Below are 113,213 nucleotides of genomic sequence, written 5' to 3' on the forward strand. Positions count from 1 at the left end.
CGGCCGGTCCGGGCCGTGCGCGTTCCAGTGCTCCAGACGGATGTCGATCCGATCCGCGGGATGTGTTCGGGCGTAGTCGTATTGGTCGCGGCTGAGGGTGAGTCCGGTGATGTGGGCCTGCGGGTGGCGATCGGCGATCGCACGTGCCAGGCTGCCCCAGCCGCAGCCGATGTCCAGGACCCGTTCGGCGCCGGTGATGCGGGCCTGCGCGATGAGGTAGTCGAGTTTGCGACGCTGGGCGCGGTCCAGGTCGTCGCCCTCGGCCCACAGCGCGCACGAATAGGTCATGCCCGCATCCAGCCAGAGTCGATAGAATTCGGTGCCGACGTCGTAGTGCTGCCGGACCGCATCCGGCGAAGCCCCTTGGTACTCTTGGATTTCCGATGCCATGACGAGTCTCCGCGATCTGTGATTCGGTGCCCGTGTGATCGGCACCCGGGCACGGCGCAGCCGCATGAGCTTCGATGCGGCTGTTTCCGTGGATGATTCGGATAGTCGGGGGCGTGAGAGCCCTGCGCCGAGAATGATGGCTGTGGGGAATGTATCCCGATGGGTCGTGGTGGGATCAGGGTGGCGCCGTCAGCTATTTTACGGCCGAAAGGTCGTTCTCGTCCAGGTGGAAGGATCCACCGAATTGCCCATGGCACACCGGATTCCGGTCTCGGTACTCACTCCACGAGTCCGTTGACGCAGTATCGCGAGGTAGGCCAGGTGTACCGGTGGTGTGAGCCGGGGGCGACGGTCCAGTCCGACATGGGTGCCGCGGTGCGCCAGAAGGTGTTGCCGTTGAACGGAACGGCCTCGAAGACGTAGTCGGTCCCAGGGATGAGTGCGGCGTCCCCGACGCAGTAGTCGAAGAAAGATGTCCCGGGCTGCCATGCCCCGACGCTGTATCCCTGGGCGGCAGCGGAATTCGCGCCGGGACTGTCCACGGTGTCCGGATGTCCATCCGCGGCACCGCGATTCCAGCGCGGTGCGCCGAAAGCATCGGTTGCGCAGGTGAACGGCCATCCGCCCGCATGCACCGTGACGCCGGACGGATAGGACCTGCCCGCCCATTGGCACGGCACGCTGACCCAGGCATCGGCCGAAGCCTGATTCGCACCGACGCCCACTCCGCACAGGCTCGCCAGCATCGTGACCAGTGCGCCGAGCGTCCGGGTCCCGCCCGCGGTTCGAAATCGATTGTCGGCAAGGTTTTTCGGCCGATCCGTCCGGCCGTCGTCGATCGTCACAGTTGTCTCCCGTGATCGGGTGGCTCGCTGCCGATGCGGCGGGCGGCCACTTGATGTGCCGCTGCACAGCGTTACATCGATCAGCGGCGTGACCAGGGCTGGGGACGTTGTAATGATTGTTTCTCCCGTGTCCGGGAGCGTCGACGGCGGACTCTGTCGATGTGCCGAAACCGTTCCGCCGGTGGAAGTTTCGGCGCTACCCGTGCTTCGGTGCGGAACTGCCCGCCGAGCGGGTCCGGTGTCTGTCGGTGATCTGCTCGCGGGCCCATTGCGCCCATTCCAGGTTCATCGTCCAGTAGCGCTGACCCCATTCCAGGGCGAACCGGCCGTATTCGGAGAAGTCGTTACCGCTCCATTCGGTCGACTTCTCCAGGTTGACCAGGTCCTCGTACTGAGCGTGGGCGCGTTCCTCGATGGTGGACAGGTGGTCCAGGGCCTCCTGGCGCGGGAGGCGGCCCAGGAAGAACACCCGCAGGAGCATGTCGTTGCGCGCGGGAGGACGTGCCGGGGCCGCACGGAGCCATTCCTTGAGTTCGGCGTCGCCCGCCGGGGTGAGTTCGTACTCCTTGCGCCGGCGCGGACCCTCCTCCGCGGCGGTGATCAACCCCTCGCCGGCGAGTTTCGTCAGCTCTGTATACACCTGGGTCTGCGATGCGGACCATACGTTCGCGAGCGATCCAGCGAACCGTTGCAGCAGGTCGTAGCCGCTGGCGGGGCGATCCGCCAGCAGACCCAGCAGGGCGTGTCTGAGGCTCATGACAGGAGCCTACATTACGGACTTGACATGTCCGGACCGGAGTATCAGGATAAGTGCACATTCCGGCACCGGAATATCCGCAACCAACATGTCCGCTACGAAATATCCGGAGACTTCATCATGTCCTTCCTGCGCACCTTCGCCCCCTGGATCGTGTACGCGGTTGTGCCGTCGCACTACTGGCAGTGGGCCGCGCTGATCGCCGCCTGCATATCGCTGATCGAGATATTCCGACTGGTCAGGGCCGGTCGCGGCGTGACCGGAATGGTTATCGACCTCGGCTCGGCGGCGTTCTTCATCGCCTTGACGATCCTGGCTTTCGTCGACCCGAACACCCCGCTGCACCCGTACTCACCGGCGATCTCGAGCGGTGTGCTGATGATCGTCGCGGGCATCTCCCTGCTGGTCCGCACACCGTTCACGCTGCCGATCGCCAAGCAGTCCACCCCGCCGGAGCTGTGGTCGAATCCGGCATTCATCCGGGTCAACTACATCATCACCGGTGTCTGGGCCGCGAGCTTCACCATCGGCTGCCTCCTGCTGGCGATCCTGGCGCACACCGACACCCCGCGCACCGTGGTGCAGGTCGCCGCGTTCGCGCTCCCGGCGCTGTTCACCCTGCGGTACACAGCACGTGCGCAGGCTGCCGCCAAGGCTGCGAATCCGTCGATCGCCTGAGACCCGACCTGTCCCGATTCACTTGTGAAGGAAGTGCTTTCGATGACCACCACGGCTCCCCACCTACTCGGCGGCTTCGCCCCGGTCACCACCGAACTCAGCGCAACCGAGCTGCCGGTATCCGGCGCCATCCCGCCCGAGTTGACCGGCTGGTATCTGCGCAACGGCCCGAATCCGCGCACCGGCGTCTCCGCGCACTGGTTCGTCGGCGACGGCATGGTGCACGGCGTGCGGCTCGAAGGCGGTCGTGCGGTCGCGTATCGCAATCGCTGGGTCCGCACCTCCATGTTCGCCGCGGATCCCCACCGCGACAACGGAACCGGCCACCGCGATCTGGCGTTCGGACAGGCCAATACGCATGTTGTCCGGCATGCCGGACGCACCTTCGCGCTGGTGGAATCCTCGCTCCCGTACGAGATCGACATGCGGCCCGGACACGAACTCGCCACCGTGGGCACCTACGACTTCGGCGGCCGGTTGCACACCGCGATGACGGCCCACCCGAAGATCTGCCCGATCACCGGCGAACTGCACTTCTTCGGCTACGGCGCGACCGAACGCCCGTTCCTGACCTATCACCGCGCGGATGCGAACGGGAATCTGGTCTTCACCCAGCCGATCGACGTGGGCGCCCCGACGATGATGCACGATTTCCACCTCACCTCCGGACATGTCGTATTCATGGATCTGCCGGTGGTTTTCGATTCGGCGCGGATCCGGGCGGGCGCACCCGGCATGCCCTACGCCTGGCAGTCCGAATACGGTGCGCGCCTGGGTGTTCTGGACCGCGCGAATCCCGACGCTCCGGTGCGGTGGTTCGAGATCGAGCCCTGCTACGTCTTCCACGGTCTCAACGCGTACGAGGATCCGAGCGGGCAGGTGCTGACTCTGCAGGTCATCCGATACGACCGGCTGGGTGACGGGGTCGACATGAATGCCCGGGGGAGTCTGTGGAGCTGGACGATCGATCTGAGCACCGGCACGGTGACCGAGCGCCCGATCGACGATCGTCATGCGGAATTCCCGCGCATCGATGACCGGCTGGCCGGTCTGCCCGCGCGGTTCGGTCACGTCACCAGTACGGTCGCATCGGCGTGGACGGGCGAATCCGAAGGGCTCGGCGCGCTGCACCGCTACGACCTGCAGTCCGGCGACGCGACCAGTTACGTGTTCCCCGGCGGGCGCAATCCGTCCGAGGCGTCGTTCGCGCCGGCCGACGATCGGCCCGGCGGTCCCGGATGGCTGCTGTCCTATGTCTACGATCCGGCGACCGACCGGAGTGATCTGGTCATCCTGGATGCCGAGGATCTGGCGGCGGGACCGGTGGCGGAGATTCATCTGCCGCAGCGGGTGCCCGCGGGATTCCACGGCAACTGGCTGCCCGATGATCCGGCGCTCGTCTTCGGTGAGGTTCCGCCCGACGCCGCGTGACGGACTCTCCATGATCATCGGCCCGCCGCATTCGCTAGCGGGCCGATCGTCATTGCCTGGACATGCTTGTGGGCGTTGACCATCCGACGAGACACCCCCGGACCGTCTGTACGGGAGGGGCATTCGCGCATGACGAAAACGATGCCGAATTTCTCGATGATCGGAATTTCGTGCCGCAGATGTGTTCCGGGGCAGACGGATACGAGTTCGAAAAGACCCGTCCATTTCCTTCCCGTTTTATTGTACAACGCACACCGGGGCTTGCGGCAAGGCCCCGTACATGCTGCACAATCGCTGGCCGAGGCGACAACCTGCAGGTGGTCGGGTCAGGAAAGTGAGGGGCGTGTGGCGGCACAGGGGTACGACGAGGAATTGCGAGCCGAACGGGAATATGTGGACGGGCTGTACGCGCGCCTGGATGCCGAGCGAGCGCAGACCATGCGGCGCTACAGCGCGGCGCTGCGCGGGAACGGACTGTCCCCGGTGGATCGCGACGTGGAGGTGCGCACACTCGCCACCCAGGTGAAACGACTGGACGTGGCGGACAACAAACTGTGTTTCGGCCGATTGGACACCGTATCGGGCGAGCGCGCGTACATCGGGCGGATCGGCCTGCTGGACGCGGACAACGACTATGAGCCGGTGCTGCTCGATTGGCGTGCGCCCGCGTCGCGCGCGTTCTACGTCGCCACCGCGGCGACGCCGGAGAATATGCGCCGGCGTCGGCAGTTCTTCACTCGCGGGCGGCAGCTGGTCGAATTCACCGACGAGGTGTTCGGCCGGCCTGGTGCGGGCGAGCGCGGGGACGCGGCGCTGCTCGCGGCCGTGAACGCACCGCGCGGCGAGGGGATGCGCGACATCGTGGCCACGATCCAGGCCGAACAGGACGAGATCATCCGGCTCGATCACGCGGGTGTGCTGGTGATCGAGGGCGGGCCCGGGACCGGCAAGACCGTCGTCGCGCTGCATCGGGTCGCCTATCTGCTCTACACCCAGCGCGAGCAGATCGAACGGCACGGTGTGCTGGTCGTCGGGCCCAATTCGGCGTTCCTGAACCACATCGGCCGGGTGCTGCCGTCGCTGGGCGAATCGGATGTGGTGTTCACCACGACCGGCGATCTCGTGCCCGGTCTGCACGTCACCGCGCAGGACACCCCGACCGCGGCCAAACTCAAGGGTTCGCTGAAGATCCTGGACGTGCTCGTCGCCGCGATCGCCGACCGGCAACGGCTGCCGCAGGATCCGATCACGATCGAGCTGGCGGATGTGACGGTGCGGATCGACGCCGAGACCGCGCAGTGGGCGATCCAGGAGGCGCGCGAGAGCGGGCTGCCGCACAACGAGGCTCGCCGGGTGTTCCGGGAGATCGTCGAATGGGTGCTCACCGAACGCGCCATCGGCCGAATCGGCAAGGGTTGGTTGACCCGTGGAGATCGCGAAGCCTGGGAGCAGTTGCGGGGTGATCTGCTCGCCGAGCTCGCGGAGAATCGCGAATATCTCGCGGCACTGGACGAACTCTGGCCGATCCTGACGCCGCGGGAACTGCTGGCATCGCTGTACAACTCGTCCGAAAGGCTGTGTGCCGCAGGCGCGGACGAGTCGCTGTGGCGAGCCGACGGTGCGGCCTGGACCGTTTCGGACGTACCGCTGCTGGACGAGCTGGTCGATCTGCTCGGCTCGCACGAACCGAAGGATGATTCGTCCGAACGCGAACGTCGTGCGCAGGCCGAATATGCCTCGGGCGTACTGGATCTCATGACGGGCCGCGAGGATTCGATGGACGACGAGGACCACCTGTACGCCACCGATCTGCTCTACGCCGAGGATCTCGCCGACCGGTTCATCGAACGCGATACCCGCGAACTCGCCGAACGTGCTGCGGCGGACCGTGATTGGACCTACCGGCACGTCGTGGTCGACGAGGCGCAGGAACTGTCGGAGATGGATTGGCGGGTGCTGATGCGCCGCTGTCCCGGTCGATCGTTCACGGTGGTCGGCGATCTCGCGCAACGTCGTTCGCCCGCGGGCGCACGCTCCTGGGACGCGATGCTCGCACCGTACGTTCCGGGGCGTTGGGCGTATCGATCGCTGTCGGTGAACTACCGCACCCCGGCGGAGATAATGAGTGTGGCCGCCGCACTGCTCGCCGATTTCGCGCCCGACGTCCGGCCGCCGGAGTCGGTCCGGGCGTCCGGCGTACAGCCTTGGGCGCGGCAGGTCGATGCGGACGGATTGTCCTCGGCCATAGCGGAATTCGTTCGCGACGAGGCGGGTCGTGAGGGAACCGGTGTCGTCATCGGACCGCCGGATGTCCCCGGAGCGGTGACGGCGTCGGACACCAAGGGCCTGGAATTCGACGCCGTGCTCGTCGTCGAGCCCGAACGGATCCTCGCCGACGGACCTCGTGGTGCGGCCGAACTCTACGTCGCTCTCACTCGCGCCACCCAGCGGCTGGGAGTCCTGCACCGTGGACCACTGCCGCGCGCCCTGGCGGGCCTCACCGCAATGGCCGCGGCGGTCACCAGCGGGGCGATGTAGCGCCGACGGCCGACCTTCGCCGGGCGCGGAACTCGGCGGAGGTCGGCTTCGGTCGCATTCCGGTGCACCGAGGTCGGGCTGAGCGGCGGATCCTCAGTTGCGTCTGAAGGTGATGGGCAGGCCGTCGCTGGGGAACGGCAGGGAGTGGTAGTCGATGGGCGCGACGTAGCCGGGATCGACGCTCCAGTGATAGTCGCGCAGCAGCCGGTGCATGATCGACTTCACTTCCAGCCCACCGAAATGCATGCCGAGACATTTGTGTGCGCCGCCGCCGAAGGGCTCCCAGGCGAAGCGGTGTGATTTGTCCTCGCGGCGTTCGGGGCCGAAGCGGTCGGGATCGAAAGTGTGCGGATCGGACCAGTACTGCGACATGAGGTGGGTGAACTGGATCCCGATCACCACGTCGGTGCCGGCCGGGATTCGAACCCCTTGGATCACAGTGTCTTTCACCGCATGACGGACCAGGACCGGGACGGGTGCGCGCAGTCGCAATGCCTCGCGCATGACCAGATCGATGGACTCCAGACCCTCGAGTTCGGTCATCGACGGAGCCGGGCCCAGTGCCCGCGCCTCGGCGCGGCAACGCTCCTGCCACTGCGGATGCTGGCCCAGATACTGCAGGATCGTGGAGGTGGTGATGGTGGAGGTGTCGTGCGCGGCCATCATCAGGAAGATCATGTGGTTCACCACGTCGTCGTCGGTGAACCGGGCGCCGTCCTCGTCCTCGATATGGCACAGCACCGAGAAGATGTCGTCGGTCTGCTCGGCTCGCCTGGCCGGCAGATAGTGCCGCAGGAAATCCTCGAGCACCTTGCGACCGCGATAGGCTCTGCCCCAGCGCGTGAACGGCACGTTGCCGCGCACGATCCCGGTGGCGGCCTGCACGCAGGCGATGAACGCCTTGTTGACGCGCTCCATCTCGGCCGGGCCGGTATCGGCGGCGCCGCCCATGAACAGATCCGCGGCGATGTCGAGGGTCAGCTGCTTGAGCTTCCAGTACGACGGGAAGGCTTCGCCCGCGTCCCAGTGCGCCACACCCTTTTCGATGGCCGGGTGCAAGCGCTCGGTGTATGTCTGGAGCCGAGGACGGGTGAACGCCTGCTGCAAAATCCGGCGATGCCGCTTGTGCTCGTCGAAATCGATGAGCATGAGCCCGCCGTGGAAGAAGGGGCCGACCAGCCGCGACCAGGCAGGCCCGTTGGCCAGCGCGCCGTCCTTGTTCGTCAATGCCGCACCGCATGCGTCAGGGCCGAGCAGCAGCGCCGATGTTCGCCCGAGTGAGTACATCGGTGCGACCTGCCCGTAGTGATCCCATTCGCGTTGGAATACGGCCAGTGGATCTTTGGTGTACTCCAGCAGCGTCCCGATCACCGGTAGGCCGCGGTCCTCGCGGCGCAGGGTCGGGATCGGTCTGGTCTCCAGCGTGCCGGCTGTCATCAGGATTCCTCAGCTTTCTGTGATGCTGCTCACGCATAGCCTGATTCAGGAAGGATGTCCTGTCAACCTTGGCGTTCGTTTTCGCTGTGGCATGCTGAGGCCATGGCCGTGCAGTCAGGGGTCTATCGCGGAGCCACCGCCGCCGAGCGCGCGACCGAGCGTCGATCGCGCCTGCTCGAGGCGGGGTTGACGGTGTGGGCCGATCCGTCGAGCCGGACCACGATGACCGCGGTCTGTGCTGCGGCCGGGCTGAGCGAGCGCTACTTCTACGAAAGTTTCACCGGACTCGACGCGTTGCTCGAAGCGGTGCTGAACGAGATCGCGGTCGAAATCGAGGAGATCAGTCGCAGCGCCGCGGACGCCGCCGGGGAGGATCCGGAAGCTCGCATGCGAGCCTCGATCTCCGCGTTCGTGCAGCTGCTGGTCGCGGACCCGCGCAAGGGGCGGGTCGCCATCGTCGAATCGGTGGCGGTACCCGAATTGCGCCGCAGGCGTACCGAATTGCTGCGTCACCTGGCCCACGAATCGGCGGTCGACGTGCGCTCCTGGATCGGCGACTCGGGGCGCAGCCGGATCGCCGACGAAACCTCCGGTCTGCTGTTCATCGGCGGAATGGCCGAACTGATCACCGCCTGGCTGGACGGTGCGATCGAGGCGACTCCCGAGGAGATCGTCGAGGCCGCCTGCCGTGCGCTGTTCGGTCTGTATCGGTGAATCGACCGGCACGATCGCTGGAGCATCAGGGCGGGGGTCGTGTGCTGGGCCTGCGTGTGCCGCCTGACAGAATGGCGGTCCGGCCAGCACATATGAAGGGATGTTCAGGGTGGATCTGCCTGTCGAACTCGTCCGAGGGCTCGAACGGGCATGTGCGGGAGTTCCCGAGCGGCAGTTGGCCGTCTCGGTCGATCGGTTGATCTCGCGATACCGGGATCCCCGCCCCGCCGCGACGCCGATCCTCGGTTCGCCTGCCGATGTGACGGCCTACGCGGCTTACCGCATGCCCGCGACCTGGGCGGCGGTTCGCAACGCGCTCGGGCAGTTCCACCGGCTCGCACCGGACTTCCAGCCGCGGTCCTTCCTCGATATCGGTGGCGGCACCGGCGCGGCGCTGTGGGCGTCGGCGGATGCATTTCCCTCGTTGACCGAGGCCGTCGTGCTGGATCAGGTGGACGAGGCGCTGCAACTCGGACGACGTCTCGCCGCCGGGGCGGCCGAGGCCGTGGTCCGTTCCGCGGTCTGGCGTCTGGGCATGGTCACGGACCTGCGGACTTCGGACCGGGTGGATCTGGCCGCCGTTTCCTATGTGCTGAGCGAACTGTCGGACACGGATCAGGCGGCGGTGGTCGCACAGGCGTCCGAGGCCGCGGAGGTCGTACTCGTCATCGAGCCGGGAACCCCCGACGGCCACCGCCGAATCCTCGCCGCCCGAGAATCTCTGATGACCGCCGGCCTCACGATCGTCGCCCCCTGCCCCCACCAGACGCCCTGCCCGCTCGCCGAGGGCTCCGACTGGTGCCACTTCAGCGCCCGCATCAACCGAACCTCCTTGCACCGCAGGCTCAAAGGCGCCGAACTGAGCCACGAGGACGAGAAATTCTCCTACGTCATCGCCTCCCGCACCCCGCACCTCCAGGCTCGCGGCCGCATCCTCCGGCATCCCCTCAAGCGCAAGGGGTTGGTCACGCTTCAGGTCTGCACTGCCGAGGAGGGCGTCGTCCCGACGCTCGTCTCCAAGAGGCAGGGCGAAACGTACCGCCGCGCACGGGATGTGCAGTGGGGCGACGCGTGGCCGCCTGGTTCTTCGATCGTTTCCTGACGAACGTGATCTGTCCGATAGATTTGTGTAGCAGAGGTTTCCGCGCGACCGGTGTGGCAAATTCATCGCTGCATCGTGGCATGACCTGGTCTGCAAGATAATTCGACGGAAGAAGACTCTTTGCGGGTGAGATGGAAGCTCGTTGGATCCGTTGCCGGCTGCCGTAGCAGGCAACGGACGGGGGAAGATTTCTCGAGGGGGATTCGAGATGAGATATGGTTTCGATCTGGCCGTGAGCGGCAGAGGCGGGCGGCCGACCGGGTATTCGTACCTCGCTCAGGAGTTGGCTTCGCTGGCTCGGTCCGGTGGTTTCGACAATCGGCCGGTGCTGGATGATGCCGATGTCTACTGTGACGCGGTGGTGGATCTCAGCGCATTCATGGGATCAGGTGGGTCGGACAGGTCCGCAGCACGGGAAGTCACCGAGTCCGTCGAGCCGGAATCAACTACGCCACATAGTGAGACGATTCACTGGGTGCCGGGCGGCGACTCGAAGAGAACCGAGTCGTAGCTTCGCCGAATTCACACGTCGGTCATTTCGTTCCGCGTTGGTTTCGAAGTATGTGGGGGAGAAGGCATTTGGGGGAGCGGTGGCGGAGGGCTCCGCGCCAGACGCCGAGGGCGTAGGCGGCATCGTCCAGACGGTGGGCCAGGAGGTGGGTTGCGGGGTTTCCGGACGGGGTGTGGGAGCGGTATTCGGTGATGGTGTCGATGACGATCGCGGCGGTGGTGGCGCGGCGGGCTCGGCGGGAGAACGGCAGGGCGAGAAGGGTTATCGGAAGCCAGTGGCGTAGGAGAAGGGCCGAGGTCTGGCGGAGGGTGTCGGTGGCGGCGCGAGTGGTGAGTTCGGCATGTAGCCGTGGCGGTGCCTCGACGCTGCGTAGGCGGTGGTGGATGTGCCTGGCATGGGCTAGGAATGCGATGGCCGAGAGCCTTGTGGCCCAACGGTTTTGCAGGAGAAGTCCGGCAGCGGCGAGGGCGAGGGCGGGAGGTAGAACCGCCGGTGCGACCTGTTCGCCGTGACGGTCGGCGAGGGGGGCAGCGCTGGTTCCGTAGAGATACTTTCGGGTGAGCCAGGGGCCCGGGGTGCGGCGGTGTTCGTGCCGGACGGTCACGTCGGCGACATAGCGTACGAGTGAGCCGTTGCGAGTCAGACGCCAGATGAGATCCACGTCCTCGCCGACGCGCATGGATTCGTCGAAGCCGGAACCGAGCGCGTCCACGCGAGCGAGCAGACAGGCCGCGGGCACCCAGCCGACGCGGGAAAGCGGTTGTACGACAGCGGAGGTGGGGCCCAGGTCCAGTGAGGAACGGGTGTTCTCGTAGCGGGTGATCCAGTTCGCGTCGGAATCCTCCAGGCCGAGGATGCGTGGGGCGACCGCTACGACACGCGGGTCGGCGAACTGGGTCAGCAGGCGTTGCAGTTCGTCGGCGGACAGTACCGTGTCCGCATCGCAGAATGCTACGAAAGGTGTTGTCACCGTCCGTAAACCGATATTTCGCGCGGCGGCGGGACCGGCGTTGACTTCCAGTCGCACGAGTGTGGCGTCGAACTCCTTCGTGACCTCGGCATGGGCGAGCGGATCCGGTGAGGCGTCGTCGACCACCACGACCCGCACGCCGGTGAGGCCCGCCAGCAGCCGTCGGAGGGGGTCGGGCGAATCATGTACCGGCACAACGACGGTGAGCCGATCGAGCAGCACCGAATCACCGGCCGAGGCGATCTGCGCGAGCCCGAGTCCGAGCAGTGAACCGGCCAGGCTCGCCGTCACCGCGTCGGAAACGGTGAATTCGCCTGTGTCACCGAGGATTGCGGCGGCAGCTGGACGTAGTTTCAACAGCCTGGTAGGGCTGCCGCCGAACAGCAGCCGACCCTCGGCGAATCTGCGGACGGTCGCACCGAGCCGGATGACGGTGCCCACGGCGAGCCCGGACGAGCCGCTCACGTGCCGAAGCCTCCCTCGGCCCGCACCACCGACCCGTTCAGCACCGCACCCTCCGCCGAACAGCAGAAGACGATGGTCGCGGCGATCTCCTCGGGTTCGAGTACCCGCCGAAGACCTTGGTGCGCGGCGAGTTCGGCCGGATCGTCGATGTCGTCGTAGAGGGCGGCGGTGGCGGTGAGCATTTCGGTGCGGGTCGCGCCGGGCGATACCGCGACCGCCGACATTCCGGTGCCGACCAGATCGGCCGACAGGCCCCGCACGATCCCGATGACGGCGTGCTTGCTCGCCGCGTACCCGGCCAGGTGGAACAGACCCCGCTCGCCCGCCGCCGAGGCGACCGCCACGAATCGGCAGCCGGCGGGATCCGGCCCGGCCAACATGACCGGAACCGTCGCGGCGGCGGTATTCCACACGCCCATCGCGTTCACCTCGAGCATCGCCCGCACATCGGATTCGGTTGTCTCCCACTGCGGTTGACCACCGGCGATGATCCCGGCCGCGGCGACGGCCGCATCGAGCCGCCCGAATCGAGACAGCGTCTGCTCGACCGCGTCCCGAAGTTGTTCGGGCTCACGCACATCGCACACCACCGGCAGAATCCGATCCGGATCCGTCGCCGCCACCGCGGTCAGTTCCGCCGGGGAGGCCAGCGAATACCGCACCCCGGACGAAGCCGGTCCGGACCCGCAGGCATCGACCGCGGTCACGTGGTAACCCCGGCGCACCATCTCGCGCACGGTGGCCGCGCCGACGCCGCGTGCGGCGCCGGTCACGAAGGCGACCCGCCCGGGGCGTTCATCCAAGCTCATCGACAATCCTCTGCACCATCCGATCGACCAGTCCCGCACCCGCCCGCGCACTCGCACCGGCCGGATCGCCGAGTACGCCGTTGGGTGATACCGCACGAACCCCGTTGCGCCGCAGGCGATCCATCAGCTCGGGGAGCGGCTCGACATTCCCTGCGGCGGCCTTGTCCAGCGCGACGTCGCCGGGGGAGAGGTACAGCATGATCGAGGTCTCGGTATATCCGGCGTGCGCGTCACCGGCCGCCGCGCACGGTAGCCAGCGCGCGTTGTGTCCTTCCGCGCCAAGGGTTTCCACGGCCGCGCGCAGCGCCGCGACATTGCCGCCGTGTCCGTTGACGAACACGACCTCACCCGCCCACAGGGCCAGCGAGCGGGTGAGTTCGACGATCATCTCGGTCAGGACGGTCGTCCCGACCGAGAACACCCCGGGAAACCCCTGATGCTCGCCGCTCGCGCCGAACGCGACCGCCGGAGCCACCCAACTGCCGGTCCGCTCGCCCACCCGCTGCGCGACCGCGGTCGCGATGACGGTGTCGGTGGACAGTGGCAGGTGCGGGCCGTGCTGCTCGGTCGCGCCGACCGGCACGAGCACCCTCGGGCGCTCGGGCAGGTCCGGATAGCGTGCGGCGGCGAGCGCAGGCATCCTCAGCCGCCGAGCGTCCGGGTGAATCCCGGCTGCACGATGACGTCCTCGGGGGTGAGTTCGTGGATGGAGGATTTGCCCAGGCCCAGGAGCGCGGAATCGATTCCGCCCCGCAGGATGTCCAGGACGTTCTCCACACCGGCCTGCCCGTTGGCGGCCAGGCCCCACAGGTACGCGCGCCCGATCATGACCGCCCGCGCACCCAGGGCGACGGCCTTGACCACATCGCTGCCGCGCCGGATTCCGCCGTCCAGCACGATCTCGATCTGATCGCCGACCGCGCCGGAGATGGCCGGCAGGCACCGGATCGGGGCCGGGGTGCTGTCCAGGTTGTTACCGCCGTGGTTGGACACCGAGATCGCGGTGACCCCGGCATCGACGGCGCGTCGGGCGTCGTCGATGCGGCAGATGCCCTTGAGCATGAACGGGCCGTCCCATTCCTTGCGCATCCAGGCGATATCGTCCCAGGTCGCCAGCGGCGTCTGCATCCACTCGTAGTACGCGCCGAAGAAGGTCGGCGGTTTCTCCCCGGGTGCAGCGAGATTCGGTGTGGTCAGATCGGGAATCGTTCCGGCCTTGGCGAATTCGTAGGCCCAGCGCGGCCGGGCCAGTACGCTCAGCGCGTTCTGGCGCATGGCCTTGAAGTCGAGCTTCTCCGGGATGGTGGGCGAACCCCAGTCGCGGCCGTTGGAGAACGACCAGTCCAGCGTCGCGATCAGACCCTTCGCCCCGGCGTCGCGGGCCTCGTGCAGGCGGCGGGACATGGTGTCGCGGTCGCCCATCCAGTACGACTGGAAGAACGTCTGCGGATTCGCCTCGAGCACGTCCGAGAGCGGTTTGCTGGCAAACGAACTCAGTCCCATGGCGGTGCCGCGGGCGGCCGCGGCGCGGGCGACGGCGACCTCACCGTCGGGGTGCACCGCTTGCACGCCCGTGGGGGAGATGATCACCGGCAGCGAGATGTCCTGTCCGAGAACGGATGTGGACAGATCGCGAGTGTCCGACAACCCCGCAACGTGCGGTGCGAATCCGAGTTCACGGAACGCGGTGGTGTTGTCGTCGTAGGACACGCCCGCCTCGGAGCCGGCCAGCAGCGCGCTGTACACGGATTTCGGCAGACGTTTACGAGCGCGGCGCTGTGCTTCGGCCACGGTCTCGAACCAGGCATTGCGGGGCATAGGGGGAAATCCTTGTCAGACTGGGCTTTCGGAGCAGGCGCGGCTGGGCATGCTGATCGGCATTCCCAGTGACACGCCCCGCTTCTTGCCGGTTCGGGAGTGGTCCTGCGAGGGTTTGGGCGTCTCGCCCGGGGTGCGGTCCGCCAGCAGTGATTCGCCGTATCCCTGCACGCATTCGGGATCCGGGCCGTCCAGCGGCAGACCGGTGAAGAACTTGGCCGCCATGCAGCCGCCGCGGCAGGCATCGTAGAAGTTGCAGGAGGCGCACGCGCCGCCGCCGGTGGGCCTGCGCAATTCCTCGAACAGCGCGGATTCCTGCCAGACACTGGCGAATCCGCCGTCGGTGAGCAGGTTGCCCGCCTTGAAGGTGTCGTGTATGGCGAACGGGCAGGCGTAGACGTCCCCGACCGGATCGATCAGGCACACCACTCGTCCCGCACCGCACAGGTTCAGCCCCGGCAGCGATTCGCCGAAGGCGGCCAGGTGGAAGAACGAATCGCCGGTGAGCACCGATTCGCCGTTGGCCATCAGCCAGTCGTAGAGCACGCGCTGATCCGCGGCGGTGGGATGCAGTTCGTCCCAGGTGTCCGCGCCGCGGCCGGACGGGCGCAGCCGGGTCAGGCGCAGTGTCGCGCCGTAGCGGTCGGCCAGTGCCTGGAACTCGTCCAGCTGATTGACGTTGTGCCTGGTCACCACGACCGAGATCTTCGCGTCGCGGAATCCGGCGTCGGCGAGGTTCTGCAGTGCGCGGGTGGCCATATCGAACGATCCGGGGCCGCGGACCGCGTCGTTGACCTCGGCGGTCGCGCCGTCGAGGGAGATCTGCACGTCCACGTAGTCGGTGGCGGCGAGTTTCGCGGCGCGTTCGGGGGTCAGGCGCACGCCGTTGGTGGAGAACTTGACGCCGACATCGTGGGCGACGGCGTAGTCGAGCAACTCCCAGAAGTCGCTGCGGACGGTGGGCTCGCCGCCGCCGATGTTGACGTAGAACACCTGCATGCGCTGCAGCTCGTCGATGACGGCCTTGCACTGTTCGGTGCTCAGCTCGCGCGGGTCGCGCCGTCCGGACGAGGACAGGCAGTGCACGCAGGCCAGATTGCAGGCGTAGGTCAATTCCCAGGTCAGGCAGATCGGGGCGTTGAGCCCGCGTTCGAACTGCTCGATCAGCCGGGGGACGGGTGCGGGAGCGGGGGCGGGATCGGGAAGCAGAGTCGTCATGGAGTGCGGGCCTCCGGCTTTCGAGGGGTGATCATATTGCTGCGCGCCAGAGCGGCGAGCGCGGACACATACCGTTGCTGCTCGTTCGCCGGAACGCCGGCGCGGTCGATCGCGGACAGCGCCGAAGGGCATTCGGCGAGCTGTTCGACGACGCCGACCAGCTGCACCGACTTCAGGAACGACAGCTTGCGTGTGTGGAAGTCGTAGGCCAGCGCCCCGAAGGGCTCGCTGCGAAGCGAGACCGTCGGAGCCAGCTGCCACGCCGACCGGGCATCGAATGCCCCTTCGGCACAGGCGTTCTCGTTCACCTCAGTAGACACCGCACATGCCATCGATCGAGACGTCCTCGACGAGGCTGTCGGCGGGGTCGAGCTGGACCTCGGCCTGGGTCTGCTGGGCGGCCGTGCCGTATTCGGTGCGGTTGTGCTCGCTCATGACGCTCCTTCAGAGTGCTGAATGTGTGATCTGGATAATAATGGCACCGGAGGCCATAATGGAAGGGGGTCGACGAATTCTGCTAACTTCGCTGAGTGAGCGATCGAGTGCGCAAATCGCCGGGCAGACCCCCGGCCACCGATCACGGAGCGATCGAGGCGGTGGCCTTCCGCCTGTTCGCCGAGCGCGGCTTCGACGCGACGTCACTGGACGACATCGCCGCGGCGGTCGGAGTGGGCCGCCGGACCCTGTTCCGCTACTACAAGTCCAAGAACGACATCCCCTGGGGGCAATTCGACGCCAGTCTCGTGCATCTGGCGGGGCATCTGGACGATATGCCCGAGGACGTGCCGGTGCACGAGGCGGTGCAGCGGGCGGTGATCGAGTTCAACCGGCTGGATCCCGACGCGGTCGCCTCACATCGGCAACGGATGCGGCTGATTCTGGCAACGCCTGCCCTGCAAGCACATTCGGTGCTGCGCTATCAGCAGTGGCGAGCGGTGATCACGAGTTTCGTGGCGCGACGGTTCGGACTGGATCCCGGAGATCTGTTGCCGCGCACCGCCGGTCAGGTGACGCTGGCGCTCGCGCTGAGCGCGTACGAGCAGTGGCTGGAGGACGCGGACTCGTCGCTGGACGCGTTGCTTGCGGCGACGTTGTCCGCGTTGAAGGCATATCTTGCTGCGGGCGTGGAGGATTCGGTCGATCAGTGACCGAATGCCTGCGGACGCGCAGGGGTTTCTTCCCGCTGAGCGCTCCTCAGTGAGCCGCTTCGACAACTCACCGTCACCGATCCGCTGCCCGGCCTCGAACGCTTCCCGCCGCGCCCGCAACGCGTCGTTGTACACCACCCGCGCACATCCGAACGCCTTGGCCAACGCTCGCTGCTGCCCTGTAGTGGGATACGCACGGAAGTGGTATCGAAGCTGCACGGCCCCAACGCTATCAACGGGGTACGACAGAATTCGCGTACGCAGAATCGGTAGGCGCTGCGAGTTCCGCTCCACGCTCACTTGGCTACCGGCACTTCGGCGAACAGATGCGGGGCCGCGCGCTGGATGTCCACGCGGATGCGTGCATTCTGGCGGTCTCGCAGCGACGACTTCTCGACGCCGCCCGGGGCTTCAGCCGTGCGTGGCGGCCAGATCCGGATGCGCGCGTCCGGCGACCACCGGCAGGTCCAGGCAGGTTCTGATGCCGGGCTCGGCGGCGCAGACGTACGGGATCGAGTTGACGCAGTGGTTGGCGGTGGCCACGATGCCGGGATTGCGGCGCAGGCCCTCCGCGATGCTGGTGGGCTGCCAGCCGTGGATGACCACGAATGTGTCCGGATCGCCGTGGATTTCGATCTCGTAGCGCTCGCCCTGCGGGCCGAACTCCCACGCCGGTTCGAGGTTCTCCTCGCCCATCAGCCAGTTGACCGCGATCCGCACGACGACCTGCTCGCCGATCGTCGCATCCCACTGGAACCGTTGGGCGGCAACCTTTCCCGGCTCGATGACGCCCATCGGCGAGTCGATCGGGGCAGTGGCGACCGCGACCTGGTGCGAGGTGCCGATCGTCGCCTCGGCGAAACCGAGTGTGTCCAGGCACATTCGGACCGACTGGGTGAATCCGCCGGACAGCAGACCGAGCATCGGGCTCTTGTGCGCCTCGTCGGGGGTGCCGCCGAAGCCCATCACCCAGCGCAGCACATCGGGCGCGTTGTAGGTGCGCATATCGGAGAACTCCTCCGCACGCACCGAGGTGACCGCCGAGGACATCGCCGAGAGCACCAGGGGATGCAGTTCGGTGGTGCCGCCCGGGTTGATCCCGGTGCCGTGCAGGGTGACGCCCGCGTCCACGGCCGTCTGCGCGAGCGCGGCATCGCGTTCACCTGGATAGAACCAGCCCACCGGGGTGACGACGTTCTTGCCCGAGCGCAGAATTCGGGTGACCTCTTCGGTATTCGGCACCAGCGGGGTGTAGACCACCGCATCGGCGTCGAGCGACAGGATCGCGTCGATGTCGTTCGACGCGGTGACCCCGAGCGGATCGATGCCCAGGATCTCCCCGACATCCTTGCCATTCTTGTCCTCGGAATGGACGTAGCATCCGGCCAGTTCGAGTTCCGGATGCCGCAGCACGGCCTCGATCGCGGCCTTGCCGACGCCACCGGTCGCCCACTGCACAACCCTGAGCATGAGCCCTCCTCTGCGATAGCAATTCTTCCAGTGAGACGGTCTCGCCCCGGGGCAGTCTGGCATCAGTGCGCGCGCTTGGCTACCGGTCCGCTTCCGGAGATTCGCGGAAATATGCGGCGACAACTGGGCTTTCGGGTCGTGGATTCGTTCGCTTCTCCCGGATTCGCTTCGGGCGTAGATACTTTGGCTGGTCCTGCCGACCAGGCTTGCTGAGGTGCAGGTCAGGGGGATCGGTCGCAGGCGGGCGTGGTGCGGTCGATTCCTGGCTCTTCGATCGCCCGGCGGTGCTGATCCGCTGTTTCGATCGCCGGAGGAGGTGGCCGTTCTAGTGTCTGGACTAGTGTCTATAAAAGTGTTCGGACTTGTGCTACGGTCACCCGCATGAAACGGCTGGACGGCGGAGTCGTACAGGTCAGCGGCGGTGTCAGCGGCATCGGTGCGGGTCCGGTGGCCGCGGCGGCGTGCGCGGTGATCGAAAACTGCTCGATGATCGGCGTAACGCGACCCCGATTACGTCGATGACCGTTCGGATCGTGTTTCGGTGTGCCGGGCGACAGTTCGGCACAGAACCTCGACCGGGTCGAGGCCGTCGTGGACGACTCCGTGGTGGCGGGGGACCACGGGCGCGATCGACGCCAAGGCCACCGACGAACAGATCGCGCATATCGCCGAACTGATTCCGGGCGAAGGCTCGCCGCCTCGGCCACCGGCTCACCTGAGTCCTGCGTGGACCGTATTCGCACCGAATTCGATCTCGGGGCGGACCGTGTCATCCTGCACGGTGCTTCACCGCGAGAACTGGAACCGATCGTGACGGCCTACCGCAGCCGCCGTGACACCGAGGAGATCCGATGACCGATCTCAACGATATCCCCACGGATGCAAGCGAACTCAGTCCGGACTATCTCACCGCACTGCTGAGTGATGCGGGGCACGACGTAGTTGTAGAGTCCGTGACTGCCACGCCGATCGGCTCGGGCCAGATGGCGGGTTCCTTCCGCCTGAACCTGGGGTATCGGGGTGCGAACGCCCTCCCGCCTCACATGGTCGCCAAACTCGCTACCGGCCCGAAAGCGCGGCGCGAGTTCGGATCCGGCGCATTCCGCAACGAGGTGCGCTTCTACCGCAACCTCGCCGGGACGGTCCGAGTGCCGGTTCCGCGTTGTCACGCCTCGGCGGTGTCCGAGTCGGGGAGCGAGTTCCTGCTGCTGCTGGACGATCTCGCGCCCGCCGAACAGGGCGATCAGATCGCCGGATGCACCGTGGCGCAGGCGCGCGCCGTGGCCGTCGCCGCGGCCGGCCTGCACGGACCGCGCTGGTGTGACGAGACGCTGTTCGACGAGCCCGGACTCGCCCTGCCGACCGACGCGGATCGCGAGCTGATGGAATCGGTACTCGCCCCGATGACTTCGAGCTTCCGGGACCGATTCGCCGACCGCCTCACCGCACCGGAATCCGCCCTGCTGGACTGGCTCGAACGGACTGCCGGAGCGTGGCTGGTCGCCCCCATCGAGCAGTTCGCCCTGCTGCACGGCGATCTGCGCGTGGACAATGTCATGTTCGGCCCCGACGGCACCGCCACCATCATCGACTGGCAGACCATCACTCCTGGACAACCGTTGCGCGACATAGCTTTTCTGCTGTCCACCAGCCTGACTGTCGACGACCGCCGGGCCGCGGAGCAGAGCCTGCTCGCCGATTACCACGCGGCCCTGCTCGCGCACGGTGTCACCGGCTACTCACTGGAGGACTGCCGCCGCGACTACGCCGCCGCGCTCATCCAGGCTCCGCTGATCATCGTCTTCGGTTGCGGCGCAGCCCAACCCACGGAACGCGGCGACCGCATGTTTCTGGCCATGCTCGCCCGCAGCGCCGCAGCGGTACACGATCTCGTGCCGGACGCACTGGGCTGATCGCACAGTGTGCGGAGCGTGTCATGGTTCGATTCCGGGGCGGAGGTCGATCCTCATCGGTGCCGCGTGCCCATACGCGGTGGGTCGCAACGATCGTGTTCGGAGGACTGTTGCGTCGGCCGGGATCGCTGACTGTACTGCGGCGGTTCAGGATTCGCGCAGTGGATCGGCACGCAGACCCGGCAGCACGAACCGGCGCATATGACGCAGGACCGCGGCGGGGTCGTCGGCGTCGATCGTCTCGCCGGGGATGGTACCCAGGCTGATCAAGACCCGCGCGACCCATTCGGCGACCTCGGCCAGATCGTGGTGGGGGTGGATCTCACCGCGGGCGGCCGCGCCCTCGACATAGGGCAGCCAGAACGTGGCCAGGTCCGGGACCAGACCCGTGACGCCCGCGCCCGCGCAGGCGGCGAACTCCTCGGGTTCGGTCATGCGCAGTCGCAGCGGTAGGGCGCCCGGCTCGTCGTAGGTGTGGCGGCCGATTCGCACGCCCGCGACGAGTTGTTCGGTGAAGGTGCCCAGGGTGTCCAATTCGGCGCGGGCATCACTCCAGTAGCTGTCGCTCAGACGCACGATCGCCGCCCCCAGCAGCGCCGACTTGTCCGGGAAGTGCCGGTATAGCCACGCCCGCGACACCCCGGCCTCCTCGGCCACCTCGATGACGGTGGTGGCGCGAATTCCTTTGCGCGCCAGCAGTACCTGGGCGGCGTCGAGTAGCCGGTCCACCACCTGTGTCGTCGGTGCCTCGGTCACGCGCCCCGCTTCCGGTCGAAGGTCCGCCGAGGGCGGATCACCACTGGTTCCGCGAAAACCATAGCAACCCGTAGACAGATCTGAGATTCTGTCTACTGTAGACAGAGTCGTTCATCTGTCTACGGGTTCGGAAGGGATCGAGAATGTACCTACCGCGCACGGCCGTGATCGGCGCCGGTATCAGCGGGTTGACCGCGGGCAAGATGCTCAACGACTACGGCGTGCCGTACGTGTGCTTCGAATCCTCGGATCGGGTCGGCGGCAACTGGGCGTTCGGCAATCCGAACGGTCATTCCAGCGCCTACCGGTCCCTGCACATCGACACCTCGAAACATCAGCTGTCCTTCCGCGACTTCCCGATGCCCGAGAGTTATCCGGACTTCCCGCACCACACCCAGATCAAGCAGTATCTCGACGACTATTGCGCGGCTTTCGATCTCGGCTCGGCCGTCGAATTCGGCAACGGCGTCACTCACGCGCGGCGACTGCCCGGCGGCGGCTGGGAGCTCGACACCCAACAGGGGCAGTCGCGGCGATTCGATCTGCTGGTGGTCGCCAACGGACACCACTGGGATCCGCGCTACCCGAATTTCCCGGGCGAGTTCACCGGTCACACGATGCACGCGCACCACTACATCGACCCGCGCACCCCGATGGACTTCCGGGACCAGCGAATTCTGGTGGTGGGCCTGGGTAACAGCGCGGCCGATATCGCCGTCGAGCTGTCCTCGAAGGCGCTGGGCAACCGGCTCACCCTGTCCACGCGCTCGAGTGCCTGGATCGTGCCCAAGTACATCGCCGGTCGTCCCGCCGACAAGTATTACCGCACGAGTCCCCATGTGCCGCTGTCGTGGCAGCGCAAGATCGCCCAGTGGGGGCAGCCGCTGACCGCGGGGCGACCGGAGAACTACGGTCTGCCCACGCCGAATCACAACTTCTTCGAGGCACATCCGACACAGTCGGTGGAGTTGCCGCTGAGGCTGGGCTCCGGTGATGTGCTGCCCAAGCCGAATATCACCCGATTCGACGGGCGCACAGTGCATTTCGAAGACGGCAGTAGCGATGATTTCGACATCATCATCTACGCGACCGGCTACAACATCACCTTTCCGTTCTTCGATCCCGACTTCATCAGCGCCCCGGACAACCGGATCGACCTGTACAAGCGAATGTTCCTGCCGGGCATGGATGATCTGGTGTTCGCCGGATTCGCGCAGTCGACCCCGACGCTGTTCCCGTTCGTCGAATGCCAGGCGCGCCTGATCGGCGCGTATGCGGTCGGCCACTATCGGCTGCCCGCCGAGTCCGACATGCACCGGGTGATCGTCTCGGACCAGCAGCGCTACACCGGTCACATGCTCGATCGTCCGCGCCATACCCAACAGGTCGACTACTTCCTCTACGAGCACGACATGCGCACTCGCGAACTGCCCGCCGGAGCCCACCGTGCGGCCTCGCAGGGCCCACCGATCTGGTCGCACGCGGGGGAGCAGGCAACGACGAAGGAGGCGAACAGATGAGCACGGACTATCGGCAGATCACCTTCCGATCGGAGGGAACGGACTGTGACGCATGGTTTTTCGAGCCGAGCCCGGGTGGCGCCTTCCAGCGGGCCGAAGGATGCCCGGTAGTGGTGATGGCGCACGGTTTCGGCGGGACGAAGGATTCCGGGCTGGACCCGTTCGCACGGGCGCTGAGCGATTGCGGGCTGGCCGTGTTCGCCTTCGACTATCGGGGATTCGGCGCCTCGGGAGGTGCTCGGCGGCAGCGGGTTTCGATGGCCGAACAGGCGGACGACTATCGGGCTGCGGTTGCGGCGGCCGCGCGGCAGCCCGGGGTGGATGCGGCGCGGGTGGTGCTGTGGGGTGTGTCGATGTCGGGCGGGCACGCGTTGAGCGTCGCCGCGGATCGTACGGATGTGTGCGCGGTGATCGCGATGGTTCCGCTGGTATCCGGTGCGGCCGCGGGGCGGCTGGCCTACGAGCAGGTGGGGGCCGGGGCGATCGCCGGATCGACGGTGCAGGCCGTGCGCAGTGCGCTGTCGTCGCGGGTGGGACGGGCGGCGGTGATGATGCCGCTGGTCGGCCGTCCGGGCGAACGTGCGGCGCTGACCGCCGACGGATATTACGAGAGTTATCTGGCTCTGGCCGGTCCGACCTGGCGTAACGAGGTGGACGCGGCGGTCGGGCTGGAACTCGGTGGTTACCGGGTGGGACGGCGCGCGAGTCGTATCGGTGCGCCGGTGCTGATGCAGATCGCCGATTTCGACCGGGTCGCGCCACCGCATCCGGCGGCGAAGGTCGCCTTCGCGGCGCATGCCGAGGTTCGGCACTATCCGTGCGATCACTTCGACATTTTCCCGGGGCAGGCGTGGTTCGAGCCCGCGCTCGCGCACCAGATCCGTTTCCTGAGCAGACATCTCGCCGAGGTGGCCACGGTCGATGCGCAGGCCGATGCGGAGCGGACCGCGTGAGCGCGCCGCAGGTCCGCACAGCGGTGGTGACGGGCGGGGCGTCGGGGATCGGCGCGGCCACGGTCCGGGCGCTGGTCGCCCAGGGGTATCGGGTCGTGGTGGCCGATATCGACGGAGATGCCGCGGGTCGGCTGGCCGACGAACTCGGTGACGCGGTGACGTCCGCGCGGATGGATGTGACCGACGAGGATTCGGTCGCCGAGGTATTCGCCGCCGCGTCGGGCGCGCACGCGGTCGTGCACTGCGCGGGCGTCTCGGTGCCCGGCCCCATCACCGAACTCGAGCTGGCCGGCTGGCGCACAACCGTCGACGTCTGCCTGACCGGCACCTTCCTGGTGGTCAAACATGCCGGACGTCATCTGGCCGACGGCGGCAGCATCGTCTGCACAGCCTCCCTCAACGGTCGGCAACCGGGCACCGGCATGGCGGCCTACTGCGCCGCGAAGGCCGGTGTGCTGATGTTGATCGAGGTCGCCGCACTGGAACTGGCCGACCGCGGTATCCGGGTCAACGCCATCTCTCCGGGCCTGGTCGACACTCCGCTGGTGGCGGGTGTCGCGCTGGTGCCGGGCCTGCGCGAGGAATATCTGGAGAACACCCCGCTCGGCCGCAGTGGTCGTCCCGAGGAGATCGCGGATGCGGTGGTATTCCTCGCCTCGGATCAGACCCGGTGGATGACCGGCTCGACCATCGATCTCAACGGTGGCGCCCATCTGCGGCGTTACCCGGATGTGCTGGGACGGGTGCGTGCGATGGCGGAGGATGCTTCCGGCACGTGATAGGTTGCGCCGCAGCGGTATACGAGTACGTGTGCGATCACCTTCACACCCGGCTCTCGGCGGCCTCGGCCCGGGTTGCGGCGGCGACGGTGGCCAGAGCATTCTCCAGTTCGTGCGCCGCATCCCGTGGTGCGGCAGGAGTACGCCAGGCGATGTAGCCGTCGGGGCGGATCAACGTCGCCCCCGTAGATCCGATGCCGTAGGCGTGTTCGAACACTGTGGGTTCCTCGAACTGCACGTCGGTGCCGATCTGCTCGAAGACGACTCCGATACCGAGCTTCTCCGCGGCTTGCGCTGCCGCGGAACGCCATTGGTCGTCACAGGACAGCAGTACCCAGTCGTGCCGGATCAGATCCAGCGTCGAGCGTTCGTGCCCGTCGACGGTGATCCACCGGTGCGGTGCGCGGGTACCGGGCTGACCGGCCCACTCGTCGGGCCGGGCGGCCGCAGGTAGGGACGGGTCCGTACCCAGGACTGCCGTGGAACGGTACAGCTGGCCCAATTCGATGGCGGCATCCTCGAGCACAGGGGTGTCGGACTTCGCGCCGGGCAGATACGCCTTGTAATCGGCACGGGCGAAGAGTTGATCGTGGCGCAGGTCCGCGACCGGACGGCGCTCGGCGTCGTAGGTGTCCAGCAGTCGGGAGTCGGACATCCCGGACAACACGGCCGCCAGTTTCCACGCCAGGTTGTGTGCGTCGTCGATACCGGTGTTCGCGCCGAATCCGCCACGGTTGGGCGGTAATTGGTGCGCCGCGTCGCCCGCCAGGAAGATCCTGCCGGTCGAGAAGCGGTCGGCGATCAGAGCCGTCAGATTCCATCGTCCGGTGGTGACGAGTTCGATCGGGATGTCGGTGCGGCCGATCGCGCGCTGGACGACCTCGATCTGCTGATCGGCGTCGCGTTCGACGTCGTCGGACAGCATCAGCACCCAGCGACCGTCACCGTAGGTGGTCAGGAACGCCCGCAGATCGGGCAGTTCGATCTCGAACTGGACCACCCCGTGCCGCAGGTACTCCTCGAGTGGGGCCCGGAACAGGATGCTGCGCTGCACCGAGAGCGGGCCGACGCCGTGCCGTTCGATACCCAGCTCGGTGCGCACCCCGCTGTCGCCACCGTCGGCGGCGACCACGTATCGGGCGCGCAGGGTATACTCGTGGCCGTCGTCGCGGCGTCGCAGCACGGCGGTGACGCAGTCCTCGTCGGGTGTGAGGCCGAGAAGTTCGGTGCCCGAACGCAATTCGGCGCCCAGCTCGATCGCCCGGTCGCGCAGCAACGGTTCGAGCCGATCCTGAGTGATGGCGACGGCGTGCACCGGCGACTGTTCGGCCCCGTACGCGCCGTCACCGCCCGGGGTCCACGGGTACTCCTCGATCCAGTTCCCGGTCAGGCTCTCCACCCGGGCTCGCCGCGGCGGCTTCATGCCCTGTGTGGAGGCGGGGACCTCGATGCCGACCTGGCGGAAGTGCTCGACCGTGCGGGTGGTGAACCCGATCGCCCGCGGGTGCGGCGAGCTGCCGTAATGCTTGTCGATCACTACGACGGGCACGCCCCGCCAGGACAGGAAAACGGCCGCGGACAAGCCGACGAGGCTGCCGCCGACGATGAGAACCGGTGTGGTGTCGATGTTTTCGATATTGACGTTCATCGTGATCATCCCTTCCCGTGGTGTCGGTGGTGGTGAACTCTCAGAGAAAACGTAACTCAATAACAAATGTTACTCGATAACGAATCTGAGTGAGTTACGTCATTTGATAGAGTTCGGACATGACCAGCGAGCCGTCCGGACTACGGGAACGCAAGAACGCCCGGACTCGCCGCGCACTCGCCGAGGCGGCGGAACGGTTGTTCCTGGAGAAGGGCTACGACCAGGTCGGCATCAAGGAGATCGCCGATGCGGCCGATATCTCGGTGCCGACGATGTTCCGTCACGTCCCCGACGGCAAGGAAGCGGTGATGTTCGACGATGGGGTCGAGCGTCGGGAGAGTCTGCTCGCCGCGGTTCGCCAGCGTCCGCCGGGCCGGTCGCTGATGGCCGCTCTACGTGAGTTCATGGCAGGCCGGGGTCCGTTCCTCGTCGATCCGGGCCCGGAGATGCTCCGGCGCACCGAACTGATCATGAACACGCCCGCGCTGCGTGAGTACTCCCGCCGGTTGTGGATTCGCTGCGAAGCCCCCCTGGCCACGGCCATCGCCGCCGAACTCGGTCGCGAGCCAGACGACGTCACCGCACGCGCCATCGCGCGCTACGTCCTGGAGATTCCCCAATTCCTCGGCGACGAGCCCGACCCTCGGGCTGCGCTCGACGCGATCTTCGCCCTGCTCGAACACGGCCTGGACGGGGTGAGTCGGCCTGCGTCCTAGACCGTGCGGGCCGGGGCCGGGCGAGTGTGGTTCTGCCGCCGCATGATCGGTTGTGCGACAGCGTAATACGGGACTCTGATGCGGTTTCGGTGCGTCGGCTCCGTCATGGCGGCACGGCGCGGCCCCCGGAACGCTGGAGTCGTCCGGGGGCCGTTGTGGATCGGGCTCAGGATCCGGCGAGGGTTCGGGCGATGACCAGGCGTTGGATCTGGTTGGTGCCCTCGAAGATCTGGGTGATCTTGGCTTCGCGCATGTAGCGTTCGACGCGGAAGTCGCGGGTGTAGCCGTAGCCGCCGAGGACCTGGACCGCGTCGGTGGTGACCTTCATGGCGGCGTCGGTGGCGACGAGTTTGGCGACGGATGCGTTGCGGGAGTAGGGGAGTCCCGCGTCACGGCGGCGGGCCGCGTCGAGGTAGGTGGCGCGGGCGGAGTCGACGGCCGCGGCCATGTCGGCGAGCAGGAAGCCCAGGCCCTGGTGGTCGATGATCTTGCGGCCGAACGCTGTTCGCTCCTTGGCGTAGGCCACGGCTTCGTCGAGTGCGGCCTGAGCCAGGCCCACGGCTACCGCGGCGATGCCCAGGCGTCCGGAATCCAGTGCGCTGAAAGCGATCTGGAGGCCCTGGCCCTCCTCGCCGATGCGGCGTGCGGAGTCGACGATCGCGTCGTCGTAGTGCGCGGTGGTGGTGGGGACCGCGGACAGGCCCATCTTCTCCTCGGGTTTGCCGAAGCTCAGTCCCGGGGTCTGCTTGTCGACCAGGAAGCACGAGATGCCGCGTGAGCCTTCGCCGGTGCGGGCGAACAGGGTGTAGAAGTCGGCGATGCCGCCGTGGGTGATCCACGCCTTGGTGCCGGAGATGCGGTAGCCGTCCGGGGTGGGGGTGGCCTTGCAGGCCAGTGCCGCGGCATCCGAACCCGCCTGCGGTTCGGACAGACTGTAGGCACCGATCATGCTGCCGCCCAGCATATTCGGCAGCCAGCGCTGCTTCTGCTCCTCGGTGCCGAACATCATCAGGGGGTGGCACGAGAGGCTGTGCACGCTGACCGCCACCGCCACGGCCGCCCACCGGGCCGCGATCTCCTCGAGCACCTGTAGATACACCTCGTACGGCTGGTCGCCGCCGCCCCATTCGGACGGATACGGCAGGCTCAGCAGACCGGCCTCGCCCAGGGTGGCGAAGACCCCGTCGGGATAGGTCTCGGCCTTCTCGTGGGCATCGGCGATCGGTGCGAGCACCTTGTCGGCGATATCGCGGGTCAGCTGGATCAGATCCTGTGCCTCGGCGGTGGGCAGCAGACGATCGACGGCCACGGACAACTCCCTTGCCACTCGAACGAGATGGGTACGTGTATCAGTACCGAGTTACGAGCCACAGTACTGTCAGACGCATAGTACTGCAAGGAGTACTTCAGTACTACTCGGGATATGGCATCATCGCGGACATGGCTCCGACCGAGTTCGCCACGCGGCGGCGCACCGAACTGTTCGACGCCCTGGTCGATCTGTTCCTCGCCGAAGGTTTCGCACACCTGACCCTGGGCGATATCGCCGCGCGGCTGCGTTGTTCGAAGTCCACGCTCTATACCCTCGCCGGGAGTAAGGAACAGCTGGTTCGCACCGCGACCGTGCACTTCTTCCGCCGCGCCACCGAACAGGTCGAGGCCCGCGTGCGGCCGGTCACCGGCGCGCAGCAGCGGATCCTGGCCTACCTGTCCGCCGTCGGCACCGAACTGTCGACGGCCTCGGACCGGTTCATGACCGATCTGGACGCCTTCCTGCCCGCCCGCGAGATCTACGAACGCAACACCCGCATCGCCGCGGACCGCGTCCGCGAACTGATCGACGAGGGCGTCACCGCGGGCGAATTCCGTAGTGTCCATGCGGCATTCGCCGCCGACCTCACCGCCACCATGATGGTCCGGATCCAGCAGGGCGGCGTGCGGGACCGCACCGGACTCGACCACGCCGACGCCTACCGCGAACTCGCGACATTGCTCACCGCGGGAATCAGCGCATGAAAGTGCTTGTGGCGCAGTAATGATCAAGGTCCGGGCATTTGCAGCCGGGATGTCGTGCCCGAACGGGTATACCCGACGTTCACCTGCGTCTCAGCGTTTCCACAGCGCCGCCCCGGCAAGGTGCGCGTCATGGATTACGTATCGGGGTACAAGCTGCCACAGATCACTGTGCTGTTCTGGGTTCTGAAGATCGCCGCGACCACGTTGGGGGAGACCGGCGGGGACATGCTGTCGCAGACCCTGAACCTGGGATATGTCGCCGCGTCGGTGGTGTTGTTCGCGATTTTCCTTGTGGCACTGGTGGTTCAGCTGCGCGTGCGGCGATTTCATCCCGCGCTGTACTGGCTGGTGATCGCGGCGACCAGTACGGCGGGCACCACGATGGCCGATCTGCTGACCCGGGGACCGGGCTCGGGCACCTCCACCGACGGCGGGCTGGGATATGCGGGTGGCGCCATGGTGTTGATCGCCGGACTCGCGTTGGTGTTCGCGGTGTGGAAGGTCACCGGCCTGAGCTATGACGTCACCAGGGTCACCACGTTCCGGGGTGAATTGTTGTACTGGGCGGCGATCTTGTTGTCGAACACGTTGGGTACCACGACGGGTGACTATCTGGCCGACGAGACCGGGTTGGGGTACTGGCGTGCGGCGGTGGTGATCGCGGTGGTGATGGCGGTGATCCTGGCCGCGCACTATTTCACTCGGATCTCCGGAGTGGTGCTGTTCTGGATCGCGTTCATTCTGACTCGTCCGTTGGGTGCGACGGTGGGCAATTATCTGTCCAAGGAGCGCAGCAAGGGTGGTCTCGAGCTGGGCACCTACACGGTGTCGGCGGTCCTTGCCGCGGTACTGATCGCCGGTGTTGTCTACACGTACATCGCCATGCGCCGCACCGAGGAACCGGTTGCCCGCGATCTGGTGGGAGCAGACGCCGAGTGATTCCGGCCTCGTCGTCGGACGGAGAGAATCGAAAGGAAATCAGTCCGGGGAGCCGCTCGGTCAGCGGTTCGATGATGTTGCGGGCGGTCGACTCGTCGAGATAGCGGCGCACGTCGGGGCGGTCCAGTGCGCCCAGGAGCGTCGCGTGCAGGCGCAGCGTCGAGTCGTCCGCCTCGATCAGCCGTTGCAGGATCGCGCGGCCGAGGGTCTCCAGCGGGCCCTCGACGAGTCCGCGGTGCACTGCCGGATGCACTGCCCGAGGACCCGCGCGAACGCGGCCTGGCCATGATGGACCGCGTCTCCGGCGACTGGCATCCGCGCCCGATCGAGGACACGATCGCCGACGCCGCACTTCTTCACCCGGAACAGGAAGCGCCGCGACTGACGCGGCGCCGGGTCAGGCTTCCCGGGCCGCGGCCGCGGTGATGCGCAGGTCCCGGGTGCGGACCTGGTGGGCGATCATGGCGGTGCGGGCGGCCTCGGCATCACCGGCGACCACCGCGGCCAGAATGTCGCGGTGCTCGTTCTCGATCTGCGCGAGGTTGTCGGGTGACTGGGAGCGTTCGGTCTCGTAGACCGCCATCTGTGCGTCGAGCCGATCCATGAGTTCCTCGATGGTCCGGTTGTGCGCCGCCGCGCGCAGCGCGTGGTGCCAGTCGCTGTGCTGGCGCAGGCTCGTTTCAGGATCGCTTGCGGCGATGGCGGTTTCGAACATCCGCGTGAGCCGCGCCAGATCGATCTCCGAGCGGCGGGTCGCGGCGGAGAAGGCCACGGCCGATTCCAGGGCGATGCGCGCGTCGAAGATCTCGAGCAGTTCCTCGCCGGTGCGTTCGCGCACCCGGTAGCCGCGCGGGGCCTGCACCACCAGACCCTCGTATTCGAGCCGGTGCAGCGCCTCGCGCACCGGCGTCCTGGACACGCCGAGCTCGACCCCGACCGTCGCCGGAATCAGCTCCGTGCCCGGAGGGTAGGTCTGCCCGACGATGCGGTCGCGCAATTGCTTGTACGGCGACTCGTTGCTCATCGGCCCCGCTCCCTGTCGACTCCCTTTCCGCTTGCCTTCCAACGACTACCAGTACCGGTCGCCTGGCGCAAAGAGTTTGAATCCTGCTGTATACAACTGGCGTCATTTGTGTTCGATGGTGTCAGTGTCTTGCTCGCACACGTTGTTCTGCGAGGAGAGTCATGTACGTTCCCGTCCGGTCGCCGAGGTCTCGGCACCGTGTCTGACACCCTGACCACACAGGTCGCCCGGCCACTGCGCAGCACCGCGACCGTCCGCCGCCGGATACCGTTCACCGCGCTGCTGCCCTGGACGGTGCCGGTCCTGCTGATCGTCGGCTGGCAGTGGGCCGCGTCCACCGGGATCGTCTCGGCCGAGATCCTGCCGCCACCCAGCAAGGTGCTCGATACCGCCGGAAACCTCTGGAGCACCGGCGAATTGCCCCGCTACCTGGGCGCCAGCGTTCGGCGGGTGGCGATCGGATTCGGCATCGGCGCCGCCTTGGGCCTCGGTCTGGGATTCCTGGTGGGTCTGTCGCGCATCGCCGAGGCGCTGATCGACCGCAGCGTGCAGATGCTGCGCGCGGTCCCGCATCTGGCGGTGGTGCCGCTGCTGATCGCCGCGTTCGGCATCGGTGAATTGCCGAAGGTCGTGCTGGTGGCCCTCGGCGTCGTGTTCCCGGTCTATCTGAACACCGTCTCCGGAATCCGCTCGGTCGACCCGAAACTGGTGCAACTCGGCCGGGCCTACGGGCTCGGATATGCCGGCCTGCTGCGCGAGATCGTGATCCCGGGAGCCATGCCGATGATTCTCACCGGCATCCGGTACGCGCTCGGCGTCGCCTGGCTGACGCTGGTCATCGGCGAAACGATCGCCACCAGCGACGGCATCGGCTATCTCGCGCAGAACGGCCGCGACCTGCTGCGCAACGACCGCATCGTGCTGGCGATCGTGCTCTACGCGCTGGCCGGGCTGATCGCCGATCAGCTGGTCCGGCTGGTGGAGCGGCGAGTGCTGCGCTGGAATATCAACTACCGCAAGGGAAATGAGCGATGAGCCGGGTGCGCGCCGGGCGCGGGCTGGAACTGTCCGGCGTCGGCCATCGATATCGGGGGCAACAGATCTTCGAGGGTATCGACCTCACCATCGAGCCCGGGGAGTTCGTGACGATCCTCGGGCCCAGCGGAGTCGGGAAGTCGACGCTGCTGCGGCTGCTGGCGGGGATCGAACAACCCGCCGCGGGCCGCGTCCGCTCGACCGGTGACGCGGAAGTGCTCTCCCGCATGATGTTTCAGGAGGATCGGCTGCTGCCCTGGCGTTCGGTGCTCGACAACGTCCAACTCGGTGTGCGCGGTCATCGCGACCGGGCCGTGGAACTGCTGCACGCGGTGGGACTGGCCGGGCGCGAGCGGGACTGGCCGCAGGAGTTGTCCGGTGGGCAGCGCCAGCGCGTCGCCCTGGCCCGGGCCCTGCTGCACCGGCCCGACGTCCTGCTGCTCGACGAGCCCTTCGGCGCGCTGGACGCCATCACCCGCGTCACCATGCAGCGCCTGCTCGAACGGCTGCTGGCCGAACATCCGCGCACGGTCGTCCTGGTCACCCACGACGTCGAGGAGAGCCTGATCCTGTCCGACCGCGTGCTGCTGCTGACCGGCTCCGGCATCGCCCGCGACATCCGCATCGATCAGGCCCGCCCCCGATCGCCCGGCGACACCGAACTGGCCGCCCGCAAAGCCGATCTCCTCGACGCGCTGCTCGCCGCCGACCAGGCACTGCAGCCCTGACTCCCAGAACGGAAGGTTCTCCATGTCATCACCCCCACGCATCATGAACAGACGCGGATTCGTCGCCGCCGGAGCCGGACTGCTGGGGCTGTCCGCTCTCGCGGCGGCGGGATGCGGCACCGGCGAGAAGGACGACGGGCCGCTGCGTCGGGTGCGTTACGCGTTGATCGGTGACGGCCGCGCCGAACCGGGCACCGTACTGCGCAACAAGCTCAGCGGCGTGGACCTCGGCGGCGAACTCGGCGTGCCGATCGAGTGGCCCACCGGATTTCCGGCCTCGCTGCCGGTGATGGAGGCGATCAAGGCGCACAGCGTGGACTTCTCCTTCGCGACCGCCACCGCCGTCATCTACGCCATCGGCGGCGGGGTTCCGATCGTACCGCTGGTCGCCTACCCGCTCCCGGCGAACGAGGTCGACATCCTGGTTCCGCAGGGTTCGCCGATCCGATCGGCCGCGGATCTGAAGGGCCGCCGCGTCGCCGACCAGCGCGGCACCACCGGAACCTACAGTCTGATCAAATATCTCGACAGCGCCGGACTCACGATCTCCGACGTCCAGTACGCGAATCTGACCGGCGCCGACGCCGAGGCCGCTTTCGCCCAGGGCAAGGTGGACGCCTGGATCACCTGGCAGCCCACCGCGGAATTGGCCCGCCGCAAACACGGCGCGGCCACCCTGCCCGATGTGCGCACCTACGACTACGCCTTCTTCGTGGCGAGCGAATCGTTCGCGAACAACCATCCGCGGCAGGCCGCGACGCTGGTGCGCAACGTGCGCGATGCACAGCGCTGGATCGAGAGCGATCCGCAGCGCGCGGTCGACGCCTTCACCCGGCTCGGCGGATTCGGCAACAACGCGTTGGAGGCGCAGGTGTACCAGGACCTGATCCGGAGCCGACGGCTGTCGTATTCCGGCGCGGGCAGTTTCACCACGGTCGGTCCCGACGCGATCGCGGGCACCCAGGACCTCGCCGACAACTTCCACCGCCTCGGCGTCTATCCGGACCGGGTCGATGTGACCAGCTGGCTGCGGAACTCGCGATTCGACGCGATCAAGCGCGTCATAGACCAGGAACTCACGAAATAGATTGCGACCGTAACCATGTCGATCCCACAGATGCATCTCGCCGCCTTCGTCACCGCGGGGCCGGGCCGTCCGGGCGGCTGGCGCTACCCGTCCTCGGTGCCGGGGTGGCTCAACGCCGACTACTACCAGGACATCGCCCGAACCCTCGAGGCCGGACGCTTCGATCTCGCCTTCTTCGCCGACATCCTGTCGGTGCCGGACCGGTTCGGCGGCAGCACCGACACCCAGCTCCGCAACGGGGCGCTGGGCTCGCTGCGCCTGGATCCGCTGCACGTGCTCTCGTCGATGAGTGCGGTCACGACCCGTCTGGGCCTGGCCGCGACGGTGTCTACCACCTATGCGCAGCCGTATACGGTGGCGCGTTCGTTCGCCACCCTCGATCATCTCAGCGGCGGGCGCGCGGCCTGGAACATCGTCACCTCCTTCCAGGAGGCCGAGGCGCGGAACTTCAACCGCGACAGCCAATTTCCGCGCGAACTGCGTTACGAGCGGGCCGATGAATTCCTGGAGGTGGCCGGAAAGCTCTGGGACAGTTGGGGTGAGGACGCGCTGGTCCTCGACGCCGCGGAGCCGTTGTTCACCGATCCGGCCCGAGTGCATGCGATCGACCACGATGGCGAATTCTTCACCGTGCGAGGACCACTCAACGTGCCGCGTCCGCCGCAGGGCTATCCGGTGCTGATCCAGGCCGGCGCCTCCGCGAAGGGGAAGGATTTCGCCGCCCGCTGGTCGGACGTGATCTTCTGCAGCCACGCCTCGTTCGAATCCGCTCGGGCCTTCTACACCGAGATCAAGGAACGCGCCGCCGCGCACGGGCGTGATCCCCGACAGATCAAGATCCTGCCGTCCATCACGCCGATCATCGGCACCACCACCGCGAACGCCCAGCGGCTGCGCGACGAACTCTACGACCTGGTGCCGCCGCTGGGCGGATTGTCCACGCTCGCTTATCATCTCGACGTCGACCTGTCGACCTTCCCGCTGGACGAACGACTGCCGGAGGTCGAGGTGCCCGGCGTGGAGGGGCACTACCGCGAGGTTCGCGAGATCACCGAGCGCGACGGGCTGACCCTGCGGGAGCTCGGCAAACAATACGGCGGCCGGGTCGAGGGCGGATTCGTCGGAACAGCCGCCGAGGTGGCCGACGGCTTGGCGGAGTGGTTCACCGGGGGAGCCTGCGACGGTTTCACCGTGCAAGCGCCCTATCAGCCGGGCGGATTCGAGGAGTTCACCCGTCAGGTGGTGCCGGAACTGCAGCGGCGCGGCCTGTTTCGCACCGAGTACGAGGGACGGACGCTGCGCGAGAATCTCGGTCTGGATCGGCCCGAGGCGGGCGAGTGGGCGCATCGCGCACCGCTGTCACGGCGGGTGGCGTCATGAGCGAGGTGCAGGCCGAGAACACGGTGACGGTCTCGGGGCACACCATTTCGGGCGTGTCCGGCCGGTTCGTCCTGGACGCCCGGACCAACCATCTGATCACCGACTCCCGTTTCGGCCCAGGCGAATCCATTCAGGCCGGTGAATTGTTTCTCGCCTCGCTGGTCTCCTGCGCGATGGCGAATATCGAATCCACCGCCACCGAAGCCGGGTATCCGGTCACCGGCATTCAGGTGAGCGCGACCCACACGCGCGGGGTCGTCGATCCGACCCGCTACGACGACACCCGCATTACGATCCGAATCCAGGGCGTCGACGAATCCGTCGCCGAGACGCTGGCCACGAGATTCACCGAGACCTGCCCGATCTACAACACGGTTCGCCGCGGCACCGGCATAGCACTGGAGGTTGTCGCGGAACGGCCCTGACATGCGTTCATGCCCGTGGGGCGGAATGCCGCCCGGCGGGGGCACCGCCGGCGGCACACTGTGATCGTTCGCTGCGGATGTTGCGGGGCGAGGCGCCGAAACGCTCCGCCCCGCAACGGTTCACAGCAGGTCGAGCTGGGCGAGGTCGTCGATGTACTTGACGATCAGTCCGGGGGTGACCTGCGGGATCTCGTGTCGCCCACCGACTCCGGCCTCGGCCACCGCCCGCCGGAACTCGTCCGTCGGTGCGATTCCGCCGCTCACCGGGTTGTCCGGTTCCGCATAGGAGTGCAGCAGCGGCAGGAGTGAGTGGCGGCGCTGCTTCTCCGGCAGCGCCTTGATCGCCGTTTCGAAACGGGCGAGCCAGTCGGCGTAGTCGTCCACCCGCGTGATGGCGTAACCGGCGTCGATGAGCCAGTCGACGTAGGTGTCCAGTGAGATGCCGTCGTCGTGCGGGTTGAACAGGTGGTAGGTGCGATAACCGTCCCCGTGTTGTCCGCCGAGGATATCCACCGCCTCGGCGCTGAAATCGACCGGCAGCCCGTCGTAGTGCGCGCGGGGGCGGGTGCCGTCCTCCTGCAGGGTGTAGAAGGACTTCGGCGCGAGCCCGGTGGCCACGAGGGTGAGCATGAGCCGGGTGAACATATCGGGCACGTTGAGCTGGCCGGTGTAGGTGCTGTGGGCCAGGATCATGTCCGACCGGAACACCGTCACCGGCAGCCCGAAGGCGTCGTGCGCCTCCCGCAGCAGGACTTCTCCGGCCCATTTGCTCATCGCGTATCCGTTGGCGTAGCCGTCGTGCACGCGCCGCACCGCGCTGAGTTCACGGATGTCCGTGATCTCGTCGAACGTGCCCGGGACCATCTGGTCGGCGACGCCGATGGTGGAGATGTTGGTGAACGGCTTGAGCCGGGTGGTGATCGCCAGCCGGATCAACTCGGCCGTGCCGAAGACGTTCGGCCCGAACAGTTGGTCGTAGGGCAGCACGTGGTTGACCAGTGCGCCCGGATGCATGACCACGTCGACTTGCTCGGTGAGCCGGTTCCAGGTGTCCTCGTCCAGGCCCAGCCGCGGCGCGCCCAGGTCGCCCGCGAGCACTTCGAGGTGCTCCTCGGCCAGTTTCCGGTAGTGGGCCAGGAGTTCGGCGTCGCCGCTGTCGAAGGTGTCGTCGAGCCGTCGGCGCGCGGCCGCGTCGTCGGTGCCACGCACGACGCAGATCAGTTTGCCGCCGCGTTCGGCGAGACGTTCGAGCCAGTCCAGGCACATGAACCGGCCGAGGTATCCCGTTGCGCCGGTGAGGAATACGGTCCGAGGCTCGGTGTGTTCCGGGGCGGGCAGCTGCTCGGCGGCGGCCAGGATGTCGTGGTCGATGAACTTGTCCAGGCGCAGATCGCTCGCGCCGATCTCGGTCGCGCCGACACCGTGCACCGAGCTGAAGCTCGGTACGGTGTCGGTCTGATTCAGCTGGGCCGCAATGTAATCCGCGATAGCGTGCAGATCGTTGGCCGGGCTGATCACGACGCTGACCGGAACCTCGATCTCGAAGATGTCCCGGAGCAGATTCGAGAACGACAGTGCCGAGAGCGAATCCCCGCCCAGATCGGTGAAATGCGATTCGGGACGGGTTTCGGCATCCGAGCAGCCCAGCAGCGCCCGAGCCGCGCGCGCGACGGTCGGCAGGATCGGCTGATTGCGGCCCTCGGCCCGCAACGCCCGGAGTTCCTCGGCCGCACCGTCCGCGAGTTCGGTGTACAGCTGTTCGAGCCGGTCGCCGTAGCGCTCGCGCAACCGGGGACGCAGGAGCTTGCGGACATCGGAGAGCAGACCGTTGGCCATGCTGAACGGCTCGGTCTCGATCAGGAAGTCGCGCGGAATCTCGTACGGCTCGAGTCCGGCGTCCTTCGCGGTCTGCTGAAGTGCCTGCACCAGCAGCGGTTTGAGCGCCTCGGCGCTGCCCGCCTGTTCGAGCGCGTGCTCGGTCGGCACGATCACCGCGAGCAGATAGGGACGTTCGCTGTTGCCGTAGGGGTAGATCTGGCGAATGGACGGGTTGGCGGAGAACACCGACTCGACCTTGGACAGCGCGACGAACTCGCCCTGTGAGAGCTTCTGCACATTGTTGCGCCGGTCGACGTAGCGCAGCTCGTCCGGGCCGATCTCGGCCATGATGTCGCCGGTCTTGTAGAACCCGTCCTCGTCGAACGCCGCGGCCGTCACGTCGGGACGGTTGTAGTAGCCGGGGAAGATGTTCTCGGTCTTCAGCAGCAGTTCGCCGCGCGGGTGCGGCCGGTCGGTGGCGAAGTATCCGAGTTCGGGAACGTCGACGAGCTTGTAGTCGACCACCGGCGGGCGGATCACCTTGTCGTCCATGATCACGATGCCGGACTCCGTCGAGCCGTAACCCTCCTGCAGCGGCACGGCCAGGCACAATTGGGCGAACGCCTTCATCTCCGCGGAGATCGGTGCGCTGCCCACCAGTCCGTGCAGCACCCGGCCGCCGAGCACGCGGTCGCGCAGATCCGCCAGCACGGCCGCGTCGAGCTGTTCGCGATCGTCGAATTCGGCACTGCGCGAATGCAATTCGCTCTGGTACATCTGGAACAGCATGTCGAAGATGCGGGGCACCGCGGCCAGTTCGGTCGGCCGCGCCAGGGCGATGTCCTCGAACAGCGTCGACAGGTCGGCGCGGGCGGTGAAGTAGTTCAGCCCGCCGCGGCCGAACGCGCCGATGATCGATGCCCGGCCCATCACATGGCTCATCGGCATGTAGTTGACCGTGATCGACGCGATGTCGCGACTGCCCATCGCCTCGCCGGTCCAGAATCCGCGCACGATCCGATCGTGATACATCGCGCCCTTGGGGGTTCCGGTGCTGCCGGAGGTGTAGACGAGCAGGCTGAGCGGGTCCTCGCCGGGCGCGGGGTCGAACAGCGGCGCGGGCGGCAGATCCGCTGCGGCGCTGACGATCTCGTCCACCGTGTCGATGTGCTGTCCGGTGGCGGTCAGCCGCTGTGCCGCCTCGGCCAGTGCTTCGCGGTCCTCGTCGAGGTCGGGATTGCTGTCGAAGACGAGAATCCGCGGTGTCGATGTGGCGGCCAGGGCCAGTTCGACCGCCTTGCCGAGATAGGCGGGGCTCGTCGCGAGCACCTTCGGCGCGGTCTCCTCGACGATCGCCTGCAATTGCGGGACCGAAGCGCTGGGTTGCAGCGGAACCGCGACCGCGCCGAGGTAGCTGGTGGCCAGATCCAGCGTCAGGTATTCGGCGCTGGTGAAACCGGTGGTGGCGATGAAGTCCCCGGGGCCGATGCCGTGCGCGGACCAGGTGGCCGCCACGGCGCGCACCCGATCCCAGACCTCGCCGTAGGTGCGAACGACGAAGCCGTGGCGCACATGCGCTGTGCTGCGGCCGGTTTCGGGGTCGCGCACCAGTTCGGTCCGGCGTTGCGCGACCGCGGGGCGGTCCCGGTAGCCGGTCATGATCCGTTCCACGGTCCGGGCCAGTCCGAGGCCGGGTTCGCGCGCGGCGGCGCTGACCGCCTCCAGCGGTAACGTCTCGCGGAACTCGCGGTCGGATGCTCTGAGCTCGGCCTCCAGCCGAGCTGCCCTGTCCTGGGGGTCTTGCTGATCCTTCTTGCTCACGCCATCACCAGCTTCCATCACGAGCTGCGGGTATCGATCTCAAAGCTTCTTGCCGATGTGGTTCCGGGAGAAGGGAAATCGTCCTGCCCCTGCCCGATCTCCCTGCCCGATCATGCTGGGCCCCGGCACCCATCGCTCGACTGTACTTATAGCCAAGGTAATTAGCACGGCGAAGTATTGTGAGACTTGGCTCACCGGAATGGGGTGGTCAGGGGAGTAATCGGGGGAGTTGATGGGAACTCTGAACGTCCCGGTGTCACCGGGACATCGCGCATGCTCGGATCGGTCGCGCCGCCGGTCTCACACGCCCGGGGCCAGTGCGGCAATGGTCATGCGCCGCAACACATCTCGAGTAACGGTCGGTGATGTGCGGCCCATGCTGTGCGGCGTGGAGTTGATCAGTCCGAAGATCGCGTGTGCCTTGGTGCGCGCCTCGGTCTCCGACAGGGGTGGATCGGCGTCGCGCAGCACCTGCACCCACAGTTCGACGTAGCGGCGCTGGTATCGGCGCACCTGGCGGCGGGCCGTATCGGGGAGCGAGCCGAGGTCGCGGTCCTGGATGCGGATCAGATCGGATTCGCCCAGTGCGAAGTCGAGGTGGAATTCGATCAGGCCCGCCATGGCGGCGGTGGGGGCGGTGGCTGCGGCGACGACATCGGTGCCGCCCTCGAACAGCCGCGCGCTGATACCCACGAGCAGTTCGACCAGCACCGCCTCTTTGTTCGGGAAGTGCCGGTAGACCGCGGGCCCGCTGATGCCGACCGCGGATCCGAGATCCTCGAGCCGGACCCCGGTGTAGCCGCGTTCGGCGATCAGGCGTGCGGCCGCGGTGAGCAGCTGCCGCCGCCGATCGGCCTTGGCCAGGCTGCGCCGGGTGAGTCTCGGCTCGTCGCTCGGTTCGTGGTCGGGCAGCACCGCAGGATCTCCTCTCCGCGCAGGGGGTGTGGACAACTCAGTTAATCACAGTTATCTTAAATTCGGTGATCGAGGATTAACCGAATCGACTCGACGGTCACGAATGGCCGGAATACGACGGGCGGCGAGATGGGTGTGGACCGGGACGGTAACAGGGCCGAACACGAGCGGTTGGTGGCGGAACTGCGCGACAACCTCCGGGTGGCCGCACTGGGCGGCGGGGAGAAGGCGCGTCAGCGGCACATCGACCGCGGCAAGCTGCTGCCGCGCGACAGGGTGAACACGCTGCTCGATCCCGGGAGCCCGTTCCTGGAGCTCTCGCCGTTGGCGGCGAACGGCCTGTACGACGACCAGTGCCCGGGTGCGGGCATGATCTCCGGCATCGGGCGGGTATCGGGCCGCGAATGCGTGATCGTCGCCAACGACGCGACGGTCAAGGGCGGCACCTACTACCCGATGACGGTGAAGAAACATCTGCGCGCGCAGGAAGTGGCGCTGCAGAACAATCTGCCGTGCGTCTACCTGGTGGATTCCGGCGGCGCGTTCCTGCCTCGGCAGGACGAGGTGTTCCCGGACCGGGAGCATTTCGGGCGGATCTTCTACAACCAGGCCACGATGAGCGCCAAGGGGATCGCGCAGATCGCCTCGGTGATGGGCTCGTGCACCGCGGGTGGCGCCTACGTTCCGGCGATGAGCGACGAGGCGGTGATCGTGCGCAATCAGGGCACGATCTTCCTCGGCGGTCCGCCGCTGGTGAAGGCGGCCACCGGTGAGGTGGTCACGGCCGAGGAGCTCGGCGGCGGCGATCTGCACTCGAAGGTTTCCGGGGTGACCGATCACCTCGCGGTCGACGACCAGGACGCGCTGCGGATCGTGCGGAACATCGTCGCCACGCTGGGCCCGCGCACGGCGCGGCCGTGGGAGGTGGCGCCCGCGCTGGATCCGGTCGCGGACCCGTCCGAGCTGTACGACGTGGTGCCCACCGATTCGCGCACGCCGTACGATGTGCGCGAGGTGATCGACCGGGTGGTGGACCGCGGTGACGCGACCGGCGGTTCGAGCTTCCAGGAGTTCAAGGCCGAGTACGGCAAGACGCTGGTCACCGGTTTCGCGCGGATTCACGGGCATCCGGTCGGCATCGTCGCGAACAACGGTGTGCTGTTCGGTGAGTCGGCGATGAAGGGCGCGCACTTCATCGAGCTGTGCGATAAGCGCAGCATTCCGCTGCTGTTCCTGCAGAACATCACCGGGTTCATGGTCGGGCGCGAATACGAGGCCGGTGGGATCGCCAAGCACGGCGCGAAGATGGTCACCGCGGTCGCGTGTGCGCGGGTGCCGAAGCTGACGGTGGTGATCGGCGGTTCCTACGGCGCGGGCAACTATTCGATGTGCGGGCGGGCGTATTCGCCGCGGTTCCTGTGGATGTGGCCCAACGCCCGGATCTCGGTGATGGGCGGCGAGCAGGCGGCCTCGGTGCTGGCGACGGTGCGCAGCGACCAGCTCGACTCCTCGGGCAACCCGTGGTCGGCCGCCGATGAGGAGGCGTTCAAGGCGCCGATCCGGGAACAGTACGAGGCGCAGGGCAACCCGTACTACTCGACCGCGCGCCTGTGGGACGACGGGATCATCGACCCCGCCGACACCAGAACCATTCTCGGACTGGCACTTTCGGTATGCGCGAACGCCCCGATCGAGCCGGTGTCCTACGGCGTATTCCGGATGTGAACGACATGACGGTGAGCGATATGACGATGACAGCGGACGACGGCGGGATCCGCCTGTTTCATACCGTGCTGGTGGCCAATCGGGGTGAGATCGCGGTGCGGGTGATCCGCACGTTGCGCGCGATGGGGATTCGGTCGGTCGCGGTGTACAGCGAGGCGGATGCGGATGCGCGGCATGTGCGGGAGGCGGATGTCGCGGTGTTGCTGGGGCCTGCCGCGGCGCGGGAGAGCTATCTGGATATCGGCAAGGTGGTCGAGGCCGCGCGGCGGACCGGTGCGCAGGCGGTGCATCCGGGGTACGGATTCCTTTCCGAGAACGCCGGTTTCGCCGCCGCGCTGGAGTCGGCGGGGATCGTCTTCCTCGGTCCGTCCGCGCACGCGATCGAGGTGATGGGCGACAAGATCACCGCCAAGAACGCGGTCGCGGCGTTCGACGTGCCGGTGGTGCCGGGGATCGCGAAGCCCGGACTGACCGACGCCGACCTGATCGCCGCCGCCGCGGACATCGGCTATCCGGTGCTGGTCAAACCGTCCGCGGGCGGGGGCGGCAAGGGGATGCGGATGGTCGAGGATCCGGCCGATCTGCCCGCCGCACTGGTCAGCGCGCGTCGGGAGGCGGCGTCGGCATTCGGCGACGACACGTTGTTCCTCGAGCGATTCGTGTTGCGGCCCAGGCATATCGAGGTGCAGATCCTCGCCGACACGCACGGCAACGTGATCCATCTGGGCGAGCGCGAGTGCAGTTTGCAGCGGCGGCATCAGAAGGTGATCGAGGAAGCTCCCTCGCCGCTGCTCGACGAGGCGACGCGCGCCCGGATCGGCGCCGCCGCCTGCGATACCGCGCGCAGTGTCGAGTACGCGGGCGCGGGGACGGTGGAGTTCATCGTGTCCGCGGATCGCCCGGACGAGTTCTTCTTCATGGAGATGAACACCCGGCTGCAGGTCGAGCATCCGGTCACCGAGCTGGTCACCGGTCTGGACCTGGTGGAATGGCAGGTGCGTGTCGCGGCCGGGGAGAAGCTGACGATCGCGCAGGAACAGATCACGATGACCGGGCACGCGATCGAGGCGCGCGTCTACGCCGAGGATCCCGCGCGCGGCTTCCTGCCCACCGGCGGCACGGTCGTGGATCTCGTCGAACCGACCGGTTCCGGGGTGCGCGTCGATTCCGGCCTGCGGGTGGGCACGATCGTCGGCAGCGACTACGACCCCATGCTGGCGAAGGTGATCGCGCACGCCGCCGATCGCGCGGCGGCGCTGCGCGGGCTGGATCGGGCGCTCGCCGAGACCGCGGTGCTCGGGGTAGTCACCAATATCGAGTTCGCGCGCTTCCTGCTCGCCGATCCGGACGTCGTGGCCGGTCGCCTCGACACCGGGCTGCTGGACCGGCGGGTGGCGGATTTCGCCGCCGCCGAGCCCTCGGACGATCAGATCATCGCCGCCGGGGTATATCGCTGGTTGAGCCTGTGGCCGAGCGGCGCTGCCGACCCCTGGGATGTGCCGACCGGCTGGCGGGTGGGCGGTCCGCAACCGACCACCGTCCGTCTCGCGACCGCCGGTCGTGTCGTGCACGTCGGCATCACCGGCAGCCCCGACGCGGCGGTCGTCGCGATCGAGGACGGCGAGCCCCGATCTCTGACCGCCTCGCTGTCCGGGGCCGAGCTACGAGTGACCATCGGCGGCCTCGGTGCGACGTACCGGGTCGCCGAAGAGAACGAAAGCCTCTGGCTGGCAACGTCTTCGGGTGTCGTGACGATCCGCGAGGTCGCGGAGGAGAATGTGCGTACCGGCGACGCGCACGCCGGAGATGCGGAGCTGACCAGCCCGATGCCGGGCTCGGTCATCGCGGTCGGTGTCGAGTCCGGCGCCGTGGTCACCGCGGGCACGACGATCGTGGTCGTCGAGGCGATGAAGATGGAACACGCGCTCACCGCACCCGTCGACGGCACCGTCGAGATCCATGTCTCCGCCGGCGACCAGGTCAAGGTCGACCAGTTGCTGGCCCGGGTGATTCCCAACGAGAAGGACGAGAAGGACGAGAAATGACCGACTATCTATCCACCGGGGCGCTGCCGGACGAGTACGCCCAGCTGGCGAAGACGGTCCGCGACTTCACCCGGTCGGTGGTCGCGCCGGTCGCTGCCGAGCACGACGCCAACCACACCTTCCCGTACGAAGTGATCGCGGGTATGGCCGAACTCGGCCTGTTCGGCCTGCCGTTCCCGGAGCAGTACGGCGGGCAGGGCGGTGACTACTTCGCACTGTGCCTCGCGCTCGAGGAACTCGCCAAGGCCGACCAGTCCGTCGCGATCACGCTCGAGGCGGGCGTCTCGCTCGGTGCGATGCCGGTGTACCGCTTCGGCAACGAGGAACAGAAGCAGGAGTGGCTGCCGCAGCTGACCAGCGGAAAGGCTTTGGCCGCTTTCGGTTTGACCGAGCCGGGCGCGGGCAGCGACGCCGGGGGCACGCGCACCACCGCACTCGAGGACGGTGCGGACTGGGTGATCAACGGCAGCAAGCAGTTCATCACCAACTCCGGTACCGACATCACGAAGCTGGTCACGGTGACCGCCGTGACGGGCGTGAAAGACGGTGGCAAGAAAGAGATCTCGACGATCCTGGTGCCCACCTCGACCCCCGGTTTCACTGCCGAACCGGCCTACGACAAGGTCGGTTGGCACGCCTCGGACACCCATCCGCTCAGCTTCGACGACGTCCGGGTGCCTCAGGAGAATCTGCTCGGTGAGCGCGGACGCGGCTACGCGAACTTCCTGCGGATCCTCGACGAGGGCCGGATCGCGATCGCGGCGCTGTCGGTGGGCGCGGCACAGGGGTGCGTCGACGAATCGGTCCGGTACGCCAAGGAGCGCGAGGCGTTCGGCCGGCCGATCGGTGCGAATCAGGCGATCGCCTTCAAGATCGCCCGGATGGAGGCGCGTGCGCACACCGCCCGCACCGCCTATTACGACGCGGCGGCATTGATGTTGTCGGGCAAGCCTTTCAAGAAGCAGGCGTCGATCGCGAAGCTGGCCGCGAGCGAGGCGGCGATGGACAACGCCCGCGACGCGACGCAGATCTTCGGTGGCTACGGATTCATGAACGAATACGCCGTGGCGCGGCACTACCGGGATTCGAAGATCCTGGAGATCGGTGAGGGCACCACCGAGGTGCAGTTGATGTTGATCGCGCGGGAGGCGGGATTGTGAGCGAAGAATCGCCGAATCACGGACAGCCGCGCCGGATCGTGCAGCGCGGCTTGTGGTTCGAGGAGTTCGAGACCGGCGCGGTGTACGAGCACCGTCCGGGGCGCACCGTCACCGAGGCGGACAACGTGCTGTTCACCACGTTGACGATGAACACCCAGGCGCTGCACCTCGACGCCGCGTTCGCCGACGATCTGCCGCCGTTCAACGCGCGACTGGTGAACTCGATGTTCACCCTGTCCACCCTGGTGGGTCTGTCCGTGGCGCAGCTGACCCAGGGCACCATCGTCGGCAATCTCGGATTCTCGGAGATCGCGTTCCCCAAGCCGGTGTTCCACGGCGACACGTTGTACGCGGAGACCGAGATCCTCGACAAGCGAGAGTCGAAGAGCCGTCCGGGGGAGGGCATCGTCACCTTCGCGCACACCGCGCGCAATCAGCACGGTGACATCGTCGCGACCGCGGTCCGCAAGACGCTGGTGCGCAAACAGCCGGAAGGACAGTGAGATGGATTCGACGCAGGAGTCCTGGACCCCGGCGGGTCCGGCGTGGTTGTTCTGCCCGGCCGATCGGCCCGAACGGTTCACCAAGGCGGCAGCTGCCGCGGATGTGGTGATCCTGGACCTCGAGGACGGCGTCGCGGCGGCGGATCGCGCGGCGGCACGGCGGGCGGTGATCGACACCCCGCTCGATCCGGAGCGGACCGTGGTGCGCATCAATGCGCACGGCACCGAGGATCAGCGCCTGGATCTGGAGGCGTTGCGGGAGACCCGCTACACCCGGGTGATGTTGCCCAAATGTGAATCGGCGGAACAGGTTTCCTCGCTCGCGCCGCGCTCGGTGATCGCACTGATCGAATCGCCGCTCGGTGTGGTGACGGTCGCGGAATCCGCGCGGGCGGCCAATACGGTGGCCGTGATGTGGGGTGCGGAGGATCTGGTCGCCGGGCTCGGCGGTATGGCGAGTCGCCGCGCGGACGGCACGTACCGGGACGTCGCGGTCCATCTGCGTTCGGCGTGTCTGGTGGCCGCGAAGGCGTACGGCAAGCTGGCGCTGGACGGCGTATTCCTGGATATCAAGAATCTCGACGGGCTGCGGGCCGAGTCCGATGACGCCGTCGCGGTCGGCTTCGAGGTGAAAGTCGCGATCCACCCGAGTCAGGTGGCGGTGATCCGCGCGGCGTACGCGCCCACCGACGAGGAATTCGATTGGGCCAGTAGAGTTCTCGCGGCAGCGGGGAGTGAGCGCGGCGTCTTCGGTTTCGAGGGCAAGATGGTCGACGCTCCGGTGTTCCGGCATGCGGAGCAGATCGTGCGGCGGGCGGGTGACCGGGCGCTCGGCTGAGCGCGCAGGTCGATCAGAGGGATTTGAGCCGAACCGAGAGCCGATGGGCATGCTCCAACAGGAGTGTGCCCAGCTCGGTTCGTCTCGGCTCCCGGAAACGCGTCTCGACGCCGGTGAGGCTCAGCGCCCACGCGGGACGTTCGCCCCGGTCGAAAACCGCGGCCCCGATGCCCCAGCTGCCTTCGACGATCAGTCCCGGGTTCACGGCGTATCCGTCAGCCAGGGTGGTCGCGATCCGTTGGCGCACTTGCCCTTCCGCATGCACCTCACCCCACTCGGCGGCGAGGTCGGTGTGGTGGAGGTAGTCGTCGACCTCCCGGGCCGGGAGGTGGCTCAGAATGGCCAGGCCCGCCGAGGCCACGCCCAGCGGGAAGCGTTTGCCTTCGTGCAGGACGTGCGAACGCAGCGGAAAGCTGCCCTCGCGGCACAGGATGCAGACCGTTTCGTCGCCTCGATGGGCGGACAGGAATGCGCTCTCCCCGGTGAGCCGGGAGAGCTGATCGACGATGTCGCGGGCCTGGTCGGTGATGTCGTATCGGTTCGTGGCCACCGCGCCCAGCAGATACAACTCGGGCCCCAGCGACCAGCGTCCGGTCTTCGGATCCCGATCCGCCAGGCCCTGTTCGGCCAGCGAGACCAGCAGTCTGTGGGCCGTGGGACGCGCCAGACCGGTCGTATTCGCCAGTTCGGTGGTCGACGCGCCGTCGGACCGATACGCGCTGATGGCGCGCAGCAGACGCGCCGCGCGTTCGACCACATGCGAACTCTCCTGCGTCGACCGAGCCATACCTCGAGTATAGCCACGCGCGTTCACTATATGGACGCCAGGGTGGTGATCCGGTCGGATGTCGAGCAGTTCACACGAGATACTTCCCAGCTAGAGCCGCGATATTGTTCACTACCTGGGAACGGTTACGACGTCCGTTCAGTGGACGAAAGGTGCGGTAACTCAGTGGCGGTGAAGATATACGGTTCGGCGGCCGAGGCCGTCGCGGACATTCCCGACGAAGCCTCGCTCGCGGTGGGCGGATTCGGCCTGTGCGGCATCCCGAACGAGTTGATCGGCGCGCTGGCCGATCGCGGGGTGTCCGGGCTCGAGGTGTTCTCCAACAACTGCGGCGTCGACGACTGGGGTTTGGGAACCCTGTTGTCGGCCGGGCGGATTCGTCGCGTGACCGCATCGTACGTCGGTGAGAACAAGGAGTTCGCGCGCCAGTATCTGTCGGGTGAGCTGGAGGTGGAGCTCACCCCGCAGGGCACCCTGGCCGAGCGGCTGCGCGCCGGTGGCGCCGGAATTCCGGCGTTCTACACCCCGGCCGGAGTCGGCACACCGATCTCCGAGGGCGGGCTGCCGTGGCGCTACAACTCGGACGGCTCGGTGGCGATCGCGTCGCCGCCCAAGGAGATTCGCGAGTTCCGCGGCCGCAGCTACGTGCTCGAAGAGTCGATCGTGGCCGATTTCGCGCTCGTGCACGCCGAAATCGGTGACACCCTCGGCAATCTCGTCTTCGACAAGACCGCGTTGAACTTCAACCCGCTGGCCGCGATGGCCGGACGGACGACGATCGTGCAGGTCGAGAAGCTCGTCCAGCCCGGTGAGCTGGACCCGTCGCAGGTGCATCTGCCGGGCGTATTCGTCCAGCGGCTGGTGCACACAGGGCCGCAGGAGAAGCGAATCGAGAAGAGGACGGTGTCGGCATGAGCTGGACGCGTGAGCAGATGGCCGCCCGTGCCGCGGCCGAGATGGTCGATGGTGAGTACGTGAACCTGGGGATCGGACTGCCGACCCTGATTCCGAATCATCTGCCCGAGGGCGTGAACGTGGTGCTGCACTCGGAGAACGGCATCCTGGGCACCGGTCCATATCCGACCGAGGACGCGGTCGACCCGAATCTCATCAACGCGGGCAAGGAAACCGTGACGGTGAACCCGGGTGCGGCGTTCTTCGATTCGGCGTTGTCGTTCGGCATGATTCGCGGTGGGCACATCGACACCGCGGTCCTGGGCGGTATGCAGGTCTCGCGCGAGGGCGATCTGGCCAACTGGATGGTGCCCGGCAAGATGGTCAAGGGGATGGGCGGCGCCATGGATCTGGTGCACGGCGCCCGGCGCGTCATCGTGGTCATGGAGCACACCGACCGCGACGGCGGACCCAAGATCGTCGAGCGGTGTTCGCTGCCGTTGACGGGCAAGGCCGTGGTGCAGCGCATCATCACCGATCTGGGTGTCATCGATGTGCAGGACGGCACGCTGGTGCTGCGTGAGCTCGCGCCCGAGGTGACCGTCGAACAGATCACCGCCGCAACCGGTTACGAACTCATCGTCGCTCTGGAGGAACGAGCCGATGTCTGACGCACACACTTCGGTCATCGTCGCCGGCGCCCGGACCCCGGTCGGCCGGCTGCTCGGCGGTCTGTCCGGCTTCAGCGGTTCGGATCTGGGTGGTCTGGCGATCAAGGCGGCGCTGGAGAAGGGCGGCGTCGCGCCCGAGCAGGTCGACTACGTGATCATGGGTCAGGTGCTGACCGCGGGAGCGGGCCAGATTCCGGCGCGTCAGGCCGCGGTGGCGGCCGGGATCCCGATGGACGTTCCGGCGCTGACGGTCAACAAGGTGTGTCTGTCGGGTATCAACGCGATCGCGTTGGCGGATCAGCTGATTCGTGCGGGGGAGTACGAGATCGTGGTCGCCGGTGGCCAGGAGTCGATGAGCCGTGCCCCGCATCTGCTGACCAAGAGTCGCGAAGGCTTCAAGTACGGCGACGCGACCCTGGACGACCATATGATCGCCGACGGTCTGCAGGACATCTTCACCGGTCAGGCGATGGGCACGCTGACCGACGCCCGCAACGCCGTGGACGCGATCAGCCGCGAGGATCAGGACGCCTTCGCCGCCGCCTCGCATCGCAATGCCGCGTCGGCTTGGAAGAACGGTGTGTTCACCGACGAGGTGACGCCGGTGTCGGTGCCGCAGCGCAAGGGCGATCCGATCGTGGTGAGTCAGGACGAGGGGATCCGGGCCGACACGACCGTCGAGTCGCTGGCCAAGCTGCGCCCGGCCTTCGCCCCGGACGGCACCATCGCCGCCGGTTCGGCCTCGCAGATCTCCGACGGCGCGGCCGCGGTGGTCGTGATGAGCAAGGCCAAGGCGCAGGAACTGGGCCTGAGCTGGATCGCGGAGATCGGCGCGGCGGGTGTGGTGGCCGGTCCGGATTCCACCCTGCAGGAGCAGCCCGCCAACGCGATCGCCAAAGCCTGTGCGCGCGAGGGTATTTCCCCGACCGATCTGGATCTGGTGGAGATCAACGAGGCGTTCGCGGTCGTCGGGATCGCCTCGGCCCGCAAGCTCGGCATCGATCCGGAGAAGGTGAACGTCAACGGCGGCGCGATCGCGATCGGCCACCCGCTGGGCATGTCCGGCGCGCGCATCGTGCTGCATCTGGCGCTCGAGTTGAAGCGTCGCGGTGGTGGCATCGGCGCGGCGGCCCTGTGCGGTGGCGGCGGCCAGGGCGACGCGCTCATCGTTCGATCGGCAGGTTAGCGAGCCCGAGCGAGTCCATCCGGTTGTGCCATTCAGGTGGCCGAGAACGGACGGGCTCGCTCGGTCGATGCCGCTTACGGATCTGTTGGGCGGTGCGCCGTCCCTGGATGCTCTGGTGCGCCCACCTTCTCTACCGCTGGGAGTCGACAGCGGGCGAGGTGAGACCTCGATGAGGGTGAGTCCAGCTGTGGTGCATCGGCTTTCGACGTCGTGGCACCCATCTGCCGGATATCGACATGGGAGTCGATTCGGCGGTGCAACGCGGCACCGGTCGCGCGTGGTCGATGCACGTATATCGCATGCGCGTATCGCGGCAGCCGCTCCCGATCACCCGAATGGGTCGGCGGTCATCGTGTATTTGGTCTGGAGGTACTCCTCGATGCCTTCGATACCGCCTTCGCGTCCCGGACCGGATTGCTTCCAGCCGCCGAAGGGTGCCGCCGCGTTGGATACCACGCCGACGTTGAGGCCGGTCATGCCGGTTTCGAGGCGTTCGATCATGCGTTGGGCGCGGGCCAGGTTCTCGGTGTAGACGTAGGAGACCAGTCCGTATTCGGTGGCGTTGGCGATTCGTACGGCCTCGTCCTCGTCCTGGAACGGGACGATCGCCAGGACGGGGCCGAAGATCTCCTCGTGCAGGATCCTGCTGTCTGCGGGAACATCGCCGAGAACCGTTGCGGGAAAGAATGATCCAGGTCCCGCTACGGCCGTCCCGCCGATGTGCAGGGTGGCTCCTCGATGCACCGCGTCACCGACCAGGTCGTCCGCCTTGCGCACCGCGCGGTCATCGATCAGGGGGCCGATGGTGACGCCGTCCTCGGTGCCTCGGCCCATGGTGAACGTGCGTACTCGTTCGGTGACTCGCCGGGTGAATTCGTCGACGACATCGCGGTGGACGATGAATCTGTTTGCCGCGGTACAGGCTTGGCCGACATTGCGGAATTTCGCAGCCATCGCGCCGTCGACCGCGCGGTCCAGATCGGCGTCGTCGAAGACGAGGAACGGAGCGTTGCCGCCGAGTTCCACCGAAGTGCGCAGGACGTTGTCGGCCGCCTGGGCCAGCAGCAGCTTGCCGACCGGAGTGGATCCGGTGAAGGAGAGTTTGCGCAGCCGCGGATCGGTGATGATCGCCGCCGAAACCGGTCCGGCGGATGTGGTCGTGACCACGTTGAGGACTCCGGCGGGAAGTCCGGCCTCCCTGTGGATTTCGGCCAGGAACAGTGTGGTGAGCGGAGTGAGTTCGGAGGGTTTGATCAGCACGGTGCACCCGGCTGCCAAGGCGGGCGCGATCTTCCGGGTGGCCATGGCGAGCGGGAAATTCCACGGGGTGATGAGATAGCACACGATCACCGCGCAGCGGGCTGGTCGAGAACCGCCAGCAGATCACAGTGGATGCGGCTGCCGCCGTCGAGTTGGGCGGCGACGGCTTGACGGGCCGGACGGTTCGCGGGGTCGGGGAACATCGCCAGCCATTCCCGGTTGAGCGCGTCGCGGTCGCGGTAGTCCGCGAGCCAGAACGTCATCTTCAGGATGTCGTCCGTGGTACCTCCGGCCGCGGCCAGCAGTGCGCGCACATGCTCGAACACGTTGGCGCACTGCTGATCCAGACCGTCCGGCAGCTCACGGGTGACCGGATCGCGTCCGGTGAGCACGCCGGAGGCGAGTAACGGGCCGATGCGGCTGCCGACCGGGATGGGGTTGGCGTGCGTGAATCCGGGCGGATTGACGCTGACGCGGCGAGTCACGCGCGCCGACCGCCGCATCGCGGTGCCGACCTTGACCATGATGCGGGCACCGTCGCAGATGCGCGGTGCCGCAGACGCTTTCGCGGAGGCGAGCGCGAGCGTGGGCGCGTTGCACGCGGCGGGAATCCCTGTGCCGGCCGGGACCGACGCTGCCGAGCAGCCCGGACTGCCGCGCCTGGTCGCACACGGGGCGAGCTTGCACGCCGAACTCGAACTGCTGGTCGAGGCGGGACTGTCGACGGTGGATGCGCTGCGCGCGGCGACGGTGCTCCCGGCCCGACACTTCGGCATGTCCGACCGCGGCGTCATCGAAGCGGGGAGGCGCGCGGATCTGATCCTGCTCGACGGCGACCCGCTCGCCGACATCACCGCCACCCGGAGCATCCGTCGAATATGGTGTGCCGGAACAGAATACGCTGATATTGCGTCCCGCGTCACCGAGAAAGGCTGACCATGTCCGCGTCGCCCGATCCGCTGATCGACGTTCACGCCCACTTCGTCACCGACCGCTACATCGCGGCCGCCCGTGCCGCCGGACACGAGCATCCCGATGGTATGCCGGGCTGGCCGGAGTGGAGTCCCGAGGCGCATCTGGCGCTGATGGACGAGTCCGGCATCGCGACCTCGATGCTGTCGGTGTCCTCGCCCGGCGTGCACTTCGGTGACGATTCCGCCGCCCGCGAACTCGCTCGCGAGGTCAACGAATTCGCCGCGGGAGTGGTGCGTGCGCATCCCGGCCGCTTCGGCCATCTCGCGGCGGTGCCGCTGCCCGACATCGACGGGTCGCTGGACGAAATCGACTATGCGCTCGATATTCTCGGCAGCGACGGCGTCGCGATCGAGACCAACGCGCACGGTCGCTATCTGGGCGACGCGCACTACGATCCGATCTGGGCCGAACTCGATCGCCGCGGAGCCGCGGTGTTCGTCGATCCCACCTCGCCACCGCACGCCGAGGCGATATCGGTGGGACTGCCGCGGCCGATGCTGGAGTTCCTGTTCGACACCGCGCGGTCGGCGACGGACCTGCTCTTCGCCGGAGTTTTCGAGCAGTATTCCGGCATCCGATGGATCTTCACCCACGGCGGTGGCATCCTGCCGCTGCTCGCCGATCGCATCCAGCTGTTCCGGACCGCGTTCGCCGACGATCAGCCGGGCCGTGCGACCTCGGAAGTGCTGCGCGGCCTGTGGTTCGATATGGCGGGAACGCCCTTCCCACACCAGATTCCGGCACTGGAAGCATCGGTCGGTCTCGATCGTCTGGTCTACGGCAGCGACTACTGCTGGACGCCATCGGCCGCCGTGCTCGCGCAGATCGCCGGCATCGATGCTGCCGACCGGCCCGGCGAGCCCACCTGGCGCACCGTCACGACCGGCCATGCCCGAGAACTGTTTCCCGGGTTGAAACAGTAGAACGCCGAGTTGTGCCGTGAGTCGCCTGCCGCCGCCACTCGCCGAGCTTCCTTCCACCGGTTAGAGTTTCTCCGGCAGGGAGGGCATTGTGTTGATGATCGAGCACAGCGAGCGCGGCGCGACGATGATGGTGAGTCGCTTGTGGCGAACGGTCGTCGCGGATCTACCTCACCAGTCGACTGTCATGCGTCAGTGGTATCGGGCCATCGAAGAGTGGCGGACGGTCCTGCGGGTGCGATTGATCGCCGGGCAGGAAGCTTCCCGGTCCGTCTTCGCCCCGGCTGTCGAAGCGATGCGAACCGCCGGGATGGAGATCACCGAAACGACATCGGTGGGGGAAGTGGATCTCGTGCACGGTAGGTTTCCGGGCTTCGAGGTGTCCCTGATGTGGAAATTCGGAGTATTTTTTCTGATCCTGGACAGCGGCCCCGACCCGGCGTCCGACACGTCGAGAAGCGTCGCCGATCAGTTCGTTCCCTACCTCGAGGACGAGACGTCCAGGTCCGCCGGTTCGCAGCAGGGCGTTCGCGATTCCGAGTTCGTCTCGCGGGCAATCGAAGCACAGTCCCGGCAGTACCAGGACCGCGATGCGAATGCCTGGGAACACGAGCGGAGTCTGCAGGAGGAACTTCGGGTCCAACTGGACGGACTCGAGCGTCGCTTCCGGGAAGCGGACATCTGTCGCGAACTGCTTCGCGGATGGCTGGCCGCTCCGGGGGGCATACTGATCACGATGGGCATCGTCTCGGTGATCTGGCCGATCGTGCCGGCATTCGCGACGATATGCATTCTCTACGGCCTGCTGGTCACCCTCGCCTGCAGGTCGTTTCCCGGCAACGGGCTTCTTCTCCGGTGGAGCAAGCGCATCATCCTCTCGTTGGCGATTCTCGTCCTGATATTCGGTGTCGCCGCCTGGATCTGGAGAACGCAAGAGCTGTTGGCTTACGGCTGCATCGCGCTAGGGGTGATTCTCGTCCTCGGCTCGATCTGGCAGAACCGCAACATAACTCGGGCGCTGCGCAACGGCGTGAGCAGAGACGACCTCCTGAACTCGTGGGCAAGCTTGATGTCGGATACGAAGGTCAGTTGTCGGATGAGATTCCGCTAGGCAGTTTCTCGAAGTGGGGTGTGGCAGGCTGAAGCCCGCCCACACCGGTCGGGGAGCCATTGGTTGACCGCAGCGATCCGGCATGCGCCGAATGCGACGATCGCCTGGACGAGCGAGCCCGACCAGGACGGCCGACGCCTGCACCCGGCCATCGGCGACGGACTGTGGCAGTTTCCGGACCGGCGTGCCCGCCGCGACGATCATGCTGCCGACACCCGCCGAGATCACTGCCCGCTCGGCTCGGCACACGCCAGGCAGGGGTGATCTGTGCGTACCGCAGAGTGCGGGTCAGCGTAGTCCGGCGAAGAGATCGGTTTCCTGGGCGGGTGCGCCGGGGACGCGGTTGATGTGGCGGGTGAAGCTTTCCGCGGCGAAGATCATCTGCTGCAGGTCCGACGGCATGCGCAGGAACGGCACGCTGTCGCTCTGGCTGGCGTGGGCTTCGAGCGCCTTGACCTTGCGTTGCGCGTAGGGAGCCACATCCACGACCGCGGTGATCAGCTCCATCGGGGTGCCGAAGTCCTCCGGCGGTTCGAAGTCGACAAGGCCCCTGGAACGCAGCTCCTCGAACATCTCGAGGGAGCTCTCGCGCGGGATCGCGGTGTAATAGAGCTTGTCCGGAATACCGGTCTCCGTAGTGGCCGCGACCGCGATGCGGTTGGCCTGAATGTGGTCGGGGTGGCCGTAATTGCCGTTCTCGTCGTAGGTGACGACCACCTGGGGGCGGTAGTGCCGGATGAGATCGGCCAGTCGCGCGGCCGACTGCTCGACCGGAATATTGCGGAAGGCTTCCGGGTCCTGGTTGCCGTCCCAGCCGTCCATACCCGAATCGCGATAGCCGAGCAGTTCGACATGCTCGATACCCAGCAGCGCGGCGGACTCGCGGAGTTCGGAGAGTCGTTGTGCGCGTACTGCATTCGCGTCGTGCCCGGGTTCGCCGGGTTTGATGCCGCCGGGCGCGTCACCCTCTTCGCCGTTGGTGCAGGTCACCAGCACGGTCCGGATACCTTCGGCGGCGTATCGCGCGAAAACCCCACCGGTGCTGATGACTTCGTCGTCCGGATGGGCGTGTACGGCCATGATCGTCAGTTGGTCGGCCATGAGTCCCCGTCTGTGTGTGCTCGGCGATGCGGTTCTGTCACTCTACGAAGGAACACCGACACGAACGCGGCGATTCCGCGCGCAGCGGAATCGGTCCGCCGGGCTAGCATGGGCCGGTGAGCTCATCGTCGGGGCAGGTGGGAGTGGATCCCAGCGCACTCGAGGCATTGCGGATCCCGCTGACGGGGTACTGCTACCGGCTGCTCGGCACCGCCGCCGACACCGACGACGCCGTGCAGGAGACGTTGATCCGCGCGTACACCCGGTCCGATTTCTACGATCCCGGCCGGGCCCGGCTGTCGACCTGGGTGCACGCCATCGCCACCAACGTCTGTCTGGACATGTTGCGCGCGGCCCGGCGACGCATGCTGATCTGGGACGGCCCGTCGGCGCGCGATTTCGATCCGGGTGCGGTGCTACCGGACCGCTGGCTCGATCCGATGCCCGACGCGCGGCTGATCGACACCGAGGATCCCGCCGAACTGGCCGTGCAACGCGAATCGGTGCGACTGGCCTTCGTCGCGGCGCTGCAGCATCTGCCGCCGCGGCAGCGGGCGGTGCTGGTCCTGCGCGACGTGCTGGCCTTCACCGCCGTCGAGACCGCCGACATGCTCGGTGTCAGCACCGCGGCGGCGAACAGCGCGTTGCAGCGCGCCCGCGGCACCCTGGCCGCCGCGCGCACGACCGTGTCCCAGCCCGATCTCGACCCCGCCGACGAGGATCTGCTGCGGCGATACACGACTGCCTTCGAGAAGCACGACGTCGCCGGGTTGGCCGCGGTGCTGTGCGCGGACGCCGAATCGGGTATGCCGCCGTTCGCCTGGCGGATCACCGGCCGCGATGCCACGGTGGAGATCTTCGCCGCGACCGACGCCTGCGCCGGGGACCGGATGGTGCCGGTTCGGATGAACGGAGTGACCGGCGTGGGCCAGTACCGTCCCGATGCCGAGGGTGTGCTGCGCCCGTTCGCACTGGTGGCCGTGCACGCGCACGACGGTGGGGTCGCGCAAGTGATCACCTTCCTCGGCAGCGGGACGCGGTTCGCCGAATTCGGGCTGCCCGAGACAATCTGATCGCGGACCGATTATTTCCGGTCTTCCCGGTCGTAACAGTGCTGACCCCTCATCCTCCGATCGGAAGGATCGGCAATGACCGACACCGACAACCGCACCCCCGAGCGCGAGCACACGATCGCCGAACGCGAGCGTCTGGCGAACCTGCTCGCCGGATTGACCCCCGCCCAGTGGGCGATGCCCTCATTGTGCGACGGATGGCGTATTCGTGAGGTCGTCGCCCACATGACCATGCCCTACCGGACCAGGACGCCGTCGTTTCTGGCGGGGTTGATCGCGGCCCGATTCTCCTTCGATCGCTATGCGGACAAGGCTGCGCACCGCGACACCGCCCGGCTCTCGGACGTCGAGTTGCTGGCCGCGTTGCGTGACAACGTGCGGCACCCGTGGCGTCCGCCGGGCGGCGGGGCCGCGGGCGCACTGAGCCACGACGTCATCCACGGCCTCGACATCACCGAGCCGCTGGGGCTTGCGTCCGCACCGCCGGAACGCATCGCCATGGTCCTGCACAGCTCGACGCCGAAATCGTTCGCCTACTTCGGGATCGACCTGACCGGGCGGCAACTGCGCGCCGACGACGCCGAGGTCGTGATCGGCTCGGGTACGCCGATCATCATGTCCGCCAAGGACATTCTGCTCACGGTGACCGGCCGCCACCCATTGCCGGCGAACTGACCGCCGTCCTGCGCGCCGGTGAGAATCGCGGTGGGCGTTCGATCTTCGAGAGCCCACCGCGCTCGGCCGGGGCGTCGAGAACGAATGCGAGATGACCACAACCCGCCCCTGGACCGCTCAGATTAGGTTAGGTTATGCTCTCCAATACTGTCTGCGATGAGGGGGAGTCCGGTGAGTCTGTCGCGGCGGCGGTTTCTGGGGGTCGGTCTGGCGGGTGCGGGCGCTACCCTCGCGCTGGCGGCCTGCGGTTCCGGACCCGGGGGTGAAGGCGAGCCGCGTTCGGGTGGGACATTGCGGATCGGTGCGCTGGGGCAGCCGTCGAAGATCGAACGCGATCCGCACCAGACGTTGAGCAACGACAGCGATTTCCTGATCATGTCGCTGGTCTTCGATGCGCTGACGGTGCCGGGAGCGAATCCGAACGTGGCGCCGCGGCTGGCGGCGCGGTGGACGCAACAGCCGGATCCGCGGGTGTGGCGATTCGAACTCGCCGCGGGCGCGACCTTCCACGACGGCTCGCCCGTGACCTCGGCGGATGTGGAGTGGTCGCTGCGCCGGCTGCGCGAGATCGCCGGGGAGACGAAGGTTCCGGTGGCCTCGGCGCAGGATGTCGTCGCGGACGGGCCGTCCGCGGTGCGGCTGACCACCGCGTCACCGAATCGCGAGCTGCCGCTGCTGCTGCGGCTGATGACCTTCACCGTCAAGCAGGGGACCACCGATTTCACCCGGCCGATCGGCACGGGTCCGTTCCGGCTCGAATCCTTCAACGACGGCAATGCCCGGCTGGTCCGCAACGAGCACTGGCACGGCGGCGCGCCGCTGCTGGACGCGATCGAGGTGCAGCGGTTCGACAGCACGGCCGCGATGACCAACGCGATCCTCGCCGGACAGATCGATCTCGCCTCGAACGTGGGCGCGGTGGCCGGGCGCACGGCGCGGACCCGGCCGAATCTGACCGTGGTCCGCCGGGCCGACGATGTGGTCATTCCGTTGGTGATGCGGACCTCGGACGGGCCGTTCGCCGATGCGCGGGTGCGGCAGGCGTTGCGGCTGGCCGTCGATCGGGAGGAACTGGTCAAGCAGATCACCTCCGGGTACGGCACGGTCGCGAACGATGTTCTCGGCACCGGGGATCCGACCTACGACAAGACCCTCCCGCGCCGCAGCCGCGATATCCCGCGTGCCCGGCGGCTGCTCGCCGAGGCCGAATTCGACACCTCGGCGAAATACCAGTTGTTCACCAAGGAGGAGGCCGCCGGTGAGGTCGACTTCGCCAAGGTCTTCGCGAACCAGGCCAAGGACGTCGGCCTGAACATCGAGGTCGTGATCCAGGACGCCAACGTCTTCTACGACCAGACCTGGTTGAAAGCGCCGCTGTACACCGTGAACTGGGGAACCAACGATTCGGTGATCTTCTTCGCCAGCAAGACCATGTACTCGGGCACGAAATGGAACGAATCCGGTTTCAAGGACCCGGAATTCGATAGGGCCTATCTGTCGGCGTCGACCGCGGTCGACGATGCCACCTACACCGCCGCCAGTCATACCCTGCAGCGGATCGAGTACGACCGCGGCGGATATCTGGTGTGGGGGACCGCCGACGGGGTCGACGTCGCTTCCTCCGCCGTGCACGGACTGCCGCGGTTGGGCGGATACGGTCGGGTGCAGTTGGAGAAGGCGTGGATGTCGGCGTGAGCACGGCCGTGCGGGCGGCGTCGTCCGGGCGGCGGCGACGGGTCGGCATCGGCATTGCTCGCGTGGTGGGCCAGCGCGTGGTGACGCTGCTGGTCGTGTTGATCATCGTATGGGCCGCAGTCGATCTGCTGCCCGGCAACGGCGTCGCCGCCGTCCTCGGACGCGACGCCACGCCCGAGCAGATCGCGGCGCGTGAACACGCTCTCGGGCTGGATCGGCCGCTGCCGGTCCGGTTCGCATCCTGGCTGGGTGGACTGTTCACCGGTGATTTCGGGACGACCGTGCGCGGCACGTCGATCAATGCCTTGCTGGACACGAAGTTTCCCAACACGCTGCTGCTCGGTGGTGTGGCATTGGCAGTGACGGCCGTCGCGGCGCTGGCCGGTGGCGCCTGGTGGACGCTGCGCCCGCACGGTCCGGTGGCGCGCGTGCTCGGCCCGACCACGACGATGGTGATCGCGATACCCGAATTCGTGATCGCGACGTTGCTGGTGTTCGTGTTCTCGCTGGGCGCGGGGTGGTTTCCGGCGGTGACGCAGATCGATCACGCTGGGCGGCCCGCGCAGTGGTCGATGCTCGTGCTGCCGGTGCTGGCGTTGGCAATTCCCCAGTCGGGCTGGAATATTCGCGTCACCCGCGCGGCCTTGGCGGAGGCCGCGGCCCTGCCGCATGTGCGCGCCGCCGAGCTGGATGGGCTGTCGGCCCGCCGGATCATGACACACCACGTCCTGCCGCTCGCCGCACCGACGATCGTGGCGTCGCTGGTGACCTCGGCCGGGATGCTGCTGGGTGGGGCGCTGGTGGTCGAGACGATCTTCAACTATCCGGGCATCGGGTCGGTGCTGGCGAGTTCGGTCACCGATCGGGACGCTTCGGTCGTGGTCTCCGTGGTCGCGGTGACGGGTGCGGCGATCACGCTCGCGCTGTTGCTGGCGGATGCGTTGCGGGCGTGGGCAGTTCGGGGGCGGCTGTGAATTCGTCGATGCGGTGTGCGCGGACGGGCGCGGTCGCGTTGCCGGCCGTGGTGGTCGTCCTGCTGGCCGTCGCCGGGCCGTTCCTGGCCGCACACCCGGCCACCGAACCGGTCGACATTCCGTATGCGACGCCTTCGGCGGCCGCGCTGCTGGGCACGGACCACCTCGGCCAGGACGTCGCCGGCCGAGTTCTGCTCGGGGGCTGGGGATTGCTGCTGCTGGCCGCGGTCATCGCCGTGCTGGTGACCGCGTTGGCCGCGGTGATCGGGGCGGTCGCCGCGTTACGGCCCGCGATCGGCGCGTTGATCGAGCGAACCACCGATGCGCTGATGCTCGCCCCGCCGGTGCTGGCGATCCTGCTGGTCATGCTGTCGTGGCCGGAGTCGGGCACGATCGGGCTGGTGGCGATCGCGGTGGTCGTCGGGACACCCTATGCCGCACGGGTTTTCGCGGCCGCCGCCGCGCGGACCGCCGTCTCCGGATATGTGGAGGTCGCCGTGGCGAGTGGAGAGCGGTTGCCGTACTTGATCTTTCGTGAAGTGCTGCCGAACCTGCGGGAGACGGTCGCGACACAGTTGGGGTTGCGATTCGTGGAGGCCACCTATCTGGTGAGTACGGCGGCGTTTCTGCAACTGCCGACCTCGCTCGGGGAAACGAACTGGGCCCTGATGGTCCGGGAGAACAGCGCGGGCATCATGCTCAATCCCGCCGCCGTGGTCGCGCCCGCGGTGGCCATCGGGATGCTCGCGGTCAGTGTGAACGCGACCATCGGTGTCTTCGGCCGACGGATGGTGACCGTATGAGCACACCGGCGATCGTGGTGGATGCGTTGACGTTGGCGAATATCAACGGCGACACGGTGTTACGCGATATCTCGGGTAACGTGCCGCACGGTGCGGTCACCGCGGTGCGAGGCGCATCCGGCAGCGGCAAGACCACCCTGATGCAGGCGGCGGTCGGCCATCTGCCGCCCGCGATCCGGCATCGGGCGGGGTCGATCTCCGTCCTGGACCACGACATCCTCGCGCTCGACCCGCGTCGGCTGCGCGAGTTGCGGCGCACGCGGATCGCGTTCGTCGGCCAGGATCCCGGATCGGCGCTGAACCCGACGATGCGGGTGCGGGCGCTGCTGACCGAGCTCGCACCCGACGACGGCGCCCCCGAGCCCGCCGAACTGCTGGCGCGAGTGGGGTTGTCCGGTGAGCTCGCCGGTCGCCGGGCGGGTGAACTGTCCGGTGGGCAGCAACGGCGGGTCGCTCTCGCGCGTGCGCTGTCCCGCGATGCGCGAATCCTGCTGGTCGACGAACCGTTCGCGGGTCTGGATCCGGCTGCCCGCCAGGACATCGCACGAGTTCTGCGGGAATTGGCCGACCACGACGATATGGCGATCGTGCTGTCCGGACATCAGCACGAGCAGCTGGATGCTCTGGCGGACAACGACATCCATCTGGACCGCCGGGCGATCGGTCACTCGGCTATCCGCTGCTCTCCTGCCGACCCGGTTGCGAAAGAAGGTGTTTCGGCACTGTCCTGCCGCGGTATCGGTGTGCGCCGCGGCGAGAGCACCGTACTGTCCGATATCGACTTCGACGCCGATCGCGGTGGTGCGATCGCGGTGATCGGGGAATCCGGCGCCGGGAAGACCACTCTCGCCCGGGTCCTGGCCGGACTCGAACCCCGGGCGACCGGATCGATCCGGCTCGACGGAACCGCCATCCCGCTGACCGCGCCGCGCCGTACCGAAAGCGTCTGCCGCGGTATCCAATTGGTTCCGCAGGATCCGAGTTCGACGCTCAACCCGCGCCGGATCGTCGCGGAGATCATCGGCCGCCCGCTGGCCCGCCGCGGCCTGCGAAACCGTGCGGACCGCGAACGCGCCGTCGAGGAACTACTCGACGCCGTGGGCCTGTCCCGCGACCACATGCACCGCCGCCCCGCGGAACTGTCCGGCGGACAACGACAACGAGTCTCGATCGCCCGCGCCCTGGCCCATCAACCGCGCGTGCTGATCTGCGACGAGGTCACCTCCGCCCTCGACCCGGCCACCGCCACCGCCATCATGGACGTCCTCCGCGAAACCACCACCACCCACGGCACCGCCCTGATCATCATCAGCCACGACCACGAACTCGTCGCCCGCTACTGCGATCGTGCCGTAGAGCTTCGCGGCGGCGTCCTCACCGCCTCCCGCCCCTTGGGCGAGATGACCGCACAACAGGAACTGCGGCGGACCACGGCAGGGTAGACAGACGCGGCCCGCCGACTCGCAATTGCGCTCTCCTGCAACCGAAGTTGTCCTCCTGTCCGGCTCGATGTCGGCTGACGGCAGGTCGCGATGTGCTGGGATGTTCGTACCGAATGATGCTGTGGCCGAGTGTATTCCACTCTCCATCACGAGGGCCACTGCCGGAAGGTTCGCGGTCAGGTGCGGTTCCGGGATCTCAGCCCGGCGCGGAGCTTGGTGAGGAAACGTTCGAGGTGTGGGTCGGATTCCGGGATGGTGGAGGAGTCGATGTCCCACCAACGGCCGCCGTCGAATTCCCTTGGGTCCAAGGCATAATCGCGGTTGCGGGATCCGCGGATGACGTACCACAGGGAGACGTCGGTGTGGGCGAGGGCCTTGCCGACGGTCTGGGTCACGGTGAGGAACAGTGGCCGGTCGCCGACGACGGTGAATTCGGCGTCGATGTCGAGTTCTTCGGCCGCCTCTCGTCCGGCTGCGGTGAGTGGGTGTTCTCCTGGTTCGATGTGGCCGCCCATCGGCAGGTGTAGTCCGGCCAGGAGGTGTCGGCCGAGGAAGATGCCGGATTCGTCGGGGTCGACGAGTACGACGTAGGAGACCAGGTGTTGGGGTGGGGTTGCGGGTTTGGCGCGGCGGAAGATGTCGTCGGTGTCGGCGAGCCAGGCCAGCGTGTGGTCGATGTGTTGCTGTTCGAGGGAGTCGAGTGGTGCGATCGCTTGCACGACGTCGTGGACGAGGGCGGTGGCGGGGTGCATGCCCGTGGACCATAGCTGTGGGTACCGACAACGCGAGGTTCGGATGTCCTCGGGGCGACGGCAGGTCGGAGTCGTCACTTCCGCAGTGGTGTAGCCGGACGCACCAGCGGATCCACGCCGGTCAGGGCGACGCTGGCAGCCCAGAGCCGGTCGGCGGCCTCCAGGTCGGTCATGTGCGCGTGCGGTGTTTCGCGGCGCGGTCGTCCACGGAGGCCGAAAACCCTTGGCCCCCATAGTTGTCCACCGGTGCTCTCGGTGTCGAGGATGGCTCGGACGATGCTCTGGGCCCCCGCGTGTTTGCCGTGCAGTACAACGCCTGCGGGCAGTCCGCGCAGGCGCTGGGCCGTGGTGCGGACGAACAGCGGTGGCCGCGACGGGGTCAGCGAATCCAGGGCGCCACCGGGATGGGCGATGATGCTGGCGGTGTCGGCGCCGCGTGCGCGCAGTCGGCGATCCAATTCGAAACCGAACAGCATCTGGGCCAGTTTCGACCGACCGTAGGTGCGCTTGGGCCGATAGTCGCGCGCCGACTGCAGATCGTCGAGATCCAGCAGTTCCGACCGCGCGGCGAAGCTGCCCACCGTGATCACCCGGCTGTGCGCGGCGGCAGCCAGCATCGGCGCCAAATGAGCGACCAACGCGAAGTGGCCGAGATGGTTTGTCGCGAACATCAATTCGTGCCCCTGAGCGTTCACGCGGCGTTCGGGGCCCGACAGTAGTATCCCGGCATTGAGCACGACCGCGTCCAGGCGCTCTACGTCCAGGGCGTCGACTGTCGCAGGTAGCGACGACAGGTCCGCCAGGTCCAGGCGCACCGACCGCAGTCGAGCGGCCGGAACCCGCACTCGGATCGCCTGTATCGCGAGGTCGGCCTTGGCGGCGTCACGGCAGCCCAGCGCAACGTCGGCGCCCTCGGCCGCGAGTTGCTCCGCGACGAAATATCCGATGCCCGCACTGGCGCCGGTAACCAGAATCGTTTTCCCCTCGGCGCGACACCCGCTGTTCAACGTCATGCCGACGACCCTGACACCGTGCTCTTGCACCGCCCTGGCATCCCACTGGCATAGCGGCCCACCCAAATCGCAAGACTCTCGGCGGCTCGGCTGCACCGATGAATTCCGGCCGGATCCGTCGTCGAAACCTCTGGATGTACCGACAGACAGGGGTCCAGGCATGACGAAGCCGTTTCGATTCGGGGTCGTTGCCCCGCTCACAACCGACCTGCCGACGTGGCGAGATCGCGTGCGTCGCATCGCCGACAGCGGCTATTCGACGCTGCTGGTGCCCGACGTCTCGCGCTGGCAACCGGCACCCGGCCCCATGGTGGCCACCGCCGCGGCCCTCACCGACCTGCGTGTGGGCACCTGGGTGTACGCCTCTCCGCTACGGCCGGCCTGGATGACGGCGTGGGAGGCGCACTCGCTGTCGCTGTTGACCGACGGTCGGTTCGAGTTCGGAATCGGCACCGGCAGGCCGGGAATCGAGGACGAGCTGCGCGAACTGGGACTGCCCGTGGTCCCGCCCAGCGAGCGACTGGCCCAGGTGCGTGAAACCATCAGGGCGATAAGAGATCTCGATGGCCCCGACCGTCACACGCCGGTGGTGATGGCCGTGCGCGGGCCCAAGGCCCGGGTCCTGGCGGCCGAGGTCGCGGACACCGTCACCTTCGCACTGCGAGCACACGAGTCCCGTGCCGAAGTCACCCGGTTGGCACACGAATTCCGCACGCGCGGAGAGCTCGAGCTCGCGCTACACGTGCCGATCATCGGTGACACGGTCGCGCCGTTCATGGCCCCGCCCGATACCGATGTCGCTGCGCTCCCGGCGGATTCACTGACCCTACTTCCGAAGGACCCGGCCGCCGCCGCCGAGGAAATTCAGCGGCGGCGGGAGGAGATCGGGTTCTCCTACTTCGTATTCGGCGCCGACTCCGCCGACACGTTGGCACCGGTCGTGGCCGAACTGACCGGGCGTTAGTTCGGACCGGCGTGGGATGAGGCGAGGCGGCACTCGTCAGTTGGTCGGGACGACGCGAATTCGATTATGCGAAGTCGGCCGTGATGTAGTTCGCCGCCGCGGTCGTCCAGGGCACGTTCATGCCCGGCATGTTCTGCGCGGAGTAGAGCACATGCTGGCCCTGCGGATACGGGGTGAGGTAGCCGATCACGCCGTTGACCGCCTCGGTATAGCGCTGCAGGTTGGTCAGTGGGTTGCCCATCAGGAACTCCAACAGCTGGGCGAAGATCAGATAGCCCACATTGCCCAGGCGCGCGCCCTCGACGAACGAGAACGGGGAGATTCCCACATCGATGATGCGTAGCGGCGAATCGGCCGGTGAGGCGGTGATGATGTCGCCCGGATTCGCATACTCCCGGGTCGCGACCGCGCCGGGCCAGGTTCCGCGCTGGCCGTGCAGGCCGAATGTCGTTGCCGGGCAGAGGTTGTTCACCGAATCTCCCGCCTTGCGCAGCGGATTGGCGATGAAGACGGCGAACGCGATCTCCAGGGGACTGCCGTCGGTGTTGGTGTACTGCCCCGACGCCACCCCCTCGAGGATATGGCTGGCGCAGATCCCGCCCAGCGAATAGCTCAGCAGCCCACAGACATTCGGCGATTGCTGGATCGCCTGCACGCCCGCGGCGGTGCCCAGTTGCACCGATGTGTCCAGCGACGGTCCCCACAGATTCGGGTCCGGGCCGACCGAGGCGGGCCAGTCGGGTTCGAAGAAACTGAAACTATCGGTCGAGAGTAGATCGGTGATCGAGGCCAGCATTCCCGCGGGCGATCCGTCCGCGTTCCGCGTCTCCCCGGTTCCTCGCAGTGTGATGATGTCGATCATGGGTTCTCCTTGATCGCAACGGTTTTCCGGTACTTCCAGGGTAGAACCGAGATGGTGATTCGGAACACATGTCGGCCCAGTTCCTCACTGATCGATTCCTGCGTGCGGCGAGGTCGTGGCATGGTCGCGCGATCCGGGTTCCGGACGGCGCTCGCCGACGACGATCCGGCCGTTCAGGATCGTCATACGCAGTTCGCGGAGGTTGCCGATGTCGGCGGTGGGATCTGCGGTCAGCATGATCAAGTCGGCGCGTTGACCGCGTGCGAGGGTGCCGATGTCGGGGCGGGCGCACTGCCGCGCCGCGCCGCTGGTGGCCGCGATGAGCGTCTGGACGGGCGTCATCCCGGCGGCGACCATCAGCTCGGCCTCCTCCAGTGTGTTCGCCCCGAATATGCCTCGGCCGGTGAAGGTATCGCTGCCCAGTGCGATGCGCACGCCGGCATCGGCGACCTTCCTGAGGTTGCCGCGGGCGTCCGGGTGGATCGCGTCGTGAATCCAGAGCGTCGGCGTGTAGGTGACGTCGCGGTCGAGCATCAGCTCGACCAGCGAATCGTCGGTGATGGGTTCGACCGTGACGCCGTGTTCCAGACCGTCCGCCCCGGCCTCGATCGCCTCACGCGCCGCGACCTGCTGAGTGGTGTGCACGGTTACCCGCAGTCCTCGTTCGTGTCCGGTTTCGATGCCCGCCCGAAGGAGATCCAGGGGCAACCGCACCAGCTCGACACCGGCCGGGAAAGCGGGATTCTGCCAGAGGTACTTCGGTGAGTCGTGGTGGGCGCATGCGCCTTCCGAGAGCAGTTTTATCGCGTCGACCTTGCGGTCGGCCAGCTGATGGACCAGGTCGCGCATCTGCTGCACGCCGTCGATCTCGCCGGTGAATCGTGCACGCGCCCAAGGATTGCCGCTGAAGATGGTGGACGCGGGGTGACCGTCGCGTCGGGTGATGCCGCAGCCGGTCGCCAGCAGCCTGGGGCCGCGTAGTGTGCCCGCGGCGATTCGGGCTCGTGTCCCGAGGATCCCGTCGGTCGGATCGCCGACGGATTTGATGGTGGTGACGCCGTGCTGCAGGAACAGATCGAGCCGTCCGGGCAGCTCGTTCTCCTCGAACGCCTGCATCGATTCCGGATCGGACACCGCGTGGACGTCGTAGAAGTGCAGGTGGGTGTCGATCAGTCCCGGCATCACCCAGGCTCCGGCCGCGTCGACTTCGCGCGTACCACTCAGGGGCTCCGGGGAGACGGCGGCGATCTGTCCACCGTCGATGGCGACGTCGCGCGGCCGGGTGTGCACCTCGTGGCCATCGAATACGTGCGCACGGCGGATCACGAGATCGTACGTTCCGCGCGCTTCGGTCCGCACGATTGCTGGTTCACAGGCCACTGCCGCACTCCTGATCGGTCGGTATCTGATGCGGATCGGGCGCGAGCGGACCCGTCGGTACCACTGCCGGGCATCAATTCCTTACCAGGTTACAAAATAAAACCAAGGATGCAAATATTCCCGCCTCGTATCCTGGGAGGTGTGACCGAGACCCGACTGCCGTTGCACTCCTGCTCGTACACCGAGCAGGTCTTCGGCCTGCTCGGCAAGCGCTGGACCGGACTGCTGGTCGACCTGCTTCTCCAGCGACCGGCAAGATTCAACGAATTGCACGCCGCGCTGCCCACCCTGTCCAAGCGCGTCCTGAGCGAGCGACTCACCGAACTCCAGAACGCCGCACTGGTCGAGCGTGAGGTGAATCCCGGGCCGCCGATCACGGCGACCTATCGGCTCACCGAACGTGGTCGTGCGCTCGGCCCGGCGATGGATGCGTTACGGGTGTGGGCCGGTGCGCCCGTCGACGAACAGGGGCGCCTGATCCCGCCGGGGGCAGGCACAGACGACACCGCCGAGCGGGACCGCCCCGCTGCGGTGGAGTAGATCTCAGCCACGTGCTGGTCGCAGTTACTTTCGCGCCGAACGCCGTGCCCGGGCCAGCCTGCCGTGCAGAGACTGCTCGATCGCGGCGGCGCGGGCGGATTCCTTGCCGTAGAGCAGGCCGTAGGTGAAGCCGTTGCCGCCGGAGAGGTGGGCCTGGATGCCGAGCGTGCGCAGTTCGCCGCGCGCGACAACGGCATCGTGGTGGTCGCCGAGTAGTTTCTGGAGCTTCTTCATCCGCCGGGCGTCCTTCCGGTGACCGGTCGCCTCCGCCGCGTACCGGCTGCGTTTCGCCGCCTTGCGTACCTCGTGCAGACCGCGATCGGTGCCGAGGCTGTCGACCCTGCCGAAGGCGCGCTCGACGCGGCGGTGCGTCTTGCGCAGTGCCTTCGCTTCTCGTTTGCTGCTCATCGGCAGTGAATCGACGTCCTCGAGACTGTTCAGCAGCGTGAAGTAGCGCTCGCTGTGCAAGGCATCTATGACGTGATCGCGGGCAGTGGCGCGACGACGGGCGAATGTCCGGGTGAGCTCTCGGCGCACATCGCCGAGCACCAATTCGTCCGGCAACGCGTCGAGCTGGTCGACGAGATGCCCCTGTAAGACGTCGATATCCCGCGCCTCGCCCAAAACCCCTGCCAGCCACTTCAATTCGTCACGCAGCGGTCGAGATCCCCCGAACGCCTGCAGCACGCTGCGCAGTCGGCGACCGGCCACTCGCATCTGGTGCACCGAGTCGGGGGCTTGCCGGCGGACTCGCGTGTCCTGCCTGATCATCTCGTCCAGTTGCGTACGGAAGTATCGGGAGACCGCGCGCTTCGGCAACGGCCGAGGGGTGATGCGGTCGCCGAGCACGTGTAACAGCTTCGGTGGGCTGTCCAGCGGTTTCCCGAGCCTGGTCTCGACGGCGTCGAATACGGTCCGGTCGCCACCGACCAATTCGACCTCCGCCTCCTGCCACGCCTGGACGGTCGAGGACCGGCCGAGCGTCTGGGCCGACACCTCGTCGGCGACGACCTCCGCGGACACGTCATCCCGGACGTCCAGCAGACGCCACTGCCGCCGTTTGGTCCGGATGTGCGCGACCGGTGTCAGCGGCTCGCCCCTGGCGATCCCCTCTACGACCTCGGCCAGCTCGCGCGGCACGCCCGCGGCCGCGTCGCCGGGCGGCATGCGGATCTCCTCCCGGCTGTCGCTGTTCTGCGCAGACGGCAGCTTCAAATGCCAGCCCGCATCGGCGCCACCGGTCCTGCGACGCAGCGTGATACCTCTGGCGGCCAGCCTGAGGTCGGCCGTGTCGTAGTAGACGGCATCGAGCAGCTGCTGCTCCGGGGTCGGGTCGAGTGTCATCCCCGCAATGCCATCGAGCGCCGCGCCACCCGTGTCGGGCAACCGGTATTTGCGTTCCGTCTCTTTCGCTCGAGTGACCACCATGTCGGTCGGATACCACGAAGTTCGGCCGCCAATCGCAGCTCGAACGATACTTATCCGCCGAAGCCGATCAGCCCGTCGGCGAGTGTGCCGATCTGCAGGGCTTCCAGCGCCTGCCGACGCGTATCGGGGCAGTTCTGCGTCGTGATGCGGTCCACGATCGTGCGATCCGCGATCACCTGTGTGTTGAGCCCGCCGTTGCGGGCGGCCCAATCGTGCACGATGAAATTGAAGTCCGCCTTGCGGACCGTGGGTCCCTGATTGCGCCACTCGCCGATCTTCGGAGAGATCATGTCGCACAACTGCTTTGCCGCCTCCGGAGTCACCCGGTCGGGGCGCGGGATATCCGCTGTCGCGGACGGGGAGACGAAGGTGATGGTGATGCCCGAGTGCGAGGTCGGTGTCGTGGGCAGCGGACCGGCGCCGTCGGTGCAGCCGGTCACCGCGGCCAGGCACACCAGCGCTGCGGTGAGTGCGATGGTCGTCTGTCGGATCGGATACATATGCATTCCCCACGGCCGGAGTTCATCCAATTGTCCAGCGATACCGCGCATTCCGCGCGGCAATCGGACGAGATCTCGGACAGGGCAGCTCGGGCCCGCAGGCTTGTACCGGCTGCCGGCCGCCTCTCCGGTTGCGCGTGACCGCGTAGGAGCGCCGCAAGCGTTGCGCCAGGATGGTGCAAGAGGGGCCGAAAATTATTGGGTCATGGATGAATTCGATGTAGTAGTGGTGGGCGCCGGGCCGGTCGGTCTCTTCCTTGCCTGTGAGCTGGGTCTGGCCGACTGTGCGGTCCTGGTGCTCGAGCGGGAGGCTGAGCTCGGCTCGCCGTGGCGGGTGGAGCCGCTCGGGATGCGGGGTTTGTTCGCCACCTCGGCCGAGGCGTTCTACCGCCGCGGGATGCTGGGTGCCCTGCTGAAAGCGACGGGCGTCCCCGATGATTCCGGCGAGAATTCCGAGGGAGACGGACTCTCGGCCCCGCCCATGGCAGGTCACTTCGCCGGTATGGAACCCGATCCGGCCGATATCGACCTCGCCGCACTGCCGTTCCGGCTGCCCAGCCCGGCGCCGGACGCCATGGTGGCCAGCCTGGACGCGGTCGAAACGGTGCTGTCGCAGCGGGCAGCCGAGCTCGGTGTGCAGATCAGGCGCGGCGCCTCGGTCTCGGCCCTCACACAGGACGAGAACGGTGTGGTCGTGCGGGCCGGCGACCACGAATACGCCGCGCGCTGGGTTGTCGGATGCGATGGCGGACGCAGCGCGGTGCGCAAGCTCGCAGGGTTCGATTTCGTGGGCACCGAACCGCAGTTCACCGGCTACATCGCGCTCACCACCATCGCCGATCCGGAGAAGCTGGGCTCCGGGATGATCAACCGGACGCAAACCGGCACGTACGTGCGAATGTTCGCGGACGGGCAGATCGGCATGATGGATTTCGACGGCGGCGCCTTCGACCGCACACAGCCGCCGACCTGCGAGCATTTGCAGGCGGTGCTGCGCCGGGTATCGGGCACCGACGTGACGCTGACCGAGGTCCAACTCGCCTCGAGTTTCACCGATCGGGCGAAGCAGACGACGACCTACCGGCAGGGACGCGTCCTGCTCGCGGGCGACGCCGCGCACATCCATTCCCCGCTCGGCGGGCAGGGCCTCAACACCGGGCTCGGCGACGCGATGAACCTGGGCTGGAAACTTGCGGCGACCGTGCACGGGACGGCGCCGGACGGACTGCTCGACACCTACACCGGCGAACGTCATCCGATCGGCGCGCGGGTGCTCGATTGGTCGCGGGCTCAGGTGGAGGTGATGCGGCCGAGCCCGCATGCCCGCGCGGTCCAAGCGGTCATCCGCGACCTGATCGCGACTCGGGACGGGGCAACCTATGTGTTCCAGAAGGTTTCGGGCTCATCGATCCGCTACGACCTGGGCAGCGAGCATCCGCTGATCGGCTGCAGCGCACCGGATTTCCGTCTCGTGGACGGCACCCGGCTGGGTGACCTGATGCGGGACGGGCATGGCGTCACACTCGATTTCACCACCGACCGATGCCTGCGAGGTTCGGTGACGGGCTGGGCGGATCGGATCCGGTATGTCGCCGGGCCGGTGCGAAACGGCCTCGGATTCGGCGCTGTGCTCATCCGGCCCGACGGAATCGTCGCGTGGGCCGGTGACCGCGCCCCCGACCGGGCAGCGTTCGAGCGAGCCGCCGGTCACTGGTTCGGCAGTCCGGAAGTATGACTCGCATCTGCTTGCCGCCGACGGAATGTTCGCCGACCTCGCCGCGACGACCGGACCCGAATCGGTGACCGCGCAGAGATGAATTCTGCTTTCGGCGGCACGCGAATTCCCTCGGCGGCAAGCGCTTTCGCGAGCATTCACCAGTTCGGGCGAAGGTGATGAATCCGGTTGCGCAGGGATGGACCGGCGATAGTGGACCCCGGCCCGCACGCGGGCGAACTCCGCAATATGTGGAAGCCGACCCAGCAGGACGGGCTGTGGTTCCACTGCGGCAATCTGCATCAGTCCCGGCACTGTTCGCTGTATCTCGGGTTGCAGCTCAAAGCGCGCTACGAGAGTGTCCCCACGCCGGTCTACGGACTGCCGGAATTCCACCACCTGAGCTGACCGGTTCCGCGCAACGGCCGGGTCGCGCATGCCGCGTGACCGGCCTGCACTCTTCACGCGCGTGTGACGTCGTGTGCGGCGAGAAGGCGGTCCGCGGTGTCCTCGACGGTGGGCATCGCGGCGATCTCGGCGGCCACCGCCCGAGCCGAGCGGGTCAGGTCCGCGTCGGTGATCAGTGTATCGAGATGTGCCGCAGTGATTTTGGATGCCGGGACGGACAGGCCCGCGCCGCGATTCTCGACCGATTCCGCGTTCCAGCGGCGGTCCCCGGGCGCGGGTGTGGCCAATTGCGGGATGCCCGCGCGCAGGGCGGCGAGCACCGAACCGGCGCCGCCGTGGTTGACCATCGCGGTGCAGGTGGGCAGGGCACGGTGCAGGGCGATCCAGCCGACGGTGTGCACGTTGCGGGGCAGACGTGCGGAGCTCGCGATGGCACGGTTCGGGCGGACGATGACGATGTCCGCGTCCACCTGCGGGGCGGCGCGCAGCACCGCGCGCAGCATGGCGTCGGGCCCGTCGCCGAGCATGGTGCTGCGAGTCACGACGATGCGTGGCCGCACCGGCGGGTCGTGGAACTCCGGGGGGACCGGCGCGCCCGATGGCGCATACGGGGTGTACCGCAGGGGCCAACCGGGGACCGACACGATACTGGGCGGGGCGAGCGACAGGGTCGTCGCCGCGGCGGGCTCGTCCCGACCGCACAGCAGCCGTAACAGCTCTCGGCGGATCAACGTGCCGTTGTCGAGGGCGATGTTGTGCAACACGGTCGGCACACCGATCCGGGCCGCCACGATCGCCGCTGCGGCGGCGAAGGGTTCGTGGACGACCAGATCGGGCTGGAACCGTTCGGCGGTTCTGGTGAGTGGGGCGATCATCGGTTTGTTGGTCACCGCGAAGACATGGGCGCCGCCGCGGGGGTCGGCCCTGCCGGTCATCGATCGCACTGCCAGGACCGGATGCAGGCCCAGCCCCTGCGCCACCGCCCGCACATTTCCGATGCCGGGCGCGATATCGACAGCATCGATATCGTCGGCGACCGCGGCGACTGCTGCGCCGCCGCTGGCCACCAGAACATCGTGTCCGCGATCGCGAAAGCATCGTGCCAGCGGCATCATCGGGAACAGATGCCCGATCAACGGTGTCGCAGTGAACAGGATCCTCACGACGCCCGGCCTCGGTCGGGCCCGCCGGTAGCCGAGACCCGTCCGATCTCGACGCTGTAGGGGCCACCATCCGACACGACAACAGTCTTCACGGTGTCGATACTGCCGCGCCGGTAGCCCGACTGCATGGAATCGTGCACCTCGGCCGTCGGGTACTTCGCCGTCGAGTCGATGAATTCCTCGGCCGCATTGCGAGTTTCGGTATCTACACGAGTCGCGTCACTGGGAGCGTTCGATGGTGACCTTCAGGTTCTTCATGATCGGCTGGTCGCTCTGCGTGCTGTAGTCGCCTATCGCGCACAGTACGTTGAGTTCGGGCATGTAACCGGCGGCGCAACCGCGCGGGATGTCGTAGGGAATCGCCTTGTAGCGCTGCACCGATCGAGTGCTCCCGTCCCGGGCGAAGCTGGTGATGTCGACCTCGTCGAACAGTTCCAGGCCGCGATCGCGCATGTCGTGCTCGTTCATGAACACGAGGGTGCGCAGGTTCTGCACGCCCCGGTAGCGGTCGTTGTCGGAGTAGATGGTGGTGTTCCACTGGTCGTGCGAGCGCATGGTGGTCAGGGTCAGCGTGCCCGGTTCCGCGGTGAGGTCGGGCAGGTCGGCGGCGGAGAATTCGGCCTTGCCGGACGGGGTGAGGAAGACCAGTTCGCGGGCGGGCTGTCTGATCCGGAAGCCGAGCGGCAGCCGCACGCGGCGATTGAAGTCCTCGAAGCCGTCCAGAACTTCGGCCATCGTGTCGCGAATCCGGTCGTAGTCCTCGACGTAGTGGTCCCACGGCGTCCTGCTGTGCGGCAGCGCGGCCTCGGCGATACCGGCGATGATGGCGGGTTCGGACCGAAGCTGGTGTGAGGCAGGCTTTTTCATGCCCTTGGACAGATGCACCATCGCCATCGAATCCTCGACGGAGGTCTGCTGCAGGCCGCCGCGCTGTTCGTCGCGTTCGGTGCGGCCCAGGCAGGGCAGGATCAGTGCCTGCCTGCCGTGCACCAGGTGGCTGCGGTTGAGCTTCGTGCTGACCTGGACGGTCAGTTCGCACCGCCGCAACGCGTCGAAGGTGTAGGCGGTGTCGGGGGCGGCGAGCGCGAAATTGCCGCCCATACCCACGAAGACCTGCACGTCACCGCGATGCATGGCCTCGATGGTGGCCACGGTGTCGAGCCCGTACGCGCGCGGCGGATCGATCCCGCACACCGTGCCGAGCCGATCCAGGAACGCCGCGGTCGGGCGGTGATCGATTCCGCAGGTGCGGTTGCCCTGCACGTTGCTGTGCCCGCGCACGGGGGAGGGGCCGGCGCCCTCGCGGCCCAGATTGCCGCGCAACAGCAGCAGATTCACGATCTCACGGACCGTGTCGACCCCGTGCTCGTGCTGGGTGATGCCCAGGCACCAGCTGATGATCGACCGGTCGGCGTCGCAGTAGATCCGCGCTGCCTTGCGGATCTGCGCCTCGCTCAGCGCGGACTGCTGCTCGATCTGCGTCCACGGCGTGGCTTCCACCTTCGCGCGGTAGACATCGAAGCCGGTGGTGTGGCGCTCGATGAACTCGCGGTCCAGCGCCTTGGGATCGGTGTGCGACTCCTCGAGTACAGCCTTGGCGATGCCCCGCAGGACCGCGAAGTCGCCGCCGATGCGGGTCTGCAGATTCATCGTGCCGATGGGCGTGGCTCGGAAGGTCGCCATCCGGGCGAATTCGTGCGGGATGATGGTGCGCCGCGAACCGGCCTCGATCAGTGGGTTGATGTGCACGATCCGTGCGCCCCGCCGGTTGGCCTCGGCCAGTGCGGTGAGCATGCGCGGGGCGTTGGAGGCGGCGTTGACGCCCATGATGAACAGCGCGTCGGTGCTCTCCCAATCCTCCAGGTCGCAGGTGCCCTTGCCGGTGCCCAGGGATGCTTGCAGCGCGCGACCACTGGCCTCGTGACACATGTTGGAGCAGTCGGGCAGATTGTTGGTGCCCAGTTCGCGGGCCAGGAGTTGGTAGAGGAACGTGGCCTCGTTGCCGAGACGGCCCGAGGTGTAGAACGAGGCCCGGTCGGGATCGTCGAGTTCGCGCAGCGCCCGTCCGACGACCTCGAACGCCTGGCTCCAGGTGATCGGGACATAGCGGTCGCTGTCCGCGTCGTAGCGCATCGGCTCGGTGAGCCGGCCCTGGTTCTCCAGGTCGTGCTCGCTCCAGCCGGCCAGTTCGGTCACGGTGTGCGCGGCGAAGAACTCGGCCCCGACGCGCTTGTGGGTCATCTCCCAGGTGACGTGCTTGATCCCGTTCTCGCAGATGTCCAGATGGATGCCCTTGATCGAGTCGGGCCAGGCGCATCCCGGACAGTCGAACCCGCCGTTCTCGTGATTCATCCTCATGATGGCCAGGGGCCCCAGCAACGGCTCGTGTTCCTGGCCGATCATGAACTCGGTGACCGACCTGGCCGCACCCCACCCGGCGGCGGGATGGTCGTAGGGCCGGAACTTCGGCACCGCCGTGGCGTCCTTCGCGCCGCTGGGCCCGGAATCCGCGCCGGACCGGTTGGTGAAATCGATGGCCATCACAGATCCCTTCGACGAAGTGCGCGTGCGGGTGGTGTGAAGCGCTCCGGCCATGAGTTCGACGTCAGGGGGCTCACGGTGGTCCGAACTAGGCGAATGCCGGGCCGCGTAGGGTTTGCTCGGGCGGGCAGCCGTAGTGGAGTTCGTAGACGGCGGGGAAGAGGCTGGGCTGGAATCCCCACGCGGTGGCGATCGCGTCCACCGTTGTTTCGCCGGGCCGGTAGAACTCGAGATCGGCGTGCGTCCCCGCCAGCCTGATTCGTGCGACGTCCGCGGTCAGCGGCATCTCGCGGTGCCGGATCCAGCACTCGTGCAGTGCGCGCACACTCAGCCCGGCCTCGGCTGCCAGTCCGGAGACGGTCAGTTGCTCGCCGGGGAACGCCTCGAGATAGTCCAAGCACCTGCGGATCACGTGCGGACCCCAGTTCGGCACGGTGGCGGCCAACGCTTCGCGGTCCGGATGGTCCAGCGACAACAACAGCCGCACGAGCAACTTCTGCTCGATGGCGGGCCGTCCGATCGGCGGCACATCGGCCTCGTCCGCGGCGATCCGCCGGACGGTCGACAGCCACGTTCGGTCGGGCACCTGGGGCGCCTCCGCCGGATGGACAGGGTGTCGGACCGTCCGGCCCAGCAGTGCCTCTAGCATGTCGGACAACGCGCCCTGACCGACCTCGACGGCCACGACCCGCCCTCGATCCGGTGAATCGACGAAGGCGTCGACCGACGGCTCGACGACAACGGCACGGCCGGGCAGGACCTCCACCTCGTGCCGACGATCGACCACCCGCATCATCCGCCCCACCGGGATCTCGACCAGATATCCGTGCTCGTCCGGCGTGTGCATGTGCATGCCGGTCACCGAGGATGTCAGCTCGACCCGGACGGGGCCTCGCGTGACCTCGCGTGTCCGTAGAACCGCTTGTTGCTTCATGAGCACTCCGCAGCTATCGAAGCCCCCGCACCAAGAGGGTAGCTTGAAATTCGCTGCGATGCGGGAAACTTCGCGAACCGGATGACCTGGCGTACCGTCCGACATGTCGTGACAGCAGGCCACGACCCGCGCTGCCGGACGTGATTCGCAAGTTGGAGAACGCGACCTCGAGAGTGCTGCGGGCGATTCTGTACGAAGTGCGCGATCCCTTCCGGGCCCGGCCGAGCTTCGAGACGAAATACGCACTCGCATAACGCAATACCGCGAATGAGTCGATCGAGCTCGCTTCCCGAGAGCGGGGAAGCTCACCTCCGCGGACGTTCGAAGGTCACCGGCTCGGTCTCTACCACGTCGACGATACGGACCATCCGACCTCGAGCATCTACCGCGACGCCACTGGCATCTATTTCGCGACCGGCCCCGCCGGACCATCCCATCGGAGGATGAGGTTATGGGGCAGTTCGGCGGATCCAGCAAGTAACAGGTTTCAAATATTGCAATCTGTTACCAGCCGGAGTTAGTCTCGGTGCATGGCGAAGGTGCCGTTGGACGCGGAGGCGGTGCTGTCCGCCACCGAGGAGGTGCTGCGCCGCCACGGGCCCGCGAAGGCCACGGTGGTGGATGTGGCGCGGGCGCTCGGGGTCAGTCACACCGCGGTGTACAAGCACTTTCCCTCGAAAGCGGCGTTGCGGGAGGCGGTCACCAGGCGCTGGCTGGACCGCGGCCGGGACTCCCTCGCGGCCATCGCGGCGGACACCAGCTCGGCTCCGGCCGCCCGGCTGCGCGGATGGCTGTTCGCGGTACTGGCCGCCAAGCGAGCCAAGGCCACCGAGGATCCGCAGCTCTACGCGGCCTACGCGCTGCTCGTCGCCGAGCACAGTGACGTCGCGGCCGAGCACGTCGCCGACCTGCTCGAACAACTCCGAACCCTGATCGCGGACGGTTTCGCAGTGCCCGACCCGGCCGCCACCGCCCGCGCCGTATTCGATGCGACCACCCGCTTCCACCACCCGGCACACACCGCCGAATGGGATTGCGCCGCCATCGAATCCGACCTCGACGCCGTCTGCGCGCTCCTGCTCGACGGCCTGCCTCAGAAGGGGAACTTCTCGTGACCACTCTTGTGACCGGTGCTCGTGGCTTCGTCGGCAGCGGTGTCCTGACCCGGCTGCTGGAGGCGGGCGAACCCGTCCGAGCATCCAGTCGCAGCCCCCGGCCCGGCGAGTTCCCCGACGGCGTCGAGGTCGTCCGTGCCGACCTGACAGATTTCTCCACCTTGCCCGCAGCCCTGGCGGGCGTGACGAAGGTATTCCTCTACGCCCACCCGGACACCGCCGCGGAGTTCGCCACCGCGGCGGTCGCGGCGGGCGTGCAGCACGTGACGTTGCTGTCCTCCGGCACGGTCCTGCAGCCGAATGCGGAGCAGAACCCGATCGCGGTCCGCCACATGACCGTGGAGAAAGCTCTGGGGGACTCCGGCCTGCCGCACACCTTCGTACGCCCGGGGTACTTCGCCACCAACTCGCTGCGGTGGACCTCCATCCGCACCGAACGGGTGTTCCGCACGGCCTTCCCCGAAGCGACCACCTCTCCGGTGCACGAGCGGGACATCTCCGATGTGGCCGCGCACGCGCTGCTCCACGAGGCCGGTACGTCCGCGTCCCACTCGGTGCTCGGCCCCGGCCCGATCACCCAGCGCGACCAGATCGCCGCGATAGCCGACGCGCTCGGCGAACCCGTGCAGCTCGAGGAGGTCGACGTCGAGACCTACCGCGCTGAGCTGCTCGCCGATCTGCCGCCGTTCCTGGCGGATATGTTCATCCAGTTCCGGGGAGTCGTGCCCAACCCGTCGCCGGAGATCGCCGTCGACTCGGTTCCGGATCTACTGGGCCGCCCCGCCCTGTCGTTCGCCGAGTGGGCCCGAGACCACGCCGCCGACTACCGCTGACATTCGAGCCGGGCCACCGCGTTGTCGGTGAGCCACCGTGCCTCCTCGTCGCTCATCGCGGTGGCCGCGTATCCGACGCTGAGGTCGAGGCTGCCGAGGCGCTCGTTGGCGATCACGAACAGTGACGGGCCGAACATGTCGAGCGAAACGGCCCGGGTGACGTCCTCGAGCGTGTAGGGGCCGTAGCTGGTCCCGAGGCCGGACTCGCCTGCCGTGGTGACGGCAAGCCCGTCGAGGCGCCGGTGGTTGCGCAGCGTCGGGCCGACCTCGTGCCGATACACTTCCCAATCCGGAAACTTCATGATGGCGGCGGACTCCCAGTCCTTGGCCAGCGTGGCGATCAGCTTGAACGAGACGTCGCGGGCGGTGGCCCAGAAGTCGTCGGTTATCGGGTGCTCGGTACGCAGGATGTCGACGTAGCAACCGTAGGTCTCGGGCGGCAGCGCGAGTGTGCTGAGGCGACGGAGGTCGACCGTGGTCAACAAGGTCATGACGTCGAGTCGGTACCGCTCGCGGATGGCCAGCAGGAAGGCGGCGGTCACCGCACCGTGCAGCGTTGTTCTATTGGCTTTGAGGGCATCCGCGAGCGTTGCCGTCGAGGTGGGGCCGAGGTGACGCTCCAGTACTCGCGTCTCTTTCTTCCGACCGCGGATTTTCTGCTTGGGTAGCCGGATGGCCGGCGTATACGTGGTCTCTTCGCGACTGCCGGACTTCTTGCCACTCGCAGGTCTGCTGGGCAGACCGGCTTCGATCGGTGGGGGCAGGGCGGTGTGGAGCGATGAGTCGTGTTGCGCCACGGCCGGATCGGCGAGGAACTCCAGAAGCCGGCGAGCGAGCATGTTGGCGGACTGGGCGTCGAGCGTCGCATGATCGGCGCAGATGACGATGTGGTTGATCTCGGCGTCGGGCGATTGCCGCACCAGCGTTGTCCGTAGGCGCGGACGGGTGCCCTTCCGGATCGGTGTGTGCATGTCGTCGGCGAGGACCTTGCGCCAAGCGTCCGGGTCGGGGTCCTCGACCACCCGCACCGGGATTTCCGGTGTGCCCTCGGTGTCGAACCAGCGTCGGCGGTAGGCGAAGGGCGGCAGCGGGCGCCAGACGATCTTGCCGTAGCGGATATGAGCGCGAAGGATGGGGTGCTGGGTCTGTTGCCAGGCGAGTGCGCGCCGCACCTGCGCCGGATCGAGGCGGCCGCGCACGTGCAGCACCTGCATGGTGATCAGTCCTCGACGCGCATGCAAATGGTTGAGCAGTTGTTCTCGTTCGCCCAGCGGGCGCGTTTCGCCCAAACCGTCCTCCCATGTTTCGAACGCCATTTCAGGTCGCGATGAAATTGGTTATCATGCTGACGACATAAAGGACTCGAGCGATGGACGATATCGAACAACCGATTGTCGATTATATCTCCGCCATGATGGCCCAGGCCGGCGGAGGGCCGGTGGATCGCGAGACCCCTTTACTGGAGATCGGCCTGCTTGACTCGATCAGTCTGGTAAAGCTGGTGCATTTCCTCCAGGAACGATTCAAGATCAGTATCCCTGACACGGAGATACGTGCGGAGCTGTTCGAATCGCCCGCGAAACTGGCAGCCTATGTCTCGCAGCGAGCGACTCAGCCCGCCTGAAGCTCTCGCAGCCGCGCGCGGAGCACCTTGCCGGCAGCGCTGCGCGGCAATGCGTCGATGAACGCGATCTCGGCCGGGACCTTCTGAACCGACAGCCTTTCGCGCGCATAGCGGATCAACTCGTCGGCCGATACATCCGCCCCTTTGACGACGAACGCGATCAGGCGATTGCCGTTGCGCGGGTCCGGGTCCGGCAGACCCGTCACTGCGGCTTCGGCGACGGCGGGCAAGGTCATGAGCGTCTCCTCCACCTCGATGGGGTCGATCTTGTAGCCGGACACCTCGATCAGCAACTTGCTGCGGCCATGGATGAAGATGCGACCTTCCTCATCGAGCGAGGCGAGATCGCCGGTCCTGAACCAGCCCTCGTCGAACGCCTGAGCATTGGCCGCGGCATCGCCGAGATAGCCTCGCATGAGCGAGGACGATCGAAGTTCCATTTCGCCGACGGACGGGCCGAATTCGGTGTCGAACGGAACGATGCGGACTTCGGCGTCGCCCGCCGGTTTGCCCACCGAAGCCCAGCTCGCGTCGAGGTCGGCGGAGTCATTGTGCGAGAACATACTGGCCTCGGTCGAGCCGTAATCCTGACGGATTGTGACACCGAGGCGCTCGCGTACCACTTCGAAGGAGGACCGCTTCAGCGCGACGCCGCCCGAGAAGGCCAGGCGCAGCCTGAGATCGAAATTGCCGGGCTGACCGGCGATGATTTCGTACATTGCCGGAACGGCGCCCATAACGGTTGCGCGCTCGCGGACCATGGCGTCGAGCAGTTTCTCGCGCGAAAGCGCCAGCGGTAGGGGATCGCTCCAATAGAGCGCCGTCGCACCGCCGGCGACGGCTTGGACAGCGCCCAGCAGGAAGCCCATCGAGAAGCTGCCCGGCAGCATGTCCAGGACGATGTCGTCGGGCTGAATCTGCCAGGCTGTGCTGGCTCGTTCACCATCGGCGATGAGCTCGGCGTGGGTGTGTGGCACCACTTTGGGCAACCCGGTCGAGCCGGATGAGAACAGGTAGAGCGCCGTGGTGTCCCCTGGCAGTTTCGGCAGTTGGATGGTTCCGGTTGCTTCGGGCAGGGCGCTGGTCAGGAACAACGGAATGCCGGGGGCCGCATCTGCGATGAGCATCTCGGCAACGGCGCCACGGTCGGGAGTCGAGATGACGGCCCTGGGTCCGGTTTTCTGCGCGAGGATGGCAAGTTCGGATCGCGTGGCCGTCTCGCCCAGCGGCATCGCGATGGCGCCGATGGCGAACAGCGCGTGGGCTGTCGCGAAAAGATCGGGTGAGTTCGGAATCAGCAAGGCAACGGGATCGCCACGCTCGATGCCACGTTCGGTGAGGCCGACGGCGAGTCGGCCGATCCGCTCGACCACAGCGGCGTAGGGGGTGAATGCTTCGCCCTGCCGCAATCCGCTGGTGATCGGTGCTCGAGCTGTCAACGTGAGCAGATTGTCGTAGATCATCGCCACTCCGCGGGATCCTTCTGTCCGTAAGGATAGAAGTGGGATTCGGCATCGACAAGGCGTCGGCGATCACGTCATCCGGACACGGGCGAAGTAGCTCGATTCAGTCCGTGATCTTGGCCCGCACCGTCGCGTGCAGTTCGCGCAGGCGCGACCGTTCGGTGATCACCTCGAGCACCCGCGTGCCGTGTGCATGCCCGGCCAACTCGACGGCCAGCTGCTGCGGATCGACCTGGCGGTGCGGAATGCGGTAGGCGGCGCACAGCGCGGCCAGATCGATGCCGTGCGGGGTGCCGAACACCCGCTCGAATGCTCCGGCATACTGCGGTTCCCCCTGTTCCAGCAGCTCGAAGATGCCGCCGCCGTCGTCGTTGGCGACCACGATGGTCAGATCGGCCGGGCGGGGTTCGTCGGGCCCGATCAGCAGGCCGGACACGTCGTGCAGGAAGGTCAGATCACCCAGCAGCGCGACGGTGCGGCCGTGGTGGTGCAGCGCCGCGCCGACAGCCGTGGACACGGTGCCGTCGATGCCCGCGACACCGCGGTTGGACAGCACGGTCACACCCGGCTGCGGGTACGACACCAGGGCCACGTCGCGCACCGGATTGGACGCGCCGAGCAGCAGTTGGTCGCCGTCGCGCAGCGAGTCCATCACCGCCGCCGCCACGTGCAGTCCGGTCGGCTTCGGGTGCTCGGCGAGTTCGGCCCGGACCACCCCGATCGCTCTCGCGTTGAGCTCACGGCACCGCGCCAGCCACTCCGGGGCCGGTTCGCCGGTGACGATCGCCCGAGTGCCGGTGCCGACCACATTTCCGGAGACGTCGGGCCAGCGCGGCCCGGTGGTGACCACGTAGACGGTCACATTCGGATCGGCCAGCGTTTTCGCCACCGGACGGTGCAGGGTCGGGCGGCCCGTGATGATGGCCTGGCGCGGCTCCAGCAGCGGCAACGCCAACGGGTGCAGCGCGGGGCCGTGCATGGGGGCCGTGGGTTCGGCGACGGTCGGCAGCTCGGACAGTTCCGGCCGGAACCCGGCGCCGTGGCCGGAGATGACGACCGTGTCGGGGGTCAGGTCGATGTCGAGCGGCACGTCGAGCGTGGCGTACTGGGTGCGCGTCCAGGCCCGTCCGCCCTCGCGTCCCTCGGGCGCGCGCTCGCCGGGGGCGAGGTCGGGCGCCCACGGATCGTGCAGCGGGATATCGAAGTGCACCGGGCCTGCGTTGCCGGAGCGGGCGCCGCGGGCCGCGGCGAGTACCCGGCAGACGGCCGAGCGCCACAGGCTGTTTCGGCGCTCGTAGGACGCACAGTCGTCGGACGCGGACTCTTCGTCGGCGAGGCCGAGACGGATACTGGTGCGGACCTGATTGCCGAGCAGACCGAGCAGCTCCACGGTGTGGTTGGCGCTGGCGCCGAGTATCTCGGAGGGCCGATCGGCGCTGACCACCACCAGCGGCACCCGTGCGTAGCTGGCCTCCAGCACCGCGGGACCGAGGTTGGCCACCGCGGTCCCCGAGGTCATCACGACCGGCACCGGCCGCCGACTGGCCAGCGCCAGTCCGACCGCGAGGAATCCCGCGGTCCGTTCATCGATGCGCATGTGCATCCGTAGCCGGCCCGCCGCATCCGCAGCCTGCACGGCGAAGTTCATCGGCGCGTGTCGTGTGCCGGGACACAGCACAACGTCCCGGACACCCCCACGTGCGAATTCGTCAACGACCACGTAGGCCTGCGCTGTGGACGGATCCACAACTCAAGCCTCTCAGACAGTCAGGTCGGCGTCCACGGCATTCGGTCCATCATCGGATGCCCGTCGCAGGTCGGCGCCTTTGACGGGCACTGTGAACATGGGACCGGTTCTGAACTGGGGTTTCTTTCCGGGCGGTGGGTGTTGAAGTGGGTTACCGGCTATGAACCGGCGGTGGTCTCCATCACGCCATTTCCATGCAGAGATCGGTCGATGTGGATGCTCCGCGGGGCGCGCGCCGACACCGGCAGGAAGCCCGTGGCGGACTGGAGCGTGACCGCGAGACCATCGTCGAGAAGTGCGACTTGCCGAATTCTCGCCGCGCGCGGGGCCGGGCTCCCGTGACGAGTGGATTCGACTGGCGTGCAAAGATTTCCGGAGATCGTGGGACCGATTTCCGGCGATCCGCGAGCGCCTCGCGACGCCGAGCGCGCAGGGGCGGGGAGTAGAAAACCCAGTGCGGCAACAGGTGTGAAAGTCATATCGTCGCGCATGTGATAGCCGTCATCGTGTTACTCGTGGTGCTCGTGGTGCTCGTGGTGCTGCTTCCGATTTTGATCTACGGCGCCGGTCGGGCTGGGTGGCGACAGCGGTCCGTGAACCGGATTCTGTCCGCGGCGGAGACCGACGATATGGAACTGCTCGGCAATTCCATGCGCAAGAAAACGGTCAATCGCACTACGGTACAAGGGGATAGCGCGCTGCACCTCGCCTACTACGCGAACGAGCGGAACGCGATCGAAAACCTCCGTGCCTACGGTGCCGACGAGCACCTCCGCAACAAGCTGGGCCTGACCCCGCGTGACATGGCCGCCCTCGCAGTAACGGAATCCCAACTGCAACAGTGCATTCGATACCTGGATCGGGACGGCTACTGGCGCTCGTCCAAGGAAGCGTACGGCGTCTATCTACAACTGCGGGAAACTCCGCCCCGGATCTTCAACCCGGCTGTGGTTCGCGAGGTTCTCGAGGCCTGCCACCGCCGGGAACTGCTGATACTCGCGATCAAGGTGGGTAAGACCGGCTCACAGGAGAAACTGGCCGAAGCTCTCGATGCCTTCGGCAACAAGCCCATGGCCGAGGACTACCTCAACGCGGGCTCCCCGTTCCTGCGCGAAGCAGCTCAGCGCTGGGCCCAGTCACACAACTACCGGATCTTCACCACGCCCGGCGGTCCCCGAGTCGTCTGGGGTCAATTCTAGCGCCACGTGCCGCAGCGCCACGTGTATGCGCCTCCCGCTCAATGGGTTTCGCTGATAATCCGGTCTGAGCCGTCGGCGACTCCGCTCGACTGCTATGAGGGGCCGGTGCGAACCGTGCACTGTGCGGAATTTGCGTGTACTTATTCGAACCACGGCCAGTCGGAGCGAATCGGTAATCGTGAACCTGTTCGTGAATGTCGTGACGTAGAGTGCGATTTCGGGGGGGACAAACCGGGACCACCGTCGGGTGCGGCCCGGATCGACCTCCTGCCCTGTCCGGAGGCCGCCGGCACGACCGCGTGGCCATGGCTGAATCGAGGTCGGCGCCCACGTGGAGACCACAGCTGATTCCCCTGATGCAGTCACGTCCTGTTCACCTGACGCGACCACGACCCGCGACATGTCGCGCCCGGCGCGCCTGCACTCCCACAGCGCCGTCTCCACGGCCCTGGCACTGCACAGCGATCACGCGTTGCGCGAGCTCGTGGACGCGGCCGCGCCGCTCGGCGCCGGTATCGGCGGGAAGTCGGCGCTGTTGGAGGTCGCCGGAACCCCGGTCTTCGTGAAGCGGGTGCCGCTCTCCGACCTGGAACGGCAGCCGGAGCACGTCCGGTCCACGGCGAACCTGTTCGACCTGCCGCAATTCAGCCACTACGGCGTCGGCCTCATCGGTGGGGCGGGCTTCGGGGCCTGGCGCGAGCTCGCCGTGCACATCATGACGACGAACTGGGTGCTCGCCGCCGAATACGAGGGCTTCCCGCTGATGTACCACTGGCGGGTGTTGCCGGACACGACGCCGCTGCCGACCGAGCTCGCCGATATCGATCGCGCCGTCGCCTACTGGGACGGCCGACCGCAGGTACGCCACCGGATCGAGGCCGTGCGGGACTCGTCGGCGAGCATCGCGGTGTTCCTGGAGTACATCCCGCAGACCCTGCACGAGTGGCTGAACAACCGGATCGAGGCGGGCGGGGAGGCCACCGACCGGGCGTGCGCCATGGTGGAGCGGGAACTGGCCGCCGGCACCGCGTTCATGAACAGCCGTGGGCTGCTGCACCTCGACGCGCACTTCTGGAACATCCTGACCGACGGTCGACGCCTCTACTTCGGCGACTACGGCCTCTCGCTTTCCTCGGCGTTCGACCTCTCGCCGCAGGAGGCCGCGTTCTTCGACCAGAACCAGAGCTATGACCGCGGCTTCACCGCCACCTATCTGGTGAACTGGCTGCTCACCGCCCTGTGCGGGGTAAAAGGCCGGGAGACACGCGCCGCGATGGCGCGCGCCATCGCCGAGGGCAAGCCGCCGGAGGGCATCCCCGAGGGAGCCGCCGCGGTCCTCACCCGGCACGCGCCGGTCGCCGCGGCGATGTCCGCGTTCACACGTCCGTTCCAGGAGGTGAGCCGGAGCACCCTGTATCCGGACGAGGAGATCCGCCGCCTGCTGGACGGCCAGACCGGCGTGTAGAGCCGCGTCGGATGGGCGGTCGCCAACATCCGAACATGCCGCTGGGCGCTTCCGCATGCTGCAAGCACGTCTGTGATCAGAACCCACACCAGGTACAGGGCACTGTGAACAAGTGGTGCTGGACCGATGAGTTCAGGCGAGCGCTGTCGTCGATAGAGGGGAATCAGGAATTGCGGCTGCCGCTGTGCTGCGACGGATCGAGGGCCATCATCGCGCTCGCACTGGCAGGCTGCGTTGAACCGGGAGGTTTGTGCGAGTGTCGAACGGTATTTCTCGTGACGAGCTGTGGGCGATGACTCACGCCGAGCGCGCGGCATTGGCCGAGGATCTCGCCGATGTGAACGACGTGCAGTGGGCCCGGCAGTCGCTGTGCGGACGTTGGACGGTGGAGGAGGTCCTCGCCCACCTCACCGCGGGGGCAAGTACCGGCAGGTCCCGCTGGCTGATCAGCGTCATCCGCGCCCGCTTCGATTTCGACGAGCACAACGCCCGGCTCGTGGCCGCCCACCGTGGCGCAACACCCGCGGAAACTCTGGACCGATTCCGGGCGATCGTCACCAGCACCACCGGGCCGTCCGGCCACACGGCAGCCTGGCTCGGTGAGGTGGTCGTCCACGCCCAGGACATCCGACGCCCACTCGGCCTGCCCCGTGAGCCCTCGATCGAGTCCGTCACCGAGGTCGCCCGGTTCTACGCGAGCCGGGACTTCACCGTTCCCAGCCACAGTTCGATCGAAGGTTTGCGCCTGGAAGCGACCGACGGCCCCTTTGCTACCGGAACCGGGCCCCTGGTCAGTGGAAAAACGATCGCATTGACCATGGCGATGGCTGGTAGAGCCACCTGTTGCGACGATCTCACCGGACCCGGCGTGCCCACCCTGCGCAGTCGTGTATGAATGCCTTCTCGAATATCCACTCCGCCGCCTCCGCGCCCTCCTGGTCCTGAGATTCAGGGCGCAGCAGAGCTTTTCGCGATCCGGGTCCTTGGTGTGCGTGGCGTCGAGTCCGTGGCTCAGTCGCTGTGTAATCGCCGCGACCGAAGTTCAGATCCCGAAGTGGCCGCCGAAACCGGTGTGGCCGCCGACCCCGTAGCTGGTGTGGCCGCCGATGGAAGGTGTGGGGCGCGGCGGATCCGGAATCCTTCGAGAGTCGATCCATGCGTTCGGTGTGACTGCACGCCACCAGGTTTCGAAATCCACGCCAGTGGCCTGCTCGATTTCCGCACGATCGTGATCGTCCCAGCGCACCGTGTAGCCACCGTAGCTCGCCTGCAGAGTCTGCTTCAGTGTGCCGATGTTCATCGTCGAACCGCTCGCGCGAAAAACGTGAACGACCCGGTCGGCCTCACCGACCTCGTAGCTCCAACAGGTTTGCGCGGCCAGCGCATGGAACTGCTTGTCCTGCTCAGCTTTCCGTTTGAAGGCTTCCCACCGTTGCGTCGCTTCTTGCCGTGCCTGTACCTCTGCTTGCTGTACGCGCGTTGTGATCAGCTCCCGGACGGGCCGATATTCCCTGTCGATATGACGTAGTTGCTCGCGGAACTCGTCGAACGCCCGCCCTAGCCCTGAGCGGTCGAACCGTCGACCGGCCGCTCGCCAGCCGTATCCCCGTCGCAGACTCGGCCGATCGCCTCCGACGATCCTGAGCCCGAGGTCGTGGACGAGCTGCATTTCGGCAGCGCGCAGCGCGTCCTGGGCGGACGTTTGGGCCTGGGACCACCGGGCGAGTTCGTCCGCGGTCGCCTGGATCTCGATGTGCGAGGCGCCGATGGCGTTCGGCCTTTCCCTGCTGAAGGTGGTCCACTCGTTCCCGAGCCAAAAATCCCGGTACGAGGTCGGCTCGAGTACGAACATCTCGAAAGTCGTTGGCGGCAAGTCGAAATCCCCACGCCGCCACATTTTTGCCAGGACGGGCTCGGGCCGGGAGACGTAGCGGTGCAGCATCACCGAAACCATCGCGATCCTCCCTCACGCGTATTCGTCCACGATAGCGCCGGAACGCCGGATCCGATGCTGCCCCGGGCCGGCAGCGATCTGGATGCCGCGAGTCATGAAGAGTGAGAGATGGTTTCGCTGATGTACACCACGTCGAGGGCCTGCGGGCCCTCCACGTACAACGCCCCGGCCGGTTCAGGGCCGGGCGGGCGCGGCTCGTCGCTGTGTTACGGAGACGTGCCGTTCACACCGGGGACCACGCAATGTCCCTGGTGGTCGACCCGTCCGATGACCATCATGTCGTAGCCGGTACAGGATGCGTTGAACGCTTCGCACGTGTGGTTGTCGGTCACCACCTTGTTCGGTCCGCACGCGGTGCCGGGCGGGCCGAGGGGATCGGCCTGAGCCATCGAACCGGCCAGGACGATGCCGAGTGCGGCACCTGCAACGGCGAGAGAAGTGGACAGGAACGACATCGAGAAGCCTCCTTTCCCCGCCGTCATTTTACTCCGCTCTTGCGGCGTAATCGCAGATCAATACGCATCGCGCGACATCGGACACCTGTGCGGGAGGGCTCCGGGTGACTCGGTGGCGCAAGCCGTCGGCAGAGACCGCGACGATGCGCTGTGTTCGGGCCTTCACCCGGGCACGGGCTGGCCAGCTGAGCAAGGGCGTGAGGAGATCCTCAGCGTAGATGTCGCCGGATCATCGCCGCCGTGCTCGCTGAGCTGCTTCGCGATCGGTCAGGATCTGCTTGCGACGCTGCGTCATCGCTTCGGCCGGTGAGTCGGCGCCGATGATCGCGTCGAATACCGCGCGGGCGTCTTCGAGCGCATCGCGTGCGCCGACTCCGGCGGCCGGAGTGATGGCGTGGTCGGCGTCACCGATCAGGACCACCGAATCCTGAGGTGCGCGTGCCTGTTCCAGGGAGACGTTGCGGGCGTTGCTGACGTGCACCACCTCCGTACGTGCCAGGAAAGCCGACACGAGTGATTGGCTGGAAGGCGTTGCGGCCAGGACGGTTTCGGCCCATTCATCGACCGGTCGCATCCCGATGTCGTCGCGGGTACCGGGAAGGGGTTCACGCGGAATCCGCACGAACCACAGCGCCGCCGGGTCCTGCGGACGCCAGATGTGCCCGAAAGTACTTCCGGCACTGCCATCTTCGGCGACCTCGGCGAAGAAGTGCAGGACCGCGGGGTCGGTGGTCGGCGGCGGATCCAGTGGCGTGCCGGTCATCCCGTACAGCACGACGTCACCGGCGTAGACCGGGGTGCGGCCGGGTTCCAGGCCCGCGCGGACGACGGAGTCGATACCATCGGCGCCGACCAACAGTCCCTCGGCGGCGACGACGTCCGCGCCGCGCCGGATCGCATGGCTGTCCTCGCTCGAGGTCACGCTGGAAATCGGTGCGCCGTAACACAGTTCCGCGGGGGAGTCCGCGACGAACTCCGACAACACGCCCATCAGGTTGCGGCGCAGCCAGAAACGATGACCGCGACTGGGCATTGCACTTCGCCGACCGCGACTGTCTTCGTAGTCGAGCCCCTCCAGCGGATACGAAACCTCCTGCAGCGCCGAACGATCGACGCCCATCGCCTCCATCGCGTCGTGCCCGCGCCCGTCGATGAACAGGAACGCCCCGGCTCCGGGACCCGGATGCTGTTGCTCGTAGATCGCGACCGGGTGACCTTCCCGCGCGAGACCACCAGCCAGGCAACTGCCCGCGATCCCACCACCGATAACGCTCACCATGTCCTGCGACCTCCTAGCGTTGGCGTGTCGACGGCCCCGCTGGAAGGGGCACCCATCCAGAGTGCCACGCCCGCCCGGACATTCGCCGAGGGCTCGGGCGACCAGCATCACCGGTCCCGTCGATCCTGCCATCCTCGGCAAGCGGGATTCAGGCAGGGCGGATGACACCTGCCGCCGGACACCGCTCCACGCCGACAGATTCGGTCCCCCAGTTCCGAAAGCTTTGTGAGGCAACAGAATCCGAGTGAGGTCGGGGGCTGCCACGCCAGATGGCGCCACCCGCGAAGAGTGCACCGAACACGGGCGATCTACTAGAAGGCGCCCTTGATGTGGCCTCCGTCGACCCGAATGGTTGCGCCGCTGACGTACTCGGCGTAGTCGCTACACAGGTACGCAACTGCTGCGGCGATCTCTTCAGGCTTGCCGAAGCGTCCCCGATCGTTGGGGATGAGCGAATTCACCGCGTTCGGCTCGATGTCCTCCCACGTCTGGCCCCATCCGCGGGCGGGACCTATGTCGGTCACCAAGTCCTTGGTTGCCTCCACCAGCATCGCACCGGGCGAAACCACGTTGGACGTGACCCGAGTGTCCTTCAGTTCTCGGGCGAGCGAGACCGCAAGGTTGTGGCGGGCAGCCAATGTCGCGTTGTACTGGGGGTGGGTGTTCATCGGTTGGAGTGCGAGCCCCCCTCCGATGGTGACCACTCGGCCCCAGTTGCGTTCGCGCATCTGCGGCACGAGACGTCGAATCATGCGCACGCCTGATATGACGTTGGCGTTGTAGGTCGACGCCCACTCGTCCGGAGTTGCATCGTTCCACGACAAGTGGCGGTAGAAGCCGGCGTTGTTGACCAGGATGTCGACCGGGCCGTCGGCGAGTGCGACTTCCGCAACCTCGTCAGCCGCGGCGTCGGTGGTGAGGTCTCCGAGTGCGACTATCGCAACGCCGCCGGCCTCCCGGATGGTGTCGGCGACCCGGTTGGTACGGGCCTCGTGGCGGCCGTGCACGATGACGGTAGCCCCTTCGGCGGCCAGCATTGTGGCGATAGCTTCGCCCAGGCCGGCGCTCGAACCGGTTACGAGGGCACGCTTTCCGCTGAGATTCAGTTCCATTTTCCACTCCTGATCGTTTGGTGTTGAGCGGCCGACTCACGGTGCGGCAGTGGCCGCCGTAGCGGCTCCGGAATCGGTCGCGAGGTCACCGATCGCGACGCTCGCTTCGCCACGCTTGGACCGACTGCACGACCTCTCGAGTCCGAAACCTGTAGCGGCCGTGGATGACTGCGGCTCATGTTTGGGGTTCTCCTCGGGCCTGTCCAGGGCCTGAGCGTCGCTATATCTACAACCGTAGACTTGCTCGCGACGAAAGTCTACAGTTGTATACATGTGCGGTACGCTGTTGCCATGAGTCAGGGAGCCGACGCCGCGCCGCCCAAGAGACCACGTAACGCCGCCGCTACTCGGGATGCGATCCTTCGATCGGCAGTGATCGCCTTCACGAAGCATGGATACGACGGCGTGGGTGTGCGTGAGATCGCCCAGTCGGCCGGGGTGACAGCGATGTTGGTCAATCGGTACTTCGGGTCGAAAGAGCAACTATTCGCCGAAGCGGTGGACGTTGCGCTCGAGCCGCGCACGGTGCTGTCGGACTGCCCCGAGACCCTCTCTCGAGACATCGCGGCCCGGCTGGTGGAACGAACCGCACCGGAATCGGAGCATCTGGATCCTTTCCTCCTGATGCTTCGTTCCGCGGCCAACCCTAGGGCCGCGGAGGTGCTCCGATCCGGCATCGAACGACATGCAGGGCGTTATCTGAGCGATCTGCTCGAAGGTCCGGATGCCGACGAACGGGCGATGCTGGCTCATTCGCTCATCGCCGGTTTCTGGCTGATGCGCAAGATGATCGGCAGCACCGCGCTCGTCCAGGCCGACCCCGGCGGGCTGGCTCGTCGCCTGCAAGAACTGCTGGATGTAGTTGTCGGCGCTCCTGCTGGGCCGGTCTGAGGGTGTAGCGCCGACAGGTGGGACGCACGCACTTCAAAGTGCCTTTTGTAAGCCCTCTTCTACTCACTCATGATGATGTTACGCACTATTAGTGAGGTGAGGAAGGAAGATGGCTGAGCAGGTAACAGGCCCGGCAACTGGGCCGCAGGTCGTCATCGAGGTGTGGTCCGACTTGGGTTGCCCGTGGTGCTACGTCGGTAAGCACCGGCTTCGGGAAGCGATCGGGCAGCGCCCGGATGCGGACAGGTTCGCGATCAGAATGCGGTCCTTCGAGCTGAACCCGGCCGCGCCGCACGAGCCGGAGACGATCGAGAAGGCGTTCATTCGTGCCCACGGCGGCACCGCCGAGCATTTCCTACGAGCCGAGCATCAGATCCAGGCCATCGCGCACGAGGAGGGGCTCGCGTTCACCCTGGACCGTCTCAGTGCCAACACCTTCGATCTGCACCGTGTGGTGCAGTACGCCAACGGCCAGGGCCTCGGGTTCGAGTTCTTCTCCAGCGTTCAGGACGGCTTCTTCGCGGGCGGGCTCAATCCGTATGAGCCGGACGCCTTGGCTGGTGTCGCCGAGTCGGTCGGGCTGGATGGGCGGCGAGTCCGTGAGATCCTCACGAGCAACGAGTACGCCGACCGCGTGCGCGCCGACCGGCACGAGGGCCTGGAGTTGGGCGTGGCGGGCGTCCCATTCGTTGTCCTGGACCGGCGAGTGGCCGCTCCGGGCGCGCAGAAGGTCGCGGTCTATGGGCAACTGCTGGAGCGGGTGGCCGGGCCGATCCGCGACGAGCGTGCGTCATGAGCGAGGCGAGGGGCGGCCTTCAGATCGGCGTAGTCCCTGCCGGCGGGTGGTGTGAGCCCGATACCGGCGTGTGCCACATCGACACCGTGGCCGACGAGGCAGTGAGCGCGCGAGCCGGCGACGCGGGCGAAGTTGTCGATATGCCCGACGTGGCCGCCCCTACGCCAGCGATGAGCGTCGACCGACACCTCAGCCTGCCGACGCGCTGACCGTGGTCTTGCCCCGGCCCACTCCGGTCAGCTCGCTGGCGGCCCGGTTGCTGGCGATCTCACTGTGATGCGTGGCCGCCCAACCGGCCATCGCCATCACCGCACCCATCAGTGACCGGCCCAGATCGGTCAGCTCGTACTCCACCCGCGGTGGGACCTCGGCGAACGCGGTCCGGGTGAGCAGTCCATCACGCTCGAGATGCTTGAGCGTCTGAGTCAGCATCCGCTGAGAGATCCCGGGGATGCTCGCCTGCAAGTCGGAGTAGCGCAGCGAGCCGTCGCTCAAGGTGCTGACGATCAAGACCGTCCACTTGTCGCCGATGCGGTCGAGCACCTCACGTATGAAGGCGCTGTCCTCCGGCCATGCCTGACACGGCCCGCTGATCTGTCGCGCTGACGCCATCCCACAAACCTCTCATTCGGTGTGTAACCGCACTACCAGTATGTAACAGCCGAACCACCTCTGAAAAGGAACGAACCCATGTCCTACTTGCTCCACATCGACTCTTCCTCGCTCGGCGAGGCGTCCGTCTCGCGCCAGGTCGCCCAGACCTTCCTCGATGGCTGGGCGGGCACGGTCGTGCACCGCGATCTCGCCGCGACGCCCGTGCCCCACCTCAGCGCGGCGGGTATCACCGCACGTGTCACCGACCCCGCTCAGCGCAGCGAGGAGCAGGCTGCGGCAGCCGCCGTGCAGGACGCGCTGATCGAGGAGTTCCTCGGTGCCAGCGCCTATCTCTTCACGGTGCCGATGTACAACCTGACGATGCCGTCGGTGTTCAAGGCGTGGCTCGACCAAATCATCGTCGACGGCCACACCCTCAACCGCGAGGGCCCGTCCCGGACAGCGGGTCGACCCGCCGTGGTGATCTCGGCTCGTGGCGGCGGCTACGGCCCCGGCGCGCCCAAGCACGGCCTGGACTACGTCGTCCCCACCCTCGAGGCGCTGCTGGGCAACCTGCTGGGACTGGACGTCTCCACGGTGGTCCCCGAGCTGACCATGGTCCCCCACGCGCCGGCGCTCGCCCCGCTACTTCCGATGCACGAGGCATCGATGGTCGAGGCACACGACCGTGCCCGGGAGCTCGCCGCCGCGATCAACGCCGACACGCCTGCCGCCTGAACTCACGAACCGACCACGGAGTACCACCGCCGCGGACCATCTCCGAGTGTGACACATCCAGCCATCACGAAACCTGCTGTCGCGCAGGGTTGAACAGACCTGTCGGCACGATCGCGGTGATCACGGGGAGCCGAATTTCGCGACGAGATCACCAGACTCGCTGGCTGTCGATCGTGTTCGCCGCGCAGACTGCTGCCGTGCGAGTCTGCCGTCATCGGCAACACTGATCACATAATCGGCATCGTGTTCGATGCTGTCGGTGACAACAGCGAAATGGACGAGCCCCTCATGACGCATCCGAGCTGATACCCCTCAATCAGCGGCTTCAAAGGGCGAATCGCACCGCCGCGGAGCGGGAGGGGAGCGGCCTGGGTACGAAGGACCATCGATGAGAGTGAGACCAGGGCGGGTGCCGGGCTGCTTGTCGGTCTGGGAGAGGAAGTATGTGTGGGCGGTGACGGGCGCTCCACATCTGCCGGAGGACATCAGTCCCCGATAACCGCTCCCGCCTGCACAACCCCTTGTTGAATTCGAAACGCAACAAGTTGATTTCTTGCAGCTCAACAGCCCCAATTGAGGCGATGCTGTTGAAAACGGAAAAACCCCAGGTCAATGCCCGGGGTCTTCATCGGAGTGGTCCTAGCTGGTTTCGAACCAGCGACCTCTCGCGTGTGAGGCGAGCGCTCTCCCGCTGAGCTATAGGACCAGGTTGTGCGGGTGTTCGGGGGGAGTGGATGCTCCGTTCCGAACGAGATGGAACCTTAACACGCATCACCCGGGTCACACCAAATCGCGGCTCTACCTGGGGGTTCTCGCTGGGGTGGAGAAGTGGGGTCGGTTGGCTCGGGTTGTGATGGCTTTGCGGGTGGGATTTGCGATGGGGTGCCTGCGGTGGATGGTCGGGGCGGGGTTCGAATTGGGCTGCCGGGCACGGGGTTCGAGGGGGCGCCCGATTGGGCTGCCGGACATGGGGGCCGAAGGATCTTTCGATCGGTGGGGTGTGGGGAGGGGGAAGCCGGGGGGCGTCGTCGGCGGGAACGGACCCTGAACGGAGGGTGGCGCTGTGGGGATCCGATGGCAGGCCCGGCCTGCGGAACGACACGGATGTAATTCCGATTTACCCGCTCTTACCAGCCGATTTGTTGATGGCGCAGGTGGTGGGCTAATGTTCTCTCTCGCAGCCGGAAGGCAGGAAAGAGCCGGACGGAGGCATACTGCACATTACAGTGCATGCGGATGTAGCGCAGCTGGTAGCGCATCACCTTGCCAAGGTGAGGGTCGCGGGTTCGAATCCCGTCATCCGCTCGAAGGCCAACCCGGCCTTGGTTGGCGGTGTGGCCGAGTGGTGAGGCAACGGCCTGCAAAGCCGTGCACACGGGTTCGATTCCCGTCGCCGCCTCTAGTAGGCGAACAGGCGCGATTAGCTCAGCGGGAGAGCGCTTCCCTGACACGGAAGAGGTCACTGGTTCAATCCCAGTATCGCGCACCGAAGAAAAGGCAGGTCAGCCCCGGTTTTCACCGGGGCTGACCTACTTTTTTTCATGTCCGAAACCCGCCATGTTGCCAAGAGCTTGCCAAGCGGTTTTGCTATCAATGGCCGGGGAGCCGAAAAGGGCTGCTCCTGCGGCCCGCAGATCCTCGGGCCGGGTCTGGTTGTAGATCCGTAGCGACACTGCCGGGTCGTGGCCGTGCCAGGCGGCGACCACCAGGGGCGGGACACCGCGCGCGATCATCATCGACACCGATGTGTTGCGCAGTCCCTTCAACGGGATCCGGCGCAATCCGGCCTCCTCGCGTAGCCGCTGGAACTCGTCGCTGTACCACGCGGGCCGGATCGGGGTGCCGTCCGCGTGGACAGCGATCAAACGATCCTCCGACCACGGAATGCCCAGCGCCAGGCATTCGGCCTTCTGGTGAGTCTTGAACGACCACAACGCCTCCCGCACATCATCGGGCGGTGGGAGGTCGCGTCGGCTGCGCTTGGACTTGGGACCGTTCTCCTCGACGATCTTCCCGATCGCCACCCGGCCCCGCCGGATCCGCAGCCGCGCGTCGTCGAAGCGCTTCCAGTGCATGCCCAGCACTTCGCTGCGTCTCAGCCCATAGCAGGACAACAGCCAGCACGCGTAGAGCCGGTGCGCGCGAACCGATTCGCGGAGCGCTTCGACCTCGGCCAAGGTCCACGACTTCCCGCCGTCGCTGCCGTCATCGTCGTCGTCATCGTCGTCGAGGTCGTCCGGCGGCCGGTCGACGAGTTTGACCGGATTCAGTGGTGCCCTGCCTTGGTCGACGAAGGACTGGACGACCATTCCGAACGTGGTCAGCGTGGTTCGGACGGTGATGGGTTTGACGCCCTCGGGTGCGCGGTCGGCGGCGGGATACGGGTTCGGGGCGTACACGCCGCGACGCAGGCGGATGATCCTGCCGGTGCGGACGAGCACCGACAGGCAGTTGTACACATCGCACTCCGGAAACGCGGTCCGGATCTCGCCGACCGGCACGCCGGCCGCGGGCTGCCGGTCGACGAACGCTGCGACCCGCGACATCAGGCTGTCGGGCTGGAAGTGCCGTGGATCGGCGCGGCCCTGCTCGAGCATCCAATCGACCAAGGCGTCGACGTCGGCTTTGGTGACCTCGGCCAGTTGCTTTCGGCCGAGGTGCCGGCGGACCGGTTTGAGATGGTTTCGGTAGCCCTCGAGCTTGACCAGGCGAATTCCCCGGCGCCCGTTCAGCCACTCGTCGCATGCGTCGTCGACGGTGATGTCTACGCGCGGCACATGGCGATGTTCGGCGAGTTCTGTCTTGATTCGGCGGAACTCACGCCGAGCTTCGTACAGTGTTGGGTAGGTGAAGCTGGGTCGGTTCCGTCGACCGTCCGGCTTGGTGCCGACATCGATCTGGAATGTGTAGGTGACGGTTCCGTCCTTGGCGGTGCGCTTGTCGATGGGTTCAGCACGGCGCGTCCTCGGTGCTGCCGGTTCTCTGCCAGGCATGTCGGCGGACCTCCTTGTGTGCGTGAGGAATTCGCGAGGGCGGGTCTAGAGGTGTTCGGGGCGTCGGTCGACGACGTGTCGTCGAAGCTTTTTGTGGCGGCGGTGTTTGGGCGATGCCGTCAGGGAAGACGTGGTTGATCGGCGCTGGTGCCTGAGTGCCTGACATTGCGGTGCCGTGAATTGGCTTCCGGCGCAGCGCTATACAGTGGATCGATACTGGGAGGCAGAGGCTGAGTTTGGTTCGCCCTGGGCCCGATCGGGAGCTCTGAGTAGGTCGGAAGGCAGCGCAAAGCCACGGAACCGCTACTGCTGGGAGAGAGGAGCGGCGACGTGAGCGTTGGCCGGCGGCAAGCTGGTTAAGCAGACAGTGCTAGGACGTTAGGATGTGTCGCCGTTCCAGGCTGCATGAATGTGAAGCGTGCGGCGTAACCAGTTGGATGGGATCCGTAGGCGGTGGCCGACTCGAATGGCTGGCACCTCACTGGATTTGATCGCTGCGTAGACAGTAGAGCGGCCGACACCGAGCAAGCGAGCGGCGTCGGGAACCGATACCGTCGGCTCATCGAGCAGGCGCTGCAGTTCGTCCGCGGCACTGACTGGAGTGCGCTCGCGTTGCGAGCGAGGGCGTTCGTCCATGACGATCTCCTGACGGGCACAGTGAAGCCGGTCAGTCCCTCGCGTCGTCGATGATACCGGGTCCGTTGGATCGCTGCGACAACCTCGCTGAACGCGCTTGCCTCGCAAAGCATTGCGGCAGAATGGGCTGTCACGGGTTAGTACTGCAACGTCACTCGCGTGAATTGGTGCTGGTAGACCTGTCGGGTGGTGTTGGATCGGCTGGTGGCTGAGCTGGATTCGTTGATGGCGCGGGTCGGGGACCGGTTCTGTCGTTCCGAGCCGCGGGCGCGGGCGCGGGAGTATGTGTCGGGGCTGGTCGCGGGTTTGGAACGGAAGAACGGCTGGACCTTGGCCGAACGTGCTGGTGAGGTGTGTCCGAACGGGATGCAGCGGCTGCTTCGTAAAGCCGACTGGGATATCGGTGGTGTCCGCGACGACGTGCGTGGATATGTGGTCGAGCACCTCGGCGACCCTGATGGCGTGTTGATCGCCGACGAGACCGGTTTCTTGAAAAAGGGAGTGAAATGCCGAGATCGGCATTTCACTCCTTATGACGAGCATGAGGTAATGCCGAAGTGCGGCTGGGAGATTGGTTGTGAGGTTGCTGTTTGAGGCTGGTTGAGCGGCATTTTGTGGTGGTGGGTCCGGTTCGTGGTGTCTCTGGTCGATGAGTCCCATCGACGACAGGAGACGATCATGGACTCTCGAAGTGGAGCACGGCGCTGGGGACCGATCATCGTGGATGGCCCGCTGGCGCCGTTCGTCGACGGCTTGCGCCGCGAGTTGGCTGGTCAGGGATATGCCCTGGACACGGTCGGCGATCACGTGCATCTGTTGGCGGATCTGAGTGAGTGGCTGTCGGGCCGGGGTCTGACCGGCTCTGGACTGACGAGCGAGATGGCCGGAGAGTTTCTGCGCGAGCGGCGCGCTCGGGGCCTGCGCATCGGTGTGACCGTTCGCGCAGTCGCGCCGATACTGGGGTATCTGCGCCGATTGGGTGTTGCCCCACCGCATTCGGCGGTCGCCGCGGTCACTCCTCAGGACGTTCTTCTGGCCGAGTATCGGCACTATCTGGTGGCCGAACGCGGGTTGTCGGCAGGAACCATTACGCACTACCTGCGGTGCGCACGGGTGTTTCTGACATGGCTGCCCGAGCCGTGTGGGTCGTTGTCGGGGTTATCTTCGGGTCAGGTCACCGGTTACGTCATGCAGTGGGCGCGACAACGGGAAGGTCGCCCGCCGGACATGGTGACACTGCCGGCGTTGCGGTCGTTGCTGCGTTTCCTGCACGTGGCCGGGCATGTCCCCTGGCTGCTGGCCGACGCGGTCCCGGCCGGTCGTGCCCATCCTGGTCGGCTGGGGGTGCCGCGGGCGGCGTCGGCTGAGGGGATCGGGGCGGTGCTCGCGTCGTGCGACCGTGACAGCGCGGTCGGCCGCCGCGACTACGCGATCGTGTTGTCGTTGACGCGTCTGGGTTTACGCGGAGGCGAAGTGGCGCGTCTGGAACTTGCCGACGTCGGTTGGCGATCCGGAGAGGTGACGATCCGGGGAAAGGGCGGCCGGGTCGATGTCCTGCCGCTGCCTGGTGAGGTCGGCGAAGCGTGGGCGCAGTATCTGCTGCATGCGCGACCGAAAACGACCGCCACCACGGTGTTCGTGACCATGGTCGCGCCGTTCACTGCCCTGGCGACCTCCTCGGTCACTCAGGTGCTGGCCCGTGCTTGCGCTCGTGCTGGTGTCGCCCGATTCGGGCCACACCGGATTCGGCATGCGGTGGCATGTGGTCTTCTCGATGCCGGAGCGTCGATGGCCGAGATCGGGCAGCTGCTGCGCCACGCTCACGAACGCACCACGGCGATATACGCCAAGGTCGACCAGGCCCGGCTGGCCGAGCTGGCCCAGCCCTGTCCACAGGGGGCAGCGCGATGACCATCAGGACCCGGGTCGAGGACTATCTGGCGATGCGCCGTGCGCTGGGCTACCGGCTACACGCCGAGGGCCGGATGCTGCTGGACTTCGCCGACCGGCTCGATGCGACCGGACAGCACACGATCACGATGTCCGGGGCGCTGGCCTGGGCGATCGAGCCGAAAAACGCGGCACCGGCGTATTGGTGCCGCCGCTTGGCCGTAGTGCGAGCTTTCGCACGTCACCTACACACGCTCGACCCGAGTTGCGAGGTCCCTCCTGCCGACCTGCTATCGGGTCGGTCGCAGCGCCCGACGCCGTATATCTACACCCATGAGGAGGTCGCCGCGCTCGTGCACGCAGCCGCGACCATCGCCGCACCGATGCCAGCGGCAACCTGCCACGCAGTGATCAGCCTGATCGCCGCGAGCGGACTACGGCTCGGCGAGACGCTCGCGCTGGACCGCGCCGACGTCGATCTGGACACCGCGATGCTCACCGTGGTCGGCAAGAACCAGCACACACGGATGATCCCGCTGCACTCCACCACTGCGCAGATGCTGAGCCGATACGCCGCACGCCGTGACCTGCTCTGCCCGGTAACCGATTCGGCCGGCTTCTTCCTCACCACCACCGGGCACCGACCACAGCCCAGCAGCCTGCAGCACACCTTCGCCAAACTCCTTGTCCTGGCAGAGATCCAGACACCTCCGGGACGGCGACGTCCCAGAATCCACGACCTCCGCCACACTTTCGCGGTCAACACACTCATCGACTGGTATCGGTCCGGCGCCGACGTCGCGGCCCGCATGCCGATCCTGTCGACCTTCCTGGGCCACTCCGGAGGACCGGAGGCGACCTACTGGTATCTGCAAGCAACCCCAGAACTACTCGCCCTGGCCGCGCAGCGGCTCGAACACGATCCGAGGACATCATGACCGCGCTGGCGCCGATCATGGAGGCGTTCTTCACCGACCGGCTGATGACCCAGCAAGGCGTCAGCCCCCACACGATCGCCTCCTACCGCGACACCTTCAAACTATTGCTGGGCTACCTGCACTCCCGCACCGGCACGCTGCCCGCCGACCTGGATCTCACCGACCTCGACGCCACCCTGATCGGGGACTTCCTGCAGCATCTGGAAGCGGTGCGAGGCAACGCCATCAGCAGCCGAAACACGCGCCTGGCGGCCATCCACTCGCTGTTCCGCTACGCCAGTTTCCAGGCTCCCGAACACGCGAACCTGATCAGCCGAGTGCTGGCGATCCAAACCAAGCGCACGACCACGACCATCGTGAACTTCTTGTCCCGCACCGAACTCGACGCCCTGCTCGCTGCTCCCGACCACACCACCTGGCACGGACGTCGCGACCACGCCCTGCTCGTCCTCGATGCCCAGACCGGGCTGCGGGTCTCCGAAATCACCGGCCTCACCGTCGATGATGTCCACCTCGGCACCGGCGCGCACGTCTACTGCCGGGGCAAAGGCCGCAAAGACCGGTGCACCCCGCTCACCGCACACACCAAACAGATCCTCACCAGCTGGCTCCACCATCACGGACCATCAGCCGGCACCACCCCGTTGTTCTGCACCCGAACCGGAGGCACATTGTCACACGACGCAGTCGAACAGCTGATCAAAAGACACGCAGCAACGGCAGCAAAGACGTGTAAATCATTGCAGCACAAGAAGATAACACCACATACCCTGCGGCACTCCGCTGCGATGGAACTTCTCCATTCCGGCGTCGACATCACCGTCATCGCTCTCTGGCTAGGCCACGAGAGCCCGACCACCACCCGCATCTACCTACACGCCGACATGGCCCTCAAAGAAAAAGCCCTCGCCCGAACCACTTCACCGGCCACCATCCCGGACCGCTACCAAGCCCCCGACACGCTACTGGCATTCCTCGACCAACTCTGATAACCCATCGCAATGCCGCAGGCAGGCAACGCCTGCCTGCGGCATTGCGCTGCTCATCGGCATTACCTCATGCTCGTCATAAGGAGTGAAATCGGCTGGGGTGCAACGTCAGTACTCCGGCACAGCTGGTCGCACCGAGAACTGCCAGATCGGGGTGTTCCTGGCATACGCCTCGCCGCGCGGGCATGCCCTGATCGATCGGGAACTGTATCTGCCCGAGTCGTGGACCGCTGATCGGGATCGTTGTCGCGCCGCCGATGTCCCTGACGAGGTCGGGTTCGCCACCAAACCGCGGCAGGTGATCGCCATGCTGGAACGAACCCTCGCCGCGGGGGTGCCGTTCGCGTGGTTCACCGCTGATGAGGCATACGGTCAGGCCGGGTATCTGCGGGATTGGCTCGAGAACCACGATGTGTTCCATGTGATGGCCACTCGCCGTGACGACCGGTTCACCACCCGTGCCGAGCGGACCGACCGCGCGGATGCGCTGATCACGGGGTTGCCGACCCGATCCTGGCAGCGGCTCTCGGTCGGTGCCGGCGCGCACGGACCCCGTGAATACGACTGGGCCAGGCGGCCGATCGACGGACGCTGGAACAACGGGCGAGGGCATTGGTTGCTGGCTCGGCGCGCGCTCACTCCGAACAGTAGAGGCGAACTCGAGATCGCCTACTACGTCTGTTACGGCCCGAAACGATCTCGCCTGGTCGATCTGGCCTGGACCGCGGGCTCGCGTTGGCACATCGAGGAGTGTTTCCAGCAAGCCAAGAACGAGGCCGGGCTCGACCACTACCAGGTCCGCTCCTGGCGAGCCTGGTACGCCCACATCACTCTCTCGATGCTCGCGGTGGCCTGGCTCGCGGCATCGAAAACCATTGCGTTAAAAGGGGAACCGACCCCGGCAGCGAGGGCATGATCGCGCTCACGCTACCGGAGATCCGCCGCCTGCTGGTCGCGTTCGTGCTGACCCGCCACCATCGAGCCGACCACATCTGGGCCTGGTCACACTGGCGGCGCCGCCGACAACACCAAGCCCGACTATCGCACTACAAGCGCCGTGGCCACCCACTCACCTGAGTGACGTTGCAGTATTAGGGGCCGGCTTCAGTGTCAGCCCAGCGCGGTCGGCGCGGCGATTGTTGAGAGTAGTACGCGGCTTCGTATTCCGCCGGGGTCAGGTAGTTCAGCTGGGAGTGCAGACGGGCGTTGTTGTACCAATAGACCCATCCATGAGCGCGTATTCGACCTCGGACAAAGTCTTGAACGGGCCAGGCCGGTTGGCGGCCTCCGGCCGACAGTCGATTCCGGTAGCGCCTTGTCATACGCATCGACAACAGAGCCTATGGATGTGAGAGTCCCCGTAGGGCAAGTGATTCAGTGGTCGGTCGTCGAGGGCCGGAAGACTCGGCGGGGGAGCATGCTGTGAGGATGTCCAAGCGTGTGAGAAACCACCTGCGTCCGGCTCAGCGACCGGGTAGCTTGCTGTCCCTCCGCTGAGCCAGATACCAGCGTGCGGATTTGCGCAGGACCGGGGACCGATGGTGACCGGATAGCTTCAGTGCAATTGTGCGCTGTTCTGCGGGTCCGCGTCGTCACCGGGGGGATGGCTCCACGCTCCACCGCGTACCGCCAATGGGCAGGGATGGAGATTCGGGGCAGCGCGCACTCGCGGATACTGGCGGCGGTCAGTGCACTGTTCTTCATTTCATGAGACGCGATCTGAAATTCCCGTGTGTTAACTGATGCAATTTGCATCAGTTAACACACGGGACCTACGGAATCGGGTTGCGCTTGTCTCGCGTCGGTCGGTGGTTGGATGGTTATCCGGGTCCACCGGTGTGCCGGTTTACGTACGCACTGTACATGATCATCACGGCCTTTTCGCTGATTTCTGCCCGGTGCACGCTGACGAGTTTTTCCTCCCCTGTGTTGGGATTTCTCCAGCGTATGTGATCGCTGGTTTCCCAGTTGTATGCGATGCGTGTGCTCGAAAGCCACCGGGTCGCGAACTCCGGTGACTTACCCAAGGATCGGAGGAGCCTTCTGGCTTGCAGTGCGGTGCGGTAGCGCCCCATTCCGGCCTTGAGTCTGCCGACGATGTAGTCCGCTTGTGTGGGCCAGTCGGGGAACAGTTGTTGGGCAATGGGGCGGAACCAGTAGATCGCTAGGTTACCGACGTCTTCGAGGCCGGGTAATGCGAGGGTCATGGGTTTGTTGACGGCCAGCACGTTGGACAGTGGATCGAGGTACATGGCGGGTACGTGCTGCTCACCCAGATCAGTGAGGTGGTCGGTGAGTGCGGGAGTCTCCTCGAGGTAGCGGCGGTAGCTGGCGATGTCGCGCAGCGGGAGCGGGGCCGCGAGCAGTTCGTGGGCGTGGCGTGCCTGCGCGGTGGTCAGGCCGTAGCCGGCGACGATGAGGTCGAGCGTCTCCGGTTTGGAATGTCGTTTTCCGTTCTCGAGCTGGATCAGGTACGGCTCACTGATCGTGGTCGTTTCCGAGGCGACGCGGCGGGTGAGCTCGCGCTCGTCGCGGAGTTGCCCCAGGAACAAGGGCAGCTCCGGGATCGAAAGCACGGGCTTCGAACGTTTGATGCGGTGTGGTTTGCGGCGTCGTGGTGGATCGGGCTGTCTCATGCGATGCCCCCCTCCCTTGGGGCTTTCGAACATGGGTGACCACGGATAAACTGAAAGGTTCCCCCTGGCACTATTACGACTACCAGAGTTGGGAAGAGCGGGCAACACCAAGACTTCGCCAGCGGGTAGCGAATAGTTAGCAGAGATGGCGGAGTCTCCGGATGATGACCCGTCAATTCAAAAATTTCCCCTGCCGATGCGGAAAGACTTATCTGATGCGCGGAGCATCAAAACATCAGGAAGAACGAAAGAAAGCGCCTTTCATCATTTCTATGCTGGCTGCATATATGCAAACAGCATCAGTTAAGAACCTAGATTTTCGACAGATTCGGGTGTTGTGTGGTTTCTGCAAGTGAAACCACACAGAAGGGAAAACCAGTGGATCCCATTTCGATCCTGGCGTTGGCATGGAACGGTCTGGTCGTGGTGGCCGACGGGCTGACCTGGGCCGGACAGATCCTGTCGTTGCTGCCGCACTGACCACCGTCTCGGTGAGGGGCCTCCACCTGGCGACACAGGACGGGCGAGGCCCCGCTCGGTAACCCTCCTCATTCTCTATCTCCGATTTCGATGATCTTGCCCAGAAGGGTCTATTTGGCATGCCCAAAATCAGCTCTGGCCGATCGGTCGTCACTGCCCGCAGGGGCCGCGGAATGGCGGCTTTGGCCGCAGCGGTGCCGATGGCGGTCATGGTGGTGTGCGCTGGCACAGGAGTGGCGTCCGGAGCGGACACCGGACCCGGTCAGCCGGGAGTGACGACCCAGGCGCAGCCGGGCACCACCGCCCCCGCGCCACCTCGTGCCGTGGCGCCACCGCCCCCGGCTCCTGTCGTTGACTCCCCGCAGCCTGCGGCAGTGCGTAACGGACCTGTTCCCCGGCCTGAGCCGCGCGACGAACCGGTCACGCCGGTCCGTGTCCAGGACCTTCATCTCCCGCGGCCGGTGCCACCCGTTGCGCCGATTCGCCCGCCGGACAACACGATTCGTATCGGCCAATTCCAGACTCCGTCGCCGTCCTGGTTGCCGCCGAATGTGCGCGACACGATCAACAACACAGCCGCCGGTGCGGAAGCGCAGGTCTCTACTGCTCTGGATTCGGTCGGATTGCCCGCTGGCCGATCGGATGTGGTGGCGGGGGCGACCGTGGCAGGTGCCGCGGTTGGTGGTGCCGCTGGAGCCGCAGTGGCCGGAGCTCCGGTTGCGGCTGTGGGGGCGGCGGTTGGCGGGCTGATCGGAGGCACTGTCGCGGGCATCGCCGGTGCGGCGCTGGGCACTCTTGTCGCGGTGCCGGTGATCGGCACGGTGACCAGCGGTGTCGCCGGAACTGCCGCGGGTGCCGCTGCCGGTGCTGCTGCTGGCGCGGCAGTGATCGGTATCCCGGCCGCAGCGATCGGTGCCGTCATCGGCGGCACCGTCGGCGCGGGATTCGGCGCTGGAGTCGGGGTGGGCCGGTGACTACGACCACCCGGGCCGCGTTCACGGCCGCCGCCACTGTGATGACGGCCTGGACGCTGGTAACGCCCGCGCAGGCAGCGGTGCCGATCACAGGATGCCCGGCTCTATATGTACTGGCGGTGCAGGGCACCGGGCAATCCGCGCCTGGCGCGAGCCCGACCTCGGACACCAGTGTGCTCGGGGAACTTCTGAAACCGGTCGTTGCGCTCGGGCCGAATCTGGTGCAGCGCAGCTACATCGGCTACGACGCGGGCTTCGGCGGCGCGGTCCCAGGCGGGGGAGCGGCGCCCTATGCAACTTCGGCGAATCAAGCGATCCGCCTGATCGGCGACGATGCCAAGCAAGTCGCCGCCACGTGTCCGTCCACCAAAATCGCTGGTGTCGCGTATTCGCAAGGCGCGCAGGCATGGTCGGAGGTCGCCCAGGAGATCGGGGACGGCCGCGGCCCAATCCCCGCGGACCGCATCGCGGCGGTGATCCTGTACGCGGATCCCGACCGCCCTGCCGGGGCACCCGTTATTGCGGGGCGACCGGGCCAGACCAGGCCAGATGCGCCGCCGGGCACCAACGGTGCCGCGGTGTCCGGCGTGCAGATCGCCGGTCGCCCGGTCGGTGGCGCCGGCATCGGCAACAACGGGCAGGGGTACGGCGCGTTGACCGGCCGTGTCGCGGAAATCTGCGCTCCCGGTGATCTGGCGTGTTCGGCACCCGATCACGCCGCGATCCTGCGGTTCGCCGCGCGGTTGGTCGCCCAAGCCGACCTGCGTAACCCCATTGCGGCGCTCGGCTCGCTCAACACCCTGCTGACCAGTGCGCTGGGGGCCGCGTGGACCACCATCGTCGGCAACGACTTCACGCTCGCGAACGGCACCATCGATTACACGCCTCGAAAGTCGTTGTCGCAGCGGTTCGTCGATGCTGCGGACCCAAGGAACCCCGCCCCCACCCTGGAGCAGACGAATGCGGCCAATGCTCGATGGGGCCAGATCACCGCCACTGTAGCTGCCAACCTGATCGTGACGCTTCCCAAACTCGTCGGGCAGCTCGCCGCCGCGGTCGGTCAGATCGCAGGCGACAACGCGGATCTGACCAACCCTGCGGTGTGGGCGCACTTCGCCGACACCGTCGCTGCACACACCGGCTACGCCAGCAACGGGCAACTCGCCTCGGGCATCGCCTGGCTGATCGCGTGCGCCCACGACCTCGCCGGAAGTCACCCATGAATCCCACCCCGCAGATCGACACCCATTACGCCGAGACGGTCATCGCCAGCGGCCGCCGCCCCGGCGACCTTCTCCGCACTCGGCGAACCACCACGCCCGGCCTGGATCATGCCCGTGCAGCCTGGCAGGTGGTGTACGTGTCCACAGATTCCTACCTGGAAAAGATCCCCGTCTCGGGAATGGTGCTGCTACCCGAAGATGTTCAGGCGAGTGTTTCCGCATCAATCCTGGTTTACTGCAGTAGTTTTCATGGTCTTGGCGGTCCCGCACCCTCGCAACTGTTGGCCGCCGGGACCGAACCGGAATCCAGCCGGATCGATGCTGCACTTGGACGCGGATTCATCGTGGCAGTGCCTGATGGCGAAGGCATGGGCATCGTCGGTGCTGGACCGTACACGTTCCTCGCCGCGAACGCGGCCGCCCACACCGGGCTCGATATCGCCCGCGCCACCGCGCATTTGGCGGACGCCCACGCAAGTGCGTCACCGGTGGTGATGTGGGGATATGCCGACGGTGGACGCGCGGTGATCGCCGCGGCCGAACAACATCGGGAGTACGCGCCCGAGGTCGGCTTGCGCGCGGTCGCAGCCGGCGCAGTACTCGCCGATCCAGGACAGCTCGCTGCGAGGTTGTCCGAGAACGAGTGGGCTTTCCTGGTGTTGGCCGGTTTTGTTGGGCTGTCTCGCGCTCATCAGCATCTACCGCTGCGACACGTGCTCACCGACGAAGGGCGCCGGATGACCACTGCCGCAGCGAAACTCAGCGCAGCAGCCCTGGCAGACCGCTATCGGCACCCGGTGGGGAACTGGTGCGAACGCCCGGACCCGTGGAACGACCCGATGTGGCGATACGTGCTGGCCAAGGAAAAGATCGGTCTAGCGGTACCGCACGTGCCGGTGCACCTATATCACGGCACCCACGACGCCCTGGTCCCGGACGAGCAGGGACACGCGGTGTACAGGCACTACCTGGCTGCGGGCGCGAGCGTGGCCTGGAACGAATACGCCACAGACCACACCGGCGCCGCCCTCGACGGGACCGCCGCAGCACTCGACCGCCTCACAGAGCACCTGGTTCCCGCCAAGCACTCAACCCACCGACGCGCCCTGGGCGTATGGAAGTTGCTCCGGAGCCTGAGAGCTGAATGAATCTCGCTCTGCCACAGCAGATTCGACTCTATCCATCCGCCGAAGGAGGTGAAACAACATGCTGCGCAAGGTAAACACTCCTCAATCGAAGGACGGCGTCGAACACCGACCTGGGCGTCGCTCGACCGTGATCTGCGCGTTGTTGACCACGATGCTCCTGGCCGGGCTGTCCGGAACGGTTGTAGCGCAACCGGCGTCGCCAACTGTCCCGTTGGGCGAGACTTGCCCGGCTCTGTATGTGCTGGGGGTTCAAGGCGCAGATCAAACCTCGCCCGATGCTGCGGCGACCACCGATACCGGGGCACTCGGACAGTTCTTCACCCCGCTGGAATCCGCAGCCGGCCACGACATCCAACACGCGTATGTCCCCTACGGATACGCAGCCGACGGCACGACACAGCAACTTTTCGACCAAGCAGTCACGACCGCCGCGGCCCAGCTGGGAACCCAAGCCCGGGAAGTCCTGAACCGCTGCCCGCACACCAGGATCGGCGTTGTCGGCCACCGCCAAGGTGCCGCCGCCGTAGCGGCGTTCGCCCAACGGATCGGAGCTGGGAGCGGCGCGATCCCGGCTGACGCTGTCGCGGGTGTCGCCTTGTTCGCCAATCCCGGGCGCCCGGGCGGGACACCGATCTTCCCCGGCCGCCCAGGGCAAGCTACCCCCGATCCGGCTCCAGGGACCAGCGGTTCCCGCACGCACACGGTCACGCTGACCAGCCAGCAGATCAACGGTGCCGGAATAGCCCAGTCATCTCGGTCGGCACAGTCCTACGGTGCGCTGACGGGCCGGGTGGCGGACTTGTGTGTCCCGGGTGATCTGGCCTGTGACACTCCCGCGCAATCGCCGATCGCGCAGACGATCCAGAACATCACGACACAATCGAACCTGCACGATCCCCTCAGCGCCGTCACCACTGTCGCTCAGGCGTTGGCGGGCACGGTCTGGAAAACGGCGGTTGGAGTCGCGGGACAGGACATCCAGGGCGACAGCCTCGATCAGCTGTCGTATCAGCCCACCAAATCTCTCGGGCAGCGCCTCGCGGAAGCCTCGAATCCGAACACCCCACCTCCCGGCCCGGACCAAGTCCTGTCGGCCTTGTTCCGACTCGGGACAATTGGACTGAACACTGTGGTCACGGTCGCGCAGAAGGTCCTGACTCCCGCCACCATCGCGGAACTGGCCGCAGTCGGGATGACCAATCCCGGCGCGGCGATCGCGGACCTCGGGGTGAAAGTCGCCGGCGCGGTCGCCGAACTCGTCCCCCCGACCATGGCACTGGGCTGGGTCGATCAAGCCTTCGGCGCGATCACCTCCACAGTGAGCAACAACGACCTGTACGGAGTTGCCACCCAAGCCCAATACAGCGATTCCACCAGCCACGGTGAGGCATACACCGTCGACCCCGCCACACCGCAGGGAACACCGGTCTTCGCCGCCGCCGCGGACTGGTTCGCCGCCCTGGCCCACGACATCGCCGCCACGAACGAACCTTCCTCGTCCCCGACAGCCGAACCTACCAACACCACCCCACCTGCGGCCGACACCGAAACCACCGACTCGCCACCCGCCACGTCGACCGGCCCGGTCACCACAGCGCGCCCGTCACCGGCGGCGGCGAGTCCGTAAAGACCCCTTCGGCGGAGACCTGTCTCTGCGTCAGAGAAGCCGGGTAGTCCCTCGCGGGCCTGAGCTGTCTCCCCGAAGGGCCGAGCCACCACACCAGCACCGAACAACCACCCCGGGAAGGAGGTGACCACGATGCCCCACACCACAACTGGTACAGACACCGACGACGACCACGGCTGGGGCTGGATCACCACAACCACCGCGCCACCGATCCCATTGCACCCCAGCACACCCGGCAACCCCGACACCGGTGACGGCGACGAATGGGAATGGCTCACCGACCAAACCGCGCCCGCCACTCGCCCTACCTCGCAACCACGCACACGAATACGCCTACGCGCGACGATCATTGCGGGCTTGACCGCGATCGTGGCGACAGGAGTCACCACAGGTGCACTCCTGGCGCGCCCCGCCGGGCATCCTGGCGCCGCGCCCGCGGCGACCACAGCGCCTCGAAGCACGAGCACACCAGCAACAAGCGCGGCGTGCTCGGGACTGACTGGCGCGACGGTGACCGATCGGGCTGGGGACGCTGACACGGTCGCGGGGCTGATTGCAACGTTCGAATTCGCCTATTACACAACGCGTTCGGTCGATCAGGCGATGCGCACGGTGGCGCCGGACAGCGGGATCGTGCCGCAGGCCCTGGCGGCGGGGATCGCCTCGATTCCACCGGGGACCAGTCATTGCGTGGCGATCAACCCGCTGGCCGGTGAGGCCGCCGACGTGCATGTCGTCGAGCTGCACCCCGACCACACCCGCGTGGATTACCTGCAGCTGGTCAACACCCACCGAACCCCGACCGGTTTGGTCATCAGCAATATTCAGAGGCAGCAATGACTGTGTCTGCCAACAGATTACGCGCCATCGACCCCACGGAAGAGTCCGCCGGTCACGGGCGATGGGATGCGAACACCATCGAGGTGCCCAGTACCGAGCGGCTCGCCCCGGTACGGGAGTCCCCGCTGCCGATCACCGGACCACACCCACCGTTGTTCGCGGTGATGGGAGCCCACGGTGGGGCCGGAGCCTCGACGCTGGCTCGATGGTGGGTGCACGCGGCAGACACGGGCATGGCCTGGCCGGGCTCAACTCACACCACTCAGCGCGTGGTTCTCGTCGCCCGCGACTGCATTCCCGGTTTGACCGCGGCGGCGGACCGGCTACGTGAATGGCACGCCGGACTGACACCCGATGGTGTCGCCATCGTGGCGCTGGTACTGATCGCCGCACGGCCCGGCCGCACACCCGCACCCGTGCGGCGGTTCCGGCGCACCGTCAGCGAACTGGCCGAGACGGTGTGGTCGATCGGCTGGCACGAGGACCTGCTGGTGCACGAGCTCGGCGAATTGGCCCGATACACCCCGTCCGACCCGCCGCCGCCACGGCGCGCACATCTCACCCACGCGGTACCTGTCGACGTGCACCGCGCGGGCGCTGCCATCACCGACCGCATCGCCGCGACACGGAACGAAAAGGGCACACCCTCATGATTCACACACTTCTGGCCGACCTCGTCTCACTCGACACCGTGACGATCACCCCCAGCGCCCCACCCGGCTCCCCGGGCCTGATCCACATCGTCAACTGGCTGGCCTGGCTGACGATGCTCGCGGGCATCGCCGCGCTGATCTACGCGGGCGGCAAATTCGGGTGGGAGCGATGGCACGGCGGCGCGGTCGAATCCCCCAAGATCATCCTGGGAGCCCTGGTCGGCGGAATCATCGCCACCAGCGCCGGCGGAATCATGAACGAAATCATCACCTCCTCCAAATGAGATCCGAACCCGTTGCCCCAGAAAAGTTTTCATACACGGAGTCAGCACCGTCACAGGGTTACTCCGTTCGGATCCAATCCATTCGAGAATGGAAGGCACTCGCAATGCATCCCGACCACGATGAGATGACCATCACCGCTACCGACGGTGTTCAGCTGGCAGCAACACGCTGGGGACCGCGACCGGCAGCGGCGACCATCGTCTACGTTCACGGTCTGCTCACCGATTCGGGCGTGTGGGATCGCTTGACGCGCTGTCTGCACGACCGAGTTGAGGGCGGAATCGCCCAGATCGTGTACGACCAACGCGGACAAGGCAATTCCGGACGCCCGCCCCGGCGCTCGAGCACAACGATGGACCAGCTCGCCGAGGATCTGGACACCGTGCTGGCACACGCAGTCGGCGCGGTCGTGCTGGTCGCGCACTCGACCGGATCGCTGCTCATGCAAGCGTGGGCGCAGCGCTACCCGCAGCGCGCAGCAACCCTGTCCGGGCTCGTGCTGATCAACGGCAGCGCGGAATTCCCCGAACTCCCCGGCCTGCCCGCCATCTACCGCACCTGGCCAGAAGACTTGCAGCAATGGTGGCCCGGGTCCCTCGATGCGGAAATCACCGCCGTGTCGGTCTTGCTGGCGCGCACGCTCCGACAAACGAGCGCCAGCCCACCCCACCTGTTCCGCTGTGACCACACTGTTCTGGTCGATGTCCTGGTTGCCTGCCGCCGCGCAACCTTGAGCGAGGAGGAGGCCGCGCAGCTGCGTAGCGTGCCCTCGTTCGTTGTCGCCGGTGAACACGACCGCATCGTGCCCCCAGGGCAATCGATCCGGCTCGCGGACCGGATCTGGTCCGAATACGAACTCGTCTCCGGCACCGGTCACTGGTTGCCGTGGACCGATCCCGACCGCACCGCGGACACCATCCTGCAGGCCCTCGAAATCGCCTACCGCACCGACCGAGTCGGCACTCCCGACTTACCAGAGGCCGTCGAGGATCCGCTGTGAACAGCAGACCGTCGCTCGGGCCTGTGCTGCAGGAAGTGACCACACTGCTGAGCTGGCTGGACTGGATCGTGCTGCTGCTGTGCGTGGCGCGACTGGTGTGGATCGGCGGCCAACTCGCGGTCCGGCTCTACCGCGAGGAAGCCATAGAAGGACTGCTGGGATCTCTGCTCGCGGTGACCATGCTCGGCGCTGCCGGAGGATTCGCCCGCGCGCTCCTACCCGTGCAGTGAAAATGGTTGGGAGACAGACGATGTCACATCCACATCGACACATACCCCGCCGGGCCGTCGCCGGTGCGCTCTGGCTGGTCGTGCTGACCACGGCCTCGGCCTGCAGTGCCGCACACCACCAGACCCAGCCAGCCCGGCACAACCTCGCAGCAGCTGACCTCCATGAAGTGCCGACGCACCTGAGAGAGACAGTGTTTCAAGGGATTACACTCCCGATCGCTGATCAAGGCCCGCACCATGACGACGGCACCGTCGCGGCCGGGTTCGAGCACTCACCGGCGGGCGCGGCCCTGGCCGCCATTCAGGCCAGCGTGCGGATGTCGGTGGCCACCGACATCCAGTTCCCGGCAGTCGGTCAACGCATGCTCGCCCCCGGACCCGGGCGCGATGCGTGGGCGGTAGCACGCGCCCAGGTCTCGATCACCGCGCCCGCCGACACCCCGCCCCTGCTGCTCGGTTACTGCGTTCGCTCTTACACCCCCGCCCGTGCCGAGATCGCCATCTACGCCCGGCAACCCGACAACTCCCTGACCTGTAACAGCGAGACCGTCCTGTGGCAGAGCCGCGACTGGAAGCTGTTGCTGCCGGACCAACTTCGCACCCAGGCAATCACGTCCGTACCCACCACTCCGGCCGACATGGTCGTACTGGCCTTGCACTGAGATCGGAGAAGCCCTGTGTCCACCCGCCGCCTCTGGCTGATCGCGATCATCAGCATCACCGCAACCCTCACCGCCACCGTCACACTCGTCGCTACCACGCATCACAGCGCCTCGATACCGCGGTCAGCATCCACCCGCACCCTCACGAGCACCCCCGGGCCGCCTCCCACCAGCGAGCCCAGGGAACCAACCACCGACGTGTACGGCAACCGACTAGACGTCACCGACGACGCTGGTCGGGCGATGCCGCAAAGCTCTGCGGGCCGCGCCGATCCACACAGCCTGGACTACCTGACCGCAGCCCCGGCAGGCATCGACTGGCAGCGCATCTGGGGCGCAGCCGCAGCCCCGGTCTCGGTCAGCGACGGTCCCGCGCAGATCCACGACGGGCTCGCATCGGGATTCGCCGACACACCACAAGGCGCGGCACTGGCAGCCTGCGACGCGATCGCCCGCGCCCTCGCCGCGCCCGAAGGGATCTGGCAGGCAGCCGTACGCGAACGCTACTTCGGCGGTGGTCACGCATTGCTCGATCGGTTCGCTGCCAGCCGCGGCGGTACTCCCGATGCCGCTCAGTACGTGACGGTGCCCGAAGGGATTCGGATCCTGCCTGGCTATCGGCCGGACTTCGCGGTCGTGCAGATCGCGGTCCGCACACGGGACAGCTTCGCCTTCGGCACTTGGCCGATGGTCTGGAACAACGCGGACTGGCGCGTCCGCGTCCCCGACGACATCGACACCCTGTGGCAGCCAGCCGTCCCGGTCGACACCGTGGCCGGCTTCGGGCAATGGAAAAGCCAATGAACCCAGCACTTTTCACCAGCACCGTGGCAATGCCGGACCCCAAAACCCAACTCCCCGACACTGTCTGCAACCTGCCCGACATCGTCGGCACAGTCTGCAAAGGTCTACGACTCGGCGGCCAAGCCGCAG

107 protein-coding genes, 4 tRNA genes and 6 pseudogenes (2 of these 117 cut by a window edge) are annotated in these 113,213 nt (G+C 66.8%); 72 read left to right on the top strand and 45 right to left on the bottom strand.

Going from position 1 to position 113,213, the window contains the following annotated elements; genetic code table 11:
* The 3 genes from ON40_RS43245 to ON40_RS43255 all read right to left on the bottom strand — a co-directional run.
* Positions 1–390 carry the 5' portion of a class I SAM-dependent methyltransferase gene (locus ON40_RS43245; RefSeq protein WP_040831666.1) on the bottom strand. 486 nt of this gene lie to the left of the window's left edge, so only the first 390 of its 876 coding nucleotides appear in the window; the start codon lies at positions 388–390; its stop codon lies beyond the left edge, outside the window.
* A gap of 278 nt (positions 391–668) precedes the next feature.
* Complete coding sequence (locus ON40_RS43250) at positions 669–1,235, bottom strand: hypothetical protein (RefSeq protein ID WP_040831562.1); 567 nt, start codon at positions 1,233–1,235, stop codon at positions 669–671.
* 196 nt (positions 1,236–1,431) lie between these two features.
* A complete protein-coding gene (locus ON40_RS43255; RefSeq protein ID WP_051194485.1) occupies positions 1,432–1,992 on the bottom strand; it encodes a PadR family transcriptional regulator in 561 nt (186 codons plus the stop codon).
* A 27-nt stretch (positions 1,993–2,019) separates the two neighbouring features.
* Here ON40_RS43255 and ON40_RS43260 point away from each other — a divergent pair, with 27 nt between their 5' ends.
* The 3 genes from ON40_RS43260 (at position 2,020) to helR (ending at position 6,639) form a co-directional block, all read left to right on the top strand.
* A complete protein-coding gene (locus ON40_RS43260) occupies positions 2,020–2,670 on the top strand; it encodes a DUF3159 domain-containing protein (protein ID WP_218008975.1) in 651 nt (216 codons plus the stop codon).
* A gap of 42 nt (positions 2,671–2,712) precedes the next feature.
* The gene (locus ON40_RS43265) at positions 2,713–4,101 is read left to right on the top strand and encodes a carotenoid oxygenase family protein (RefSeq protein ID WP_040831669.1); all 1,389 of its coding nucleotides are present in this window, start codon (positions 2,713–2,715) and stop codon (positions 4,099–4,101) included.
* Positions 4,102–4,446: 345 nt separating this feature from the next.
* A complete protein-coding gene (gene helR / locus ON40_RS43270) occupies positions 4,447–6,639 on the top strand; it encodes an RNA polymerase recycling motor ATPase HelR (protein WP_174435117.1) in 2,193 nt (730 codons plus the stop codon).
* A 93-nt stretch (positions 6,640–6,732) separates the two neighbouring features.
* Here helR and ON40_RS43275 read toward each other — a convergent pair whose 3' ends face one another.
* Entirely contained in the window at positions 6,733–8,076 is a 1,344-nt protein-coding gene (locus tag ON40_RS43275) for a cytochrome P450 (protein ID WP_040831563.1), read from the bottom strand.
* A gap of 102 nt (positions 8,077–8,178) precedes the next feature.
* On the opposite strand from ON40_RS43275, the gene ON40_RS43280 reads away from it, so the two are divergent.
* Together ON40_RS43280 and ON40_RS43285 are read left to right on the top strand one after the other, a co-directional pair.
* Positions 8,179–8,790, top strand: a complete 612-nt coding sequence (locus tag ON40_RS43280) for a TetR/AcrR family transcriptional regulator (RefSeq protein WP_040831564.1) — start codon at positions 8,179–8,181, stop codon at positions 8,788–8,790.
* A gap of 109 nt (positions 8,791–8,899) precedes the next feature.
* On the top strand, positions 8,900–9,892 hold the full coding sequence (locus tag ON40_RS43285; protein WP_051194508.1) for a small ribosomal subunit Rsm22 family protein: 993 nt from the start codon (positions 8,900–8,902) through the stop codon (positions 9,890–9,892).
* 533 nt (positions 9,893–10,425) lie between these two features.
* Here the strand turns inward: ON40_RS43285 and mftF are convergent.
* The 7 genes from mftF to mftA are packed head-to-tail and all read right to left on the bottom strand — an operon-like array spanning position 10,426 to position 16,118.
* Complete coding sequence (mftF, locus tag ON40_RS43295) at positions 10,426–11,838, bottom strand: mycofactocin biosynthesis glycosyltransferase MftF (RefSeq protein ID WP_051194486.1); 1,413 nt, start codon at positions 11,836–11,838, stop codon at positions 10,426–10,428.
* Positions 11,835–12,647, bottom strand: coding sequence for a mycofactocin-coupled SDR family oxidoreductase (locus ON40_RS43300; protein ID WP_040831567.1), 813 nt, complete (start codon positions 12,645–12,647; stop codon positions 11,835–11,837). Before ON40_RS43300 ends, mftF begins: the two co-directional genes overlap by 4 nt.
* Positions 12,634–13,287 carry a mycofactocin biosynthesis peptidyl-dipeptidase MftE gene (mftE, locus tag ON40_RS43305; protein WP_051194487.1) on the bottom strand — a complete coding sequence of 218 codons (654 nt, stop codon included), beginning with the start codon at positions 13,285–13,287 and terminating at the stop codon, positions 12,634–12,636. The genes ON40_RS43300 and mftE overlap by 14 nt, the downstream gene beginning before the upstream one ends.
* A gap of 2 nt (positions 13,288–13,289) precedes the next feature.
* Positions 13,290–14,465: a pre-mycofactocin synthase MftD gene (gene mftD / locus ON40_RS43310; protein WP_040831568.1), complete on the bottom strand. Its 1,176-nt coding sequence runs from the start codon at positions 14,463–14,465 to the stop codon at positions 13,290–13,292.
* Positions 14,466–14,480: 15 nt separating this feature from the next.
* The gene (mftC, locus tag ON40_RS43315) at positions 14,481–15,683 is read right to left on the bottom strand and encodes a mycofactocin radical SAM maturase (RefSeq protein WP_040831569.1); all 1,203 of its coding nucleotides are present in this window, start codon (positions 15,681–15,683) and stop codon (positions 14,481–14,483) included.
* Entirely contained in the window at positions 15,680–16,003 is a 324-nt protein-coding gene (gene mftB, locus ON40_RS43320; RefSeq protein WP_245568254.1) for a mycofactocin biosynthesis chaperone MftB, read from the bottom strand. Before mftB ends, mftC begins: the two co-directional genes overlap by 4 nt.
* Positions 15,993–16,118 (bottom strand): mycofactocin precursor MftA, encoded by a 126-nt coding sequence (gene mftA / locus ON40_RS49415; RefSeq protein WP_063713219.1) that lies wholly within the window; start codon positions 16,116–16,118, stop codon positions 15,993–15,995. The genes mftB and mftA overlap by 11 nt, the downstream gene beginning before the upstream one ends.
* A 95-nt stretch (positions 16,119–16,213) precedes the next feature.
* Between mftA and mftR the strand changes: the two genes are divergently transcribed.
* Positions 16,214–16,831, top strand: coding sequence for a mycofactocin system transcriptional regulator MftR (gene mftR / locus ON40_RS43325; RefSeq protein ID WP_040831571.1), 618 nt, complete (start codon positions 16,214–16,216; stop codon positions 16,829–16,831).
* Positions 16,832–16,975: 144 nt separating this feature from the next.
* On the opposite strand, the pseudogene ON40_RS55850 reads toward mftR, so the two are convergent.
* A pseudogene (locus ON40_RS55850) lies at positions 16,976–17,131 on the bottom strand (helix-turn-helix domain-containing protein); the annotation flags it as partial.
* A gap of 111 nt (positions 17,132–17,242) precedes the next feature.
* Positions 17,243–18,301 (bottom strand): NAD(P)H-dependent amine dehydrogenase family protein, encoded by a 1,059-nt coding sequence (locus tag ON40_RS43330; protein ID WP_040831572.1) that lies wholly within the window; start codon positions 18,299–18,301, stop codon positions 17,243–17,245.
* A 381-nt stretch (positions 18,302–18,682) separates the two neighbouring features.
* Between ON40_RS43330 and ON40_RS52885 the strand changes: the two genes are divergently transcribed.
* The 3 genes and pseudogenes from ON40_RS52885 to ON40_RS43340 all read left to right on the top strand — a co-directional run bounded on the left by ON40_RS52885 (position 18,683) and on the right by ON40_RS43340 (position 20,214).
* Positions 18,683–18,823: a hypothetical protein gene (locus ON40_RS52885; RefSeq protein ID WP_157186797.1), complete on the top strand. Its 141-nt coding sequence runs from the start codon at positions 18,683–18,685 to the stop codon at positions 18,821–18,823.
* Positions 18,824–18,923: 100 nt separating this feature from the next.
* Positions 18,924–19,156, top strand: a pseudogene (locus ON40_RS55295) (TIGR03857 family LLM class F420-dependent oxidoreductase); the annotation flags it as partial.
* Positions 19,153–20,214 (top strand): phosphotransferase family protein, encoded by a 1,062-nt coding sequence (locus ON40_RS43340; protein ID WP_040831574.1) that lies wholly within the window; start codon positions 19,153–19,155, stop codon positions 20,212–20,214. The pseudogene ON40_RS55295 and the gene ON40_RS43340, both read left to right, overlap by 4 nt.
* Before the next feature lie 147 nt (positions 20,215–20,361).
* Here ON40_RS43340 and ON40_RS43345 read toward each other — a convergent pair whose 3' ends face one another.
* Complete coding sequence (locus ON40_RS43345) at positions 20,362–20,970, bottom strand: TetR/AcrR family transcriptional regulator (RefSeq protein ID WP_040831575.1); 609 nt, start codon at positions 20,968–20,970, stop codon at positions 20,362–20,364.
* Between the two features lie 143 nt (positions 20,971–21,113).
* Here ON40_RS43345 and ON40_RS43350 point away from each other — a divergent pair, with 143 nt between their 5' ends.
* The 3 genes from ON40_RS43350 to ON40_RS43360 are packed head-to-tail and all read left to right on the top strand — an operon-like array spanning position 21,114 to position 24,222.
* Entirely contained in the window at positions 21,114–22,490 is a 1,377-nt protein-coding gene (locus tag ON40_RS43350) for a flavin-containing monooxygenase (protein WP_040831576.1), read from the top strand.
* A complete protein-coding gene (locus ON40_RS43355; protein ID WP_040831577.1) occupies positions 22,487–23,443 on the top strand; it encodes an alpha/beta hydrolase in 957 nt (318 codons plus the stop codon). Before ON40_RS43350 ends, ON40_RS43355 begins: the two co-directional genes overlap by 4 nt.
* Positions 23,440–24,222, top strand: a complete 783-nt coding sequence (locus ON40_RS43360; RefSeq protein WP_245568255.1) for an SDR family NAD(P)-dependent oxidoreductase — start codon at positions 23,440–23,442, stop codon at positions 24,220–24,222. The genes ON40_RS43355 and ON40_RS43360 overlap by 4 nt, the downstream gene beginning before the upstream one ends.
* Before the next feature lie 43 nt (positions 24,223–24,265).
* Here ON40_RS43360 and ON40_RS43365 read toward each other — a convergent pair whose 3' ends face one another.
* A complete protein-coding gene (locus ON40_RS43365; RefSeq protein ID WP_085997896.1) occupies positions 24,266–25,870 on the bottom strand; it encodes an FAD-dependent monooxygenase in 1,605 nt (534 codons plus the stop codon).
* 119 nt (positions 25,871–25,989) lie between these two features.
* Between ON40_RS43365 and ON40_RS43370 the strand changes: the two genes are divergently transcribed.
* The gene (locus ON40_RS43370) at positions 25,990–26,586 is read left to right on the top strand and encodes a TetR/AcrR family transcriptional regulator (RefSeq protein WP_040831579.1); all 597 of its coding nucleotides are present in this window, start codon (positions 25,990–25,992) and stop codon (positions 26,584–26,586) included.
* A gap of 166 nt (positions 26,587–26,752) precedes the next feature.
* Here ON40_RS43370 and ON40_RS43375 read toward each other — a convergent pair whose 3' ends face one another.
* The gene (locus ON40_RS43375) at positions 26,753–27,895 is read right to left on the bottom strand and encodes an acyl-CoA dehydrogenase family protein (protein WP_040831580.1); all 1,143 of its coding nucleotides are present in this window, start codon (positions 27,893–27,895) and stop codon (positions 26,753–26,755) included.
* Between the two features lie 131 nt (positions 27,896–28,026).
* Here ON40_RS43375 and ON40_RS43380 point away from each other — a divergent pair, with 131 nt between their 5' ends.
* From ON40_RS43380 to ON40_RS52890, 3 genes are all read left to right on the top strand, one after another.
* Positions 28,027–28,602, top strand: a complete 576-nt coding sequence (locus ON40_RS43380; protein ID WP_040831581.1) for a TetR/AcrR family transcriptional regulator — start codon at positions 28,027–28,029, stop codon at positions 28,600–28,602.
* A 129-nt stretch (positions 28,603–28,731) separates the two neighbouring features.
* On the top strand, positions 28,732–29,541 hold the full coding sequence (locus ON40_RS43385; RefSeq protein WP_040831582.1) for a COG4705 family protein: 810 nt from the start codon (positions 28,732–28,734) through the stop codon (positions 29,539–29,541).
* A gap of 145 nt (positions 29,542–29,686) precedes the next feature.
* Complete coding sequence (locus ON40_RS52890) at positions 29,687–29,830, top strand: hypothetical protein (RefSeq protein ID WP_157186798.1); 144 nt, start codon at positions 29,687–29,689, stop codon at positions 29,828–29,830.
* 108 nt (positions 29,831–29,938) lie between these two features.
* On the opposite strand, the gene ON40_RS43395 is transcribed toward ON40_RS52890, so the two are convergent.
* The gene (locus ON40_RS43395; protein WP_040831584.1) at positions 29,939–30,565 is read right to left on the bottom strand and encodes a GntR family transcriptional regulator; all 627 of its coding nucleotides are present in this window, start codon (positions 30,563–30,565) and stop codon (positions 29,939–29,941) included.
* Positions 30,566–30,763: 198 nt separating this feature from the next.
* Here ON40_RS43395 and ON40_RS43400 point away from each other — a divergent pair, with 198 nt between their 5' ends.
* Genes ON40_RS43400 through ON40_RS43420 form a run of 5 tightly spaced genes read left to right on the top strand, consistent with a single transcriptional unit; the run spans position 30,764 to position 35,220 of the window.
* On the top strand, positions 30,764–31,600 hold the full coding sequence (locus tag ON40_RS43400) for an ABC transporter permease subunit (protein ID WP_051194489.1): 837 nt from the start codon (positions 30,764–30,766) through the stop codon (positions 31,598–31,600).
* Positions 31,597–32,328 carry an ABC transporter ATP-binding protein gene (locus ON40_RS43405; protein WP_040831585.1) on the top strand — a complete coding sequence of 244 codons (732 nt, stop codon included), beginning with the start codon at positions 31,597–31,599 and terminating at the stop codon, positions 32,326–32,328. Before ON40_RS43400 ends, ON40_RS43405 begins: the two co-directional genes overlap by 4 nt.
* Positions 32,329–32,350: 22 nt before the next feature.
* Positions 32,351–33,415 carry an ABC transporter substrate-binding protein gene (locus tag ON40_RS43410; RefSeq protein ID WP_040831586.1) on the top strand — a complete coding sequence of 355 codons (1,065 nt, stop codon included), beginning with the start codon at positions 32,351–32,353 and terminating at the stop codon, positions 33,413–33,415.
* A gap of 15 nt (positions 33,416–33,430) precedes the next feature.
* Positions 33,431–34,795: an LLM class flavin-dependent oxidoreductase gene (locus tag ON40_RS43415; RefSeq protein ID WP_040831587.1), complete on the top strand. Its 1,365-nt coding sequence runs from the start codon at positions 33,431–33,433 to the stop codon at positions 34,793–34,795.
* Positions 34,792–35,220 carry an OsmC family protein gene (locus tag ON40_RS43420; protein WP_040831675.1) on the top strand — a complete coding sequence of 143 codons (429 nt, stop codon included), beginning with the start codon at positions 34,792–34,794 and terminating at the stop codon, positions 35,218–35,220. The genes ON40_RS43415 and ON40_RS43420 overlap by 4 nt, the downstream gene beginning before the upstream one ends.
* Before the next feature lie 120 nt (positions 35,221–35,340).
* Here the strand turns inward: ON40_RS43420 and car are convergent, their stop codons facing one another.
* The gene (gene car / locus ON40_RS43425) at positions 35,341–38,877 is read right to left on the bottom strand and encodes a carboxylic acid reductase (RefSeq protein ID WP_083896385.1); all 3,537 of its coding nucleotides are present in this window, start codon (positions 38,875–38,877) and stop codon (positions 35,341–35,343) included.
* A 282-nt stretch (positions 38,878–39,159) separates the two neighbouring features.
* Positions 39,160–39,771, bottom strand: a complete 612-nt coding sequence (locus ON40_RS43430) for an SACE_7040 family transcriptional regulator (protein WP_040831676.1) — start codon at positions 39,769–39,771, stop codon at positions 39,160–39,162.
* Between the two features lie 132 nt (positions 39,772–39,903).
* On the opposite strand from ON40_RS43430, the gene ON40_RS43435 reads away from it, so the two are divergent.
* The 5 genes from ON40_RS43435 to ON40_RS43455 are packed head-to-tail and all read left to right on the top strand — an operon-like array spanning position 39,904 to position 46,045.
* Positions 39,904–41,499 (top strand): carboxyl transferase domain-containing protein, encoded by a 1,596-nt coding sequence (locus ON40_RS43435; protein ID WP_040831589.1) that lies wholly within the window; start codon positions 39,904–39,906, stop codon positions 41,497–41,499.
* Between the two features lie 20 nt (positions 41,500–41,519).
* Positions 41,520–43,544: an ATP-binding protein gene (locus ON40_RS43440; protein ID WP_083896398.1), complete on the top strand. Its 2,025-nt coding sequence runs from the start codon at positions 41,520–41,522 to the stop codon at positions 43,542–43,544.
* A complete protein-coding gene (locus ON40_RS43445; protein ID WP_040831590.1) occupies positions 43,541–44,704 on the top strand; it encodes an acyl-CoA dehydrogenase family protein in 1,164 nt (387 codons plus the stop codon). The genes ON40_RS43440 and ON40_RS43445 overlap by 4 nt, the downstream gene beginning before the upstream one ends.
* Positions 44,701–45,207 (top strand): MaoC family dehydratase, encoded by a 507-nt coding sequence (locus ON40_RS43450; RefSeq protein WP_040831591.1) that lies wholly within the window; start codon positions 44,701–44,703, stop codon positions 45,205–45,207. The genes ON40_RS43445 and ON40_RS43450 overlap by 4 nt, the downstream gene beginning before the upstream one ends.
* A gap of 1 nt (position 45,208) precedes the next feature.
* Positions 45,209–46,045 (top strand): HpcH/HpaI aldolase/citrate lyase family protein, encoded by an 837-nt coding sequence (locus ON40_RS43455; protein WP_040831592.1) that lies wholly within the window; start codon positions 45,209–45,211, stop codon positions 46,043–46,045.
* 13 nt (positions 46,046–46,058) lie between these two features.
* Here ON40_RS43455 and ON40_RS43460 read toward each other — a convergent pair whose 3' ends face one another.
* Positions 46,059–46,832: an IclR family transcriptional regulator gene (locus ON40_RS43460; RefSeq protein ID WP_040831593.1), complete on the bottom strand. Its 774-nt coding sequence runs from the start codon at positions 46,830–46,832 to the stop codon at positions 46,059–46,061.
* 165 nt (positions 46,833–46,997) lie between these two features.
* On the opposite strand from ON40_RS43460, the gene ON40_RS43465 reads away from it, so the two are divergent.
* Genes ON40_RS43465 through ON40_RS43475 form a run of 3 tightly spaced genes read left to right on the top strand, consistent with a single transcriptional unit; the run spans position 46,998 to position 49,583 of the window.
* The gene (locus ON40_RS43465; protein ID WP_040831594.1) at positions 46,998–47,747 is read left to right on the top strand and encodes a CoA transferase subunit A; all 750 of its coding nucleotides are present in this window, start codon (positions 46,998–47,000) and stop codon (positions 47,745–47,747) included.
* A complete protein-coding gene (locus ON40_RS43470) occupies positions 47,744–48,397 on the top strand; it encodes a CoA transferase subunit B (RefSeq protein ID WP_040831595.1) in 654 nt (217 codons plus the stop codon). Before ON40_RS43465 ends, ON40_RS43470 begins: the two co-directional genes overlap by 4 nt.
* Positions 48,390–49,583, top strand: a complete 1,194-nt coding sequence (locus ON40_RS43475; RefSeq protein WP_040831596.1) for an acetyl-CoA C-acetyltransferase — start codon at positions 48,390–48,392, stop codon at positions 49,581–49,583. Before ON40_RS43470 ends, ON40_RS43475 begins: the two co-directional genes overlap by 8 nt.
* A gap of 327 nt (positions 49,584–49,910) precedes the next feature.
* Here the strand turns inward: ON40_RS43475 and ON40_RS43480 are convergent.
* Both ON40_RS43480 and ON40_RS43485 read right to left on the bottom strand, forming a co-directional pair.
* A pseudogene (locus ON40_RS43480) lies at positions 49,911–50,924 on the bottom strand (NAD-dependent succinate-semialdehyde dehydrogenase); the annotation flags it as partial.
* 5 nt (positions 50,925–50,929) lie between these two features.
* Positions 50,930–51,367, bottom strand: coding sequence for a RidA family protein (locus ON40_RS43485; protein ID WP_245568256.1), 438 nt, complete (start codon positions 51,365–51,367; stop codon positions 50,930–50,932).
* Between ON40_RS43485 and ON40_RS43490 the strand changes: the two genes are divergently transcribed.
* The 4 genes from ON40_RS43490 to ON40_RS43505 all read left to right on the top strand — a co-directional run bounded on the left by ON40_RS43490 (position 51,366) and on the right by ON40_RS43505 (position 54,113).
* Positions 51,366–51,779 carry an amidohydrolase family protein gene (locus ON40_RS43490; protein ID WP_245568259.1) on the top strand — a complete coding sequence of 138 codons (414 nt, stop codon included), beginning with the start codon at positions 51,366–51,368 and terminating at the stop codon, positions 51,777–51,779. The genes ON40_RS43485 and ON40_RS43490 overlap by 2 nt on opposite strands.
* Before the next feature lie 2 nt (positions 51,780–51,781).
* The gene (locus tag ON40_RS43495) at positions 51,782–52,741 is read left to right on the top strand and encodes an amidohydrolase family protein (protein WP_040831598.1); all 960 of its coding nucleotides are present in this window, start codon (positions 51,782–51,784) and stop codon (positions 52,739–52,741) included.
* 94 nt (positions 52,742–52,835) lie between these two features.
* Complete coding sequence (locus ON40_RS43500) at positions 52,836–53,849, top strand: hypothetical protein (protein WP_169542012.1); 1,014 nt, start codon at positions 52,836–52,838, stop codon at positions 53,847–53,849.
* A gap of 63 nt (positions 53,850–53,912) precedes the next feature.
* Positions 53,913–54,113, top strand: a complete 201-nt coding sequence (locus tag ON40_RS43505; protein WP_040831600.1) for a hypothetical protein — start codon at positions 53,913–53,915, stop codon at positions 54,111–54,113.
* 24 nt (positions 54,114–54,137) lie between these two features.
* On the opposite strand, the gene ON40_RS43510 is transcribed toward ON40_RS43505, so the two are convergent.
* The gene (locus tag ON40_RS43510; RefSeq protein WP_040831601.1) at positions 54,138–54,950 is read right to left on the bottom strand and encodes a PIG-L family deacetylase; all 813 of its coding nucleotides are present in this window, start codon (positions 54,948–54,950) and stop codon (positions 54,138–54,140) included.
* 116 nt (positions 54,951–55,066) lie between these two features.
* On the opposite strand from ON40_RS43510, the gene ON40_RS43515 reads away from it, so the two are divergent.
* The 6 genes from ON40_RS43515 to ON40_RS43540 all read left to right on the top strand — a co-directional run bounded on the left by ON40_RS43515 (position 55,067) and on the right by ON40_RS43540 (position 61,612).
* Positions 55,067–56,023 (top strand): RNA polymerase subunit sigma-70, encoded by a 957-nt coding sequence (locus tag ON40_RS43515; protein ID WP_051194490.1) that lies wholly within the window; start codon positions 55,067–55,069, stop codon positions 56,021–56,023.
* Between the two features lie 75 nt (positions 56,024–56,098).
* On the top strand, positions 56,099–56,698 hold the full coding sequence (locus tag ON40_RS43520) for a maleylpyruvate isomerase family mycothiol-dependent enzyme (RefSeq protein WP_040831603.1): 600 nt from the start codon (positions 56,099–56,101) through the stop codon (positions 56,696–56,698).
* A 156-nt stretch (positions 56,699–56,854) separates the two neighbouring features.
* Positions 56,855–58,393, top strand: a complete 1,539-nt coding sequence (locus ON40_RS43525; protein WP_083896388.1) for an ABC transporter substrate-binding protein — start codon at positions 56,855–56,857, stop codon at positions 58,391–58,393.
* The gene (locus ON40_RS43530) at positions 58,390–59,367 is read left to right on the top strand and encodes an ABC transporter permease (protein ID WP_051194511.1); all 978 of its coding nucleotides are present in this window, start codon (positions 58,390–58,392) and stop codon (positions 59,365–59,367) included. The genes ON40_RS43525 and ON40_RS43530 overlap by 4 nt, the downstream gene beginning before the upstream one ends.
* Before the next feature lie 8 nt (positions 59,368–59,375).
* On the top strand, positions 59,376–60,170 hold the full coding sequence (locus tag ON40_RS43535) for an ABC transporter permease subunit (RefSeq protein WP_040831680.1): 795 nt from the start codon (positions 59,376–59,378) through the stop codon (positions 60,168–60,170).
* A complete protein-coding gene (locus ON40_RS43540; RefSeq protein WP_051194491.1) occupies positions 60,167–61,612 on the top strand; it encodes an ABC transporter ATP-binding protein in 1,446 nt (481 codons plus the stop codon). Before ON40_RS43535 ends, ON40_RS43540 begins: the two co-directional genes overlap by 4 nt.
* A gap of 176 nt (positions 61,613–61,788) precedes the next feature.
* Here ON40_RS43540 and ON40_RS43545 read toward each other — a convergent pair whose 3' ends face one another.
* Together ON40_RS43545 and ON40_RS43550 are read right to left on the bottom strand one after the other, a co-directional pair.
* Positions 61,789–62,364 carry an NUDIX domain-containing protein gene (locus ON40_RS43545; protein WP_040831606.1) on the bottom strand — a complete coding sequence of 192 codons (576 nt, stop codon included), beginning with the start codon at positions 62,362–62,364 and terminating at the stop codon, positions 61,789–61,791.
* A 74-nt stretch (positions 62,365–62,438) separates the two neighbouring features.
* Complete coding sequence (locus tag ON40_RS43550; RefSeq protein ID WP_040831607.1) at positions 62,439–63,377, bottom strand: SDR family NAD(P)-dependent oxidoreductase; 939 nt, start codon at positions 63,375–63,377, stop codon at positions 62,439–62,441.
* Positions 63,378–63,537: 160 nt separating this feature from the next.
* Here ON40_RS43550 and ON40_RS43555 point away from each other — a divergent pair, with 160 nt between their 5' ends.
* Positions 63,538–64,341: an LLM class flavin-dependent oxidoreductase gene (locus tag ON40_RS43555; RefSeq protein WP_040831608.1), complete on the top strand. Its 804-nt coding sequence runs from the start codon at positions 63,538–63,540 to the stop codon at positions 64,339–64,341.
* Positions 64,342–64,405: 64 nt separating this feature from the next.
* On the opposite strand, the gene ON40_RS43560 is transcribed toward ON40_RS43555, so the two are convergent.
* Positions 64,406–65,203, bottom strand: coding sequence for a hypothetical protein (locus ON40_RS43560; RefSeq protein ID WP_040831609.1), 798 nt, complete (start codon positions 65,201–65,203; stop codon positions 64,406–64,408).
* A gap of 84 nt (positions 65,204–65,287) precedes the next feature.
* A complete protein-coding gene (locus ON40_RS43565; RefSeq protein WP_174435118.1) occupies positions 65,288–66,583 on the bottom strand; it encodes an amidohydrolase family protein in 1,296 nt (431 codons plus the stop codon).
* 141 nt (positions 66,584–66,724) lie between these two features.
* Here ON40_RS43565 and ON40_RS43570 point away from each other — a divergent pair, with 141 nt between their 5' ends.
* Positions 66,725–67,123, top strand: a complete 399-nt coding sequence (locus tag ON40_RS43570) for a winged helix-turn-helix transcriptional regulator (protein ID WP_051194492.1) — start codon at positions 66,725–66,727, stop codon at positions 67,121–67,123.
* Positions 67,124–67,147: 24 nt separating this feature from the next.
* Here the strand turns inward: ON40_RS43570 and ON40_RS43575 are convergent, their stop codons facing one another.
* On the bottom strand, positions 67,148–68,551 hold the full coding sequence (locus ON40_RS43575; protein ID WP_040831610.1) for a CYTH and CHAD domain-containing protein: 1,404 nt from the start codon (positions 68,549–68,551) through the stop codon (positions 67,148–67,150).
* 50 nt (positions 68,552–68,601) lie between these two features.
* Positions 68,602–69,051, bottom strand: coding sequence for a hypothetical protein (locus tag ON40_RS55300; protein WP_245568257.1), 450 nt, complete (start codon positions 69,049–69,051; stop codon positions 68,602–68,604).
* Between the two features lie 205 nt (positions 69,052–69,256).
* Between ON40_RS55300 and ON40_RS43585 the strand changes: the two genes are divergently transcribed.
* Positions 69,257–70,786, top strand: coding sequence for an FAD-dependent oxidoreductase (locus ON40_RS43585; RefSeq protein WP_040831611.1), 1,530 nt, complete (start codon positions 69,257–69,259; stop codon positions 70,784–70,786).
* 195 nt (positions 70,787–70,981) lie between these two features.
* A pseudogene (locus ON40_RS43590) lies at positions 70,982–71,173 on the top strand (NAD(P)/FAD-dependent oxidoreductase); the annotation flags it as partial.
* 53 nt (positions 71,174–71,226) lie between these two features.
* Here the strand turns inward: ON40_RS43590 and ON40_RS43595 are convergent.
* The 3 genes from ON40_RS43595 to ON40_RS43605 form a co-directional block, all read right to left on the bottom strand.
* Entirely contained in the window at positions 71,227–72,336 is a 1,110-nt protein-coding gene (locus tag ON40_RS43595) for a glycosyltransferase (RefSeq protein ID WP_040831613.1), read from the bottom strand.
* Positions 72,337–72,555: 219 nt separating this feature from the next.
* The gene (locus tag ON40_RS43600) at positions 72,556–74,877 is read right to left on the bottom strand and encodes an FdhF/YdeP family oxidoreductase (RefSeq protein WP_040831685.1); all 2,322 of its coding nucleotides are present in this window, start codon (positions 74,875–74,877) and stop codon (positions 72,556–72,558) included.
* Between the two features lie 88 nt (positions 74,878–74,965).
* A complete protein-coding gene (locus ON40_RS43605) occupies positions 74,966–75,811 on the bottom strand; it encodes a helix-turn-helix domain-containing protein (RefSeq protein WP_040831614.1) in 846 nt (281 codons plus the stop codon).
* 530 nt (positions 75,812–76,341) lie between these two features.
* Here ON40_RS43605 and ON40_RS43610 point away from each other — a divergent pair.
* Together ON40_RS43610 and ON40_RS43615 are read left to right on the top strand one after the other, a co-directional pair.
* Complete coding sequence (locus tag ON40_RS43610; RefSeq protein WP_040831615.1) at positions 76,342–76,926, top strand: TetR/AcrR family transcriptional regulator; 585 nt, start codon at positions 76,342–76,344, stop codon at positions 76,924–76,926.
* Positions 76,923–77,759 (top strand): SDR family oxidoreductase, encoded by an 837-nt coding sequence (locus ON40_RS43615; RefSeq protein WP_040831616.1) that lies wholly within the window; start codon positions 76,923–76,925, stop codon positions 77,757–77,759. Before ON40_RS43610 ends, ON40_RS43615 begins: the two co-directional genes overlap by 4 nt.
* Here ON40_RS43615 and ON40_RS43620 read toward each other — a convergent pair.
* Positions 77,750–79,075 carry a phthiocerol/phthiodiolone dimycocerosyl transferase family protein gene (locus ON40_RS43620; RefSeq protein WP_040831617.1) on the bottom strand — a complete coding sequence of 442 codons (1,326 nt, stop codon included), beginning with the start codon at positions 79,073–79,075 and terminating at the stop codon, positions 77,750–77,752. The two genes, ON40_RS43615 and ON40_RS43620, sit on opposite strands and share 10 nt — an antisense overlap.
* Positions 79,076–79,128: 53 nt before the next feature.
* Here ON40_RS43620 and ON40_RS43625 point away from each other — a divergent pair, with 53 nt between their 5' ends.
* Complete coding sequence (locus ON40_RS43625) at positions 79,129–79,383, top strand: acyl carrier protein (RefSeq protein ID WP_051194493.1); 255 nt, start codon at positions 79,129–79,131, stop codon at positions 79,381–79,383.
* On the opposite strand, the gene ON40_RS43630 is transcribed toward ON40_RS43625, so the two are convergent.
* Together ON40_RS43630 and menD are read right to left on the bottom strand one after the other, a co-directional pair.
* Positions 79,371–80,846, bottom strand: coding sequence for a class I adenylate-forming enzyme family protein (locus ON40_RS43630; RefSeq protein ID WP_245568260.1), 1,476 nt, complete (start codon positions 80,844–80,846; stop codon positions 79,371–79,373). The two genes, ON40_RS43625 and ON40_RS43630, sit on opposite strands and share 13 nt — an antisense overlap.
* 103 nt (positions 80,847–80,949) lie before the next feature.
* Positions 80,950–82,593 carry a 2-succinyl-5-enolpyruvyl-6-hydroxy-3-cyclohexene-1-carboxylic-acid synthase gene (gene menD / locus ON40_RS43635; RefSeq protein ID WP_040831619.1) on the bottom strand — a complete coding sequence of 548 codons (1,644 nt, stop codon included), beginning with the start codon at positions 82,591–82,593 and terminating at the stop codon, positions 80,950–80,952.
* 491 nt (positions 82,594–83,084) lie between these two features.
* Here menD and ON40_RS43640 point away from each other — a divergent pair, with 491 nt between their 5' ends.
* From ON40_RS43640 to ON40_RS43650, 3 genes are all read left to right on the top strand, one after another.
* A complete protein-coding gene (locus ON40_RS43640) occupies positions 83,085–83,792 on the top strand; it encodes an ankyrin repeat domain-containing protein (protein ID WP_040831620.1) in 708 nt (235 codons plus the stop codon).
* Positions 83,793–84,192: 400 nt separating this feature from the next.
* Positions 84,193–85,257: a BUD32 family EKC/KEOPS complex subunit gene (locus ON40_RS43645; RefSeq protein ID WP_040831621.1), complete on the top strand. Its 1,065-nt coding sequence runs from the start codon at positions 84,193–84,195 to the stop codon at positions 85,255–85,257.
* 256 nt (positions 85,258–85,513) lie between these two features.
* Positions 85,514–86,152: a maleylpyruvate isomerase family mycothiol-dependent enzyme gene (locus tag ON40_RS43650; protein ID WP_040831622.1), complete on the top strand. Its 639-nt coding sequence runs from the start codon at positions 85,514–85,516 to the stop codon at positions 86,150–86,152.
* A 147-nt stretch (positions 86,153–86,299) separates the two neighbouring features.
* On the opposite strand, the gene ON40_RS43655 is transcribed toward ON40_RS43650, so the two are convergent.
* The 4 genes from ON40_RS43655 to ON40_RS43670 all read right to left on the bottom strand — a co-directional run bounded on the left by ON40_RS43655 (position 86,300) and on the right by ON40_RS43670 (position 90,057).
* Complete coding sequence (locus tag ON40_RS43655) at positions 86,300–87,211, bottom strand: hypothetical protein (RefSeq protein WP_040831623.1); 912 nt, start codon at positions 87,209–87,211, stop codon at positions 86,300–86,302.
* Positions 87,212–87,417: 206 nt separating this feature from the next.
* Entirely contained in the window at positions 87,418–87,666 is a 249-nt protein-coding gene (locus ON40_RS43660; RefSeq protein WP_040831687.1) for a hypothetical protein, read from the bottom strand.
* A 229-nt stretch (positions 87,667–87,895) separates the two neighbouring features.
* Positions 87,896–88,945 (bottom strand): FAD-dependent oxidoreductase, encoded by a 1,050-nt coding sequence (locus ON40_RS43665; RefSeq protein WP_040831624.1) that lies wholly within the window; start codon positions 88,943–88,945, stop codon positions 87,896–87,898.
* Between the two features lie 311 nt (positions 88,946–89,256).
* Entirely contained in the window at positions 89,257–90,057 is an 801-nt protein-coding gene (locus ON40_RS43670; protein ID WP_040831625.1) for an SDR family NAD(P)-dependent oxidoreductase, read from the bottom strand.
* 291 nt (positions 90,058–90,348) lie between these two features.
* Between ON40_RS43670 and ON40_RS43675 the strand changes: the two genes are divergently transcribed.
* Both ON40_RS43675 and ON40_RS43680 read left to right on the top strand, forming a co-directional pair.
* Positions 90,349–90,948: a TetR/AcrR family transcriptional regulator gene (locus ON40_RS43675; RefSeq protein WP_174435120.1), complete on the top strand. Its 600-nt coding sequence runs from the start codon at positions 90,349–90,351 to the stop codon at positions 90,946–90,948.
* Positions 90,949–91,057: 109 nt separating this feature from the next.
* Positions 91,058–91,744 (top strand): DsbA family oxidoreductase, encoded by a 687-nt coding sequence (locus ON40_RS43680; RefSeq protein ID WP_040831627.1) that lies wholly within the window; start codon positions 91,058–91,060, stop codon positions 91,742–91,744.
* A gap of 189 nt (positions 91,745–91,933) precedes the next feature.
* On the opposite strand, the gene ON40_RS43690 is transcribed toward ON40_RS43680, so the two are convergent.
* Positions 91,934–92,356, bottom strand: a complete 423-nt coding sequence (locus ON40_RS43690; RefSeq protein ID WP_051194494.1) for a winged helix-turn-helix transcriptional regulator — start codon at positions 92,354–92,356, stop codon at positions 91,934–91,936.
* Between the two features lie 78 nt (positions 92,357–92,434).
* Here ON40_RS43690 and ON40_RS43695 point away from each other — a divergent pair, with 78 nt between their 5' ends.
* Entirely contained in the window at positions 92,435–93,076 is a 642-nt protein-coding gene (locus ON40_RS43695; RefSeq protein WP_040831629.1) for an FMN-dependent NADH-azoreductase, read from the top strand.
* A gap of 634 nt (positions 93,077–93,710) precedes the next feature.
* Here ON40_RS43695 and ON40_RS43700 read toward each other — a convergent pair.
* Positions 93,711–93,782: transfer RNA gene (locus ON40_RS43700), tRNA-Val, on the bottom strand.
* Between the two features lie 526 nt (positions 93,783–94,308).
* Here ON40_RS43700 and ON40_RS43705 point away from each other — a divergent pair.
* The 3 genes from ON40_RS43705 (at position 94,309) to ON40_RS43715 (ending at position 94,562) form a co-directional block, all read left to right on the top strand.
* Positions 94,309–94,381, top strand: a tRNA-Gly gene (locus ON40_RS43705).
* Between the two features lie 23 nt (positions 94,382–94,404).
* Positions 94,405–94,475, top strand: a tRNA-Cys gene (locus tag ON40_RS43710).
* A gap of 15 nt (positions 94,476–94,490) precedes the next feature.
* Positions 94,491–94,562: transfer RNA gene (locus ON40_RS43715), tRNA-Val, on the top strand.
* Positions 94,563–94,605: 43 nt separating this feature from the next.
* Here ON40_RS43715 and ON40_RS43720 read toward each other — a convergent pair.
* Together ON40_RS43720 and ON40_RS56440 are read right to left on the bottom strand one after the other, a co-directional pair.
* A complete protein-coding gene (locus tag ON40_RS43720; RefSeq protein ID WP_063713220.1) occupies positions 94,606–96,069 on the bottom strand; it encodes a site-specific integrase in 1,464 nt (487 codons plus the stop codon).
* A gap of 378 nt (positions 96,070–96,447) precedes the next feature.
* Positions 96,448–96,705 carry a helix-turn-helix domain-containing protein gene (locus ON40_RS56440; RefSeq protein ID WP_083896391.1) on the bottom strand — a complete coding sequence of 86 codons (258 nt, stop codon included), beginning with the start codon at positions 96,703–96,705 and terminating at the stop codon, positions 96,448–96,450.
* 186 nt (positions 96,706–96,891) lie between these two features.
* Here ON40_RS56440 and ON40_RS43725 point away from each other — a divergent pair.
* The 5 genes and pseudogenes from ON40_RS43725 to ON40_RS43745 form a co-directional block, all read left to right on the top strand.
* Positions 96,892–97,212: pseudogene (locus ON40_RS43725) on the top strand (transposase); the annotation flags it as partial.
* Positions 97,213–97,383: 171 nt separating this feature from the next.
* The gene (locus ON40_RS43730; protein ID WP_051194495.1) at positions 97,384–98,616 is read left to right on the top strand and encodes a tyrosine-type recombinase/integrase; all 1,233 of its coding nucleotides are present in this window, start codon (positions 97,384–97,386) and stop codon (positions 98,614–98,616) included.
* The gene (locus ON40_RS43735) at positions 98,613–99,533 is read left to right on the top strand and encodes a tyrosine-type recombinase/integrase (protein WP_040831630.1); all 921 of its coding nucleotides are present in this window, start codon (positions 98,613–98,615) and stop codon (positions 99,531–99,533) included. The genes ON40_RS43730 and ON40_RS43735 overlap by 4 nt, the downstream gene beginning before the upstream one ends.
* Positions 99,530–100,522 carry a tyrosine-type recombinase/integrase gene (locus tag ON40_RS43740; protein ID WP_040831631.1) on the top strand — a complete coding sequence of 331 codons (993 nt, stop codon included), beginning with the start codon at positions 99,530–99,532 and terminating at the stop codon, positions 100,520–100,522. Before ON40_RS43735 ends, ON40_RS43740 begins: the two co-directional genes overlap by 4 nt.
* Before the next feature lie 82 nt (positions 100,523–100,604).
* Positions 100,605–101,438: pseudogene (locus ON40_RS43745) on the top strand (IS701 family transposase); the annotation flags it as partial.
* A gap of 175 nt (positions 101,439–101,613) precedes the next feature.
* Here ON40_RS43745 and ON40_RS56445 read toward each other — a convergent pair.
* Both ON40_RS56445 and ON40_RS43750 read right to left on the bottom strand, forming a co-directional pair.
* On the bottom strand, positions 101,614–101,850 hold the full coding sequence (locus tag ON40_RS56445; protein WP_169542013.1) for an IS3 family transposase: 237 nt from the start codon (positions 101,848–101,850) through the stop codon (positions 101,614–101,616).
* A 492-nt stretch (positions 101,851–102,342) separates the two neighbouring features.
* Entirely contained in the window at positions 102,343–103,158 is an 816-nt protein-coding gene (locus ON40_RS43750; protein WP_157186803.1) for an MmyB family transcriptional regulator, read from the bottom strand.
* A 1,205-nt stretch (positions 103,159–104,363) separates the two neighbouring features.
* On the opposite strand from ON40_RS43750, the gene ON40_RS52900 reads away from it, so the two are divergent.
* The 12 genes from ON40_RS52900 to ON40_RS43810 form a co-directional block, all read left to right on the top strand.
* Complete coding sequence (locus ON40_RS52900) at positions 104,364–104,612, top strand: hypothetical protein (protein ID WP_157186804.1); 249 nt, start codon at positions 104,364–104,366, stop codon at positions 104,610–104,612.
* Positions 104,609–105,835: a cutinase family protein gene (locus tag ON40_RS43760; protein WP_040831633.1), complete on the top strand. Its 1,227-nt coding sequence runs from the start codon at positions 104,609–104,611 to the stop codon at positions 105,833–105,835. Before ON40_RS52900 ends, ON40_RS43760 begins: the two co-directional genes overlap by 4 nt.
* Positions 105,832–106,983, top strand: coding sequence for a lipase family protein (locus ON40_RS43765; RefSeq protein ID WP_040831634.1), 1,152 nt, complete (start codon positions 105,832–105,834; stop codon positions 106,981–106,983). The genes ON40_RS43760 and ON40_RS43765 overlap by 4 nt, the downstream gene beginning before the upstream one ends.
* A gap of 58 nt (positions 106,984–107,041) precedes the next feature.
* The gene (locus ON40_RS43770) at positions 107,042–108,610 is read left to right on the top strand and encodes a cutinase family protein (protein WP_083896393.1); all 1,569 of its coding nucleotides are present in this window, start codon (positions 107,042–107,044) and stop codon (positions 108,608–108,610) included.
* A gap of 132 nt (positions 108,611–108,742) precedes the next feature.
* Positions 108,743–109,450, top strand: a complete 708-nt coding sequence (locus ON40_RS52905) for a DUF8176 domain-containing protein (RefSeq protein ID WP_157186805.1) — start codon at positions 108,743–108,745, stop codon at positions 109,448–109,450.
* Positions 109,447–110,103 (top strand): hypothetical protein, encoded by a 657-nt coding sequence (locus ON40_RS43780; protein WP_051194498.1) that lies wholly within the window; start codon positions 109,447–109,449, stop codon positions 110,101–110,103. The genes ON40_RS52905 and ON40_RS43780 overlap by 4 nt, the downstream gene beginning before the upstream one ends.
* The gene (locus ON40_RS43785) at positions 110,100–110,387 is read left to right on the top strand and encodes a hypothetical protein (RefSeq protein ID WP_040831636.1); all 288 of its coding nucleotides are present in this window, start codon (positions 110,100–110,102) and stop codon (positions 110,385–110,387) included. Before ON40_RS43780 ends, ON40_RS43785 begins: the two co-directional genes overlap by 4 nt.
* A gap of 125 nt (positions 110,388–110,512) precedes the next feature.
* Positions 110,513–111,388 (top strand): alpha/beta fold hydrolase, encoded by an 876-nt coding sequence (locus tag ON40_RS48990; protein ID WP_169542014.1) that lies wholly within the window; start codon positions 110,513–110,515, stop codon positions 111,386–111,388.
* On the top strand, positions 111,385–111,618 hold the full coding sequence (locus tag ON40_RS43795; RefSeq protein ID WP_157186806.1) for a hypothetical protein: 234 nt from the start codon (positions 111,385–111,387) through the stop codon (positions 111,616–111,618). The genes ON40_RS48990 and ON40_RS43795 overlap by 4 nt, the downstream gene beginning before the upstream one ends.
* A gap of 20 nt (positions 111,619–111,638) precedes the next feature.
* The gene (locus ON40_RS43800; protein WP_505790151.1) at positions 111,639–112,280 is read left to right on the top strand and encodes a DUF8175 domain-containg protein; all 642 of its coding nucleotides are present in this window, start codon (positions 111,639–111,641) and stop codon (positions 112,278–112,280) included.
* Positions 112,281–112,295: 15 nt separating this feature from the next.
* Positions 112,296–113,084 carry a DUF8175 domain-containg protein gene (locus ON40_RS48995; protein ID WP_051194501.1) on the top strand — a complete coding sequence of 263 codons (789 nt, stop codon included), beginning with the start codon at positions 112,296–112,298 and terminating at the stop codon, positions 113,082–113,084.
* Positions 113,024–113,213, top strand: the beginning of a protein-coding gene (locus tag ON40_RS43810; RefSeq protein ID WP_157186807.1) for a TrbL/VirB6 family protein. The gene runs 1,289 nt beyond the window's last position; the window shows 190 of its 1,479 coding nt (coding positions 1–190); it begins with the start codon at positions 113,024–113,026; its stop codon lies beyond the right edge, outside the window. Before ON40_RS48995 ends, ON40_RS43810 begins: the two co-directional genes overlap by 61 nt.

Source organism: Nocardia jiangxiensis NBRC 101359 (genome assembly GCF_000308615.1).
Lineage (GTDB): Bacteria > Actinomycetota > Actinomycetes > Mycobacteriales > Mycobacteriaceae > Nocardia > Nocardia jiangxiensis.

Bases quoted from the DNA above. Each gene is read 5' to 3' on its own strand.
- ON40_RS43770 (WP_083896393.1), top strand. From the start codon at position 107,042: ATGCTGCGCAAGGTAAACACTCCTCAATCGAAGGACGGCGTCGAACAC.
- ON40_RS43475 (WP_040831596.1), top strand. From the start codon at position 48,390: ATGTCTGACGCACACACTTCGGTCATCGTCGCCGGCGCCCGGACCCCG.
- ON40_RS43460 (WP_040831593.1), bottom strand. From the start codon at position 46,832: ATGGCTCGGTCGACGCAGGAGAGTTCGCATGTGGTCGAACGCGCGGCG.
- ON40_RS43730 (WP_051194495.1), top strand. From the start codon at position 97,384: ATGGACTCTCGAAGTGGAGCACGGCGCTGGGGACCGATCATCGTGGAT.
- ON40_RS43495 (WP_040831598.1), top strand. From the start codon at position 51,782: ATGTCCGCGTCGCCCGATCCGCTGATCGACGTTCACGCCCACTTCGTC.
- ON40_RS43415 (WP_040831587.1), top strand. From the start codon at position 33,431: ATGTCGATCCCACAGATGCATCTCGCCGCCTTCGTCACCGCGGGGCCG.
- ON40_RS43600 (WP_040831685.1), bottom strand. From the start codon at position 74,877: ATGGCCATCGATTTCACCAACCGGTCCGGCGCGGATTCCGGGCCCAGC.
- ON40_RS48990 (WP_169542014.1), top strand. From the start codon at position 110,513: ATGACCATCACCGCTACCGACGGTGTTCAGCTGGCAGCAACACGCTGG.
- ON40_RS52885 (WP_157186797.1), top strand. From the start codon at position 18,683: ATGAAACGGCTGGACGGCGGAGTCGTACAGGTCAGCGGCGGTGTCAGC.
- ON40_RS43690 (WP_051194494.1), bottom strand. From the start codon at position 92,356: ATGGCGTCAGCGCGACAGATCAGCGGGCCGTGTCAGGCATGGCCGGAG.
- ON40_RS43740 (WP_040831631.1), top strand. From the start codon at position 99,530: ATGACCGCGCTGGCGCCGATCATGGAGGCGTTCTTCACCGACCGGCTG.
- ON40_RS43280 (WP_040831564.1), top strand. From the start codon at position 8,179: ATGGCCGTGCAGTCAGGGGTCTATCGCGGAGCCACCGCCGCCGAGCGC.
- ON40_RS43260 (WP_218008975.1), top strand. From the start codon at position 2,020: ATGTCCGGACCGGAGTATCAGGATAAGTGCACATTCCGGCACCGGAAT.
- ON40_RS43490 (WP_245568259.1), top strand. From the start codon at position 51,366: ATGATGCGGGCACCGTCGCAGATGCGCGGTGCCGCAGACGCTTTCGCG.
- ON40_RS43355 (WP_040831577.1), top strand. From the start codon at position 22,487: ATGAGCACGGACTATCGGCAGATCACCTTCCGATCGGAGGGAACGGAC.
- ON40_RS43620 (WP_040831617.1), bottom strand. From the start codon at position 79,075: ATGGCGTTCGAAACATGGGAGGACGGTTTGGGCGAAACGCGCCCGCTG.
- mftD (WP_040831568.1), bottom strand. From the start codon at position 14,465: ATGCCCCGCAATGCCTGGTTCGAGACCGTGGCCGAAGCACAGCGCCGC.
- ON40_RS43585 (WP_040831611.1), top strand. From the start codon at position 69,257: ATGGATGAATTCGATGTAGTAGTGGTGGGCGCCGGGCCGGTCGGTCTC.
- ON40_RS43575 (WP_040831610.1), bottom strand. From the start codon at position 68,551: ATGGTGGTCACTCGAGCGAAAGAGACGGAACGCAAATACCGGTTGCCC.
- ON40_RS43660 (WP_040831687.1), bottom strand. From the start codon at position 87,666: ATGTCGTTCCTGTCCACTTCTCTCGCCGTTGCAGGTGCCGCACTCGGC.
- ON40_RS43655 (WP_040831623.1), bottom strand. From the start codon at position 87,211: ATGGTTTCGGTGATGCTGCACCGCTACGTCTCCCGGCCCGAGCCCGTC.
- ON40_RS43405 (WP_040831585.1), top strand. From the start codon at position 31,597: ATGAGCCGGGTGCGCGCCGGGCGCGGGCTGGAACTGTCCGGCGTCGGC.
- ON40_RS43645 (WP_040831621.1), top strand. From the start codon at position 84,193: ATGTCGCGCCCGGCGCGCCTGCACTCCCACAGCGCCGTCTCCACGGCC.
- ON40_RS43535 (WP_040831680.1), top strand. From the start codon at position 59,376: ATGCGGTGTGCGCGGACGGGCGCGGTCGCGTTGCCGGCCGTGGTGGTC.
- ON40_RS43625 (WP_051194493.1), top strand. From the start codon at position 79,129: ATGGACGATATCGAACAACCGATTGTCGATTATATCTCCGCCATGATG.
- ON40_RS43720 (WP_063713220.1), bottom strand. From the start codon at position 96,069: ATGCCTGGCAGAGAACCGGCAGCACCGAGGACGCGCCGTGCTGAACCC.
- ON40_RS43275 (WP_040831563.1), bottom strand. From the start codon at position 8,076: ATGACAGCCGGCACGCTGGAGACCAGACCGATCCCGACCCTGCGCCGC.
- ON40_RS43540 (WP_051194491.1), top strand. From the start codon at position 60,167: ATGAGCACACCGGCGATCGTGGTGGATGCGTTGACGTTGGCGAATATC.
- ON40_RS43365 (WP_085997896.1), bottom strand. From the start codon at position 25,870: ATGAACGTCAATATCGAAAACATCGACACCACACCGGTTCTCATCGTC.
- ON40_RS43560 (WP_040831609.1), bottom strand. From the start codon at position 65,203: ATGATCGACATCATCACACTGCGAGGAACCGGGGAGACGCGGAACGCG.
- ON40_RS43735 (WP_040831630.1), top strand. From the start codon at position 98,613: ATGACCATCAGGACCCGGGTCGAGGACTATCTGGCGATGCGCCGTGCG.
- ON40_RS43750 (WP_157186803.1), bottom strand. From the start codon at position 103,158: ATGAGACAGCCCGATCCACCACGACGCCGCAAACCACACCGCATCAAA.
- ON40_RS43665 (WP_040831624.1), bottom strand. From the start codon at position 88,945: ATGGTGAGCGTTATCGGTGGTGGGATCGCGGGCAGTTGCCTGGCTGGT.
- ON40_RS43545 (WP_040831606.1), bottom strand. From the start codon at position 62,364: ATGCACCCCGCCACCGCCCTCGTCCACGACGTCGTGCAAGCGATCGCA.
- ON40_RS43695 (WP_040831629.1), top strand. From the start codon at position 92,435: ATGTCCTACTTGCTCCACATCGACTCTTCCTCGCTCGGCGAGGCGTCC.
- car (WP_083896385.1), bottom strand. From the start codon at position 38,877: ATGGAAGCTGGTGATGGCGTGAGCAAGAAGGATCAGCAAGACCCCCAG.
- ON40_RS52905 (WP_157186805.1), top strand. From the start codon at position 108,743: ATGCCCCACACCACAACTGGTACAGACACCGACGACGACCACGGCTGG.
- ON40_RS43680 (WP_040831627.1), top strand. From the start codon at position 91,058: ATGGCTGAGCAGGTAACAGGCCCGGCAACTGGGCCGCAGGTCGTCATC.
- ON40_RS55300 (WP_245568257.1), bottom strand. From the start codon at position 69,051: ATGTATCCGATCCGACAGACGACCATCGCACTCACCGCAGCGCTGGTG.
- ON40_RS43330 (WP_040831572.1), bottom strand. From the start codon at position 18,301: ATGCTCAGGGTTGTGCAGTGGGCGACCGGTGGCGTCGGCAAGGCCGCG.
- ON40_RS43520 (WP_040831603.1), top strand. From the start codon at position 56,099: ATGACCGACACCGACAACCGCACCCCCGAGCGCGAGCACACGATCGCC.
- ON40_RS43550 (WP_040831607.1), bottom strand. From the start codon at position 63,377: ATGACGTTGAACAGCGGGTGTCGCGCCGAGGGGAAAACGATTCTGGTT.
- ON40_RS43445 (WP_040831590.1), top strand. From the start codon at position 43,541: ATGACCGACTATCTATCCACCGGGGCGCTGCCGGACGAGTACGCCCAG.
- ON40_RS43255 (WP_051194485.1), bottom strand. From the start codon at position 1,992: ATGAGCCTCAGACACGCCCTGCTGGGTCTGCTGGCGGATCGCCCCGCC.
- ON40_RS43485 (WP_245568256.1), bottom strand. From the start codon at position 51,367: ATGGTCAAGGTCGGCACCGCGATGCGGCGGTCGGCGCGCGTGACTCGC.
- ON40_RS43435 (WP_040831589.1), top strand. From the start codon at position 39,904: ATGGGTGTGGACCGGGACGGTAACAGGGCCGAACACGAGCGGTTGGTG.
- ON40_RS56440 (WP_083896391.1), bottom strand. From the start codon at position 96,705: ATGGACGAACGCCCTCGCTCGCAACGCGAGCGCACTCCAGTCAGTGCC.
- ON40_RS43385 (WP_040831582.1), top strand. From the start codon at position 28,732: ATGGATTACGTATCGGGGTACAAGCTGCCACAGATCACTGTGCTGTTC.
- ON40_RS43300 (WP_040831567.1), bottom strand. From the start codon at position 12,647: ATGAGCTTGGATGAACGCCCCGGGCGGGTCGCCTTCGTGACCGGCGCC.
- mftC (WP_040831569.1), bottom strand. From the start codon at position 15,683: ATGACGACTCTGCTTCCCGATCCCGCCCCCGCTCCCGCACCCGTCCCC.
- mftA (WP_063713219.1), bottom strand. From the start codon at position 16,118: ATGAGCGAGCACAACCGCACCGAATACGGCACGGCCGCCCAGCAGACC.
- ON40_RS43470 (WP_040831595.1), top strand. From the start codon at position 47,744: ATGAGCTGGACGCGTGAGCAGATGGCCGCCCGTGCCGCGGCCGAGATG.
- ON40_RS43410 (WP_040831586.1), top strand. From the start codon at position 32,351: ATGTCATCACCCCCACGCATCATGAACAGACGCGGATTCGTCGCCGCC.
- ON40_RS43780 (WP_051194498.1), top strand. From the start codon at position 109,447: ATGACTGTGTCTGCCAACAGATTACGCGCCATCGACCCCACGGAAGAG.
- ON40_RS43455 (WP_040831592.1), top strand. From the start codon at position 45,209: ATGGATTCGACGCAGGAGTCCTGGACCCCGGCGGGTCCGGCGTGGTTG.
- ON40_RS43785 (WP_040831636.1), top strand. From the start codon at position 110,100: ATGATTCACACACTTCTGGCCGACCTCGTCTCACTCGACACCGTGACG.
- ON40_RS43765 (WP_040831634.1), top strand. From the start codon at position 105,832: ATGAATCCCACCCCGCAGATCGACACCCATTACGCCGAGACGGTCATC.
- ON40_RS56445 (WP_169542013.1), bottom strand. From the start codon at position 101,850: ATGCGTATGACAAGGCGCTACCGGAATCGACTGTCGGCCGGAGGCCGC.
- ON40_RS43670 (WP_040831625.1), bottom strand. From the start codon at position 90,057: ATGGAACTGAATCTCAGCGGAAAGCGTGCCCTCGTAACCGGTTCGAGC.
- ON40_RS43420 (WP_040831675.1), top strand. From the start codon at position 34,792: ATGAGCGAGGTGCAGGCCGAGAACACGGTGACGGTCTCGGGGCACACC.
- ON40_RS43340 (WP_040831574.1), top strand. From the start codon at position 19,153: ATGACCGATCTCAACGATATCCCCACGGATGCAAGCGAACTCAGTCCG.
- ON40_RS43630 (WP_245568260.1), bottom strand. From the start codon at position 80,846: ATGATCTACGACAATCTGCTCACGTTGACAGCTCGAGCACCGATCACC.
- ON40_RS43675 (WP_174435120.1), top strand. From the start codon at position 90,349: ATGAGTCAGGGAGCCGACGCCGCGCCGCCCAAGAGACCACGTAACGCC.
- mftE (WP_051194487.1), bottom strand. From the start codon at position 13,287: ATGCCTGCGCTCGCCGCCGCACGCTATCCGGACCTGCCCGAGCGCCCG.
- ON40_RS43555 (WP_040831608.1), top strand. From the start codon at position 63,538: ATGACGAAGCCGTTTCGATTCGGGGTCGTTGCCCCGCTCACAACCGAC.
- ON40_RS43380 (WP_040831581.1), top strand. From the start codon at position 28,027: ATGGCTCCGACCGAGTTCGCCACGCGGCGGCGCACCGAACTGTTCGAC.
- ON40_RS43265 (WP_040831669.1), top strand. From the start codon at position 2,713: ATGACCACCACGGCTCCCCACCTACTCGGCGGCTTCGCCCCGGTCACC.
- ON40_RS43605 (WP_040831614.1), bottom strand. From the start codon at position 75,811: ATGAAGCAACAAGCGGTTCTACGGACACGCGAGGTCACGCGAGGCCCC.
- ON40_RS43510 (WP_040831601.1), bottom strand. From the start codon at position 54,950: ATGGCCGACCAACTGACGATCATGGCCGTACACGCCCATCCGGACGAC.
- ON40_RS43395 (WP_040831584.1), bottom strand. From the start codon at position 30,565: ATGAGCAACGAGTCGCCGTACAAGCAATTGCGCGACCGCATCGTCGGG.
- ON40_RS43370 (WP_040831579.1), top strand. From the start codon at position 25,990: ATGACCAGCGAGCCGTCCGGACTACGGGAACGCAAGAACGCCCGGACT.
- ON40_RS43800 (WP_505790151.1), top strand. From the start codon at position 111,639: ATGTCACATCCACATCGACACATACCCCGCCGGGCCGTCGCCGGTGCG.
- ON40_RS43525 (WP_083896388.1), top strand. From the start codon at position 56,855: ATGAGGGGGAGTCCGGTGAGTCTGTCGCGGCGGCGGTTTCTGGGGGTC.
- ON40_RS43350 (WP_040831576.1), top strand. From the start codon at position 21,114: ATGTACCTACCGCGCACGGCCGTGATCGGCGCCGGTATCAGCGGGTTG.
- ON40_RS43500 (WP_169542012.1), top strand. From the start codon at position 52,836: ATGATCGAGCACAGCGAGCGCGGCGCGACGATGATGGTGAGTCGCTTG.
- ON40_RS43440 (WP_083896398.1), top strand. From the start codon at position 41,520: ATGACGATGACAGCGGACGACGGCGGGATCCGCCTGTTTCATACCGTG.
- ON40_RS43610 (WP_040831615.1), top strand. From the start codon at position 76,342: ATGGCGAAGGTGCCGTTGGACGCGGAGGCGGTGCTGTCCGCCACCGAG.